The 113548-nt window shown below is 64.8% G+C and carries 98 protein-coding genes, 1 tRNA gene and 1 riboswitch (2 of these 100 only partly in view); of the genes, 54 read left to right on the top strand and 45 right to left on the bottom strand.

Features of this window, described 5'->3' with window-relative positions:
- Both B0E46_RS00760 and B0E46_RS17135 read left to right on the top strand, forming a co-directional pair.
- Positions 1-592: the 3' portion of an SDR family oxidoreductase gene (locus B0E46_RS00760; RefSeq protein WP_077553799.1), read on the top strand. Its footprint begins 203 nt before the window's first position; the window shows 592 of its 795 coding nt (coding positions 204-795); the start codon falls outside the window, past its left edge; it ends in the stop codon at positions 590-592.
- Positions 593-759: 167 nt separating this feature from the next.
- The gene (locus tag B0E46_RS17135; protein WP_217316300.1) at positions 760-900 is read left to right on the top strand and encodes an urea transporter; all 141 of its coding nucleotides are present in this window, start codon (positions 760-762) and stop codon (positions 898-900) included.
- A gap of 74 nt (positions 901-974) precedes the next feature.
- Here the strand turns inward: B0E46_RS17135 and B0E46_RS00755 are convergent, their stop codons facing one another.
- The 5 genes from B0E46_RS00755 to B0E46_RS00735 all read right to left on the bottom strand — a co-directional run bounded on the left by B0E46_RS00755 (position 975) and on the right by B0E46_RS00735 (position 7135).
- Complete coding sequence (locus B0E46_RS00755) at positions 975-1469, bottom strand: DUF3592 domain-containing protein (protein ID WP_077553798.1); 495 nt, start codon at positions 1467-1469, stop codon at positions 975-977.
- 111 nt (positions 1470-1580) lie between these two features.
- Positions 1581-2219, bottom strand: coding sequence for a dihydrofolate reductase family protein (locus B0E46_RS00750; protein ID WP_077553797.1), 639 nt, complete (start codon positions 2217-2219; stop codon positions 1581-1583).
- Between the two features lie 764 nt (positions 2220-2983).
- Positions 2984-3364 (bottom strand): hypothetical protein, encoded by a 381-nt coding sequence (locus B0E46_RS00745; RefSeq protein ID WP_139350369.1) that lies wholly within the window; start codon positions 3362-3364, stop codon positions 2984-2986.
- A 583-nt stretch (positions 3365-3947) separates the two neighbouring features.
- The gene (locus B0E46_RS00740) at positions 3948-5633 is read right to left on the bottom strand and encodes an alpha-amylase family glycosyl hydrolase (protein WP_077553795.1); all 1686 of its coding nucleotides are present in this window, start codon (positions 5631-5633) and stop codon (positions 3948-3950) included.
- Between the two features lie 38 nt (positions 5634-5671).
- Complete coding sequence (locus B0E46_RS00735; protein ID WP_077553794.1) at positions 5672-7135, bottom strand: MFS transporter; 1464 nt, start codon at positions 7133-7135, stop codon at positions 5672-5674.
- A 385-nt stretch (positions 7136-7520) separates the two neighbouring features.
- Here B0E46_RS00735 and B0E46_RS00730 point away from each other — a divergent pair, with 385 nt between their 5' ends.
- The 5 genes from B0E46_RS00730 to B0E46_RS00715 all read left to right on the top strand — a co-directional run bounded on the left by B0E46_RS00730 (position 7521) and on the right by B0E46_RS00715 (position 15902).
- Complete coding sequence (locus B0E46_RS00730; RefSeq protein ID WP_077553793.1) at positions 7521-8534, top strand: LacI family DNA-binding transcriptional regulator; 1014 nt, start codon at positions 7521-7523, stop codon at positions 8532-8534.
- Between the two features lie 194 nt (positions 8535-8728).
- The gene (locus tag B0E46_RS00725; protein WP_254424992.1) at positions 8729-11221 is read left to right on the top strand and encodes an exo 1,3/1,4-beta-D-glucan glucohydrolase; all 2493 of its coding nucleotides are present in this window, start codon (positions 8729-8731) and stop codon (positions 11219-11221) included.
- The gene (locus B0E46_RS17130; protein WP_139350368.1) at positions 11218-11457 is read left to right on the top strand and encodes a hypothetical protein; all 240 of its coding nucleotides are present in this window, start codon (positions 11218-11220) and stop codon (positions 11455-11457) included. Before B0E46_RS00725 ends, B0E46_RS17130 begins: the two co-directional genes overlap by 4 nt.
- A 188-nt stretch (positions 11458-11645) precedes the next feature.
- Positions 11646-14078, top strand: a complete 2433-nt coding sequence (locus B0E46_RS00720) for a TonB-dependent receptor (protein ID WP_077553791.1) — start codon at positions 11646-11648, stop codon at positions 14076-14078.
- 228 nt (positions 14079-14306) lie between these two features.
- Positions 14307-15902 (top strand): tryptophan halogenase family protein, encoded by a 1596-nt coding sequence (locus B0E46_RS00715; protein ID WP_077553790.1) that lies wholly within the window; start codon positions 14307-14309, stop codon positions 15900-15902.
- Between the two features lie 63 nt (positions 15903-15965).
- Here B0E46_RS00715 and B0E46_RS00710 read toward each other — a convergent pair whose 3' ends face one another.
- Positions 15966-18155, bottom strand: coding sequence for a Six-hairpin glycosidase-like protein (locus tag B0E46_RS00710; protein ID WP_077553789.1), 2190 nt, complete (start codon positions 18153-18155; stop codon positions 15966-15968).
- Between the two features lie 308 nt (positions 18156-18463).
- On the opposite strand from B0E46_RS00710, the gene B0E46_RS00705 reads away from it, so the two are divergent.
- A complete protein-coding gene (locus tag B0E46_RS00705; RefSeq protein ID WP_168171104.1) occupies positions 18464-20425 on the top strand; it encodes a serine hydrolase domain-containing protein in 1962 nt (653 codons plus the stop codon).
- Positions 20426-20550: 125 nt separating this feature from the next.
- On the opposite strand, the gene B0E46_RS00700 is transcribed toward B0E46_RS00705, so the two are convergent.
- The 3 genes from B0E46_RS00700 to B0E46_RS00690 form a co-directional block, all read right to left on the bottom strand.
- Positions 20551-22941: a TIM-barrel domain-containing protein gene (locus B0E46_RS00700; protein ID WP_343124464.1), complete on the bottom strand. Its 2391-nt coding sequence runs from the start codon at positions 22939-22941 to the stop codon at positions 20551-20553.
- Positions 22942-22971: 30 nt separating this feature from the next.
- Positions 22972-24546, bottom strand: a complete 1575-nt coding sequence (locus B0E46_RS00695; protein ID WP_077553787.1) for an alpha-amylase family glycosyl hydrolase — start codon at positions 24544-24546, stop codon at positions 22972-22974.
- 223 nt (positions 24547-24769) lie between these two features.
- Positions 24770-27709 carry a TonB-dependent receptor gene (locus tag B0E46_RS00690; RefSeq protein WP_139350367.1) on the bottom strand — a complete coding sequence of 980 codons (2940 nt, stop codon included), beginning with the start codon at positions 27707-27709 and terminating at the stop codon, positions 24770-24772.
- A 483-nt stretch (positions 27710-28192) separates the two neighbouring features.
- Between B0E46_RS00690 and B0E46_RS00685 the strand changes: the two genes are divergently transcribed.
- Positions 28193-29812, top strand: a complete 1620-nt coding sequence (locus tag B0E46_RS00685) for an alpha-glucosidase family protein (protein WP_077553785.1) — start codon at positions 28193-28195, stop codon at positions 29810-29812.
- Entirely contained in the window at positions 29812-30825 is a 1014-nt protein-coding gene (locus B0E46_RS00680) for an alpha/beta hydrolase-fold protein (protein WP_254424991.1), read from the top strand. Before B0E46_RS00685 ends, B0E46_RS00680 begins: the two co-directional genes overlap by 1 nt.
- Positions 30826-30873: 48 nt before the next feature.
- On the opposite strand, the gene B0E46_RS00675 is transcribed toward B0E46_RS00680, so the two are convergent.
- Entirely contained in the window at positions 30874-32532 is a 1659-nt protein-coding gene (locus B0E46_RS00675; RefSeq protein WP_077553784.1) for a M28 family metallopeptidase, read from the bottom strand.
- 150 nt (positions 32533-32682) lie between these two features.
- Entirely contained in the window at positions 32683-33219 is a 537-nt protein-coding gene (locus tag B0E46_RS00670; RefSeq protein WP_254424990.1) for a PepSY domain-containing protein, read from the bottom strand.
- A 222-nt stretch (positions 33220-33441) separates the two neighbouring features.
- On the opposite strand from B0E46_RS00670, the gene B0E46_RS00665 reads away from it, so the two are divergent.
- The 5 genes from B0E46_RS00665 (at position 33442) to B0E46_RS17595 (ending at position 43312) form a co-directional block, all read left to right on the top strand.
- On the top strand, positions 33442-35064 hold the full coding sequence (locus tag B0E46_RS00665; protein WP_077553783.1) for a glucosyltransferase domain-containing protein: 1623 nt from the start codon (positions 33442-33444) through the stop codon (positions 35062-35064).
- Positions 35065-35316: 252 nt separating this feature from the next.
- Positions 35317-36906 carry an efflux transporter outer membrane subunit gene (locus tag B0E46_RS00660; RefSeq protein ID WP_077554139.1) on the top strand — a complete coding sequence of 530 codons (1590 nt, stop codon included), beginning with the start codon at positions 35317-35319 and terminating at the stop codon, positions 36904-36906.
- 22 nt (positions 36907-36928) lie between these two features.
- Positions 36929-38092 (top strand): efflux RND transporter periplasmic adaptor subunit, encoded by a 1164-nt coding sequence (locus B0E46_RS00655; protein ID WP_254424989.1) that lies wholly within the window; start codon positions 36929-36931, stop codon positions 38090-38092.
- Positions 38089-41208, top strand: a complete 3120-nt coding sequence (locus B0E46_RS00650; protein WP_077553781.1) for a CusA/CzcA family heavy metal efflux RND transporter — start codon at positions 38089-38091, stop codon at positions 41206-41208. Before B0E46_RS00655 ends, B0E46_RS00650 begins: the two co-directional genes overlap by 4 nt.
- Positions 41209-42178: 970 nt before the next feature.
- Entirely contained in the window at positions 42179-43312 is a 1134-nt protein-coding gene (locus B0E46_RS17595) for an RHS repeat protein (RefSeq protein ID WP_168171103.1), read from the top strand.
- A 376-nt stretch (positions 43313-43688) separates the two neighbouring features.
- Here B0E46_RS17595 and B0E46_RS00640 read toward each other — a convergent pair.
- The 5 genes from B0E46_RS00640 to ftsY form a co-directional block, all read right to left on the bottom strand.
- A tRNA-Phe gene (locus tag B0E46_RS00640) sits at positions 43689-43764 on the bottom strand.
- Between the two features lie 83 nt (positions 43765-43847).
- Positions 43848-44126, bottom strand: coding sequence for an oxidative damage protection protein (locus tag B0E46_RS00635; protein ID WP_077553779.1), 279 nt, complete (start codon positions 44124-44126; stop codon positions 43848-43850).
- A 69-nt stretch (positions 44127-44195) separates the two neighbouring features.
- Positions 44196-45242, bottom strand: coding sequence for an A/G-specific adenine glycosylase (gene mutY / locus B0E46_RS00630; RefSeq protein ID WP_077553778.1), 1047 nt, complete (start codon positions 45240-45242; stop codon positions 44196-44198).
- A complete protein-coding gene (locus B0E46_RS00625; RefSeq protein WP_077553777.1) occupies positions 45239-46303 on the bottom strand; it encodes an AsmA family protein in 1065 nt (354 codons plus the stop codon). Before B0E46_RS00625 ends, mutY begins: the two co-directional genes overlap by 4 nt.
- Before the next feature lie 17 nt (positions 46304-46320).
- Positions 46321-47439 carry a signal recognition particle-docking protein FtsY gene (gene ftsY / locus B0E46_RS00620; protein ID WP_077553776.1) on the bottom strand — a complete coding sequence of 373 codons (1119 nt, stop codon included), beginning with the start codon at positions 47437-47439 and terminating at the stop codon, positions 46321-46323.
- Positions 47440-47513: 74 nt separating this feature from the next.
- Between ftsY and rsmD the strand changes: the two genes are divergently transcribed.
- From rsmD to B0E46_RS00585, 7 genes are all read left to right on the top strand, one after another.
- The gene (rsmD, locus tag B0E46_RS00615; protein ID WP_077553775.1) at positions 47514-48095 is read left to right on the top strand and encodes a 16S rRNA (guanine(966)-N(2))-methyltransferase RsmD; all 582 of its coding nucleotides are present in this window, start codon (positions 47514-47516) and stop codon (positions 48093-48095) included.
- Positions 48096-48134: 39 nt separating this feature from the next.
- On the top strand, positions 48135-48674 hold the full coding sequence (gene coaD / locus B0E46_RS00610) for a pantetheine-phosphate adenylyltransferase (RefSeq protein ID WP_077553774.1): 540 nt from the start codon (positions 48135-48137) through the stop codon (positions 48672-48674).
- Entirely contained in the window at positions 48667-49170 is a 504-nt protein-coding gene (locus B0E46_RS00605) for a hypothetical protein (RefSeq protein ID WP_077553773.1), read from the top strand. Before coaD ends, B0E46_RS00605 begins: the two co-directional genes overlap by 8 nt.
- 153 nt (positions 49171-49323) lie before the next feature.
- A complete protein-coding gene (locus B0E46_RS00600) occupies positions 49324-49584 on the top strand; it encodes a YfhL family 4Fe-4S dicluster ferredoxin (RefSeq protein ID WP_077445244.1) in 261 nt (86 codons plus the stop codon).
- Positions 49581-51305: a gamma-glutamyltransferase gene (ggt, locus tag B0E46_RS00595; RefSeq protein WP_077553772.1), complete on the top strand. Its 1725-nt coding sequence runs from the start codon at positions 49581-49583 to the stop codon at positions 51303-51305. The genes B0E46_RS00600 and ggt overlap by 4 nt, the downstream gene beginning before the upstream one ends.
- 17 nt (positions 51306-51322) lie before the next feature.
- Positions 51323-52195, top strand: coding sequence for an MBL fold metallo-hydrolase (locus tag B0E46_RS00590; RefSeq protein WP_077553771.1), 873 nt, complete (start codon positions 51323-51325; stop codon positions 52193-52195).
- Positions 52192-53226, top strand: a complete 1035-nt coding sequence (locus B0E46_RS00585) for a TMEM43 family protein (RefSeq protein WP_077553770.1) — start codon at positions 52192-52194, stop codon at positions 53224-53226. The genes B0E46_RS00590 and B0E46_RS00585 overlap by 4 nt, the downstream gene beginning before the upstream one ends.
- A gap of 176 nt (positions 53227-53402) precedes the next feature.
- Here B0E46_RS00585 and B0E46_RS00580 read toward each other — a convergent pair whose 3' ends face one another.
- The 4 genes from B0E46_RS00580 to cdd form a co-directional block, all read right to left on the bottom strand.
- Positions 53403-53984, bottom strand: a complete 582-nt coding sequence (locus B0E46_RS00580) for an NUDIX hydrolase (RefSeq protein ID WP_077553769.1) — start codon at positions 53982-53984, stop codon at positions 53403-53405.
- A gap of 72 nt (positions 53985-54056) precedes the next feature.
- The gene (locus B0E46_RS00575; RefSeq protein ID WP_077553768.1) at positions 54057-54971 is read right to left on the bottom strand and encodes a 5'-3' exonuclease H3TH domain-containing protein; all 915 of its coding nucleotides are present in this window, start codon (positions 54969-54971) and stop codon (positions 54057-54059) included.
- Entirely contained in the window at positions 54959-55528 is a 570-nt protein-coding gene (locus B0E46_RS00570) for a nitroreductase (protein WP_077553767.1), read from the bottom strand. Before B0E46_RS00570 ends, B0E46_RS00575 begins: the two co-directional genes overlap by 13 nt.
- A gap of 61 nt (positions 55529-55589) precedes the next feature.
- Positions 55590-56006, bottom strand: a complete 417-nt coding sequence (cdd, locus tag B0E46_RS00565) for a cytidine deaminase (RefSeq protein ID WP_077553766.1) — start codon at positions 56004-56006, stop codon at positions 55590-55592.
- A gap of 135 nt (positions 56007-56141) precedes the next feature.
- Here cdd and B0E46_RS00560 point away from each other — a divergent pair, with 135 nt between their 5' ends.
- The gene (locus tag B0E46_RS00560) at positions 56142-57242 is read left to right on the top strand and encodes an NAD(P) transhydrogenase subunit alpha (RefSeq protein ID WP_077554138.1); all 1101 of its coding nucleotides are present in this window, start codon (positions 56142-56144) and stop codon (positions 57240-57242) included.
- A gap of 33 nt (positions 57243-57275) precedes the next feature.
- On the opposite strand, the gene B0E46_RS00555 is transcribed toward B0E46_RS00560, so the two are convergent.
- The 3 genes from B0E46_RS00555 to B0E46_RS00545 are packed head-to-tail and all read right to left on the bottom strand — an operon-like array spanning position 57276 to position 58807.
- Positions 57276-57809 carry a DUF3106 domain-containing protein gene (locus tag B0E46_RS00555; RefSeq protein ID WP_077553765.1) on the bottom strand — a complete coding sequence of 178 codons (534 nt, stop codon included), beginning with the start codon at positions 57807-57809 and terminating at the stop codon, positions 57276-57278.
- Between the two features lie 3 nt (positions 57810-57812).
- Positions 57813-58226: a hypothetical protein gene (locus B0E46_RS00550; protein WP_077553764.1), complete on the bottom strand. Its 414-nt coding sequence runs from the start codon at positions 58224-58226 to the stop codon at positions 57813-57815.
- A complete protein-coding gene (locus B0E46_RS00545; RefSeq protein WP_077554137.1) occupies positions 58223-58807 on the bottom strand; it encodes an RNA polymerase sigma factor in 585 nt (194 codons plus the stop codon). The genes B0E46_RS00550 and B0E46_RS00545 overlap by 4 nt, the downstream gene beginning before the upstream one ends.
- A gap of 240 nt (positions 58808-59047) precedes the next feature.
- Here B0E46_RS00545 and B0E46_RS00540 point away from each other — a divergent pair, with 240 nt between their 5' ends.
- Both B0E46_RS00540 and B0E46_RS00535 read left to right on the top strand, forming a co-directional pair.
- Positions 59048-59353: an NAD(P) transhydrogenase subunit alpha gene (locus B0E46_RS00540; RefSeq protein ID WP_077553763.1), complete on the top strand. Its 306-nt coding sequence runs from the start codon at positions 59048-59050 to the stop codon at positions 59351-59353.
- Complete coding sequence (locus B0E46_RS00535) at positions 59353-60831, top strand: NAD(P)(+) transhydrogenase (Re/Si-specific) subunit beta (RefSeq protein WP_077553762.1); 1479 nt, start codon at positions 59353-59355, stop codon at positions 60829-60831. The genes B0E46_RS00540 and B0E46_RS00535 overlap by 1 nt, the downstream gene beginning before the upstream one ends.
- 4 nt (positions 60832-60835) lie before the next feature.
- Here the strand turns inward: B0E46_RS00535 and B0E46_RS00530 are convergent, their stop codons facing one another.
- Positions 60836-61288 (bottom strand): hypothetical protein, encoded by a 453-nt coding sequence (locus B0E46_RS00530; protein ID WP_077553761.1) that lies wholly within the window; start codon positions 61286-61288, stop codon positions 60836-60838.
- Positions 61289-61513: 225 nt separating this feature from the next.
- Between B0E46_RS00530 and sufT the strand changes: the two genes are divergently transcribed.
- Together sufT and B0E46_RS00520 are read left to right on the top strand one after the other, a co-directional pair.
- Entirely contained in the window at positions 61514-62071 is a 558-nt protein-coding gene (gene sufT, locus B0E46_RS00525) for a putative Fe-S cluster assembly protein SufT (RefSeq protein ID WP_077553760.1), read from the top strand.
- Positions 62072-62560: 489 nt separating this feature from the next.
- Complete coding sequence (locus B0E46_RS00520; protein ID WP_077553759.1) at positions 62561-64705, top strand: pre-peptidase C-terminal domain-containing protein; 2145 nt, start codon at positions 62561-62563, stop codon at positions 64703-64705.
- An 87-nt stretch (positions 64706-64792) separates the two neighbouring features.
- Here the strand turns inward: B0E46_RS00520 and B0E46_RS00515 are convergent, their stop codons facing one another.
- From B0E46_RS00515 to B0E46_RS00505, 3 genes are all read right to left on the bottom strand, one after another.
- On the bottom strand, positions 64793-65284 hold the full coding sequence (locus B0E46_RS00515) for an asparaginase domain-containing protein (protein ID WP_077553758.1): 492 nt from the start codon (positions 65282-65284) through the stop codon (positions 64793-64795).
- 125 nt (positions 65285-65409) lie between these two features.
- The gene (locus tag B0E46_RS00510) at positions 65410-67050 is read right to left on the bottom strand and encodes an acyl-CoA dehydrogenase family protein (RefSeq protein ID WP_077553757.1); all 1641 of its coding nucleotides are present in this window, start codon (positions 67048-67050) and stop codon (positions 65410-65412) included.
- Positions 67051-67165: 115 nt separating this feature from the next.
- Entirely contained in the window at positions 67166-67975 is an 810-nt protein-coding gene (locus B0E46_RS00505; RefSeq protein WP_077553756.1) for a cytochrome c, read from the bottom strand.
- A 359-nt stretch (positions 67976-68334) separates the two neighbouring features.
- Here B0E46_RS00505 and pncB point away from each other — a divergent pair, with 359 nt between their 5' ends.
- Positions 68335-69519, top strand: coding sequence for a nicotinate phosphoribosyltransferase (gene pncB, locus B0E46_RS00500; RefSeq protein WP_077553755.1), 1185 nt, complete (start codon positions 68335-68337; stop codon positions 69517-69519).
- Between the two features lie 32 nt (positions 69520-69551).
- On the opposite strand, the gene B0E46_RS00495 is transcribed toward pncB, so the two are convergent.
- The 3 genes from B0E46_RS00495 to B0E46_RS00485 form a co-directional block, all read right to left on the bottom strand.
- Positions 69552-70343 (bottom strand): MetQ/NlpA family ABC transporter substrate-binding protein, encoded by a 792-nt coding sequence (locus tag B0E46_RS00495; RefSeq protein WP_077553754.1) that lies wholly within the window; start codon positions 70341-70343, stop codon positions 69552-69554.
- A 229-nt stretch (positions 70344-70572) separates the two neighbouring features.
- The gene (locus B0E46_RS00490) at positions 70573-71250 is read right to left on the bottom strand and encodes a methionine ABC transporter permease (protein WP_077553753.1); all 678 of its coding nucleotides are present in this window, start codon (positions 71248-71250) and stop codon (positions 70573-70575) included.
- On the bottom strand, positions 71247-72257 hold the full coding sequence (locus B0E46_RS00485; protein ID WP_077553752.1) for a methionine ABC transporter ATP-binding protein: 1011 nt from the start codon (positions 72255-72257) through the stop codon (positions 71247-71249). The genes B0E46_RS00490 and B0E46_RS00485 overlap by 4 nt, the downstream gene beginning before the upstream one ends.
- A 102-nt stretch (positions 72258-72359) precedes the next feature.
- Here B0E46_RS00485 and B0E46_RS00480 point away from each other — a divergent pair, with 102 nt between their 5' ends.
- Positions 72360-72845: a glutathione peroxidase gene (locus B0E46_RS00480; protein WP_077553751.1), complete on the top strand. Its 486-nt coding sequence runs from the start codon at positions 72360-72362 to the stop codon at positions 72843-72845.
- 15 nt (positions 72846-72860) lie between these two features.
- Here B0E46_RS00480 and dacB read toward each other — a convergent pair whose 3' ends face one another.
- The gene (gene dacB, locus B0E46_RS00475; protein WP_077553750.1) at positions 72861-74396 is read right to left on the bottom strand and encodes a D-alanyl-D-alanine carboxypeptidase/D-alanyl-D-alanine-endopeptidase; all 1536 of its coding nucleotides are present in this window, start codon (positions 74394-74396) and stop codon (positions 72861-72863) included.
- Between the two features lie 120 nt (positions 74397-74516).
- On the opposite strand from dacB, the gene B0E46_RS00470 reads away from it, so the two are divergent.
- Positions 74517-74999 (top strand): peptidylprolyl isomerase, encoded by a 483-nt coding sequence (locus tag B0E46_RS00470; protein WP_077553749.1) that lies wholly within the window; start codon positions 74517-74519, stop codon positions 74997-74999.
- Positions 75000-75117: 118 nt separating this feature from the next.
- Here the strand turns inward: B0E46_RS00470 and B0E46_RS00465 are convergent, their stop codons facing one another.
- Entirely contained in the window at positions 75118-75486 is a 369-nt protein-coding gene (locus B0E46_RS00465; protein WP_077553748.1) for a hypothetical protein, read from the bottom strand.
- 198 nt (positions 75487-75684) lie between these two features.
- On the opposite strand from B0E46_RS00465, the gene B0E46_RS00460 reads away from it, so the two are divergent.
- The gene (locus B0E46_RS00460) at positions 75685-76932 is read left to right on the top strand and encodes a crosslink repair DNA glycosylase YcaQ family protein (RefSeq protein ID WP_077553747.1); all 1248 of its coding nucleotides are present in this window, start codon (positions 75685-75687) and stop codon (positions 76930-76932) included.
- A 13-nt stretch (positions 76933-76945) separates the two neighbouring features.
- On the opposite strand, the gene B0E46_RS00455 is transcribed toward B0E46_RS00460, so the two are convergent.
- Positions 76946-77404, bottom strand: coding sequence for a hypothetical protein (locus B0E46_RS00455; RefSeq protein ID WP_077553746.1), 459 nt, complete (start codon positions 77402-77404; stop codon positions 76946-76948).
- 356 nt (positions 77405-77760) lie between these two features.
- On the opposite strand from B0E46_RS00455, the gene B0E46_RS00450 reads away from it, so the two are divergent.
- The 6 genes from B0E46_RS00450 (at position 77761) to B0E46_RS00425 (ending at position 81842) form a co-directional block, all read left to right on the top strand.
- Positions 77761-77970, top strand: a complete 210-nt coding sequence (locus tag B0E46_RS00450) for a cold-shock protein (RefSeq protein ID WP_077553745.1) — start codon at positions 77761-77763, stop codon at positions 77968-77970.
- A gap of 264 nt (positions 77971-78234) precedes the next feature.
- Complete coding sequence (locus B0E46_RS00445; RefSeq protein WP_077553744.1) at positions 78235-78444, top strand: cold-shock protein; 210 nt, start codon at positions 78235-78237, stop codon at positions 78442-78444.
- 119 nt (positions 78445-78563) lie between these two features.
- The gene (locus B0E46_RS00440; protein WP_077553743.1) at positions 78564-79466 is read left to right on the top strand and encodes an alpha/beta fold hydrolase; all 903 of its coding nucleotides are present in this window, start codon (positions 78564-78566) and stop codon (positions 79464-79466) included.
- A gap of 53 nt (positions 79467-79519) precedes the next feature.
- Positions 79520-80581, top strand: a complete 1062-nt coding sequence (locus B0E46_RS00435) for an NADH:flavin oxidoreductase/NADH oxidase (RefSeq protein ID WP_077553742.1) — start codon at positions 79520-79522, stop codon at positions 80579-80581.
- A gap of 16 nt (positions 80582-80597) precedes the next feature.
- Entirely contained in the window at positions 80598-81467 is an 870-nt protein-coding gene (locus tag B0E46_RS00430; protein WP_077554136.1) for a pirin family protein, read from the top strand.
- Between the two features lie 72 nt (positions 81468-81539).
- Positions 81540-81842, top strand: coding sequence for a DUF962 domain-containing protein (locus B0E46_RS00425; protein WP_077553741.1), 303 nt, complete (start codon positions 81540-81542; stop codon positions 81840-81842).
- A gap of 22 nt (positions 81843-81864) precedes the next feature.
- Here the strand turns inward: B0E46_RS00425 and B0E46_RS00420 are convergent, their stop codons facing one another.
- Positions 81865-82254 carry a cytochrome c gene (locus tag B0E46_RS00420; RefSeq protein ID WP_077553740.1) on the bottom strand — a complete coding sequence of 130 codons (390 nt, stop codon included), beginning with the start codon at positions 82252-82254 and terminating at the stop codon, positions 81865-81867.
- Positions 82255-82429: 175 nt separating this feature from the next.
- Between B0E46_RS00420 and B0E46_RS00415 the strand changes: the two genes are divergently transcribed.
- Positions 82430-83224, top strand: a complete 795-nt coding sequence (locus B0E46_RS00415; protein ID WP_077553739.1) for a tRNA threonylcarbamoyladenosine dehydratase — start codon at positions 82430-82432, stop codon at positions 83222-83224.
- 67 nt (positions 83225-83291) lie between these two features.
- Here the strand turns inward: B0E46_RS00415 and phbB are convergent, their stop codons facing one another.
- A complete protein-coding gene (gene phbB, locus B0E46_RS00410; protein ID WP_077554135.1) occupies positions 83292-84032 on the bottom strand; it encodes an acetoacetyl-CoA reductase in 741 nt (246 codons plus the stop codon).
- A 111-nt stretch (positions 84033-84143) separates the two neighbouring features.
- Positions 84144-85010, bottom strand: coding sequence for a tRNA glutamyl-Q(34) synthetase GluQRS (gene gluQRS, locus B0E46_RS00405; protein WP_077553738.1), 867 nt, complete (start codon positions 85008-85010; stop codon positions 84144-84146).
- 129 nt (positions 85011-85139) lie between these two features.
- Here gluQRS and htpX point away from each other — a divergent pair, with 129 nt between their 5' ends.
- The 4 genes from htpX to B0E46_RS00385 all read left to right on the top strand — a co-directional run bounded on the left by htpX (position 85140) and on the right by B0E46_RS00385 (position 90612).
- Positions 85140-86030: a protease HtpX gene (gene htpX / locus B0E46_RS00400; RefSeq protein ID WP_077553737.1), complete on the top strand. Its 891-nt coding sequence runs from the start codon at positions 85140-85142 to the stop codon at positions 86028-86030.
- A 93-nt stretch (positions 86031-86123) separates the two neighbouring features.
- Complete coding sequence (gene htpG, locus B0E46_RS00395) at positions 86124-87992, top strand: molecular chaperone HtpG (protein ID WP_077553736.1); 1869 nt, start codon at positions 86124-86126, stop codon at positions 87990-87992.
- Positions 87993-88285: 293 nt separating this feature from the next.
- Positions 88286-89092, top strand: a complete 807-nt coding sequence (locus B0E46_RS00390) for an isocitrate lyase/phosphoenolpyruvate mutase family protein (RefSeq protein ID WP_077553735.1) — start codon at positions 88286-88288, stop codon at positions 89090-89092.
- 218 nt (positions 89093-89310) lie between these two features.
- Positions 89311-90612, top strand: coding sequence for a hypothetical protein (locus tag B0E46_RS00385; protein WP_139350366.1), 1302 nt, complete (start codon positions 89311-89313; stop codon positions 90610-90612).
- 140 nt (positions 90613-90752) lie between these two features.
- Here the strand turns inward: B0E46_RS00385 and B0E46_RS00380 are convergent, their stop codons facing one another.
- Complete coding sequence (locus tag B0E46_RS00380) at positions 90753-92000, bottom strand: cytochrome c peroxidase (RefSeq protein WP_254424988.1); 1248 nt, start codon at positions 91998-92000, stop codon at positions 90753-90755.
- 9 nt (positions 92001-92009) lie between these two features.
- On the opposite strand from B0E46_RS00380, the gene B0E46_RS17930 reads away from it, so the two are divergent.
- Positions 92010-92288, top strand: a complete 279-nt coding sequence (locus B0E46_RS17930) for a hypothetical protein (RefSeq protein WP_254424987.1) — start codon at positions 92010-92012, stop codon at positions 92286-92288.
- Positions 92289-92346: 58 nt separating this feature from the next.
- Here the strand turns inward: B0E46_RS17930 and B0E46_RS00375 are convergent, their stop codons facing one another.
- Positions 92347-94146, bottom strand: coding sequence for an alkaline phosphatase family protein (locus tag B0E46_RS00375; protein WP_254424986.1), 1800 nt, complete (start codon positions 94144-94146; stop codon positions 92347-92349).
- A gap of 362 nt (positions 94147-94508) precedes the next feature.
- Here B0E46_RS00375 and B0E46_RS00370 point away from each other — a divergent pair, with 362 nt between their 5' ends.
- Positions 94509-95861: a dipeptidase gene (locus tag B0E46_RS00370; RefSeq protein WP_077553732.1), complete on the top strand. Its 1353-nt coding sequence runs from the start codon at positions 94509-94511 to the stop codon at positions 95859-95861.
- Between the two features lie 236 nt (positions 95862-96097).
- Here the strand turns inward: B0E46_RS00370 and B0E46_RS00365 are convergent, their stop codons facing one another.
- The 4 genes from B0E46_RS00365 to B0E46_RS00350 all read right to left on the bottom strand — a co-directional run bounded on the left by B0E46_RS00365 (position 96098) and on the right by B0E46_RS00350 (position 100864).
- On the bottom strand, positions 96098-96673 hold the full coding sequence (locus B0E46_RS00365) for a DUF4124 domain-containing protein (protein WP_254424985.1): 576 nt from the start codon (positions 96671-96673) through the stop codon (positions 96098-96100).
- Between the two features lie 88 nt (positions 96674-96761).
- Positions 96762-97355, bottom strand: coding sequence for a nicotinamide riboside transporter PnuC (gene pnuC / locus B0E46_RS00360; RefSeq protein WP_077553731.1), 594 nt, complete (start codon positions 97353-97355; stop codon positions 96762-96764).
- Position 97356: 1 nt separating this feature from the next.
- A complete protein-coding gene (locus B0E46_RS00355; protein ID WP_077554133.1) occupies positions 97357-99543 on the bottom strand; it encodes a TonB-dependent siderophore receptor in 2187 nt (728 codons plus the stop codon).
- 57 nt (positions 99544-99600) lie between these two features.
- Positions 99601-99697, bottom strand: a riboswitch (TPP riboswitch).
- Positions 99698-99730: 33 nt separating this feature from the next.
- Positions 99731-100864, bottom strand: coding sequence for a phosphotransferase (locus B0E46_RS00350; RefSeq protein WP_077553730.1), 1134 nt, complete (start codon positions 100862-100864; stop codon positions 99731-99733).
- Between the two features lie 126 nt (positions 100865-100990).
- Here B0E46_RS00350 and B0E46_RS00345 point away from each other — a divergent pair, with 126 nt between their 5' ends.
- From B0E46_RS00345 to B0E46_RS00330, 4 genes are all read left to right on the top strand, one after another.
- Positions 100991-101881 (top strand): AEC family transporter, encoded by an 891-nt coding sequence (locus B0E46_RS00345; protein WP_077553729.1) that lies wholly within the window; start codon positions 100991-100993, stop codon positions 101879-101881.
- Positions 101882-101958: 77 nt separating this feature from the next.
- Complete coding sequence (locus B0E46_RS00340; RefSeq protein WP_077553728.1) at positions 101959-102549, top strand: response regulator; 591 nt, start codon at positions 101959-101961, stop codon at positions 102547-102549.
- A 34-nt stretch (positions 102550-102583) separates the two neighbouring features.
- A complete protein-coding gene (locus B0E46_RS00335) occupies positions 102584-102964 on the top strand; it encodes an RNA-binding S4 domain-containing protein (protein WP_077553727.1) in 381 nt (126 codons plus the stop codon).
- A gap of 97 nt (positions 102965-103061) precedes the next feature.
- Positions 103062-103625 carry a response regulator gene (locus tag B0E46_RS00330; RefSeq protein WP_077553726.1) on the top strand — a complete coding sequence of 188 codons (564 nt, stop codon included), beginning with the start codon at positions 103062-103064 and terminating at the stop codon, positions 103623-103625.
- Positions 103626-103691: 66 nt separating this feature from the next.
- On the opposite strand, the gene B0E46_RS00325 is transcribed toward B0E46_RS00330, so the two are convergent.
- Positions 103692-105134 carry a catalase gene (locus B0E46_RS00325; RefSeq protein ID WP_077553725.1) on the bottom strand — a complete coding sequence of 481 codons (1443 nt, stop codon included), beginning with the start codon at positions 105132-105134 and terminating at the stop codon, positions 103692-103694.
- 413 nt (positions 105135-105547) lie between these two features.
- Here B0E46_RS00325 and B0E46_RS00320 point away from each other — a divergent pair, with 413 nt between their 5' ends.
- Together B0E46_RS00320 and B0E46_RS00315 are read left to right on the top strand one after the other, a co-directional pair.
- Positions 105548-105907, top strand: coding sequence for a hypothetical protein (locus B0E46_RS00320; RefSeq protein WP_077553724.1), 360 nt, complete (start codon positions 105548-105550; stop codon positions 105905-105907).
- A gap of 347 nt (positions 105908-106254) precedes the next feature.
- Entirely contained in the window at positions 106255-107121 is an 867-nt protein-coding gene (locus tag B0E46_RS00315) for an alpha/beta hydrolase (RefSeq protein ID WP_254424984.1), read from the top strand.
- Between the two features lie 111 nt (positions 107122-107232).
- Here B0E46_RS00315 and B0E46_RS00310 read toward each other — a convergent pair whose 3' ends face one another.
- A complete protein-coding gene (locus tag B0E46_RS00310; RefSeq protein ID WP_077553722.1) occupies positions 107233-107709 on the bottom strand; it encodes an Lrp/AsnC family transcriptional regulator in 477 nt (158 codons plus the stop codon).
- Positions 107710-107804: 95 nt separating this feature from the next.
- Between B0E46_RS00310 and B0E46_RS00305 the strand changes: the two genes are divergently transcribed.
- Positions 107805-108989 (top strand): aminotransferase class I/II-fold pyridoxal phosphate-dependent enzyme, encoded by a 1185-nt coding sequence (locus tag B0E46_RS00305; RefSeq protein WP_077553721.1) that lies wholly within the window; start codon positions 107805-107807, stop codon positions 108987-108989.
- Between the two features lie 65 nt (positions 108990-109054).
- On the opposite strand, the gene mutS is transcribed toward B0E46_RS00305, so the two are convergent.
- Positions 109055-111631 carry a DNA mismatch repair protein MutS gene (mutS, locus tag B0E46_RS00300; RefSeq protein ID WP_077553720.1) on the bottom strand — a complete coding sequence of 859 codons (2577 nt, stop codon included), beginning with the start codon at positions 111629-111631 and terminating at the stop codon, positions 109055-109057.
- Positions 111632-111720: 89 nt separating this feature from the next.
- Here mutS and B0E46_RS00295 point away from each other — a divergent pair, with 89 nt between their 5' ends.
- The 3 genes from B0E46_RS00295 to B0E46_RS00285 all read left to right on the top strand — a co-directional run.
- The gene (locus B0E46_RS00295; protein WP_077553719.1) at positions 111721-112230 is read left to right on the top strand and encodes a CinA family protein; all 510 of its coding nucleotides are present in this window, start codon (positions 111721-111723) and stop codon (positions 112228-112230) included.
- Between the two features lie 137 nt (positions 112231-112367).
- Complete coding sequence (recA, locus tag B0E46_RS00290) at positions 112368-113402, top strand: recombinase RecA (protein ID WP_077553718.1); 1035 nt, start codon at positions 112368-112370, stop codon at positions 113400-113402.
- A gap of 71 nt (positions 113403-113473) precedes the next feature.
- Positions 113474-113548, top strand: partial view of a regulatory protein RecX gene (locus tag B0E46_RS00285; protein ID WP_254424983.1) — the start only. It continues 426 nt past the right edge of the window; only the first 75 of its 501 coding nucleotides appear in the window; its start codon is at positions 113474-113476; the stop codon falls past the right edge of the window.

The following is a 113548-nucleotide window of genomic DNA, read 5'->3' as shown; positions in this document are numbered from 1 at the left end:
CACGCGCGAAGGCGCCGAGCACCTGATCGCGCAGGTGCCGCAGACCGATATCCTGGTCAACAACCTTGGCATCTTCGAGCCGAAGGCGTTCTTCGAGATTGCCGACGAGGACTGGCTGCACTTCTTCGAGGTCAACGTGATGAGCGGCGTGCGGCTGGCGCGGCATTACGCGCAGGGCATGGCGCAGCGCGGGTGGGGCCGCGTGCAGTTCATCTCCAGCGAGTCGGGCGTGCAGATTCCCGCCGAGATGGTTCATTACGGCACCACCAAGACCGCCCAGCTTGCCGTGTCGCGCGGCCTCGCCGAGTCGCTGGCCGGCACCGGCGTCACCGTCAACGCGATCCTGCCCGGTCCGACCCGCTCCGAGGGCGTCGGCGACTTCTTCGGCAAGATCGCGGCGGAGCAGGGCGTGCCGCTGGAACAGGTCGAACGCGATTTCATCGCCACCCATCGCCCGTCGTCGCTGATCAAGCGGCTCGCTACCGTCGATGAGGTTGCCAACCTTGCGGTGTACCTCGCCTCGGAACAGGCCTCGGCAACCACCGGTGCGGCGGTGCGTGTGGATGGCGGTGTGGTGCGCTCGGTGGTGTGACCGTGAACCGGGCTGTGGCTTGATAGCCAGTCCATGCCATGAAAAGGCACGCTGTCTCGCCTCCGGCCTCGGCTGACTGCGGCATCTGCTGGAAGGACGCCGCATGGGGCCCATCGGCAGCCATGTCGCCACAGAAGTTGTCCCGGTGAGGTTCACCGCGAGCTGACTTGTCGTCGACGGCGATCGCCGCCATGTCGGCCGCGCCGGAGCCGATCGGCATGCCGGTACTGACCTTTCCGTTCGTGCTGGTGGTGTGGGTTTTCATGCCGGCCAGTCCGCTGTTTCCGCAGCTGCGGCCGGTGGCGTGACGGCACGTATGCGCGCTAGCGCTTCCGGTGTGTCTCACCTCGGAACAGGCCTCGGCCGCCAGCGTGTTCCATGCTTATGCATGGACTCCAAAGCGTGCCAGGATCATCACCACCCCAAGGCCAAGAAGCACCGCACCAACCACCAGGCCCAGCCAATAACGCCACTGCCACCGCATTCCCACCCCAATTACGCTACGCATTGGGTTGTCTGGGGATACATAGACTTCGATCGTCTTCCTGGTTGCGTACTGGTTGGCCGCGCGTTGGGCCGAGCTGAAAATCGAGAAAATGCGCCCATCAGATCCGGATTTGTCGCTGCTGTAAGTCCGGTTGCCGAGCCGATAGCTGTAACGGATGACGATGCGAAAAGTGATTCGCTTGCTGCCGCTTGCGCCGGCATGGTCGCAGCCTTCCGATACGCCGGCGGATTCGATCTCGCCATCGACGCTGGTCCATGTGGAGGCGGCGATGGCACTGCGAATCGCGACGAAATTAGTCTTTGCAGCAACGAAGCCTATAACCGCCAGAGCCAGGCCGGCTACGATGAGATAGGTTTGACTGTCGTGCATGCGGCTGCCTGACGCTCGCGTTGATCTGCGTTGGAGGCGTTGCGCGCCGTTGCGGCGGCAACGGTGTGTGGTGGGCCAGACATCGCCCGCAACGTATTGCCAGGCTGCTCTTTACGCGCGCACATAGCGCAAGTGTGTGGCATCGGGAGTGTTGAGCACCTGGTCGATACGAAACTGCGGCGGCGCCTCGTGCAGATTCTCGAACAGGCGCCTTCCACTGCCGAACAGTACCGGAGCCAGGGCAATTTCCAGCTCGTCAATCGCACCCATGTTCAAGTACTGCTGTATCACATCCGCGCCGCCCGAGATGCGAATGTCGCGACCGCCTGCAGACTCTCGGGCTTTCTCGAGAGCGCTCGCTGGCCCATCGTTGAAAAAATAAAACGTCGTCCCGCCCGGCCGGACCCATGGTTCACGCTTTTCATGGGTGAGCACGTACACAGGGGTGTGAAACGGAGCTTCATCTGGCCAGCTGCGCTCGCCGGCGTCAAACATTCGCTTGCCCATGATGCTGACGCCGCTACGCTCCATGGTGTGGCGGAGCATGTCGTTGACCGGACCGGTCTCTCCTCCCGGACCGAACTTGAGGTTCTCGCGGAAATATTGCTGTTTGAGGATCCAGCTCATCAGAATGCCCCACTTGGCGCCCCAGTTCTTGTAATCAGGCCTGTCCCAGTGCTCGATGTTCATCCCTTCCGGCGCCATGTAGCCGTCAAGACTGAGTCCGATGTTCACAAACACCTTGCTCATGATTCCTCTCCCACGATTCCGGATTCCGGCCTGATGCTGGAGCTAGGCGGTGGCGTAGCCGTCCGCCATGAACGAGATGTCAGCCAACCTCATCGGTCACGTGTCTTGGACACGTGCCAAGCGAAACAGCTGGCTGACGGGCAGGGTAGGGATGCTGATCCGCGCAGGCCGTCTGCTGCCATCATGCATGCGATGTTATCGCAACCTCTCCACGGCAGTTGGCTTGAACGGCGCCGGGCGGGTGATCCGGCGACGGGATCCGCGGCGCGAGCCGTTCGGCCGATGGCTGGCCCAGCGGCTGACGGGCACGGTAGCGGTGATGGAGGCGTGCAGCGGCGCGCACAATTGGCCGCGGCGGTGTATCGAGTAGAACCCGCAACCGCCGATCATGGCTGTCCAGTTCGTCACGCCGTTCCGCAAGGCCGTCCGAACCAAGAACGATCGCGCCGCCGAGGCGGCGCGTCAGGCAACATGCGCTTCGCGCGGTTCAAGGACATCGGGCAGCAGGCGCGCCTTTCCTGGCATCAGGTGCGCCAGGGTTACAAAGTCGAGTCGCTGGCTTCGATTCAACAAGAGCGGCTACGGAAAGGCAGTCTGACATCCGTTGCGGCACGCACCGCACTGACACGCACGCCGCAACACAGGACAACATTATGATCAGCAGTGGCCCGAAAGCTCAGCGCAAAAGCATCATGCGTCTGGGGTGACTGGAAGTCTCTTACGGAATTGTTGGGCCGCACGATCCGTGACCGCCCAGGAAAGAGTCAGGCACGCCGCAGCGGCAGCGAAGAGATGATGAGCAGCACGCCGAGCGCGAAGAACAGCCAGAAGAACACGATACCGGAGTACCAGACAGACAGCAGGCCCGTCACAATATAGAACAGGCCGATCAGGTCGCTGATGAAGAACGCGCTGCGCTCGCCGTGACGGGCGCGCCACCAGGCCCAGATGCACAGCATGCCGAACACGATCATGCAGCCGCTGACAAAATGCCAGACCAAGATGATCACCTTGACGTCGTGCGCGTCGAGCGCCTGTTTGCCTAGTTCGATGGCGAGCCTCGCCGCGTGCGAGTCGTGGCCGAAAGCGCCCAGCGCGATGACCAACGCCGTCAGAAGAAAAAGAACTGAAGCGAATGTACGCAACATGGGCTTCTCCAAACTAGCAAGGTAGGGACTTGCACGCCCAACGCTGAGCTAAGCGGCGGCGTAGCCATCGGCCTTGAACGCATGGCTAGAGCTCACGGCCCCGTATAAGCAAACGCCGTTCTACATGATTCTAGCCGCTCAGTTTGATCAAGCGGACAGTTGAAGGTGATGCCTGTTGTGACCATGCCGCCGGACTCGACGTCTCGGTCGATTGCCACTACGGCATGGTCCGACGCTAAGTAGCTGGGCTCCAGCCCATGAGCCGAGAAAAAGCCTCGACACTTGCCTTTGATGAGCCTGCTGGGAGCTCTTTGGAAACCAGGGTGTTCCAGTGATTGAGCCTGGCATTCGCATCACCATGAGTCGGGTAGCAACCGGCAAGCAGTGAGCTGAAAGCAAATCCAGCGAGTGTGCGGTGAGCATTCATTAGTGAGCTCTGGCGCTAGTGGATTTCAAATTGCAGTGTATTCCCTGCAGCCCATCCTGCGCGATGGACGCTGTGTTCGCGACGTCAGCCCATCAAGATCGGCAGTTTGGTTTACTTGGTGCAGCCTAGTCCTGCCACGTCGAGCCAAGTGGTTCAGTCGGCGGGATGCCCTCGTTCGTGCATCAGCCGTGTCAGTTCGGCGACAAGATCGGTGCGGGTGACGGGTACATCGAGCAGGTAGACCTGCACATCGTGTGCGCCGACGCGGGCATGCAGGCTGCCGCCATTGGGCACGTCGATCGCGCTGTCGCCGAAGGCGGCTTTCCAGTGGCCTGGCTGCAAGTCGTCGCTGATGGTGAAACCGGCTGGCTGGTCGCCCTTGTTGAGCAGCACCAGCGCGATCTGGTGCGTATCGCCTTTCTGGTAGACGCGATAGAACGCGGCCTGATCGCCGGCGAAGCGCAGCGGAAGCATCAGGCCGCGTTGCAGGGCCGGGGTATTTTCGCGCAGTTGCGCGATGCGCCTGAGCTGCCGGTAGATCGGACTCTGTGCTGCGGCATCGACGCGTGGCTGGCCGTAGTAGTTGCGGTTGCCTTCGTGTTCGCCGCGACCGCGTTCGAAGCCGGTTTCCGAGCCGTAGTAGACGGCCGGGATGCCGCGCGCGGTGAACAGGAAGTTGTTGGCGTCGATGAAGCCGCGGTCGCTGGCGTTCAGGCGCTTCATGTCGTGGTTGTCGTAGAACGTGACCAGCTCGTACGGGTTCGCGTAGGGGCCGTTGGTCAGGTACAGCCGTGCGGCGAGCTTGCCGTAGTCGCTGCCGACGTGTTCGAACACGTCCTTGAACGCCTGCTCCAGCGGGAAGTCGAGCAGGCTGATGCCGCCGTTCTGCGCCCAGGTGTATTTGCCGATGTCGTCGGGATCGAAGTCGAACGCCTCGCCGTACATGAAGAAGCCCGGATGCTTGGCGCGGATGCGCGCGGCGAACTGTTGCCAGAATGCGGTGGGCATGTGGCTGAGCGTGTCGATGCGAAACGCGTCGGCGCCCTGGCCGATCCACTGCAGGTAGGCGCCGCTGAAGTAGTCCAGCACCGCGGGGTTTTCGTCGTCGTTGTTGGTCAGTTGCGCCACGTCGTCGTAGGCGTGATAGAAGCGGTGCAGCGGGTTGCGCACGGGGTCGAGTTTGTACGGCGGCAGGTTCTGCTCGTCGGCGATCAGCTTGCCGTCCTTGTCGTAGATCTTGCCGAACATCGGCTGCGCCCTGGTCATGCCGAACGCGGGCGAGCCGTGGTTGAGCACGATGTCCTGCACCACCTTCAGCCCCTGCGCGTGCATCGCCGCGGTGAACTGTGCGAAGTCGAGGTTCTTGCTGGGCAGGTGCGGGTCGAGCTTGTAGAAGTTGACGCCCCAGTAGCCGTGGTAGCCGGTCTTGCCCCGATCGGTCCAGAAGCTGCCCCAGCTCACCGGGTCGCCGCCGCTGAACGGCTCGGCCGGGTTCTGCACGATCGGGGTGATCCATACCGCGCCGAAGCCCATGCCGCGGATGTAGCCGGCGTTGTTCAACACGCCCTTGAAGTCGCCGCCGAGGTAGCCGATGTTCGCGCTTTCGCCGTTCGGTCCAGGTACCGGGATGTCGAAGGTCCGGTGCGCGCCGCCCTGGTCGCGCTGGTCGTTGGACGGATCCCCGTTGACGAAGCGGTCGGTCATCACGAAGTAGATCGCGTTGGATGCGAACGGCTCGTTGGTGCCGACGAACTCGGCAGCCTTCGCCGGCGTGGCCGCGTGCGCGAGCCCGCAGGCGAGGATGGCGACGAGGGCAGGAAGCAGGTGGAGCTTGGGCATGAATCGGGTTCCGTAGAGCGGGACGCGGGCGTGTCCGTTCAGGCCTTGGGATCGGGCACGCGCAGGGTGCACAGGCCGGCGATCAGCAGGCTGGCGCCGCCCAGGCCCAGTGCCCAGATCGGCTGGTTGTGGAAGCACAGCCGCAGCAGCAGGCCGAGCACGCTGGCGGCGAGCAGTTGCGGGATCACGATGAAGAAATTGAAGATGCCCATGTAGACGCCCATCTTCGCCGTGGGCAGGTTGTCCGACAGCAGCGCATAAGGCAGCGACAGGATCGAGGCCCAGCCAAAGCCGACGCCGACCATCGAGGCGAGCAGCCAGTGTGGGTCGCGGATGACCAGGAACGACAGCAGACCGGCACCGCCAAGGCACAGGTTCAGCACGTGGCTGATGCGCAGGCCCCAGCGGCGCACCATCAGCGGGATAACCACCGCGGCCAGCGCGGCAAACCCGTTGTACGCGGCGAACAGCACGCCGACCCAGTTGGCGCCCTCGTTGTAGGCGGACGAGCCGGTATCGACGGTGGCGTAGATCGTCTGCGTCACGCCTGCGGTGGTGTAGATCCACATCGCGAACAGCGCGAACCAGGAGAACAACTGCACCCAGGCCAGTCGCCGCATCGAGGTGGGCATGCCGTAGAGATCGCCCATCACCTCGCGCAGCATGCCGTGGCTGCGGGTGCGGCTCAGCCATGCGAACAGCAGGCCGAACACGATCAGCCCGCCGGCTAGCAGGTAGACCTCTTTCTCCAGCGCGAAATGCCTGATCGCGAGCAGCACCATGATACCGACCAGCAATAGCAGTGCGCCCGGTCGCCAGGCGCGCGAGGCCTCCACTTCCGGCTCATCCGCCACGTTGTCGGTGAACGCTTGCAGTTGCGCGGGCGCGTATTCGCGCGTGCTCAGGATGGTCCAGAGCACCGCACCAAGCAGCACCGCGCCGCCGGCATAGAACGCGTACTTCACCGTGTCGGGGATGCCTCCGTCCGGTGCCACGTTGGCCACGCCGAACTGCGCCAGGATCCACGGCAGCATGGAGGCGATCACCGCGCCGGCGCCGATGAAGAAGCTCTGCATCGCATAACCGGCTGGTCGTTGCTGCGTGGGCAGTTGATCGCCGACGAAGGCGCGGAACGGCTCCATCGACACGTTGATCGACGCATCCAGGATCCACAGCAGGCCGGCGGCCACCCACAGCATCGGCGCGTTCGGCATCCACAGCAGCGCCAGCGAGGCGAACACCGCGCCGACCAGGAAGTACGGCCGGCGCCGACCCAGCCGGTTCCAGGTGCGGTCGGAGTAGTGACCGATGATCGGTTGCACGATCAGCCCGGTCAGCGGCGCGGCGATCCATAGCGCCGGGATGTCGTTCACGTTCGCGCCCAGCGTCTGGAAGATCCGGCTGACGTTCGCGTTCTGCAGCGCAAAGCCGAACTGCAGGCCGAGAAAGCCGAAGCACATGTTCCAGATCTGCCAGAACGACAGTGCGGGTTTCGGCGTCATCGGTGGCTGTCCTTGTTGCAGGTGATGTCGCGCGGCGCGTCCGCGTTCGCTGGCGACATGCTCAGCACGCGTGCACCGTCGGTGCTGAGCTGTGGTTGATCTGGATCATTGGCACCTCTCCCTCGGCAGCAGTTATGTCACGGCGTGGCGCATCCCGCATGCTGCGGGCGCAGCATCGGCGCACCTTGCTGCCGGGCGACAGTCCTGCATGGTAGGCAGCGTCGCAATGCAGCAACCAGCGCCTGCATACGTATTCATGGCTGCATCGGTACGCCGCGTAGCGGCCTCCCTGCCTGCAATGCCGCTCATCCCCGTAAAGCGTCCTTGTAAAGCGGAGGGCTCTGGCGGCATAGTCGATCGACAGCGTGAAGACCACGGAGAATCCATGCGGGTACGCCTCGAAGATGTGGCGCGCGCGGCGAATGTATCGCCCAAGACGGTGTCGCGCGTGCTCAATGACGAGGCCAACGTGACCGATGCCACGCGTCAGCGCGTACGTGCCGCCATGGAGGCGATGGACTATCGCCCGCATCCGTCGGCGCGCAGCCTGGCGGGCAACCGCTCGTTCCTGGTGGCGATGTTGTACGACAACAACGACAACCCGGCTTCGACCTATCTGGCCGAGATCCAGGATGGCGTGCTCGAGGCTTGCGACGCGCATCGCTACAGCATGATGGTGCGCCCGTTGCGCATGCGCGGCGGTGATTTCATCCGTCGCTTCGATGCGCTGATTTCCGACCACCACCCCGATGGCGTCGTGCTGACGCCACCGATCACCGACTATGCGCCGCTGCTGAAACGCCTGCGCGAGTCCAACGTGCCGTATGCCAGCGTGTCGCCGCAGCGGCGTGGCAAAGTCATCGGCGTGACGATGGACGAGCAGCGGGCCGCACGGGCGATCGTGGAACATCTGCTGGGACTGGGGCATCGGCGGATTGCGCACGTGATCGGCATCGCCGACCACGGTGCCAGCCGCTGGCGTCTGGCTGGTTACCGCGAGGCGATGGCCGCCGCGGGTTTGCCCGAGGATCCGGCCATGGTGGTGCAGGGGGCCTTTACCTTCGGTTCCGGCGTGGAGGCGGCGCGACAGCTGTTTTCGCTGGCCGAGCGGCCGACGGCGGTGTTCGCCGCCAACGACGACATGGCCACGGGCGTGATGTGGGCAGCCGGCGAGTACGGCTTAAAGGTGCCACACGACCTGTCGGTCTGCGGCTTCGACGATACGCCGCTGTCGCGCCAGCTGTGGCCGGCGCTCACCACCATCCAGCAACCGAGTCGCGAGATGGGCAAGATCGCGGCCGAGCAATTGCTCGGTGCATTGCGCGGCCACGGCGCTGGCCAGTTGGTGCAGGTGCCCTTCGTCCTGCAGATCCGCGGTTCCACTGCCGCCGTACCCTGAGGCCGGCGCTCCGCCGCCTGGCTTGGCGGTCATGTTGCAGAGCAAATTGACAGCGCTGTCATTTCTGCCAACCTGCGGCTCAGACGCGCACCGCCGGTGCGCCAGCCTGGAGTCCTGCCGTGCCACTGTCGCCCCCATCGAGTCCGTTGCTGCGACGCCTCTCCATGGTCTTGTCACTCGCTGGCGTACTGCTCATGACCATTCCCGCCATGGCCGGCGACGCGGCCACTGTCCACCCCGAACTGTGGCCGAAAGGCAGCTCGCCGCTGCCGCCCGATTCCGCACTCGAGTCGCGGGTGCAGGCATTGCTGGCGACGATGTCGGTGGCGGACAAGGTCGGCCAGATGATCCAGGCCGACATCAAGTACGTGACCCCGGACGATGTGCGCAAGTATCGTCTGGGCTCGATCCTGGCCGGCGGCAACTCCAAGCCGAACGGGCAGCAGACCGCTACGGCGACACAGTGGCAGCAGTTGTCCGATGCGTTCTACCGCGCCTCGATGGATACCTCAGGCGGCGGGCTGGCGATTCCGGTGCTGTTCGGCATCGACGCCGTGCATGGCCACAACAACCTGGTCGGCAGCACGCTGTTTCCGCAGAACTCCGCGCTGGGCGCCACGCGCGATCCGCAGCTGATCCGCGAAATCGGCGAGGCCACCGCGAAGGAACTGCGTGCCAGCGGCATCAACTGGACCTTCGCGCCCACGCTCACGGTTCCGCAGGACGTGCGCTGGGGCCGTTCGTACGAAGGTTATTCGCAGAATCCGGCACTGGTGGCGCAATACGCCACCGCCGTGGTCGGCGGTCTGGAAGGCAAGCCGGGTACACCGCAGTTCCTGGATGCCGAACACGTGATCGCCACCGCCAAGCATTTTGTCGGCGACGGCGGCACCCGCGACGGCAAGGACCAGGGCGATGCCGAGGTCAGCGAGGCGGTGTTGCGCGACGTGCACGCGGCCGGCTATCCGCCCGCGATCAAGGCCGGCGTGCAGGTGGTGATGGTCTCGTTCTCCAGCTGGGACGGGGTGAAGATGGCCGGCAACAAGGCGTTGATCACCGACGTGCTGAAAAACCGCATGGGCTTCGACGGGATCGTGCTGGGCGACTGGAACGCGCACGGCCAGGTACCCGGCTGCACCAACGAGGATTGCCCGGTGGCGTACAACGCCGGGCTGGACATGCTGGAAGCTCCCGATTCCTGGAAGGGTCTATACAAGAACACCCTGGCCGAAGTGAAGGCAGGCGTGATTCCGATGGCCCGCGTCGACGATGCGGTGACCCGCATCCTGCGGGTGAAGCTGCGCCTGGGCATGTTCGAGGCCGGTCCGCCATCGGCCAACCCGCTGGTAGCCCGGTCGGCGCAGGTGATCGGGAGTCCCGCGCATCGCGCACTGGCACGCCGGGCGGTACGCGAGTCGCTGGTGCTGCTGAAGAACAACCACGGCGTGTTGCCGATCGATCCGCGCAAGCACATCCTGGTCGCCGGCGACGGCGCCGACAACATCTCCAAGCAGAACGGTGGCTGGACGCTGACCTGGCAGGGCACCGGCCTGACCAATGCGAATTTCCCCGGGGCCACCTCGATCTGGGCCGGTTTGCGCACGCAGGTGGAAGCAGCTGGCGGCAGCGCCGAGCTGTCGGTCGATGGCGACTACAAGCAGAAGCCCGATGTCGCCATCGTGGTATTCGGCGAGGATCCCTACGCCGAATTCCAGGGTGACCTGCCGAACCTGGCTTACCGTCCAGGCAACGACCACGACCTCGACCTGCTGCGCCACCTGCATGGGCAGGGCGTGCCGGTGGTGGCGGTGTTCCTGACCGGGCGACCGCTGTGGATGAATCGCGAGATCAATGCCGCCGATGCCTTCGTGGTGGCATGGCTGCCGGGCAGCGAAGGCGAGGGCATTGCCGATGTGCTGCTGCGCACCCGCGACGGCCGCATCGCGTACGACTTCCACGGCAAGCTGGCATATGCATGGCCGCGCACTGCAGCGCAGATTCCGGTCGCAGCGATCGCGCGGGGCGAGCAGCCACAATTTCCCTACGGTTTCGGCCTGACCTATGCCGATCGCGGCAACACCGGCCCGTTGTCCGAGGATGCAGGGGTCGAGCTGAGTGCTGCAAGGGCCGGCGTCTACTTCACCCATGGCAAGCCGGCGCAGGGTTTCGCGCTGCGCCTGACCGGTGCGAACGGCGCGGCCGCAAATGTCACCGCCACGCCCGCGGCCACAACGGACGGCAGCCTGCGGATCGGCGCGTTCGATTACAGGGCGCAAGAGGACGCACGCAGCCTGAGCTGGTCCGGCCAAGGCACCGCGCGCGCCGAGCTTGTGGCGCCGGCGCCGCTGGACGTTGAGCGCGAGACCAATGGCGACGTGATGCTGGTGACCACGCTGCGGATCGATGCGCTGTCGCCAGCAGGAGCTTCGATCGGTGTCGGCTGTGGTGCCGGCTGCAGCGGCCAAGTGCCGGTCGGTCGGCAACTCGCCGCGCTGCCTCGCGGGCAGTGGTTGCGCCTGGGCATTCCACTGAAATGCTTCCGCGACGCCGGCGCCAACATGAGCAGCCTGGACCGGCCATTCGAATGGACCGGTCATTCCGGTGAACAGATCGCCGTCACCGACGTGTCGCTCGGCACGGTAGCGGATCGTACACTGGCGTGCCCGGCTCACGGGGGCAAGCCATGAATGACGAGCCGTTGTTCGCAGTGGCGATGCCAATGGTGCCCACCGCGGGTTTCGCGGTGTTGGCCGGGTCGTTGCGTCGGCGCGACTTCGGAATCAGCTATTCCACTTTCAGCGGGCGCAAGTCGACAGATGGACGCCGTCTTTGCGGGATTGGACGCCAAGACGTCTATTTGCGATGCATCAATAACAAGGTGTTGGAAGGCCAGGCAAGCGGCGTGAGGGGCCGTAAAGCATGAGGTTGTGAATGCCTTGATGGCTTGTTGCTGTGCGACAAGCATTCATCGCAGAGGCGCTCTATGATCAATCAATGACAGCGCTGTCATTTCAGGATCAACGGCGTGGCGTGGGGAGCGGGGAAATCTTTGTCTTGGCTGGCGCTTCGCGGCGGCCAACAACCATCCGAACGATTTAGAGGGAGAGCCAGATGAATCTGCACCACAAGTTGTTGTACGTCGCCATGGCACTCGTGCTCGCTCCGGGCACCCTGCTTGCGGCGGATCAGGACGCGACATCGCAAAACCCGTCATCCCAGAATCCGATCGCAGCTGACAAGAAAGTCAAACAGCTGGATGCCATCTCGGTGACCGCGACCAAGCGCGAGACGCCGCTGCAGAAAACGCCGGTGGCAGTCACGGCGATCACGGCGGACACGCTCGACAAGGAGCGCGTGATGACCGTGCAGGACCTGACCAAGCTGGTGCCGGGCCTGCAGGGGACGTCGGAGGGCGATCATGACGTGGTGACGCTGACCATGCGCGGCATCGGCAACGACAGCGCCAAGACCGAGTATGCCGATCCTGAAGTCGCGACCTTCGTTGATGGCGTGTATGCGCCTCGCGCCGAGGCTGCTTCGGGACTGCTGCTGGACATGGACAGCGTCGAAGCGCTGCGCGGCCCGCAGGGCACGCTGTGGGGTCGCAATTCCACCGCCGGCGCGATCAGCTTCCAGACCGCCAAGCCCGACATCAATGGCGGCTTCTACGGCAATGGACAGATCGAGGCAGGCAATTACAGCCAGATGGGTACGCGCGCCGCGGTCAACCTGCCGATCAGCAGCACCTTCGCGATGCGCGTGGCGGCGGTGCACGAGCAGCATGATGGCTACGTCAACTACCAGAACCCGGCCAGCGAGATCCCGTCGGTGGCGCAGCAGCAGGCGACCTACCTGGCCTCGGGCGGCAATCCGGCAAGTTTCCAGCCGATCAACCTCAATCAGTTCATCCAGAGCGGCAAGAAGTACAACTCGCAGGATCAGTCCGCCGTCCGCGTGAGCGCGCTGTGGCAGCCCAGCGACGCGTTCAAGTGGAACCTGTCGTACGAGTATTTCGTCGATCGCGGCACGCCCAGCCTGAGCCTGATGCAGCAACCGCGCCCGGGCCAAGATTTCTGGTCGGCGTTGATCGACACCGCGCCGTATCTGGACCGGACCTCCAAGACCGTCCGTAGCCGGATGGACTGGGAGATCAACGACGGCATGGAGCTCAGCTATATCGCCGGCTACAACCGCTATTCCGGCAAGAGCGATTTCGACCAGGATGTCGGCGTGGCCGTACCCACCAGCTTCACCACCGGTGGCGTGTACCAGGAAGACCGCACCAACTATTCGAACTACGAAAGCTACAGCAGCGAAATCGACCTGAAGTCAAAGGGCCAGCAGGCGATCGACTGGATCGTCGGCGCCTACTACGAATACGAAGACAACAACATCCGCTTCGACATTCCGATCATGAACGGTACCCAGCAAGGTACCGTCAGCTGGCAGGGTTCGTTCATCCAGCCGAAGGAAACGGTCGAGTCCAAGGCGGTGTTTGGCCAGGCCACCTGGCATATGTCCGATCACTGGCGCCTGACCGCCGGTGCGCGCTGGTCGCATGACGACAAGGCCAACGACGGCGGCATCAACTGGGACTGGGACTACGACCCGACCGTGCCGCAGCTGCCGATCTCGCCAGGTGTCCTGCCGGGTCCGGCGACCGGCTTCAGCGCGGGCCAATACAACACCGCCACATACAGCAAGAGCAAGATCACCTGGCTGACCCGGGTGGACACCGACCTCGGCGAGCATGGGCTGGCCTATGCCAGTGTCTCGACCGGCTACAAGTCCGGCGGCACCCAGGACGGTGGTGCGCTGTACAAGCCCGAGTCGTTGACCAACTACGAAATCGGCACCAAGTTCGCGTTCTTCAACGGGCATCTGACCTGGAACAGTGCCGCCTACTACGAAGACTTCAAGAATTTCCAGCTGTCCGCGCCGATCACCTATGCCAATGGCGCGCATGGCCTGGGCTTCTCGAACGTGCAGGGCAATACCGAAGTGATCGGCTTCGAGTCGGAGCTGGCTTACCAGCAACAGGATGACCGTCTCAATCTGATCTTCTCGGCCATTCCCAAGAAGAAGCTCGGCACGTTGCTCTATGCCGGCAGCAACGACTACGCCGGTTTCCCGGCGTGCCCGCCGACCGCGCCGCTGGGCGTGGGCAACTGCCTGAACGTCACCGGCAACGACCTGCCGCACGCACCGAACGTCTCGCTGACCGGCATCTACGAGCATGACTTCCATCTGGGCAATGGCGCCCGCCTGACGCCGCGCCTGAGCGCCCAGTACCAGAGCGCGCAATGGCTGAGCTGGTTCAACCTGGGTGCGCCGGACCAGCAGAAGGCGTATGTGCGTGGCGATCTGTCGCTGCGTTACAGCGAGCCGGGCGATCGCTGGTACGTCAACGTGTATGTGCAGAACGTCTCCGACGACCGCATCAAGACCAGCGCAGGCAGCAGCCTGGTCAATGGCGACCTGGTGTACATCTCGCAGTACCTGCCGCCGCGCACCTACGGTGTCCAGCTCGGCTTCTGGTTCTGACGGTCGAGTCCGTGCGGCTTGTCACGCAACACCGTTGCCGTTCTGAAGGCATCACGACGAGGATGTCTTCAACCCTCCCCTGAATGGCACTTTGGCCGGACCCTCGTGGGGGTCCGGCCTTTCTTTCGGGGGCGCGACGAGAGCATGTTGTCGCGATGGGAACGGACCGTGCTCGATCGAATGCCAAGCCCGAAGTGACGACTGCATCGTCTGCGAAAGGAGCAGGACATGCCGCGATTGAAGAAAGTGCTTGTGGTGGGCGGCGGCACGGCCGGCTGGCTGGCCGCGTGCTACCTGGCGAAGGCCATGAATGCGGTTCATCCGGACAGTGTCCAGGTGCATCTGGTCGAATCGGACCATATCGGCCTGCTCGGCGTGGGCGAGGCCACGTTTCCCTCGATCCGCGGCACGTTGTCGGCGATCGGGCTGGACGAGCGCCGCTTCCTGGTGGGTGCCACGGCAACCTACAAGCAGGGCATCCACTATCGCCACTGGGTCAGGCCGCCGGGTACGCCCGGCAGCGACCACTTCTTCCACCCGTTCAGCCAGCCGAGCCAGCGCCCTGGCGGTCCCGAGCTGTTGCCGTACTGGCTGCTCGGAGCCGCTCCCGCGGGGATGCCGTTCGCCGATGCCGTGACCATGCAAAGCACGCTGGTCGATCACGGGCGCGGCCCCAAGCGCGTGACCGATCCTGATTACCAAGGGCCGATGAATCATGCATTCCATTTCGATGCTGCCTGCTTCGCCAAGGTGTTGGCGGAGCACGGTCAAGAAACGCTGGGTGTGAAGCGACACGTCGCGACGGTCGAGTGCGCCGAGCTGGACGAGTATGGCGCCATCGCGTCTGTCGTGACCAAGGAGCTCGGGAAACTGACTGCAGACCTCTACGTGGATTGCACCGGTCTGCGCAGCATCTTGATCGGTGGCGTCATGCAGTCGTCGTTTCGCAGCCGTCGGGACGTCCTGTTCGCCGACCGCGCGGTGGCGATGCAGGTGCCTTACGCGAAGCCGGATACACCGATTCCGCCTTACACCATCTCCACCGCGCAGGAGGCCGGCTGGATCTGGGACATCGGTTTACAGAAGCGTCGCGGCGTCGGCTATGTCTATTCATCGCGCCATACCGACGACGAGCGTGCGGAGGAAGTGTTCCGCCGTTACCTGGGCCCGGCCGGCGCAGGGCTGAAGGCCATGCACATCAAGTTCGAAACCGGTTACCGGCCCGAGCACTGGCGCAAGAACTGCGTTGCGGTCGGCCTCGCGGGCGGCTTCGTGGAGCCGTTGGAATCGACCGGAATCGCGTTGATCGAGCTGGCTACGTACCTGCTGACTCATCTGCTGCCGGGCGATGCCGACGACATGGAAAGCGCCGCGCGTCATTTCAACGAGATGATGGTCGCGCGCTACGACCGCATCATCGACTTCATCAAGATGCATTACTGCCTGAGCCAGCGGCGCGATTCGCAATTCTGGATCGACAACGCCGATGACGCCAGCATTCCGCAAACGCTGCAGGAAAAGCTCGCGAAGTGGAAGCAGCGACCGCCGCACCGGCTGGATTTCGTCGGCGACCTGGAAATGTTCATGACCGCGAGCTGGCAATACGTGCTGTACGGCATGGAGTTCCGGACCGACCTTGAGCCCATGCGCAGTGCCTATCCGCAGGTGGAAGCAGCGCGCCGGGAGTTCGCGATGATCCGGCAGGCGGCCGTTCGCGCACTCGACGATTTGCCGGATCATCGTGCGCTGGTCGAACAGCTGTGCCGCGAACATATGCAGCGTATCCGGCCGGATGCGGATTTGGCTGCATCCGTCGGCGGTTGAACTGCAGATTGCCCTGCCGTGTTCCCCCGCCTTGAAGGGGTGGGTTGGGGCAGGATCAGCTTTTCATGGTGTGGCGATCCCGCCGCCCAGCGGCGCAATCAGCAGCTCGCCGATGCTGGCGCTGTTCAACGGACCATCGCTGCCGCCGGCGCCACCGGTGTAATGCGCAAAGTGGCTGAGATAGCTCATGTTGAAGCCGTCATCGAGGGCGAAGTGGCAGCGGGCACCGGCTTTCGCGGCGAAGCGGCCCCAGGTCGAGCGCTGCACGCCGATGCTGTGCGGCATCACGATCGGCAGGCGCTGCTCGGCGCTGCCGTCGCAGCGGATCGCCAGCATCTTCACCGCGGCAGTGACACCGGTATTGATCGGGCCATGCTCGTTGGCGTAGTCGAGTGAAGCGCGATAGTCGCCGGTGGCCGGCGCGGTCCACGTGCGCGGCCAGTTGCCGACCACCTTCATCACATCGCCCACGCAGGTGTCGGGGCTGTGCAGCGATTCGAGGCCTTGCGCATCGCTGCGCGTGGCGCTGACGCAGAGCAGTCCCGGCTGACGTGCGAGCTCGCCGTTGCCGTCGATGCTGCCGTGGCGCTGGCCGTTGAGGTACAGCGTCAGCTTGCCGTCGACCTGCACATGCCAGCCATCAGCAGAGATGGTCAGCACCGGTGCGGCGGGTGCAGTCGGTGCATACAGCGGTGCGGCGGTGCGCAACGGCAAGTCCGGTAGCTGGATCGCCTTGAGCGTGACGACCGTGCTGGTGCCGTGCGTGTCGATGTGGTCGGCAACCAGCAGGTTGCCGTCGACGTGCGCGGGAAGTCGCAACGTGATCTGTCGATCCGGCAGATCCAGCTTGATCGACGTGCGCTGGCCGAACAGCATCGGCACCAGCGAGGTCGGCAGTTTGGGTTCGACGAGGCCATCTTCGGCGAGGCCGAACACGCCCTCGGTCACCATGGCGAAGTAGGCCGCCACCGACCACAGCTGCCGCGGCGAGTTGACCACCGGGCCGCTGAGCTTGCCCTCGTCCAGGTGCTGGCCCTGGGTCAGCAGCTCGTAGTTCTCCATGTTGGAGCCGTACAGCGCGGCACCGCGCATGACCGATTCGATTTCGTGTGCGATGCGCGCTGGCTGGTTCACCACGCGCGCGGCACGCAATGCATAGGCGCTGACGAACGGCCAGATCGCGCGGTTGTGGTAGATCGGCTGGTCGGCGCGCTCGGGCCAGATCACCGGGCTGCCGGCCGGCCAGGTCGGGTAGTTCGCCAAAGTCTGCTGCGCCCGTTCGTCGTCGGCCACGCCGCTGGTGATCGCCAGCGCGATGCCGAGCAGGTCGTAAGTGTCGTACGGCGTTCCGTCACCGCCGAGGTAGCTCATGTAGAGGCCGCGCTCGGCGCGCCAGAAGTGCGCGTTGATCGCTGCCTTCAGTGCTGCGGCCTGCGCGCGGTAATCGCTGGCGGCTTTTGCATCGTGGTGTGCGTCGGCTTGCACGGCGGCCAGCTGCAGCGCCTGGTAGTGCAGCACATTGGTGGACAGCGCGAACGACTGGCCGATGGCGACGACGTTGTTTGCCGTCCACGCCGGATAGGTCTGCTCGCGCCAGTCGAGGAAGGAGGTCTCACCGCGATAAAGCCCGAGCCTGGCGTCGAATACGTACTGCCGATCCTGCGCCAGGGTATTGCCCAACGCGCGGTAGACGTCCTCGGCGAACGCCCTGTCGCCGAGCAGGTGCTGCGCGCCGAGAAACCACACCACACGGTCGGTGCTGATCGGCCAACTGCCCCCCGAGCCGGTGTCCTGCATCATGTACAGACCCTGTGGCGCAGACGGCACGCGCACGTCGGACAGCTTGAACTGCAGCCCGTTGCGCGAACGCGCGGCATCGAAGCGCCACAAGCCGAGATCGATCGAGTACGACAGGTCACGTGTCCACACGTACGGCCACTTCAGGCCGGTCTCGAAACACTGGCAGGGAATCGGCTGGCCGTGGTCGAACGCGCCGTCGCGGATCGCCGTCACCGAATCCTGCTTCAGGTCGTCCTGCGCCATCGCGAACAAGCCGTCGAACAGTGGACTGGCAGTATTGGCGTGCAGTGGCGGGGACGGGATCACGCGTTGCCCGTACGGCCATGCCAGCGTGTAGCGACCTTGCGCATCCTGGCTCATGCTCACGTGTACGCCGTGCCAGTCCAGCCCGTCCTGCCATGCCGGCGCATTGGCGCCTGCCGCCATGGCGGTGGCCAGCAGCATGCTCAGCATGCGTGCATCCCGTATCTCCCGGCGTGGCTCAGGTATGTCATCGGCATGTTCCTCCCGCAGCTGTTATGTCACGCCGCGGCGTGCCCCGCATGTTGCAGGCGCAGCATCGACATCCGCGGCTATCTGCATCGACCCGGCATGGTAGGGATCGTCGCAATGCAGCAACCAGCCTCTGCATACGTATTCATCTGGCCGAATGCCGTCATTCGCTAACCTGTGGCGACGTGTCCATGCGGCTTGCGGCCATTGACCTTGTGTTGACGGGCGCAGCCTGCATGCTTCATTCCTCCCCATCAGGATCCGCACTGATGAAAAGCCTGTTGCGCTTGTTCACCGTCGTTGGTTTTGTCCTGTCCTCATCGCCGTGTGTTGCGCAGATCCAGATCAATCCCCTGCCTGATCAGAAACCGGCGGTGACGATGCCGTTGAGCGCGCATGAACTGACTGCGGCCGATGCCGAAGCCTGGCTGGACGGACTGTTTCCGTACGGGTTGAAGAAGAACAACATCGCGGGCGCCGTGGTGGTCGTGGTGAAGGATGGCCAGGTCCTGCTGGCGAAGGGTTACGGCTACGCGGATGTGGCGGCGAAGAAACCGGTCGACCCGATGACGACGCTGTTCCGCGTCGGCTCGATCTCCAAGACGTTCACCTGGACGGCGGTGATGCAGCTGGTCGAGCAGGGCAAGCTCGATCTCGATGCGGACGTCGACAAGTACCTGGACTTCAGCATTCCTCCCCGCAACGGCAAGCCGATCACGCTGCGCGAGCTGATGACGCACACGCCGGGTTTCGAGGAAACCATGAAGAACCTCGGCGGCAACGATCCGGCGCGGCTGATGAGCAACGAGGCCTGGGTCAAAGAATGGGTGCCCGAGCGCATCTACCCGCCAGGCGAAGTCTCGGCCTATTCCAACTACGGCGCTGCGCTGGCCGGTTACATCGTGCAGCGTGTTTCCGGCCAGCCGTTCGATGACTACATCGAGCAACACATCCTGCAGCCTCTGGGCATGCAGCACGCGACGTTCCGCCAGCCGCTGCCGGCGTCGCTCGCGCCGGACATGGCGAAGAGCTATGCCAAGGCCAGCGAGCCGGCGCGGCCGTTCGAACTGGTGAATGCGGTGGCCGCTGGCGCATTGTCGGTCAGCGGCGGGGACATGGCGCGCTTCATGATCGCCCAGCTGCAGGACGGCCACGTCGGGGATGCGCAGATCCTGCGCACGCAGACTGCACAGCTGATGCACAACTTCACGCACTCTTCGGTGCCCGGCCTGTTGCCGATCGCGCTGGGCTTCTACCACATGGATCGCAACGGCCAGGACATCATCGGCCATGGCGGCGATACCGAGCTGTTCCATAGCGTGATGGCGCTGTACCTGCAGCAGGACGTCGGCGTGTTCGTGTCCATCGACGGCGAAGACGATGGCAGCCTGCGCCGGCAACTGCTGAACGGCTTCACCGATCGCTATTTCCCGGCCTTGCCGCAATTGCCGCAGCCGACGCTTGCGAGCGCGCGCGAACATGGTGCAATGCTGGTGGGCCACTACATCGCCAGTCGCACGGCGATGTCCAGTTTCATGAGCATGCTGAACCTGCTGGGGCAGTCGCGCATCACGATGGACAAGGATGGCAGCCTGGTCACCCACGATTTCCAGGACATGGCCGGGCAGCCGCGGCATTGGCGCGAAGTGAAACCGTTCGTCTGGCTGGATGACGCCAGCGGCAGTCATCTCGGTGCGCTGATCAAGGATGGCAAGCTGCGCTGGATCTCCTACGACGAGGCGGCGCCCGTGGTGGTTTTCATGCCGGTATCGGGCTGGCAATCCGCAGCGTGGAACCTGCCCGTGATGTACGCCGCGCTGGTGATCTTCCTGCTGGCCGCACTGCTGTGGCCGATCGCCGCGCTGGTGCGCCGGCATTATCGCCAGCCCCTGGCGCTGTCGCCACAGGCAGCCCGCTGGTACCGCTGGAGCCGCGTGGCGGCGCTGCTGCAGCTGCTGTTCGCCGCCGGTTGGCTGTTCGTGCTGAGCCGGGTCGCCACCAGCTTCAGCTACCTCAACAATGGCTTCGACGTCACCCTGCGGCTGGTGCAGCTGACCGGCGTGCTGGCCATCATCGGCACGCTGGCCGTGATCGCCAACGCGGGTCATGCCTGGCGCGAACCCGGTGGCTGGTGGCGCAAGGCGAACAGCACGATGCTGGTTTTGGCCTGCCTCGCCGCGCTCTGGTTTGTTTTCAGCCTGCGCCTGCTGTGCCTGCACCTGAACTACTGAGGCGTTGCGCCTGACCGAGCGGGGTGGGTCTGCCGTGTTGGATCAGGACCGCGAAGGCCGCATCGAGTGCGGCCTTCGTGTTGCAGACACTGGCCTGATGCCATGGGGAAGCCGTCTGAGGCTTCCTAGGGTTTCGTCGTGAGCGTAATGCGCTGGGCCACGGCTGCGCTCACCCGCACCCAGGTGACCGTGCCATAGCGGTCGTGCCCGCTGGCCCAGCCTTCGCCCTGGCGTTGCCGGAGCGCATCGAGACTCGCGAACGAGGGCATGGTGCCGCTTGCGCTGGCTACAGCGGTGGCGGCATCGCCATGGATCTTCAGCAGATAGAACTTCAGCGCCGGCTTGAAACTGCCGGCCGGTGCCGTGGTTTCGAAGTGCACCGCATCACTCTGCTGCTGCACGGACAGCGACTGGCTGAAATACGCGCCATGCTCGTAATCGTAGGTGTTGCCGTCGTCATCGTAATAATCGAAGCTGGTGCGCTGCGTGTCCGGAAACACATCCACAGCGAGCTCGGTCAGCGGCTGCTGACCGACATAATCCATCGCCGGCTGGGTCGGGATGATCGCACCCTGACGGATGAACAGCGGAATGTCGCCCCAGTGCTGGCTGTCGACCGTCAGATGGATCGTTTGTCCGCCCTGGTAGACCTTGCCGTTGAACCAGTCGGTCCAGCGGCCGGCAGGCAGATAGATGTTTTTCGAGGTCTGGCCTTGTTCGACCACCGGCGAAACGAGCAGGTAGTCGCCGAACAGCCATGCACCGACATCGTTGCGCACGTTGGGATCGTGCGGCCAGTCGAACAGCAGCGGGCGCACCAGGCCGACACCGCTGACGCGGCGCTGGTATTCGTAGCTGTAGATGTACGGGATCAGCGCGTAGCGCAGGCGGATCGCGTCGGTGGCTGCCTGCTCCGCGACTGGGCCGTATACCCATGGCTGGCGTTTCTGGCCGAAGTCGCCATGTACGCGGAAGATCGGCGTGAACGCGCCGAACTCGATCCAGCGCGCGTAATTCTCGGGTGTCGGCGTACCGTCCTTGAAACCGCCGCCATCCATGCCCCACTGCATCGCGCCGACGTTGATCGCGCTCAACATGCGTTCGCGTTGTCCCGCCATGCTGGCGAAGCCGGTAGGGATGTCGCCCGACCACAAGCCGTAGGCATAGCGCTGCGAGCCCAGCCAGAAGTTGCGGTTGATCGACCATACGCGCTGGTTCGAGATCGCGCGCTGGCCGTCGTACAGCGTGCGCTGCATATTGAGGAACTGCGTGTTGCTGGGCGTGTTGTCGGCCTCGTCGTTCCACCAGCCGGCCATGCCGGTGACGAAGCTGTGCTTCAGCGCGTCGTTGAAGAACCAGGCACGTGCCGCTGGCTTGTCGAAGTCGATGTCCTTCACCGGCTTGTGCGAGAAGTAGTCCGGCGTGGCCGGTTCGCCGGGGCGCCACAGGTCGTGTGCGGTGGCGTAGCGGCCCTCCGCCGTGTCGACGTGGATGCGCGGTTTCATGATGCCGGTGAGGTGGATGCCGCGCCGGTCGAGTTGCGCCTTCAGCTGGCCGTCGGGGCCGCCCGGGAATTTGTTGGCGTTCCAGCGAAACTCGCCGTAGTCGTCCTCGCCCCAGGCCTTCCAGTCGAAGTCGAGCGTGAAGTTGTCGAGCGGGATGTGTTTGGCGCGATAGGTGTCGACGATCTGCAGCAGCTCCTGCTGGTCGATGCCCCACTGGCTGTTGGTGAAACCCATAGCCCACTTCGGAAACAGCGGCGTGTGGCCGCTGAGCTGTGCCAGTGCGCCGAAGATCTCCGCCGGCGTGCCGAGCACGATGTAGTAGTCGGGGTCCTTGCGTGCCTGGTCATCGATCTCGATCGTGGTCGGCTTCAGCGTGAAGCGGGCACCGTCGCTGTCGAGCAGCACGCCGTAGCCGGCGGTGCTCCACACGAGCGGTGCGCCGGCGTGGCCTTGCTCGCCGGCGGTGGCCGGCAGGCGGCCGCTGCGCAGCAGTCCAGCCGAGACGCTCGCCGTCGCGTTGTAGCCGCCGATGCCGTACAGCGCATCGCGCGGCCCATGTTCCAGGCTCAGGCGGCCATGCCGCAGCGAGTCGATATCGCTCTGCAACAGCATGCTGCGCTGTTGCGCATCCTCGATCCGCAGCTGTCGCTTTTGTTGATCCCAGTGCACGGAGCCGCGATCGGTGGCAAGGCTGATCTCCCTTGCGTTGTCCTCGTCGCGCACTTGCGCGAAGGTCGAGGGCGTGGCGTCGCCGTCGATCACCAGAGCAGGCGTGCTGCCAAGACCATCCGGCCTGTAATGCACATGCACGATGTTGGGGGCAAGGAAGCGGATGGAAAGCCGATCCTTGCCCAGGTCGATCATGATGCCGTGGTTGACGAGTTGCGCCATCGGTTTTGCCTGTGCTGCCGACACGGTAGTTGCCATGGTGGCGATGGGTACGAATGCGAAAGCGAGCCACAGCGATGCCATCGCAGCGACGGATCGCGCAAGACGAAGCGATGCTTTCATCCGATCAAGCTCCTGCTGCCTGCGGCAACGTCATTGCAGGATCGCCGTGCTGTAGGCCGGGATGTGCAGCACATCCTGCTGCAGCGTGCCGCCGCTGGCGCTTTGCAGCAGCAAGGCATGGATGTGTCTGTCATGCAGCGGCAGGTTTTGCGGCTGGCCGGACAGGTTGTGCACCACCAGTACATGGCTGCCGGCGTCGTCGAGCCTCCACGCCACCAGCTGCGGATTCGCCACGGCAAGCGGCACGATCGCGCCGTCGCGCAGTGCGCTCACCTGGCTGCGCCAGTGGATCAGCTTCGTGTAGAAGTGCAGCAGCGAATCCGGGTCGGCCTGTTCCGCTTCCACCGAGACGGCCGGGCCGTCGTGCGAGGTCGAGGTTTTCCAGGTGGCTTCGCCGGCTGCTTTCGGCGAGCGGTTCCAGCGCATCGGCTCACGCAGATCCTCGTCGGGTTTCTGCCCACGCATGCCCAGTTCCTCGCCATAGTAGATGAATGGCTGGCCGGGCAGGGTCAGCAGCATCGCAGCGGCCATGCGCATGTGCTGCGGGTTGCCATCGAGCTGGCTCATCACGCGTTCCTGGTCGTGGTTGGACAGGAACGGTGCGTCGACCCCGGACTTACCGGTGACCTTGCGATAGTCGGCCTCGGTCTGTGCGAGCAGTGCAGCGAGATGGCCGGCACGTTCGCTCTTCGCACTGTCGATCAGCTGCTTCGCCAGCGGAAAGTCGAACACCGAGCTCAGCGGGCGCAGGTAGGGTGCCAGTCGGTCGGGTGTCTCCTGGGCGACTTCGCCGACCACGTAGGCACCGGGCGTGACCGCGTCGATGCCATGGCGGAACTGCGTCCACCAGGCCAGATTTTTCTCGAGGATCGCCGGATCGCCGTCCTGCGACTTGAAGTCGTAGTAGATGTGCTGGGCCGCATCCAGCCGGAAACCGTCGACACCCTTCTTCAGCCAGAACCGGCCGACACGGATCATCTCTTCGCGCACGGCCGGCGTGTCGTAATCCAGGTCGGGCATCATGCCGGTGAATACGCCGATGTAGTGTTGCCCGGTCGGCGTGGTGTGCCACGCCGGCGTGCCGGTGGCGCTGACCGCATCGAGGTCGCTGCCGGGGCGCGCCCAGTTGTACCAGTCGTGGTGCGGGTCCCGCGGGTTGTTGGCGGCGATGAACCACGGATGCAGTGCGCTGGTGTGGTTGATCACCAGGTCGATGATCACCTTGATTCCGCGCTCATGCGCCGCGTCCAGCAGGCGCTGGAAGTCGGCCATGGTGCCGTATTGCGGATTGATGCCGTAGTAGTCGGTGACGTCGTAGCCGTGATAGCTCGGCGACGGATTGACCGGCATCAGCCAGATGCCGCCGACACCCAGCGACTTCAGGTAATCGAGACGGGCCGTGATGCCGTTGAGATCGCCGATGCCATCGCCGTTGCTGTCGGCCCAGGAGCGCACGAAGATTTCGTACCAGACATCGGACGCTGCCTGCGGCGAGGCAGTGGCAGGTACATGCGGCGTGGAAGTTGCCTGGCTGTGTGCCGATGCCGGCGAGAGCAGGGCAAGCGCAGTGGCGATGCCGCAAGCGAGGAAGAGGAGTCTGGGCATGTCGGCCTGCTGGTGTGGTCGTGCGTCCGCCGTGCAGGCGGAAGCACGGAGCGATGATGCGGGCAGGTCGGCTGATGATTCGTCGGCCGGAAGGCCGGCAACCGCCCCGGGCGTGTCACGTCGAATCGCGTCTGGCTCAAAAGAGCCGGCTCCGCGGCATGCCGCGGAACCGGCTTGGGGAGAAAGGGGCCGGGCATCGTGAGGGCGATGTCCGGCGTTGTGGTTACAGCTTGATGTTGACGCCGAGGTAGGTCGTCTGGCCGAAGTACTGGATGGTGCCGGTCTGGTTCGGATTGCCGAAATAGGTGCGGGTCGGCTGGTTGGTCAAGTTGAGGATCTGGAACAGCAGGCTCACGTTCTTGGTGAAGTTGTAGGCCGTTTGCAGGTCGAACACCGTCTCGGGAGCGAAGTAGACGATCTGGTTGTTCACCGACATCTGCGAATCGGACACGAACGACGAACGGTAGGTGCCGTTCAGGCGAACCGAGAAGGTGCCGTTGTCGTAGAACAGCGCCGCGCTGGCGGATTTCTTCGACAGGCCCGGCAAGCCCTGGTTCTGCGGCGGCCCGCTCAGTGCCGAGAGCGACTGCACCGCGCTCTGGGTCAGCGAGAAGCCTGCGCTTACGCCCAGGCCGGACCAGACGCCGGGCAGGAAGTGGGTCTTCTGGTAGAACAGGTCCAGGCCGTGAACCGTGCCGCCCTTGGTGTTGTTGAACGAGGTCTGGTACTGGCCGTTGAGGTAGGGCCTGCCGGTGTTCGGATCGATCGGCACCGTGATGCCGGCACTGGCGAAGTCGAAGTCGTTGTAGACGATCTGCTGCACGAACGAATCGATGTGCTTGGTGAACACATGGGCGGTGAACGCACCGCTCGACTCGGCGAAGTAGTGCTCGAAGCTCAGGTCGAACTGGCCGGCGTACATCGGGTCGAGCAGCGGGCTGGTATTGCTCCACAGGTTGTACTGGCCGTCGGACTCCCATGCGCCGTGACCGGCAAGCAACGAACTGATCGGCGGCGGCGCCATCACCTTGGCGGCGGAGAAGCGCAGCTGGTTCGCATCGTCGAAGTGATAGGTGAGGTTGATCGACGGCAGCACGTCGGTATAGGTCTTGCCTTGGGTCACCGGGATGTAGTTGCTGCTGGTCACGCCGGTCTGGTCGGTGATCGGCACGCCGGCGTTGTTGTCCACTTCCTGCAGGCCGCTGCTGTATTGCGAGGTGCGCACCACGCGCACGCCCACATTGCCGGTGACGCTGTGATCGAACAGGTTGGTGTCGATGTCGGCCATCAGGTAGGCATCGCGCGATTTCACGTCGACCTGGCCGCTCTGGATATAGGTCCAGTTGTTGGCCCAGCTCTTCAGCGGCGTGGTGTTTGTGATGCCGTTCGCGGCCAGGATGGCTGGGCCGTTGAGCGCAAGGAAGCAAGGCATGGCGGCGAAGTCGCCGCGCCAGCAGGTGGTGACCGCATCGCTGCTGTTGAGCGCCAGCGGTGCGCCGGCCGACGGGTTGTCGCCCCATTCCGAGCCATACACATAGGCCGAGCGATCGGCGTTGTAGGTATGGTTGTTGATGTAGACACCACCCTCGAGCGCCGAGAACAGCGAATTGTCCGCAAACTCGTAGGTCGACTCGAGGCGGAAGCCCTTGTCGAGGTCGTGGTAGACGTACGGATAGACGCCATAGCGCGACAACGCCATGTCGCCGAGGTTGGTGTAGATGCCCGGATTCGGCACCGTGAGCGAACCGATGTTGAGGCCGTTCAGCCCATAGGTGAGCGACTGGCTCATCAGCGAGGGCGATGCAGTCCCCAGGCCATTGTAGGGATCGGCGGTGGTGTCGACGTTGATTTCGGAACTGGTCGCGCGCGACATCGAGGCATCGGCCATCACCGTCCACGGGCCGCTGCTCCACTTCGCGTTCAGGCCGCCGGAGAACACGCTGGTGTGGGTGGTGTAGTTATCGGCGGTGGTTTCCAGCGAGAAATTGTTGCTGTATGGATTGTTTGTGCGCGGATCGATACCGCTCGATGGATTGCTGCTTACCGTGCCACCAACAACGGCTCCATTCGGCAGCAGTACGGGGTTGGTGATCTGCGCCTGATTCTGGTCGAACAGCTGCGCACGGAAGCCGCGGCCGAACGAGGCGTCGTCGTACTGCGAGTAGAAGCCGTTACCGCTGATCTGCAGATTGTCGGTGGGTTTCCACACGATCGTGGACAGATAGCCATTACGCCGCTCGCTGCCGCCGTTTTGCTGTACCTGGATACCTTGCGAAGGGTAGGCCTGCTGACTGCTGGTGGAGTTGAGGGTCTGCAGACCGTCAAAGGCTTCGCCGACCCACTGCTCGGAGACGTGCGGCTGCTGCATGCGGGCAAAACCCAGGCCCACGCCCAAGGTGTCGTTGAGGAACTTGCCCTGCCAGGCGGCGCTGAAGCGGTAGCCTTCCGGGTTGGCGCCGTATACGTCGTTCGCCTGGTTGTTGTAGCTGCCACGCATGTCGATGTTGACGGTTTGCTCCTGCTTGGCATCAAGCGGGTTGGCCGTCTGCATCGCGATCGAGCAGCCCACGCCGCCCTCGATCAGGTTGGCCTGCTGCGATTTGTACACGGTCGCCTGGTTGATCAGCTCGGCCGGGTACTGGTCGAACTGGATGTAGTTGGTGCCGCTGGTCGACGGTTGCACGCGACCGTCTAGGGTGGTCTGGATGAAGTTGCCCGAGAGGCCGTTGCAGTTGATCTGCGAGGCTTCGCCGCCGATACGTTCGGCGGTGACGCCGGGCAGGCGGGTCAGCGCGTCGGCAATGGACTGGTCCGGCAGGCCGCCGATGTCCGCCGCGGTCACCACGTTCTGGATGGTGTCGGCATAACGCTGGATGTCGACCGCGGTCTCGATGCTCTTGCTGTAACCGGTCACCGTGATCGCGTCGAGGCTCTTGGCCAGCTGGGTCTTCTGGTCGGCTTTTTTCGGCGCCGCATTGTCGTTCGAGGTGGCGGTCTGGCTCTGCGTATCGGTGCTCTGCGGGCTGGACGTCGGCGCATTGGACGCAACGGATGCGCTGCCCGGATTCGAGCTGTTGTCAGTGGGTGCCGCATGGACGCCGAGCGAGAAGCAGAATCCAGCGGAAGCAAGCGCCAGGGCCAGCACATTGCGTTTCAGTACCATCGTTATCCCCTCCCAGGGTTGCACATCATTTTGTAGTGGTTGCGGTGATTGCCCCAACGTTTTCGGTGAGCAGCGCGGTCGCATGAGCCGATGACCCGTCAACGTGGTGTCATGGTAGGGCGGCCTTTTGCAGGCGGATCGTTTACTGAATACGTATTCATTGTGCTGCTGTGCATCGCAAAGTCGCCTGATGCCGGCGGAAAGCGGGGCGTTTCCCGACCCCGGTCCGGGTTGCCTGCGCAGCATGCGGATACGCGTGGAATCCAGAGCCAGTCTGCATTCGTGAAGATTTTTTCATTTTTCAAATGGACGTCCATTTGATGGCGCGGCATGAAATGCTGCAGTGCGATGGGCGCCTGGCATGAATACGTATGCAGTGTCGCGGCCGCCGTTGCATGCAGCCATTAAGCTCCTGACAGGCTGCGAAGGATCGCCCGTCGGGCATATCGCTGCAGTTCGGGCAGGAATCCAAGGGACACACGAATGAGTGATGCATCCTGGTGGCGCGGCGCCGTCACCTATCAGATCTATCCACGCAGTTTTCAGGACACCGATGGCGACGGCGTGGGCGATCTGCCGGGCATCATCGAGCGGCTCGATTACGTGGCCAGCCTGGGTGTCGACGCGATCTGGATCGCGCCCTTCTTCAAGTCGCCGATGGCCGATTTCGGCTACGACATCGCCGACTACCGCAATGTCGACCCCTTGTTCGGCACGCTGGCCGACTTCGACCGGCTGCTCACGAAGGCACACGGCCTGGGCCTGAAGGTGATGATCGACCAGGTGCTCAGCCATACTTCGGTCGAACACGAGTGGTTCCACGAAAGCCGGCAGAGCCGCAACAACCCGAAGGCCGACTGGTACGTATGGGCCGATGCGCGCGATGACGGCGGCGCACCGAACAACTGGCTGTCGCTGTTCGGCGGTTCGGCGTGGCAGTGGGAGCCCCGTCGCGGCCAGTACTACCTGCACAACTTCCTGACCTCGCAGCCCGACCTGAATTTCCACCGCGCCGAAGTGCGCGCGGCGATCCTCGACAGCGTGCGCTTCTGGCTGGACAAGGGCGTGGACGGCGTGCGCCTGGATGCGATCAACTTCTGCTTCCACGACCGCCAGCTGCGCGACAACCCGCCCAAGCCGAAGGAGAAGCGCGTCGGCCGCGGGTTCAGCCCGGACAATCCCTACGCGTTCCAGTACCACTACTACAACAACACGCAGCCGGAGAACCTGGCGTTTCTGGGCGAGTTGCGCGCGCTGATGGATCGCTATCCGGATGTGGCAGCCCTGGGCGAAATCTCCTCCGAGGATTCGCTGGCGACGATGGCCGAATACACCCGCGATGGCCGCCTGCACATGGGCTACAGCTTCGAGTTGCTGACCGACGATTTCAGCGCCGGGCACATCCGCAGCACGGTGCAGACGCTGGAAGCGCAAATGACCGAAGGTTGGCCGTGCTGGGCGATTTCCAATCACGATGTCGAGCGCGTGCTCACGCGCTGGGGCAGGGGGCAGGCTTCCGGGCAGTTGGCCAACCTGCTTACCGCCATGGTCTGCTCCCTGCGTGGCTCGGTGTGCGTGTACCAGGGCGAGGAGCTTGGCCTGACCGAGGCCGAGCTGCCCTTCGAGTCGCTGCAGGATCCCTATGGCATCGCGTTCTGGCCGCAGTTCAAGGGCCGCGACGGCTGCCGCACACCGATGCCGTGGAGCGACGATGCGCATGCCGGCTTCAGTCGGGGCATGCCCTGGTTGCCGGTGCCACGCGAGCATCGTGCCCTGGCGGTAGCGCACCAGGAAGCCGATCCGCATTCGGTATTGAACGGTTTCCGCACCTTCATGCATTGGCGTCAGCAGCAGCCGGCATTGCGCTGGGGCGATATCCATTTCCTGGATACCGCCGAACCGGTGCTGGCCTTCACCCGCCGCTTTGCGCAGCAGAGCTTGCTGGTGGTGTTCAACCTCGCCGATGCCGTCGCCGAGCTGACCTTGCCTGACACGCTGGGCAAGCCGGTGGCCGTGGATGGTCATGGCCTGCTGCAGGCTCATCTGGTGGGCCGCCAGCTGCAGCTGCCCGGCCATGGCGTGTGGTTTGCCAGCCTGAGCTGATGCGCCCGAGACACGGCAGCAGGCTGCATGCGTGCCTGTGGCTGGCATGCCTGCTGATGTGTCGTGCCGGCACCGGCTTGGCGGCGCCTGCCACGGTGACGACTGTTCCCGATGCCGGCGGCAGCGTGATGCGCCTGCGACTCGATGCGGCGGCCTTCGCACCGGAGCAGATCAAGGTGGCGGTATACCTGCCGCCGGGCTACGCCAGCAGCGCTGCATCCGGCCGGCGCTATCCCGTGCTGTACGCGAACGATGGCCAGGACATGGTCGCGGTGGGGCTGCAGGCGACACTGGCGCAGCTTTATCGCCAGCACGCGATCCAGCCCGTCATCGTGGTGGCGATCGATATGCTGGCCGACCGCGCCAGTGCCTATGGGTTGTCCGATCGTGCGACATCACGCAGCGTGGTGGGCGGCTCATCGATCGGCCCGATCGGCAGCCGCGCACAGGACTATTCCGCCTGGGTCGCCACGCAGCTGGTGCCGTATATCGATGCGCATTGCCGCACGCGCCGATCCGCCCGTGACCGCACCGTGCTCGGCTGGTCGCTTGGCGCATTGAATGCGTTCAATCTCGGCTGGCAGTATCCGCAGGTATTCGGCCGGGTCGGTGCGTTCTCGCCCTCGTTCTGGCTGGCAGCCGACCGCAGCAGTGCCAGCGCGGTCGAGCACACGCGGCTGGTGCAGACGATGGTCGAGCATGGTCCGCGGCGCGCGGGCCTGAAGATGTGGTTCGCGGTGGGGACCGCGGAAGAAACCAGCGACCGCGACGGCAACGGCATCATCGACGCGATCGATGACGTGCAGAACGTCATCGAAGGCTACCGTGGTGAGGATGGCTTCAGCGCACAAGGACTGAAGCAGCTGGGCTATTCGATCAACCCGGATTACGCCCGGCACCCGTCACGAAGCACGGATGTCGCACTGTTCCTGCTGCAGGGCGGCAAGCACGACCAGGCGTCCTGGAAACAGATGTTGCCGCCGTTCCTGTTGTGGGCCTATGGCGGCCCCTGAGCGATTCCGGTTCCTTCCCCGATGGACCAGGCAAGGAACCGGGCGATGTCACTTGCGTTCTGCCGCCGTCGCATCGCGGGTGGCGCGGAATTCCGAATCCTTGCTCCAGTCCGGCCACTGGTCGGAATTGGCGAGCTGGTCGCCTACCGTGTAGAGCAGTTGCAGGTCGCGCGCCATGCCGGTGAACGACCAGCTGGCCTGCCATTCGTCGGACGGCTGGTGGTAGTGCTTGGCGACGTATTCGTCTTCGGCGGCCTTGCCTGCCGCTAGCCCGCCATCGACCCAGTCGTTGCCCGAGCCGAACGAGATCGCCGGCACGCCGCGCTTGGCGAACGAGAAATGATCCGAGCGGAAGAAATGGCCGGCCTCCGGCTTCGGATCGGCGGTGTAGCTCATGCCGAATTTCTTCGCGTCGGCGATCAGGTCATCCAGCAGGCCGAGCTTGGCGCTGCCGGAAATGGTGAAGTTGCGCGTCGGACCGTGCGGATCGAGCGCGTCCATGTTGAGCACGCCGGCGGTCTTGGCCAACGGATACAGCGGGTTCGCCGCGTAATACTCGGAGCCGAGCAGGCCCTTCTCCTCGGCGGTGACGTTGAGGAACACCACCGAGCGCTCGGGGCGTGGCGCATGCGCAAACGCGCGGCCCAATTCGATCAGTGCCGCCGTGCCGGTGGCGTTGTCGACCGCGCCGTTGTAGATGCGGTCGCCCTTCGCGTCGGGCTGGCCGATGCCGAGATGGTCCCAGTGCGCGCTGTAGATCACGGTTTCGTCGGGACGCTTGCTGCCCTCGATGCGGCCGACGATGTTGTGCGAGGTGATCACGCTCTTGTCGACCTTGAAGCTGGCCGACAGGCTTTCGCCCTTCAGCGTCACCGGCTGGAACTCGCGTGTCTGCGCCTGTTTCTTCAGCGCCTCGAAATCCAGCCCGGCCTGCTTGAACATGCTGACCGCGAGGTCGCGCTGGATCCACGCTTCCAGCTGCGGATGCACGGCGGAAGGCCGGTCGCGCACGATGTCGAACATCGTGTTGGTGTTGGAATTCTTCACCGTGGCCCAGCCGTACGAGGCCGGCGCGGTCTCGTGCACGATCAGCACGCCCAGCGCGCCCTGGCGCGCGGCTTCCTCGTACTTGTAGGTCCAGCGGCCGTAATAGGTCATCGCCTTGCCGCCGAAGTCGCCCACGCCGGTCTCGAAATCCGGGTCGTTGATCAGTACCACGGCGATCTTGCCATGCAGGTCGACGCCCTTGAAGTCGTCCCAGTGGCGCTCCGGCGCCTTCACGCCATAGCCGACGAAGACCAGTGGTGCGTCGGCGATCGCCACCGCGGTCGAGCCATCCATCGGCGCGCGCACGGCGATCTCGTTGCCCTGCGTCAGGGTCTGCTTCTTGCCGTCCAGGGTGAGGCTCAGGCTCGGCGTGCCGATGATCTCGGTGCGCAGCAGAGGTACCGCCTGCGTCCAGCTGCGCTTGCCGTCCTTCAGGTCGCCACCGGGCTGCAGGCCGGCGGCCTTCATCTGCGCCACCATGTAGTCGATGGTCCTGGTCTCGCCCGGCGTGTTCGGGCCACGGCCTTCGAAGGCGTCCGAGGACAAGGTCTTCACCTCATCGGACAGGCGGTGCGGGTCGAACGTCGGTGCCGGCACGGTGGCCGCCATCAGTGCCGACGATAAGGCCAGGGCAAGGGTGGAAAGCATCAGTCGCTTCACGGTGGTACCTGTCGCGGGGGAGGGAGCCCCCGATACTAGTCAGCGACCGGACATCGGTCTACCCATCCTTTGGTCCATCCGGCAAAGTTCGCAGTCACGATCCGGCACACCTTAAGGTGTGCCAGGTTCGATCCGTGCCATGCAGCGGATTTATTCGGTGCCGACCACCTTGCCGCTGCTGGCGTCGACTTTCAGCCGCACGTGGTTGCCCGCCGGATTTTCGGCCTTGGCGCTCCACATGCCGTCCTTGTAATCCACATCGTGGACATGCGTATAGCCCTGGGTTTCCAGCGAGGCGTGCACATCGCGTTCGCTCAGCCGCGACACCTGCCTGTCCGGATAGACCTGGCCGGTTCTTGCATCGATGTGGACATCCACGCTTTTGCCGTTGGCGCTGCGGGCGTGTGCGTACCACATGCCATCACGAAATTTGAGGTCGCGCACCTTGGTGTAACCCTGCCCGGCGAGCGTGCTGTGCACCTGCGGTTCGGTCATGGCCTGCTGCGCGGTGACAGCACTGGACATGCCGAATGAAAGCGTGCCGAGCGCAAGTGCGAAAGTCAGTGAAGCAATCCTGTTCTTAATGGGCATGTTCTTCATGGACAGTTCCTCGTTGCCTGCAGGAAGCCCGAGTCTTGAGCGGGCCAAATCAACCTGCGGTGAACGAGTGGCGTGATACGCCACCATTTCGGGTGCCATCGGTGATGCCGGTTCGCCGCGGATGCCGCGCCACTGCCCAGCGTCAGCAGATACTCAGCCAGCCTGAACATACTCTGTGCATGTGATCGCGCAGCGGCCTGGATTTACTGGCAGGCTGCCCCGAATAGCCATAGATTCACCCGTGAAATGTACGGCTGGGGCTACAACCGTCGTCATCGATACCGTCGTTTGTCCATGGAGCCTTGATACGTGAGTCAGCCGATTTCACGCGATGCCCGGATCAGTGTCCGCACGGAATCCGGCCGTGATGACCGCAGCGTTTTTTTCATCCTGCTCGCGCTTTATTTTCTGGTCCTGTTTCCCATCCTGCGCGCGAACCGCTATTTCGATGACGACCTGAAACGGGCGCTGGTCGGCCGCACCGGCTGGGATTCCAACGGTCGCCCGCTGACGACCCTGCTGATGAGGCTGCTGCAGGGCTATGACCACGCCATGGTCGACATCTCGCCTCTGACGCAGATCGGGGCCATCGCGATACTTGCGTGGGCCGGCGTGCTGATCGCGCGTCGTTATGCCATACGGTCGCCATGGATGGCGGCGCTCGTGGCATTTCCGCTCGGTGCGCAGCCGTTCTACCTGGAAAACCTTTCCTACAAATTCGATGCCTTGAGCATGAGCATGGCGATGCTGCTAGCCCTGCTGCCGATGATCGCCCTCAAGGACAATCGTCGGGGCTGGTGGCTGGGCGTGCTGTCGCTTTTTGCGAGCCTCAGCTTTTACCAGCCCGCCATCAATGCCTGTCTGATCTTCATCCTGCTGGACGTCGTGCTGGCACAGTTGCATGACAAGCCACCGCGCCAGCTCGCACTGCAATTCCTGTCGCGAGTCTGGCAGGCAGGGCTGGCCATGCTGGTCTACGAACTCGCCATTGGCATCCACATCCATGGCTGGGTGAAGCAACAGAGCGAGAAGATCCACGGATGGCATGACCTGCCGGTGATAAAGGCCAATGCCGTCGATTTCTATACGTTCATTGGCGACAGCATCAATCAGCAGTGGTGGAGATTTTTCATTCCCGTGCTGATCGTGATGGCATTGATTCCGGTTGCCATCGGCATGCGTTATGCGATCAGGGGCCGCCTTGCGCAGCCGGCCTGGGTCAGCGCAATCCTGTTCGCGGTCAGCCTGCTGCTGCCCCTGGCCGCTCTCGCCAGTGTCCTTGGCCCCATGCTGCTGTTGCTCAAGCCGGAGATCGAGCCGCGCGTGTTGATGGGCGTGGGTGCATTGCTGGCGGCGGCACTTGTCGCCATGCAGGCCGCCCTGCGGCAATGGCGCCGGTCGGACAGATGGACCTTGTCAGTGGCCTGCATGTTTGCGCTGGGCATGTGCGTCTTTGCCAGCGCCTATGGCAATGCTCTCGGGGAGCAGAAGAAATACGAGGATCGGATTGCCGCGCATCTTGCCGAGGACCTTGCCGAGTTGCAGCTGAGCCACGCCATCCATTCTTTTCTGCTCGACGGCAGCATCGGGTATTCACCGATCACGGCGCATGTCGCCGAACAATTTCCGCTCGTCCATACGCTGATCATTCCCTATGCGTCCGTAGGTGATGCGTTTCATACCCACATGTTCCTCATGTATTACATCCCGGATATCGCCGACATGCGCTTCGAGGCCAGTGCGGTGGATCTGCTGCGGGAGCCTGCGATTCTGGCAAGGAGCTGCCAGCTCCCCGCCGTGCGCACCACCAAGGATTACAGCCTGTACCTGATCGACGACACGGTCGTGGTGGCACTCGGCATGGCTCATCAGCAACGTTGCGGTACGCATGCTGCACCGGGGCAGGTTGGGTTGCCCGCGAGATCCGGGTAACCGGGTTTCCAATACCTGCTTTCGCCACTTCATTACGATCGGATCGCATGAAATTGCAGTTGGCGTAAATGGCGCCATTCGGCGTTGCCATTTACGTTGTTTGGGCGCGGTATGGTTTGTCGTTAATCCATGACCTTCGGCATGGCTTTCGCTTATCTTTGATACGACATATCGTTACACACTGATTATTTCTCTCGAAGATGCGCTCGCGTGAACAATACGTGGGCCGAGTGTTTGCCGGGGCCGAAGCTGATGAGGGGTGAGACAACAGGGGGGGCTGCACTCGCTGCCATCGCGGCGCGATCGCGCACGCTGAATTTCCTCGCAGCGATGGTTTCGGTGCTGGTTGCCGGTTGCGCCGTGGGGCCCGACTTCAAGCGGCCTGCCGCGCCGGATGTCAGCGGCTACACCGCGCAGCCGCTGGCCACGACGGTCGCCAGCAAAGATGTCGTCGGCGGAGAAGCGCAGCGCTTTGCCAGCGGTAGCGATATTCCCGGCGACTGGTGGACCCTGTTTCATTCCAGCCAGCTGAATGCGCTGATCGAACAGTCGCTCAAGAACAATCCCGACCTGAAAGCCGCTCAGGCAGCCTTGTCCGTGGCCAGGGAAAATGTCCTGGCGCAACGGGGCAGTTATTACCCCAATGTCTCGGCCGATTTTTCGGCCAGCCGCCAGAAGACGCCGGGGACCATCTCGCCCACGCCCAGCTCAAATGCCCTGCTGTACAACGTATTCACCCCGCAGGTCAGTATTTCGTATGTGCCGGATGTTTTCGGACTGAATCGCCGTACCACGGAGTCCGTGAAAGCTCAGGAGCAGGCCGTCCGCTACCAGATGATCGCGACGCAGATCACCTTGAGCACCAATGTGGTGGCTGCCGCGGTGCAGGAGGCGGCACTGCAGTCGCAGGTGGATGCGACGCGCCAGCTGGTCGACATCAACAGCAAGATGCTGCAGATCCTGCGCTACCAATTTGCCAAGGGTTATGCCAGCCGGCTGGACGTGGCCGCGCAGGAGTCGCAGCTCGCGCAGGTCAACGCCACGCTGCCGCCGCTGCTGAGGCAGCTGGCCCAGCAGCAGGATCTGCTGGCCGTGCTCGGCGGCCAGTTTCCGAACCAGGCACCGGCTGAAAAATTCGATCTTGCGAGCCTGCAATTGCCGCAGGATCTGCCGGTGAGCCTTCCATCGGAGCTGGTGGCGCAGCGTCCGGATGTGCTTCAGGCCGAAGCCAATATGCACGCCGCCAGTGCCCAGATCGGCATCGCCATCGCGAACCGGTTGCCGAATATCACGTTGACCGCCAACGCCGGCAGCACGGCGCTGGCGATTGGCCAGGTGTTCAAGTCGGGTACCGGCTTCTGGGGTATGGGCGCGGATCTGGCTGCCCCGATTTTCCAGGGCGGAACGCTGCTGCACCAGGAACGCGCGGCGAAGGCGGCCTATGTCGAGGCGGCCGAGCAATATCGCAGCACGGTGCTGACGGCTTTCCAGAATGTCGCCGACACCTTGACCGCGCTCGAACAGGACGCCGAGGGCCTGAAGGCGGCCGCGGCCGCCGCAGATGCCGCCAAGGTCACGCTCGACCTCTCGCAGCGGCAGTGGAAGGACGGCTATGCCAGCTATCTCTCGCTGCTGAGCGCCGAGCAGGCCGATCTGCAGGCCCGGATCAACCTGGTGCAGGCGCAGGCTAATCGTTATGCCGACACGGCGGCGCTGTTCCAGGCGCTTGGCGGTGGCTGGTGGCATCGCGCGGAACTGATCAAGGCGGATTCAAACCATGCCGATTCAAGCCGGGGTGATTCGACCCGGACGGATGCGACCCAGGGCAAAGATGAAAAATAAATCACTCTACGGAATGCCGCTCATGCAGCGTCAGGACAGATTTCCGCGCGCTATCGTCGTGGCCTGCATGCTGGTCGCCGTCATGCTGTCCTGCGCCGGCTGTTCGTCCAAGACCGACAACAGCGCGCAGGCCAGCACGGCGACGGTGAGCAATGTCACGCTGACAGCGGATCAGCGCCAGCACATCCAGCTGTACACGGTCGCCTCGTCCAAGTTCCACCAGACGGTGGAGGCTACCGGCGCGGTGGATTTCGACAACGACCAGGCCACCAGTGTGCTGGCCCCGATCTCCGGTCCAGTGTCGCGGCTGCTCGTTTCGCCAGGCGACAAGGTGAAGAAGGGCGATCCGCTGGCGGTGGTCGATTCGCCCGATTTTGCGGTAGCCATCAGCACGTACAGCAAGGCACTGGTCGCTGCCAGCAACGCCCGCCGGCTTGCCGATGCGGACAAGGATCTCGTGCAGCACAACGGCGTTTCGCAGCGCGAATACGAGCAGGCGCAGACCGACGCGGCCAGCGCCGAGGCCGATCGCGATGCCGCGCTGCAGGCGCTGGTCGCGCTGAATGTCGATCCGCGCACGATCAAGGACATCCAGGCCGGTCGGCCGGTGTCGCGCGTTGCCGAGGGCATGATCCGTTCGCCGATCTCGGGCACCGTGGTGGAGAAGCTGATCACGCCCGGGCTGCTGCTGCAGGCGGGCACCACGCCATGCTTCACCGTGGCCGATCTTTCGCGGGTCTGGGTGCTGGCGCAGATTTCCGGTGCCGACCTTGCCTCGGTCAGCGTCGGCGACACGGCCGAGGTGGAGAGCGGCATCGACGGCACCAAGCTTTCCGGCACCGTGGACAACATCTCGGCCCTGGTCGATCCCGACACCCGCGCGGTGGTCGCGCGGGTGGTCGTCGCGAATCCGAAAGGCCTGTTGAAGAAGCAGATGTATGTCCGCGTGCAGATCCATTCGCACCAGCCAAGCAACGGAACGCTGATTCCGGTTTCGGCGATCCTGCGCGACGACGAGAACCTGCCGTTTGTCTATGCCGTGCAGGGTGACGGCAGCTTTGCGCGGCAGCATGTGACCCTGGGTCATCGCGTCGGCGATCAATACGATATCCCCGCTGGCCTCAAGGCGGGCGACCAGGTCGTGGTCAATGGCGGCCTCTTCATCCAGTTCATGCAAAACCAATGAGCGACCAGCAGCTGCCAGCGCCGTCGCGGACGGCGTCGTTCATGAACCGGCTGGTGGGCGCCTCGCTGGGGCAACCCATCCTCGTCATCCTGATGACCCTGTTGCTGGTCGGATCCGGAGCGCGCTCGCTGCAGCGCCTGCCGGTGGATGCGTATCCGGATCTTTCGCCGCCGATCGTCGAGATCATCACGCAGTGGCCCGGCCATGCCGCCGAGGAAGTGGAGCGGCTGATCACCGTACCGGTCGAGCTCGGCATGACCGGCATCCCGAATTCGGCGAACGTCCGCTCGATCTCGCTGTATGGCCTGTCCGACGTCATCATCACCTTCAACAACGGTGCCGGCGACCTGCCCACCCGCCAGGAAGTGTTCAACCGTTTGCCGAGCCTGAGCCTGCCGGCAGGCGTGACGCCTTCGGTGTCGCCGCTGTCCGCGCCATCGGGGCTGATCTACCGCTACGTGCTGCAGAGCTCCGACCGCCCGCCGATGGAGCTGAAGACCTTCGAGGACTGGATCATCGAGCCGCAGTACAGGTCCGTGCCCGGTGTGGCGGACGATTCGGGTTTCGGCGGCGGCACCATGCAATACCAGGTGTTGCTGGACCCGGCGAAAATCGCCGGCGTCGGCCTGTCGGCGGTGCAGGTGGAGGCGGCGCTGGCCGCCAACAACAGCAATGCCGGCGGCGGCTTCTACACGCAGGGCAGCCAGTTCTATTACGTGCGCGGCGAAGGGCGCCTGAACACCGTGGAAGATATCGGCAACGTGGTGCTGGCGGTGCACAACGGCACCCCGGTCCTGCTCAAGGATGTCGGTCGTGTAGTCATCGGCATCGCTCCGCGCCTGGGCGAGTTCGGTTTCGAGAAACAGGACGACGCGGTGGAGGGCGTGATCCTGCTGCGCACCGGCGAGAAGACCCAGGACGTGCTGAAGCGGGTCGAGGCGAAAACCAGGGAGCTCAACGACCAGATCCTGCCCAAGGACATCAAGGTCGTGCCGTTCTACGATCGCACCGACCTGATCGCGCTGACCACGAAGGTAGTGGAAGACAACCTGCTGCGCGGCATGCTGCTGGTCGTCGTGATCCTGATCTTCTTTCTCTACGACGTCCGTGCGGGCCTGATCGTCGCCACCACCATTCCGCTGGCCCTGCTGTTCGCGTTCATCTGCCTCGATCTGCAGAATGCATCGGCCAACCTGCTCTCCATCGGCGCGATCGATTTCGGCATCCTGGTCGATGGCGCGGTGGTGATGGTGGAAAACATCTTCCGCCAGATCGCCGAGCGCAAGGGAACCCCGCTCAACGTCAGGGAGATCATCAAGGACGCGGCGGCCGAAGTGGATCGCCCGCTGTTCTACGCGGTCGCGGTGATCGTGGTCAGCTTCCTGCCGATCTATGTGCTGTCCGGGCCTTCCGGCACGCTGTTCAAGCCGATGGCCGACACCATGGTGTTCGCCCTGGTCGGCTCGTTGATCGTCACGCTGACCCTGCTGCCGGTGCTGTGCGCGTGGTTCATGCGCAAGGGCGTGCAGGAACGGCGCAACCGCATCTTCGAGGCGATCAAGTCGGCTTACATCAAGGGTCTCGATTTCTGCCTCGCGCGCCCATGGGGAACCACGATCGCCTCGGCCATCGTGCTCGCCGTTTCGCTGATGCTGATACCGCGCATCGGCGCCGAGTTCATGCCGCAGCTGGACGAGGGCGCGCTGTGGGTGCGCGCAACCATGCCTTACACCATCTCGTTCGACGAGTCGGCCAGGATCACGCCCAAGGTGCGCGACATCCTGCGCTCGTTCCCCGAGGTCACCACAGTCGCCTCGGAACTGGGCCGGCCCGACGACGGCACGGATTCGACCGGCTTCTTCAACGTCGAGTTCTACGTGGGCCTCAAGCCCTATTCGGAGTGGAACGGCGCATACCGCACCAAGGCTGCGCTGATCGAGGCGATCAACAAGAAGCTGCTCGCCTTCCCCGGCATCACCTTCAACTACACCCAGCCGGCCGAGGATGCGGTGGACGAGGCGGAGACCGGCCTGAAGAGCGCGCTGGCGGTCAAGGTCTTCGGCGCCGACCTGAATACGCTCGAACAGAAGGGCAAGTCGATCAAGAAAATCCTGGAGCAGGTGCGCGGCATCCATGACGTGACCCTGGTGCAGGAACTCGGCCAGCCCAGCCTGGCCATCAAGATCGATCGCGCCAGGATCGCCCGTTACGGCCTGAACGTCGACGACATCAATGGCCTGATCACCACCGCGATCGGCGGCGACGTGGCCACCGAGGTGATGCAGGGCGAGAAGCAGTTCGACCTCGTCGTGCGCCTCGACCACCAGTACCGCGACAATCCCGAGGAGATCGGCAACATCCTGGTGGCCACGCCCGGCGGGCAGCAGCTTCCGCTCAAGGAGTTCGCCGACATCCAGGTCACCAACGGCGCCTCCTTCATCTATCGCCAGTACAACTCGCGCTACATCGGCGTGCAGTTCTCGGTGGAAGGGCGCGACCTGGCCGGCGCGGTGGAAGACGCGATCGCGCAGGTCAACCGGAAGGTCAGCCTGCCGCAGGGCTACCACCTGGACTGGGGCGGCGAATACACCGAATACACGGCGTCGCGCGCGCAGCTCAATGTGATCCTGCCGCTGACCCTGGCGCTGATCTTCCTGCTGCTGTTCACCCTCTACAGCAACTTCAAGTTCCCGTTCATCACCGTGATCGGCGTGCTGCTGTCGGCGCCGGTGGGCGGCATCGTGGCGCTGTGGCTTACCGGCACGCCGTTCTCGGTGTCCTCCGGCATCGGCTTCCTGGCCCTGTTCGGCGTCTCGGTACAGACGGCCGTCGTCTACATCTCCTACGTCAACGAACTGCGCCGCGGCGGCACCAGCCTCAACGAAGCGATCCGCGAAGGCGCGATCCTGCGCCTGCGCCCGATCATGATGACCGCGCTGGTGGCGGCACTGGGCCTGCTGCCCGCGGCGCTGGCCACCGGCGTCGGCACGGATACCCAGAAACCGTTCGCCCTGGTCATCGTCAGCGGCCTGTTCACGCGATTGCTGATCAGCATCTTCCTGATGCCGGTGCTGTATGCACTGGTGGCGCGGCCGGACGATCGGTTGGAGGTGTGATGCAGCGCCAGCAGGCGATGAGCGTTCTTTAGGAGTGCTTATCGCCCGCATGGTTCGTTATCGTGGGCGCGATGAATTGTGCTGGGCGGCAAGCCAGTTCACTTGCGTCAGCCCCCTTATTCGCCGCCGACGCTCCGAGCTTCCCCGAGCCGTAAGCAAGCCGTTGCCCGGTTCACTGGCCCCTGAAAGGGGGCCTTTCTCATTGGGCGGATCGTCTCTTGGATCCAAGTGCCATCGGCTGTGGCGCGAATTTGCTATAAAGCGCACTTACAGGGGTGTTCACCGTCCGCGTGAACCAAACCAACGCAAGCCAAGTTACCGCAGGGATGGGGGACGTATGTCGCGAAGCAAGAGGCGTTTTGGGCTGCTGTTCGGTCTGTTTCTGTGCGCTGCCATGCACGTCACCTCAGCGATGGCCGATAGTGGATGGTGTCCACCCGGCATCACTAGCGGGCAAACATACAGTGGCGCTGAAAACCACTGTCAAACTCAAATGGTGCCGTTGGTTGAATCGCAATATCCGACTTTGATAATTACTGCCCCATGTCACGTCTATATCAATAGCTCTCCCGCGGATGGACACCTGGAAGGAGCTTGGGTGCTTGGAGTGTGCAATACCGCACAAGGTATCTGCAATCCTAACTATGGCGGCGGCAATACTTGGTGGTGTCCTCCTCCGACTGCACCTTCTTCCGGCAAAGCCAACGGCTCCCCCAATAAGTGCAACTGCGCCGCCGACCCCATCGACGTTGGCACAGGCAACGTCTTTCGTCGTGAAGAGGATTTCCACGCCGGTCACTGGCTGAAGTTCGATCGTTATTACAACAGCGATCCCAGCGCCGGCGTCGATACGTTCGGCCAGCACTGGCGTCACGCTTACTCCAGCCACATCAGCTATGTTCCTGGCACGGCAGGCAAAGGAACAGTCACCGTCACTCGCGAAGATGGTCGGGTCAGTACGTATTCGCTGATGAGCGGCGCATGGGCGGGCGAACCCGATATTCCGGATGCGCTGACCGAACAGACCAACACCAGCGGCAGTCCCACCGGCTGGACGCTACAGCGCGTCGACACGCGCAGCACCGAGCAGTACGACGCCACCGGTCACCTGATCAGCATCCAGTACCAGGACGGGTTCACCACCACGCTGACCTACAGCACGACCAGCACGCCTGCGTCCGTCGCGCCCGGTCCGGGCTACCTGATCACGGTCACCGACGCTTCGCAGCGGACGATCCAGCTGACCTACAACAGCAGCGGTCTGATCAATCACGTCACTGCGCCCGATGGCGGGAGTTACAGCTACGGCTACAACAGCGCCGGCGACCTCGCCACGGTGACCTATCCCGACACGAGCGTACTGACCTACCTCTACAACGAGTCGGCCTACAGCGGTGGTGCAACCACACCGGGCTTGCTCACCGGCATCGTCGACGAGAACAACGTCCGCTACATGAGCTACAGCTACAACGCGGCCGGCCAGGCCACGAACAACCAGCTGGCTGGGGGCGTGGGTTCGTACACCATCGGCTACAACAGCGACGGCTCGGCCGATGTGCTCGATCCCTTGGGCACGTCACGCCACCATGCCTTCGCCACGTTCCTGGGTGTGCCCAATGTCACCAGCGTCAACGGCACCTGCGAGGCCTGTTCATCCATCAGCGCCTGGGCCTATGACTTCAACGGCCTGGTGAATCAGACCACCGATTACAACGGCAACGTCACCACCTATCAGCACGATGGCGACGGCATGGAAACCGGCCGCGTCGAAGCTTCGACCAGCACCACGCCGAGACCGATCCAGACCGACTGGAACGATACCTTCCATGTACCCACCGAACGGCGTTGGCTGAACTCCAGCTACGGCATCATCACCAAGACCGACTGGGTTTATAACGCGCGCGGACAGGCCCTGGCCCAGTGCGCCATCGACATGAGCGTGGCCGCGGCCGCGTCGTACGCCTGTGCCGCCACCGGCACGCCGCCGGCCGGCGTACGGCGCTGGACCTACTCCTATTGCGATACCGTTGGCAGCGGCTGCCCGCTGGTCGGCTTGCTGCTGTCCAGCACCGGGCCGCGTACCGAACCTGTCAAGCCATCCTAAGTAGTGTGATGAGGCAACGGATACGTTGCGGGATATTGCTGACCTAAATACAGATTTTTTGGCGCTATACATGGACTTAAGGCCATGCATGGGGTTGGTTAGCCCACCACGCTAGGACTGCTCTAGCATTGCGCTCAATAGGGAACACCTCAAAGCAAGGTTTGCCTAAACATGCTGGAGCATCTCGCCAAACTGTGCCGGAATCTCAAGAGCATAGGGCGCAGTGCCACCCGGCTAACTTCCGATTCTAGATACAAAGCGAGTGCGGAATGTTGAGGAGGCGTCGAGGTTCTAGCGAATGGCAACCGAGCGGCAACCGAGAGTATTTACTTTAGAAACGAAAACGGCCTGCATCGCTGCAAGCCGTTGATATACATGGTGGCCGAGGACGGAATCGAACCGCCGACACGGGGATTTTCAATCCCCTGCTCTACCAACTGAGCTACTCGGCCGGAAACCTTGTAACCACGCGACAGCCGCGATGGTTGCGGATGATGCGTGGAGCCGCGCATTAGACCGAATGCGCGGCGTTTCGTCAAGACTCGGTGTCGGGCGCGGTGAAGCCGGCGGCCTTGGCGAAGTCGCCGCCGAACAGGAATTTCTCCATCTCCTCGCCAAGGTATTTGCGTGCCTTGGGGTCGAGCGGGTTGAGCCGGTATTCGTTGATCAGCGTGGTCTGGTGGGCCAGCCACTGTTGCCATGCGGGCTTGGAGATCTCGGCGTAGATGCGCTGGCCGAGCGGGCCGGGCCAGGGGGCGAAGTCGAGGCCTTCGGCGTCGATGCCGAGCTTGGTGCAGTGGATGGTGCGGCTCATGGTCTGGTTCCTTGTCGGCGGCGCGGGTCAGGCGCGACCGGATTGAGAGACGAAGCTTGCAGCATGCGCTCAACCGGCATCGTTGATCTGCAACAGCAAGCTGCGCACTGGTGCGGGCAGGCCGAGCGAAGCGAGTTCCTCGAAGCTGCACCAGCGCATGTGCGGATTGTCGGCGATGCTGCGTTGTGCCGTCGCGCGGTCGAACAGCAGCGGTTCGATGTCCAGCCGATAATGGCTGAACACGTGGGTGAACGGAGTGAGCGCCTGGGCATCGTCGATCTGCGCGTGCTGCTGCGCGATGCGCCAAGCGCCATCCGGATCGGTCGCTTCGGGCAGGCTCCACAAGCCGGACCACACACCTTGCGGGCCGCGCCGCTCCAGCAGCACGCGACCTTGCCGGTCGCGCAGCACCAGCATGACGGTGCTGCGGGTGGGGATGCGCTTGCCGGGCTTGCTGGTGGGCAGCTGTGCGGTGAGCCCGTCGCGATGGGCGATGCAATCGCCGGCCAGTGGGCAGGACTCGCAGCGTGGGCGCGAGCGCACGCAGACGGTGGCGCCCAGGTCCATGATCGCCTGGGTGTAGTCGGCGACGCGCGTGACCGGCGTGTGCGCTTCGGCGTGTTGCCACAGCTGCTTCTCCACTGCGGATTCGGCAGGATGACCGTGGATGCCGTGATAGCGCGCGAGCACGCGCTTGACGTTGCCGTCGAGGATCGCGAAGCGCAGCCCGTATGCCTGCGCCAGGATCGCGCCGGCGGTGGAGCGGCCGATGCCGGGCAGTGAATGCAGAGCATCGAAGTCACGCGGCAGTTCGCCGCCATGCTGCTCGACGCAGATCTGCGCGGCACGGTGCAGGAAGCGTGCGCGGCGGTAGTAGCCGAGTCCGGACCACAGCGCCAGCACGCTGTCTTCATCGGCCGCGGCGAGATCGCGCAGGGTGGGCAGTGCGCCGACGAAGCGCTCGAAGTAGCCGATCACGGTGGCGACCTGGGTCTGCTGCAGCATCACCTCGGACAGCCATACGCGGTACGCATCGCGCGGGTGTTGCCATGGCAGGTCCTTGCGGCCGTGCTGGTCGTACCAGCGCAGCAGGCGTTTGCTCACGGTGGCGGTCATGGTTTCTTGCTGGCTGCCGGTCGGGCTGCTGCGGTGCTGCTGGCGGAGGCGGGCACGTCGTCGCCGGCCTGCAGGGTCAGGCCCTCGATGCGGATGCCATCGGTTTCGAGTCTGGAGATTTCCGCATGGCCGCTGCCCGGCGGCACGGTCAGCTGCGGCCCTTGTTCGTCGCCGAGCTGGCTCCACCAGTGCGCCAGTTCCAGCGGCGGCAGGCGCATGTCGGCGTGGTTGTCGGGGCCGTCCAGTTTCAGCGCGAGCAGCAGCGGATTGTCCTGGTCGGCCGGGGTCAGCTTCAGCGAGATGTCGTATTGCCCGGCGTCGGCATGGTCGAGCTTGCCGGCGAGGCTGGCGGAGGCGTCCGCGGCGCCATGCCAGTGCGCGCTGCCGTTCAAGGCGAGGGTCATCGCGCTGCCTTGCGACAGATGCAGTTCGATGTTGTCCAGCTCCAGGGTATTGCCCTGGATTCGCGGTGTGGCGGACAGGCGCAGTTGCAGCGGCGTATTGGCGGCGGTGGTTGCCGACACGCTGACCGGGAACGGCTGGCCCGAGATGAGGCTGCCGGCTTCGAGTGCGACATTGCCGAGCAGCAGCCGCTCGCCGCTCACCACACTGCCGCGGCTGATGCTGATGCCGGTGTCGATGCGCGGGATGTTCGGCGGGGTTCCGGCCGGCTGCGCGGGCAGGGCGGTCAGCCAGTCCTGCAGGGCATCCAGATCGACGCGCGGCGAATCGATCTCCAGCCGGGTGATCACCGGCGCGCCGCCGAACACGGTTTGCCAGGGCAGCGCCAGCCGGCCGCGCGAAGCGAGCAGGATCGGCGCATTGGCGCCCCGGGCGTTGAGCGTGATACCGGAAAGCTCCAGCGCCGGGCGTGGGAACAGGGTGGGGCTGGCCGGGCTGGCCAGGCTCAGTTCCAACCCGGCGTCGCGCACCTGGGACTGCAGCATGGCGGTGAAGCGATCCGGCTGCAGCAGCAGGTAGACGGCCGTGACCGCGACAAGCCCGGTCACCAGCAACAGGCTGCCGAGCAGCAGCAGGATCAGCCGCAGTCGCCGCGACACCGGCTCAGCCCCGCGCTTCAGTCATGGCCTTGCCCGTCGCCAAGGCTGGCCGGCAGCAGGCCGTCGACGAAGGCTTCGGCCTCGAACACGCGCAGGTCGGTGGCGGTTTCGCCGAGGCCGACGAAGCGGATCGGCAGGCCGAACTCGCGCGCCAGCGCAAACACCACGCCGCCCTTGGCGGTGCCGTCGAGCTTGGTCACGACCAGGCCGGTGACGCCGACGATCTGGCGGAACTGGCGCACCTGGTTCACCGCGTTCTGGCCGGTGGTGCCGTCGATCACCATCAGCACTTCATGGGGCGCGTCGGCGTCGAGCTTCTTCAGTACGCGGGCGATCTTGCCCAGTTCGTCCATCAGGCCGCCCTGGGTGTGCAGGCGGCCGGCGGTATCGGCGATCAGCACGTCGGTGCCGCGCGAGCGCGCCGCCTGCAGCGCGTCGAAGATCACGCTGGCGGCATCGGCGTCCTGGCCCTGCGAGATCACCGGCACCTGGTTGCGTTCGCCCCAGGTCTTCAGCTGCTCGACGGCGGCGGCGCGGAAGGTGTCGCCGGCGGCCAGCATCACGGCATGCCGCTCGTCGCGCCACCGGCGGGCCAGCTTGCCGATGGTGGTGGTCTTGCCGGCGCCATTGATGCCGACGGTGAGCACCACGAAGGGATGCCTGCCGCGCACGTCCAGCGGTCGCTCGACCGGCTTGAGCAGGGCGACCAGCGCCTCGCGCAGCGCGGCCAGCAAGGCCGGCGCATCGGCGAACTCGCGCTTGTGCATGCGCTTGCGCAGGCTTTCGACCAGATCGGTACTGGCCTCGATGCCGACATCGGCGGTGATCAGGGTGGTTTCCAGCTCGTCGAGCAGGTCGTCGTCGAGCTTCGGATGGCGCACGAACAGCGAGCTGAGGCCGCGCGCGAAGGCATTGCCGGACAGCCGCTCGCGCCAGCCGCGCTTGGCCGGCGCTGCAGGCTCGGGTGCTGTGGCTGCGATGGTCGGTGCCGTGGCCGCTGCGGCGGATTGGCCGTGCTCGATCGGGGGCGCCGTAACCGTCTCGGAAATCGCGGGTGCAGCCACATCGTCCGCCGTTGTGGCGGCAGGTTGCGGCGGGGCCGTCTCGGCAGGCTTCTTCTTCCAGAACTTGAGCATTGCAGGCGTGATTCAAAGACAATGGGCGGCATGCTAACACTCCCATCCAAACTGGCCGCTGAGGGCTGGCCGTCTTGAGCGGGGGCCACCGTGCCGCGCCGGGGCGGATCCGCATCATCGGCGGCAACCTGCGCAATTCACGGCTCGACGTGCCGGATCTGCCGGGCCTGCGACCTACCGCCGAGCGCGTGCGCGAGACGTTGTTCAACTGGCTGGCGCCGGTGATCGGCGGTGCACGTTGCCTGGACCTGTGCGCCGGCACCGGAGCGCTGGGCATCGAGGCGTTGTCGCGCGGTGCGGCCGGCGTGCAGTTTGTCGAACGCGATGCGCAGGCGGCGCGCGCCCTGCGCGACAACCTCGGCCGGCTGAAGGCCGCGGGCGGCCAGGTGGCGGTCGCCGCGGCGGGGACCTTCCTGCAGGGCGCGGCGCAGCCGGCGGATCTGGTGTTTCTCGACCCGCCGTTCGCGCTGGACTTGTGGGCGACGCTGGCGCAGCAGCTGGAGGCGGGCGGCTGGCTGGCCCTGCCGGCATGGATCTACGTGGAGTCGCCGCGGGCCAGTGCTCCGGCGTTGCCGTCGAACTGGCAGCTGCATCGCGAGGGGCAGGCCGGCGAGGTGCGTTTTGCGCTCTATCGGCGCCCGGTTCCGTTAAGCTAGGCCCACTTTGACTGCCACCCTCGATCCGTGAGCAAACCTTTGGGCAATCCCCGCCTGGCCATCTATCCGGGCACGTTCGATCCGATCACCAACGGTCACACCGACCTGGTGACGCGCGCCGCGCCGCTGTTCGACCGGGTGATCGTGGCGGTGGCCGACAGTTCCAGCAAGGGGCCCGGTTTCAGCATCGGCGAGCGGATCACCCTGGCGCGGCTGGCGCTGGCCGATCTGCCGAACGTGGAGGTGCGCGGCTTCGACTGCCTGCTGGCCACCTTCATCGAGGAGGTCGGCGCCGGGGTGATCATCCGTGGCCTGCGCGCGGTGTCGGATTTCGAATACGAGTTCCAGCTGGCCAGCATGAACCGGCATCTGATCCCGCAGGCGGAAACGCTGTTCCTGACGCCGGCGGAGCAATACAGTTTCATATCCTCGTCGCTGGTGCGCGAGATCGGCCGCCTCGGCGGCGATATCTCGGGTTTCGTGCATCCGGCGGTGCAACAGGCCATGCGTCAGCGCTGGCAGAAAAGCCGCCCCGGCTTCAACAAGCAACCCGAAACAGAAGGTGATAACCATGCGTAAGTTCGCTCTCATTGCCGCCGTCGCGCTGGCTGCAAGCCTGAGCCTGAGCGCCTGCAACAAGTCGCAGGACGACCAGGACAACGCCCAGGCGCAGGTGCAGCAGGCACCGAAGCCGACCGATCCGAACGATTCGAAGGGGTGGAACGCCTACCTCGGCCAGATCGTGCAGAAGAACATGCAGGGCATGAAGGCCAACCAGCCGTATGCCTACATGGTGACGGCCGGCCTCACCGACGACGCCAAGGCACAGAACGACCGCCAGCTGCAGACCGTGCAGGACACCGTGGCACGTGGCGTGCTGCCGGGCAACATGCTGGTCTTCGGCGGCCCGGATTCTGGCAAGACCGCCGACCTGGTCGTGGCTGCCTTCAAGGATGCCAAGCCGGGTTCGTTCAAGGACGTGATCGTCCTGTTCATCGGCGACCAGGCTGACGAACAGCGCGTCACCGACGCGCTGAAGCCGACCGGCGCCACCATCCGCTTCGTCGCGATGTAAAAAGTACCGGCCGCGCCTGGCGCGGCCACACTTCCCCTCTCCCCGCCGGGGAGAGGCAGGGTGAGGGCGCATCCCCGCGAAACCGTCGTTTCGGGATGTGCCCCCGTCCCCCTGTCACGGGCTCTGCATGCCCGGCATGTAGTATCGACTGCCATGTCCCTGAAAATCCTCGACACCTGCGTCAATTGCGATGTCTGCGAACCGGTTTGCCCGAACAAGGCGATCTCGCTGGGCGAAGAGTTCTACGTGATCGACCCGGCGCTGTGCACCGAGTGCATCGGCCACCATGACGAACCGCAATGCATCGAGGTGTGCCCGGTCGAGTGCATCATCGTCGACCCCGCGCATGTCGAGTCGCACGAGCAGCTCGATCTCAAGTACCGCCACCTGATGGCCAAGGAGTCTGCGGCATGAGCGTTTCCCTGCATGGGCGAGTGCTGGCCCTGAGCCTGCTGCTGGTTGGCAGTGCGGCGTTTGCGGCCGATGGCGTGCCGAGGAAAACTGCGCCGACGCCTTCCGTGCAGCTGCAGCAGCGCCCCGGCCATGCGGCGATCGCCAGTGCGAATTACCTCGCCACCGATGCGGGCCTCGAGGTGCTGGCCAAGGGCGGCAACGCGTTCGATGCGGCGGTCGCCGTGGCCGCCACGCTGTCGGTGGTGGAGCCGGAGAGTTCCGGTATCGGCGGCGGTTTCATGGCCGTGCTGCATCGGGCCAACGATGGCCACGATGTTTTCATCGATGCGCGCGAGACCGCCCCGGCGGCGGTGAACAGCAAGGATTACCTCAATCCCGACGGCAGCCCGAACCGCGATGCCGCGTTGAAGGGGCCGCTCTCGGCCGGCATTCCCGGCGAACCGGCCGGCCTGGTCCTGCTGGCCACGCGCTACGGCCGGCTGCCGTTGCAGCAGTCGCTGGCGCCCGCGATCCGGATAGCCCGTAACGGCTTCAAGCCGGATGCGCGCCTGCGCGGAACGATCGCCGAGGTGCAACAGGACCTGCAGCGCTGGCCGGCTTCGGCCGCCAAATATCTGCCGGGCGGCAAGCCGCCCGCCGAGGGCGCGACCTGGCGCGACCCCGATCAGGCGCGCACCCTGGAGCTGATTGCGGCACATGGCAACGACGGTTTCTATCGCGGCGAGACGGCACAGAAGCTGGTGAACGCGGTGCGTGCCGCCGGCGGCAACTGGACGCTGGCCGACCTGGCCGGCTATCGGGCGAAGGAGCGCGCGCCGATCGTGGTGAACTACCGCGGTTACCGCATCGTCACCGCGCCGCCGCCGTCGTCGGGTGGCGTGGCGATCGCCGAGATCCTCAACATCCTGTCCGGCTTCGACCTGTCGAAGATGGACCAGGCGCATCGCGTGCACACCATCGTCGAGGCGATGCGCCGCGCGTTCCGCGACCATAACGATTACCTCGGCGACCCGGATTTCGTGAAGATGCCGCTGGACATGCTGCTGTCGCCGTACTACGCCGACGGCCTGCGCCAGGGCATCCTGCCGGACCAGGCCACGCCTTCGTCGATGCTGCCGCGCGCCGAGGCATCGGAGCCGGGCATGCACACCACCCACTTCTCGATCATCGATGCCGACGGCAACATGGCCTCGATCACCTCCACGGTGAACTACATCCTCGGCTCCACCTTCGTGGCCGAAGGCACCGGCGTGCTGCTCAACGACGAGATGGACGATTTCGCACTGGTGCCGAACAAGCCGAACGTCTACGGCCTGCTCGGCAGTACGGCGAACGCTCCGCAGCCGGGCAAGCGCATGCTGTCCTCGATGTCGCCGAGCATCGTGATCGGCGCCGAGCGGACCGCGGTGATCGGCTCGCCCGGCGGCTCGACCATCATCACCCAGGTGCTGGAAGGCATCCTGCATTTCATCGACGGCGAGAGCGCGCAGCAGATCGCCGCGCACAAGCGCTTCCATCACCAGTACATGCCGGATGTGGTCAATGTCGAGGAAGCCACCTTCGATGCGGCGACCAGCGACGCCCTGACCCGGATGGGCTATACATTGAAGCCGCGCGAGTCGTGGGGCTTCATGAACGTGGTTACCTGGGATCGCAAGACCAACCAGCTCGATGCAGCCAGCGATCCGCGCCGGCCATCCGGCCTGGGCAAGGTGCAGTAGTCAGTTGAGGTCGGCGCATGGAACTGTTCTCGATTCTGGGCAACTCGCAGCGGCTCGATGGCGGCGCGATGTTCGGCAATGCGCCGAAGGCGCTGTGGTCGCGCTGGATTGCGCCGGATGAGCAGAACCGCATTCCGCTGGCTTGCCGCTGCCTGCTGGCGAAGGGCCTTGATGGCAAAAATGTGCTGTTCGAGACGGGCATCGGTGCGTTCTTCGAGCCGGCCCTGCGTGAACGTTACGGCGTGGTGGAGTCGCAGCATGTGCTGCTGGATTCGCTGGCTGCCGCAGGGTTGAGCCACGAGGACATCGATGTCGTGGTGCTCTCGCACCTGCATTTCGATCATGCCGGTGGCTTGCTCGCGGCATGGGAGGAAGGCCAGTCGGCACGGCTGTTGTTCCCGAACGCGCGTTTCGTGGTGGGTGCCGAACACTGGCGGCGGGCGAACAAGCCGCATCCGCGCGATCGAGCCTCGTTCATTCCCGAGCTGCAGCAGCTGCTGCAGGACAGTGGGCGACTGGAGCTGGTCGAGGGCGAGTATTCGCAGACGCTGGGTCAGACCGTGCGCTTCGGTTTTTCGGACGGCCATACGCCGGGTTTGATGCTGGCCGAGGTCGCCGGCGTGGTGTTCTGCGCCGATCTGATTCCCGGCCGCTACTGGGTGCATCTGCCGATCACCATGGGCTATGACCGCTGGCCGGAAAAACTGATCGACGAGAAGCGTGCATTCCTGGACGACAAGCTGGCGCGCGAGGTGCGGCTGTTCTTCACCCACGATCACGACTGCGCGCTGGCGCGGGTGACGCGCGACGAACGCGGCCGCTTTGGCACCGCCGACGAACAGCGCGAGTTGTGCGGGGCATCCCCCGTCATGCCGGGAGCCGTTCGATGAAACTGACCCGCAGGATGTCCGTGCGTGGCATGGCATGCAATATCGTCGGCGCGCTGCTGGTGCTTGCAGGCATCGGCCTGGTGGCGATGACGACACGTAGCCAGCTCAGCTATCGCACGGCGGTCGAACGGCATGGCGGCGAAGTGGTCAGCCTCGATCGCGATGCGGGACCGCAGGCCGGCCAGCACGGCCGCATGGTGCGGCTGGTCGGCACGCCCAAGGTGGTGGAGGCGCCGCTCGACCCCGATTTCAACCAGCGGGTGAGCACGCCGGTGCTGGTGCGCCACGTGGAGATGTTCCAGTGGCGCGAGATCCGCATCGGCGACATCGTGCACTACGAACTGGACTGGGTGGACCGGCCGCTCGACGCCAGCCATTTCGCGCAGCCCGCCGGGCACCTCAACCCCACCAGCTTCCCGTTGAGCGGCAAGCAGTTCGATGCCGGGCTGGTGCAGCTGGGCGGTTTCAAGTTTTCGCCGACGCTGCTGCATGCCTTGCCCGGGTCGGAGCAGGTCACGCCGGACCCGAAGCTTTTGCCGGAGAACCTGGCGGCCAGTTTCAGCGCGTATCAGGACTACCTGGTGACCAGCGCGCATCCGGGCGATCCGCGGCTGGGCGATCTGCGGGTGAGCTGGGAAGCGGTGCCGCTGCAGGAGGTCACCGTCATCGCACGTGTCGACGGCGATCGGCTGGTGCCTGCCGTCGATGCGGCCGATGGCAAGGGTTATGACGTGGAGATCGGCAACGTGCCGCTGATCAACGTGTTTCCCGACCTGCCGGTGCCGCCGCAGTACGTGGTGATCGAGCAAGTGCTGGCCGTGCTGCTGGCTGCGCTGGGCGCGTTCCTGTTGCTGGTGACGCAGCGCGATCGCCGCGACGTGCTGCTGGCGCTGGCGCTGGGAACGCTGGCGGTGGGCACGGTGGCCAGTGTGCTGTGGCTGGGTCGCGATGCGCTGATGCTGTGCACGTGGCTGGTGCTGGCGTTGCTCGGCTTCGGCATCGCGATCTGGCGGCTGCAGCGCATGCAATGAAGATCGCCGGTGTCGCGGGACATGGTCCACAAGAACGAGTGGACCGTGAGCGCGGCTGGATGGGTGCCGTCGCGCGTGGCGTGGTTCACGCCTGGCGGTTTTCGTCTGCGATGGCGTAGACCTGATCTGCCCATTGCGTGGCCTCCAGGCGGATCGTGGCCATCCGCCGGATGCGCTCAGTGTGTGTCGAGGCCACCGGATCCGGTGTGCTCGATGAACCACAGGCCGGCAAACAGTTTCGGATCGATCGAGTAGCCCTCGGCGGCACGCGCAAACAGCCACGCACCGGCTTCGTGTCGCGGCACCTCGTGCACCACGATGTTCTCCGTCTCGTCGCCGCCACCGGGGCCGACCTTTTGCAGATCCCACGCGCGGACGAACACGATCATCTCGGTGCTCATGCCGGACGACGAGGGGCCGCGGTGGACGAAGTCGACGCGCTGGCAGCGGTAGCCGGTTTCTTCTTCCAGTTCGCGCTGTGCGGCCACTAGGGCGCTTTCGTCGGCCTGATCGGCGATGTCGCCGACCAGGCCGGCCGGCATCTCGATGGTGTTCTGCAGGATCGACACGCGGTACTGCTCGACGAACAACACCTTGTCCTCGGGCGTCACCGCGAGAATGATCACCGCGCCGCCGGGATTGTTGCGCTCGGCGTATTCCCAGCGGCCGCGCTTGCGCAGGCTCAGCCAGCGGCCTTCGCACAGGGTTTCCACCGGAGCGTCGGCGTCGACGGGTATGCGGTTTGCGGGGTTGCTCATGAGTGTCTGCGGCTCCGAAGGCAGCCCCCATGTTGACGTGCCCGGCCCGTCGTCACAACAGGCGTGTCTGGTTCAGCGCAGCAGGGCGCGCAGGCGGCTGCGGGTGAACGCACCGAAGCGCAGTTGTTCGCACAGGCTGTCGAGTTGACCGGGCTGCTGCCGTCGGCGCAACAAGGTATCGATCGACGTTGCGCCAGGCGCATCCAGCGCGATCCGGGTAAGGCGACGGTACAGCCGGGCCTGCTCGGCATGCTCGCGCAGCTTCGCGGCGCAGGTTGCGGCGCCGCGCAGGCGCAGGAAGGTCACCTCGTCGATGCGGTCGAGCAGGTTGTCCAGGCTGCCGAAGTGGGTGAGCAGGGCGGCGGCGGTTTTCGCGCCGATGCCGGGCACGCCGGGGATGTTGTCCACCGCGTCGCCGCACAGGGCGAGATAGTCGGCTACCTGGTGCGGGTGCACGCCGAGCTTCTCATGCACGCCGGCCGGTCCCCAGCGCAGGCCGCGCGCATAGTCCCACTGCTCGTCGTGCTCGCCCAGCAGCTGGCCGAAGTCCTTGTCGGCGGAAACGATCACGCTGCGCCATCCCGCCGCACGCAGGTTCCACACCGTGCTGCCGATCAGGTCGTCGGCCTCGAAGCTGTGGTCGATCATCAGGTGCACGCCGAGCGCTTCGGTGATCGCGCGGCACTGCACGAACTGCCGCTCCAGGTCGGGCGGCGGCAACTCGCGGTTGGCCTTGTACGGCGGGTAGATCGCGTTGCGGAACGAACTGGTCAGCGAGGCATCGAACGCGACCGCGATGTGTTCGGGCTGGACGCGTTCCAGCAGCTCGCACAGGAAGCGGGTATAGCCATGCACCGCATTGACCGGATGGCCGTCCGCATCGAAGAACTCGTCCGGCATCGAGTGCCAGGCGCGGAACACATACAGGCTGCCGTCGACCAGATGGACGGCTGGAAGTCCGTTTGTCGTCTTGCTCACGGCGCCCATGTGCTGAGCAGGTCGGCCAGCGCAGGCCGATCACGGTCGGGCACGTCCATTTGCGGCGTACCCAGGTGGACGAAGCCGATCACGTGCTCGTGTGCGGCCAGCCCGAGCATGCTTGCCACTTCGCGGTCGTAGGCTGCCCAGCCGGTCAGCCATTGCGCACCGAGACCCAGCGCATAGGCACCGAGCAGGATGTTGTAGGCGACGTTGCCGGCGCACAGTGTCTGTTCGATCGCCGGCACCTTGCTGGCGTCGTCGATCCGCGCCACCACCACCAGCACCAGGGGCGCAAAGGTGTAGCGCAGGCGTTCTTTTTCCTGCTTGGCCTCCGACAGCTCCGGACTGTTGCGGATCGCCAGCTCGGCGAGCTGCTCGCCGAAGCGCAACTTGGCCTCGCCATCCAGCCGAATCAGCCGGAATGGCACCAGCTTGCCGTGGTCGGGCACGCGGATCGCCGCTTCGAGCAGCGCCTGCACGGTCGCTTCGTCCGGTGCCGGCTCGCCGAGCTGGCGCGAGGGCACGGAATGGCGTTGCTGGAGAAGGGCTAGGGCGGCAGACATGAATGAACCCGGCGATACAAGGACGTCCATGCTAACCGGCGCCCCGGTCGCGCGCGAACGGTCAGGCTGTTTGCACCAGTTTGAACGAGCCGGGCAACAACGCGGCCACCGTGGTTTCCTGCACGTCGCCGCGCAAGTTGGTCAGCACTACCGGCATGGTGTCATCGCACAGTTCGGACATGACCTGGCGGCAGGCGCCACAGGGGCTGACCGGGCTGTCGGTATCGGCGATCACTGCCAGCGCGGCGAAGTCGCCGGGCCGGCAGCCGGCGGCGATCGCGCTGAACAGCGCGGTGCGTTCGGCGCAGTTGCACAGCCCGTAGGCGGCGTTCTCCACATTGCAGCCGTGGAACTGGCGGCCGTCGCGGGTCAGCAGGGCGGCACCGACCTGGAACTGCGAATACGGCGCATAGGCCCGCTCGCGCGCACTGCGCGCCAGCGTCAGCAGGGCATCGAAATTGTCGGGTATTGCGGGCATCGGGATCTCCGGCGATGACCCCGGGCGGCGCGAGCCGCATGTGCCGGCGGGACAGCTTACTCTTTCGGCGTTGCCCGGATCAAAGGCCGTTCAAGTAACGCTAAGATGTCCGCACCATTCGAAGGGGATTGCACCATGCCGATCACCGTAGCCGCTTTGCGTGAGACCGCCGCCGGGGAACGGCGTGTGGCGATCACGCCCGAGATGGCGAAGAAGCTGCGCGGCAAGGGGTTGCGCGTCCTGCTGGAGCGCGATGCGGGCCGTGCCGCCGGTTTCCCCGATGGTGCCTATGCCGAAGTCGAGTTTGCCGATGCCGCCGGGGTGCTGGCCCAGGCCGACGTACTGGCCTGCGTGCTGCCGCCCGACGACACGGTGTACTCCGGATTGCGCGAAGGCAGCGTGGTCGTCGGCCAGCTGCGCCCCTATGGCGCCAATGAGCGGATCGGTGCGTTGACCGCACACAAGCTCACCGCGTTCTCGCTGGAGCTGTTGCCGCGCACTACCCGTGCGCAGGCGATGGACGTGCTGAGTTCGCAGGCAGCGGTGGCTGGTTATCGCGCCATGTTGATAGCCGCCGAGGCCTCGCCGAAATTCTTCCCGATGCTGACCACTGCCGCCGGCACGATCCGTCCGTCGAAGGTGCTGGTGATCGGTGCCGGCGTGGCTGGCTTGCAGGCGATCGCCACCGCGCGCCGCCTCGGCGCGCAGACCGAAGGTTACGACGTGCGCCCGGAAACCCGTGAGCAGGTGGAGTCGCTTGGCGCGAAGTTTCTCGATCTCGGCGTGAGTGCGGCCGGCAGCGGCGGGTATGCGCGCGAGCTGTCGGCCGAGGAACGTGCGGCCCAGCAGCAGGCGCTGGCCGAGCATCTGAAATCCATCGACGTGATCGTCACTACCGCGGCTGTGCCGGGACGCCCCGCACCGAAAATCCTCAGCGCCGCGATGGTCGAGGGCATGAAGCCGGGTGCGCTGATCGTCGACCTGGCCGCCGAAGGCGGCGGCAATTGCGAACTGACCCGGCCGGGCGAACGGGTCGAGCATGGTGGCGTGACGATCCTCGGTCCGCTCAACCTGCCGGCCGGCGCGCCGTTGCATGCCTCGGAAATGTATGCGCGCAACGTGTTCAACTTCATCGAGCTGCTGGTTCGCGACGGCGTGCTGCAGCCGGACTTTGCCGACGAGCTGATCGCGAAGAGCTGCCTTAGCCATGCCGGCGAGGCTCGTTTCAGCGCCTGAAAAGCAAGCCACCCGCACAAGGGGGTGGCTGGATCAGATGCCGTCAGGCGGCGGAGGCCTGTGCCCCGGCGGAGGCGGTGGCATCCCGGCATGGCCTGGAGGGGGCATCCAACGCTCGCGTTGTGCGGGCGGCAGACTCTGCCATTCCTTCATCAGCCGCTCGCGCTGCTGCGGTGGCAGCTGCTGGAAATGTTCGAACGTGGCATGCAGCTGTTCACGCTGCGCGGGTGAGAGCTCGTGGAATTTTTGCTCGTTCGCGCGCGCCTGCCGGCGCTGCTCCGGCGTCATCTGCTGCCATTGGGTAATGCGCTGGCGGATCTGCTCGCGTCGCTCGGGGGGAAGCGTGGCCCAATGCTCGGCCCGCTGCAGCATGCGCTCCTGCCGGCGCGGCGGCAGCGTGTTCCATTCCTGCCGCAGCGGCGCCAGCATCTCGCGCTGCGCCGGGTCGAGACTGCTCCACGGGCGCGGCGGGGGTGGCATCTGCTGCGCATGCAATGGCGCAGCGATGACGCCACCGAGCAGCGCGGCGAACAGCAGGGGCAGGACGGGGCGAGGGTGTCGGGTCATGGCTCAGCGGTTGGCCGGCTGGCTGTTGTTGGCGGCCAGCCAGCCGTAGAAGTCGAGGTTCTGGTAGAGGTTCGGGTCGGTCTTGTCGGCGTCGGGCGGCAGCTCGTTGTCGAGATCGGCGCTCGCGTCCGTGGCGTTGGCCACCTGGGTCGGCGGGCTCGGCGCACGGTGCGGCAACGGCTGCCACACCATCAAGGCGGCCAGGGCGATGGCCGCGAACGCGCCGGTCGGAATCAGCCAGCGGGCGGTATGCGGTTGCGGCGCCCGGGCAGCCGCCAGAGCCTGTCGTCGGGCCGCACGCAGGCGTCCGGCGGTGGCAGGGTCGATGCGCTGGGCGGCCTCGAGATAGAGCGCGCGGGCACGTTGTTCCAATGGCTTGTCGGGCCGGTTGTCAGGCTGATTTTTAGGCGTACTCATCGCCAGTCCTCCAGTTGATCGCGCAGATGATGCATGGCGCGCGACAGATGGGTTTTCACGCTGCCTTCGGAGCAGCCCATGGCCAGCGCGGTCTCCGCCACGTCCAGCCCTTCCAGCATGCGCAGCATGAATGCCTCGCGCTGGCGTTGCGGCAGTTGCCTTACCGCGGCAGTCATGTCGGCATACGACTGCGCGTCGTGCAGCAGGTCGAGCGGGCCGGGGCCCTGGTCGGCGGGCTCCCAGGCGGGCAGTTCGTCGCCATCGTCGTCGCGACCACCGCCGAGCCAGCCCACCACGATCGAGCGCACCTTGCGGCGGCGCTGCAGGTCGACGATGCGCCGGCGCAGGATGCCCCAGAACAGCGGCGCCCATTCGGTCGCCGGCCGCGTGCGGTAATGCTTGACCAGCCGCAGCATCGCATCCTGCACCGCGTCCATGGCGTCCTCGCGCTGGCGCAGCTGCAGTTCTGCCATGCGGAACGCACGGCGCTCCACCTGGGCCAGGAACGCGTCCAGCGTGGCGGGCGTTTCGCGCGTGTCGCTCAGCAGGTCCGCATCGAGCATGCCGACTGCGCTGTTCATGGCCACCGCTTCCGCATCGTCGGGTGACGCATCCTCGGGCTCCATGGGTTCGGTTCCCGTGATCAACGCGGCAGGTCTGCCTGGGTTGACTGGTACACGCATCCGGGCCCCGAAAAACCGCCGTCCTGCTGGTTTCCCGGGCTGGTTGCGACGTGCTCTTGGTGGCGGGCACGGGAATCTCGAAGTTTTTCGAGGTTCCCGTATGATGCAGGCATAACTGAGTCCTGGCGGGGTGGGGTCATGATCGACGGTTTCCTGGCGCTGTATATCTTCATGCTGGCCGCATTTACCGGCTATGAAATCATCGCGCGGGTGCCGGTGATTCTGCACACCCCATTGATGTCTGGTTCCAACTTCGTGCACGGCATTGTGCTGGTTGGGGCGATGATTGCGCTAGGGCATGCGCAAACGTCGTTCGAGATCGCGATCGGTTTCATCGGGGTGCTGCTGGGCGCCGGCAACGCCGCCGGCGGCTATGTGGTGACGGAGCGGATGCTGGAGATGTTCAAGTCCAGCAAGCCGGATGCCGGCAAGGGGGCCCACTGATGAGCTGGTTGCCGACGCTGATCAAGGCCTGTTATTTCGTTGCGGCATTGCTGTTCATCCTCGGTCTGAAGCGCATGAGTTCGCCGCGCACGGCGCGTGGCGGCATCGTCTGGGCCGGTTTTGGCATGCTGCTGGCGGTGCTGGCCACGTTTTTCCTGCCGGACATGCACCACCTTCCACTGATTGCCGCCGCGGTGCTGATCGGTGTCGGCGCGGCCTGGTGGAGCGGCCGGCGCGTGGCGATGACCGCGATGCCGCAGATGGTGGCGCTGTACAACGGCATGGGCGGCGGCGCGGCGGCGGCGATCGGCGCGGTCGAACTGATCGGCTACGTGCGCAAGCTGGCGTTGCTGCACCCTGCGGGGATTCCCGACACTTCACCGCTGCGGCCGGAAAGCTGGGCAGTCAATGCGTTGGCCCCGGTGCAGGCGGTGGCGGTGCTGTCGCCGGTCGAGCTGGTGCTGGGCGTACTTGGCGCGTTGATCGGCGCAGTGAGCTTTTCCGGCTCGCTGATCGCGTTCGCCAAGCTGCAGGGCTGGCTGGACAAGCGCTTCGTGTTTCCCGGCCAGCGCGCGGTCAACATGTTGCTGCTGGCGGCCGCGGTGGTGGCGGGCATCGCGCTGGCCAGCGGCCATGCCGGCCTGGGGCTGATCGTGGCGTTCTTCGCGCTGGCGTTGCTGTTCGGGCTGATGATGACGCTGCCGATCGGTGGCGCGGACATGCCGGTGGTGATCTCGCTGTACAACGCGTTCACCGGTCTGGCGGTGGCGTTCGAGGGCTTCGTGCTGGGCAACGAGGCGATGATCATCGCCGGCACCGTGGTCGGCGCGGCGGGCACCTTGCTGACCCAGCTGATGGCGAAGGCGATGAACCGCTCGATCGGCAACGTGCTGTTCGGCAGTTTCGGCGCAGCCGGCGGCGAGGCGCAGGCGATCGAGGGCGCGCAGAAGCCGATCGAGGCCAGCGATGCGGCGGTGATGATGGCTTATGCCGAGCGCGTGGTGATCGTGCCCGGCTACGGCATGGCCGTGGCGCAGGCGCAGCACAAGGTGTGGGAGTTTGCCCAGTTGCTGATCAAGCGCGGGGTCAAGGTGAAATTCGCGATCCACCCGGTCGCCGGGCGCATGCCGGGCCACATGAACGTGCTGTTGGCCGAGGCCGGCGTGCCGTACGACCTGATCGCCGACATGGACGACATCAACCCCGAATTCCCGACCACCGACGTGGCCTTGGTGATCGGCGCGAACGACGTGGTCAACCCGCTGGCGAAGACCGACCCGGCTTCGCCGATCTACGGCATGCCGATCCTCGATGTCAGCAACGCGAAACACGTGATCGTGGTCAAGCGCGGCAAGGGCACGGGTTTTGCGGGCATCGAGAACGCGCTGTTCTATGCCGACAATGCCCGCATGCTGTATGGCGACGGGCAGGCTGCCGCCGGGCAGCTGGTGACCGAGCTCAAGTCGCTGGATAGCTGAGTGGCTATTTGCTTGCGGTGACGGCGTGCGCACGCTTTCGCGGCGTACGCCACGTCAGCCATCCAGCCAGCAACATGCCCAGCGCGGTCCAGCCCAGATCGGCCGGTGCGAAGGCCAGGCGTGCCAGTTGCCACAGCATGCCGATGCCGGCCGTGCGCAACGCCTCGACCAGGCCCATGCCCATGTTGCCGGCGATCTGCACGGCGGCGATCAGCATGTTGACGTAGACCGCTGCCAATGCCGTGGCGGAGGCCGCCAGCAGTGCGGTGAGGATGCCTGGCGGTCGCACGCCATGGCGTATCGTCCAGGCCAGCAAGGCACCGAACAGCAACGCCAGCCACGGCATCGGATGCCCGAGGTACAGCGTTGCGACCATCCATGTCGCACCAGCGGCCAGTCCCAGCATGGCGGTAATGAACACGGCAGACACGAATAGCAACACGGTGCGCGCGCTCATTGGAGGCCGTGCGCCAGGGCAGCTCGAAACATGCGTTTATCCATCGGGCAAAGCGGCCATCATAACTTGCATGGAACCGCTGGCCGCAGCGAGCGTGCAGTGCCCATCCTTGAGTTCAATGGTTTCGACCTGATCTTGGACGAGCGTGTCCGGTCGACGGACGGCATAATAGACAACCTGGGTCCGACGCACGGTCCCGCCCGCAGATACGGATTGGCGAGTGGCATGAGTGGTTTCAGTCTGAGCAGTGAACCTTTCACCCTGTTGCGTGACTGCGCGGCCGTGATGGTGCCGCAGGGTGAGGCGGTGAGCCTGCCGGCGGGCCAGATCGGCTACATCACCCAGGCGCTGGGTGGCAGTTTCACCGTGTATGTGGAAGGCAACCTGTTCCGCATCGCGGGCAAGGATGCCGATGCGCTGGGCAAGGAACCGCCCGCGCCGATCGAGGTGGCTGCCGATGCCACCGACGCGGATGTGGAAAAGCTGGCGTGGGACCAGCTGCGCACGGTGTTCGATCCTGAGATCCCGGTCAATGTGGTCGAACTGGGGCTGGTCTACGACCTCAGCCTGGAGCAGACCGCTTCGGGCGAACGCAAGGTCTACGTGAAGCTGACGCTGACCGCTCCCGGTTGCGGCATGGGCGACATCCTGGTGGACGACGCCCGCACCAAGCTGGAGATGATTCCCACGGTCACCGAGGCCGAAGTGGATCTTGTGTTCGATCCGCCATGGAGCCACTCGATGATGTCCGACGCGGCCAAGCTGGAAACCGGCATGCTCTGAGCCGTCGCACCGGCGCGATGCCGGGCTGCGACGGCGTAATATCATGCGAGTCCTGTTTCCGGGGCGCGCGTGACGACGCAAAAACGCGCGATTGCTGTTGCGAGTCCGCGGCGCTGTGGCTGCCATGATGCAGGGATCCTTTCGCGATGGGCTGAGTTTCGGCCCGGGTGTTGCGGGCTGTGACTTCCGTCACTTGTCGTAGGAAAAAGTCGTGTTGCGGCGACGGTTCGCAAGAAATATCGTCTCGTGATCCGCCATCGGGGAGGTTGGCGGATGATCCTTTAGCGGTGTGATGGCCGTTTTGCAGCTACGCGTCCACGTGCTGCCCTTGCATGGATTGCCAGGGGGAAGGCAGCCGGGTCCGGACGTATTTTGGGATCGCTAGACAGCTGACGAATATGGAGCCGTGTCCTGCACGGCAATTCTTGCATGGGGTCCACGTGGCCGCATCGGGCCCGTTTGTCCCCGATTTTGTCTAGGAGCATTGGAATGCCCAATCACTTCCGTCTCAAACTCTTGGTGGCCGCGATCGGCATGGCTACCGCCTCGGCCACCACGGCCGCCACCACGCAGACCCTGCATGCGCAGGACCTCGGTGCAGCGCCGGCCAGCTCGCTGGCGGCTCGTCTGAATCTCGACCAGAACATGTCGCTGTCGGCACGCAGTTCGGTGGCCATCGCGGGCGGCCAGAAGGTCGTGCGCCACCAGCAGCTGTTCCGTGGCGTGCCCGTGTATGGACGCAGCATCGCCGTGGTACAGGATGCGCAGGGCAATGCACTGCGTGCTACCGGCGAGCTATTGCAGGATGCGCAGCTCGATCAGCTTTCGGTCGCACCCAAACTGACTTCCGACAAGGCCATCACGGCGCTGAAGGGACATGCGCATACCATGCTCGTCGCAGGCGCCACGCTGGAGAACCAGCAGGCCGAGCTGTTCGTGTATCCGCAGGAGAATGGTCCGACCCGGCTGGTCTATCGCGTTTCCTACTTCGTCAATGGCGCGAATCCGAGCCGGCCGACCGCGATCGTCGACGCCAACACCGGTGAGGTCATCAAGAGCTGGAATGGCCTGACCGATGCTTCAGCGAATGGCCCCGGCGGCAATACCAAGACCGGCAAATACACCTACGGCACCGACTACGCCGCGCTCGACGTGACCCAGTCGGGCAGCACCTGCACGCTGGTCAACACCAACGTCAAGACCTACAACCTGAAGCAGGCCAGCAGTGGCGGTACGGTGGTCAGCTTCACCTGTCCGACCAGCAATACCGACGCCATCAACGGGGCCTATTCGCCGGTCAACGACGCGCACCATTTCGGCGGCGTGGTGCACGACATGTACACTGCCTACACCGGCGCCGCACCGCTGAACATGCAGCTGGTGATGAAGGTGCATTACAAGGCGAACTACGAGAATGCGTTCTGGGACGGCACGGCGATGTACTTCGGCGACGGCGCCAGCACGTTCTATCCGCTGGTGTCGCTGGACGTGACCAGCCATGAGATCAGCCATGGCTATACCGAGCAGAACTCGGGCCTGGAGTACACCGGCCAGTCGGGCGGCATGAACGAGGCGTATTCCGACATCGCCGGCGAGGCGGCCGAATACTATGACCGCGGCGCTGCCGATTTCCTGGTTGGCGCGGATATCGTCAAGACCAGTGCCGGCATCGGCAATGCGCTGCGCTACATGTGCAACCCGCCGCAGGATGGCGGCTCGATCGACAACGCGACCAACTACAAATCCAGCCTCGACGTGCATTACACCAGCGGCGTCTACAACAAGTCGTTCTGCCTGCTGGCCAAGACCAGTGGCTGGAACGTCAAGAAGGCGTTCCAGGTCTATGCGCTGGCCAACAAGTCCTACTGGACGGCGACCTCGACGTTCAACTCGGGCGCCTGCGGCGTGCAGTCGGCGGCCACCGATCTGGGCTACAGCGCCAGCGACGTGGCGGCGGCATTCAGCGGCGTCGGTGTGATCTGCTCGGGCGGTGGCGGCACGGGCGGTACCACGACGCTGCAGAACGGCACGCCGGTGACGGGTCTTTCCGGCAGTGCGAGCCAGGAGCTTGCCTACAAGATCACCGTGCCGGCGGGCGCCAGCAACCTGGTGATGGCGATGTCCGGCGGCACCGGCGATGCCGACCTGTACACCAAGTTCGGCGCGGCACCGACCACGACCAGCTACGACTGCCGCCCGTACCTGAGCGGCAACAACGAGAGCTGCACGGTGGCGGCGCCGCAGGCGGGCGACTATTACATCAAGGTGCGCGGCTACAGCACGTTCTCCGGCATAACGCTGACAGCCAGTTACACCACTGGAAGCGGTTCGGGCGGTTTGCAGAACGGCGTGCCGGTGACCGGTCAGTCCGGTGCTGCGAATCAGGAGCTGAGCTACACCGTGACGGTGCCGGCGGGTACCGGCAGCCTGACCATCGCCAGCTCCGGTGGTACCGGTGACGTGGATCTGTACGTGAAGAAAGGTTCCGCGCCGAGCACCACCAGCTACGACTGTCGTCCGTATCTGAGCGGCAACAACGAGAGCTGCACTTTCAGCGCGCCATCGGGCACGTACTACATCAAGTTGCGCGGCTACTCGGCGTTCTCGGGCGTGAGCCTGAAGGCAACCTGGTAAGCGTCCAGTACCAGCGGTGAAAACAGCAGGGGCCCGGTCTGCAAGACCAGGCCCCTGCTCTTTTTCGAAATGCGTGCTGCCGTGCGACTAGCCGGCGGCTTCCTCGAAGCGGTTCGCATCGCGGTTCTTGCGCACCTTGGCCGGATCCCACACCCGTCCGTTCATGGTGATGTAGACCCCATCGGGCAACGTCTGCACGGCGGCCACCGCACAGCCGATGTTGAACACCGCATCGGAACCCTGGAAGCGCGCCGGATTCAGCGCGCCGGTCAGCACGATCACCTTGCCTTTGATGTTCGCCAGTTCGCGGGCGGTTTCGACCATGGTGTCGGTGCCGTGGGTGACCAGCACATGGCGATGCGGCTGCGCCTCGATCGTCGAACGTACCAAGGCGCGGTCCTCGGCGCCCATATGCAGGCTGTCCTTGCGCAGGATCGGAATCACGTCGAACTGGAACGCCACGCCGAGCTGGCCGAGGATATCGCCGATCTGTGGCGCACCGATCTTGTAGTCCGACTTGTCGTCGAAATAGATCTTGTCGATGGTGCCGCCGGTGGTGACGATGGTCAGATGCTGCATGCGTGTGGGCCGAGGAGGGGACGGATCATTTTAGCCCGTGTTGGGTCCGAGCGGCGGCCCTGCCACGGAGCTTTGGTGTGGTGTGGAAGAAAGCCATGGCTGCAAAGCCCCGGCTTGACCGTTTGCTAGCCCAGCAGCAGGGCCGTGTTGCGCGCGTCCGGCGCCACCATCCGGTTGAGGCCGTGGCCAACGAAACGCTGCAATGCCGCTGCCGGGCGCGGATCGCCATGACGGCTCGACCAGCTCGCCTGGCGTGCCAGCAGTGCGGCGCTGGCACAACGCGCCAGCGTAAAGGCGAGGCCACGCGCACCGGCTTCGAGCGATTCGCGATTCGAAGCATGTCCGTCGAGGTACGCGGTGGCGGCATCCAGCGTGGCCTGGATCGCGCCTAGCGCAGCGGAATCATCGGCGTCGCCCGACCATGCATGAATCCCCGTGCGCAAGGCGGCGAACGTATCGCCGGCCAGCGCGCGCAGGCTGTCCAGCGACAGCACATTGGTGGTGCCTTCCCAGATGGCGTACACCTGCGCATCGCGCAGCAGCTGCGGCAGGCCGGTGTCCTCGATGTAGCCGGCGCCGCCGAAACACTCCAGCGCTTCCGAGCACAGCTTCACGGCCAGCTTGCCGGTCCATAGCTTGGCCAGCGGCGTGAGCAGGCGCAGCAAGGCGGCCTCGTGTGGCGCGGCAGCGCCGCGTTCGACACGACCGAGCAGGTGGGCGACTTCGAATGCGAGCGCGAAGGCACCCTCGAACTCGGCCTGCATGTCGGCCAGCGTCTGCGCATGCAGCGGCTGCTCGATCAGGGGACGTCCAAACGCCTGCCGTCGCGAGGCGTAATCACGCGCCATGCTGATCGCACGCGCCATGCTGGCGATCGCGCAGATCGCATTCCAGGTGCGGGTGACGTTGAGCATCGGCGCCACCTGGCGCACGCCATGGGCAAGTTCGCCCAGCGGCCATGCGGGCAGGCCGTCGAGATGGATCTCCGCGGTGGGCAGTTCGTGCGTGCCGAGCTTGTCCTTCAGACGGTCGATCACCAGTCCGGGCTTGCGCCTGCCGCCCTCCATCGTCTCGACGTAGAACAGGGCCAGCGCAGCCGTGCCCGCTTCGGCGCCTTCAGGTCGTGCCAGCGCCAGTGCGGCTTCGCCGACCACGGCCGAACTGAACCACTTGCGGCCGTGCAGCCGCCATTGTCCATCCGCGCCCCGTCGCGCGATGGTCTCCGTGCCGCCGACGTCGGAGCCGCCGGTGTTCTCGGTCATCCACTGGCCGCTGAGCCAGAACGTCGAAGCGTCGCGGCTGAGGAAATGCGGCAGCGCGCGTTCGATCAGTTCGCGATTGCCGGATGCCTTGATCGCCGTGGTGGCTCCATCGGTCATCGCCAGCGGGCAGGTATAGAACTCGCTGGCCACGTGATACAGGTAGACGCGTGCGAATTCCTCCAGCCGTCCATGTGCGCTGTCGCCATGGCCGGCAGCGAGTACGGCATGCCGTGTCGTCATCGCCGCGCCTTCCTGCCAGGCGGGCGTCAGTTCGATGCGATCGACGCGCTGTCCCCAGGCGTCCCACTGGGTCAGTACGGGTTTGCGGCGAACGCTGCTGCAGGTGCGCTGCCAGGCCGTCTGTGCATAGTCGCCGAGTGCATCGAGATCGACGTCCAGCGCTGCGCGCCGCGCGGCAGGCAGCGCACGATCGAGCAGAGCCAGCAGTGTGCGATCGCTGCGATACGGGTGCGGCAGTTGCGGTGGATCCTGCAGGAAGCCCATGGTGGTCCAAGTCCTGATTCTTTGGGTGCTTCGATTTGCCCGGCGTCGATCTGCCATGGAATGCAAGCGGCCGGGCGATATGCCGGAAGTGCTTGCGGGATCGAGTTCGCCGGAGTCAGTGCGTCACCTTGCGTGTAGCCATATGGCGAAGATACGCCAGCACGGCATCCAGATCAGCATCGGACAGCGCATGCGCATCGAGGCCCTGCATCCTGGCCTGCGGCCAGTAGCGCAGCGACTGCGGGTTGCGGATGTACGCGCGCAGCAGGCCGGCCTGCAGGTACTCGGTGGGGTTGTGCGGGATATTGAGATCGGGCCCGAGCTTCGCATCGCCTTCACCGTTGAGCGTGTGGCAGGCGAAGCAGGTGTGCTGGAACACGACGAAACCGCGCTGCACCTCGCTGCCCGGTGGCAGCAACGGATCGGGCAGGATCGCCGGGAAGCGTGCGGCGACATCGCTCAGCCTGCGGATCGCGGCGAGCTGGTAAGGCCATTGTTCCGGACTGACATGGGCGGCCTGCGGCTGCGTCCACACGATGTAGAACGGCCCGGCATGAGCATGATTTTCATCCAGTGCCGGCCAGGGGTGTGCCGGGTCCTCGATCGCCAGCCACGCTTCGCTGCCCTGCCTGTTCAGGAACAGCGCGGCGGGAATCTCGGCGGCAAAGCCGTCGCCGGCGACGAACTGCAGGTGATCGTCTGCGGCGATGCCCTTGAGCAGGGCGAGCAAGGGGACTGCCCGATATTGCATCGTGCGCCCGAACGCGACATCGGCTGGCACGCTGATGGTGCGTGCATCCTGTCGCTTGAGCAGGGCTTCGGTGCGATAGGCGACGAGGCCATGGCCGAGGTCGACTTTCAGCTCGGCAGCAGTCGCGGGCAAGGCCAGACACAACGCGAGCAGGCATAGGGTGAGCAGCTTCATCAGAGGCTCCGGCAAGGGATGTAAAGAAATTGTAGGTTCACGCATGTCGATGACTATGCGATTCACATGCAGCGACAGCAGCATGCTCCTAGCCTGTCGGAAAGCTGAACAAATTTCGACATACACGTTGAACTCACGGCGCGCTGGCCACACTAAGCACACGTATCGCCGTGATGGCGACAAGAAGTGGCACAGCACATCGTGTCACTGAGGGGCCGGCCTTCCTCCCCCGGATGCCGCCTGACAAACCCCGTCAGTCCTCCCCTGGCTGATGGGGTTTCTTTTTGTATGCCGCAAGAGGGTGCGATGTGCTCTGCCATGGATAATGGCCGCGTAGCTTTCTCCCCTGTGGGCAACTGATGATCATCGACTCGCTGCTCGACACCGACCTGTACAAGTTCTCGATGATGCAGGTGGTGCTGCACCAGTATCCGGCCGCGCAGGTCGAGTATCGCTTCAAGTGCCGCAATCCGGGCGTCGACCTGGTGCCCTGCATCGACGAGATCCGTGCCGAGCTGGCTGCGTTGTGCCGGCTGCGCTTCACCGTGGAGGAACTTGCCTATCTGCGGGCGTGGCGTTTCATCAAGAGCGATTTCATCGATTTCCTGGGCCTGTTCCAGCTCAACGAGAAATATGTCGAGATCGCGCCCTCCGCATCGGGCAACGGCGAAATCGAGATCCGCATCCGTGGGCCGTGGCTGCACACGATCCTGTTCGAGGTGCCGCTGCTGGCGATCGTCAACGAGGTGTACTTCCGTCGCACCAGTGCAGGTCGCGATCTGGCCGAGGGGCGCCGCCGCTTGCAAGCGAAGATCGCGTTGTTGCGCGATACGCCGGATTACTCCGGCTGCCGGATTGCCGACTACGGCACGCGCCGGCGCTATTCGCGGGTGTGGCAGGAAGAAGTGGTGACCACGCTACGCGACGGACTCGGTACGCAGCTGGCCGGTACCAGCAACGTGTGGCTGGCGCGCAAGCTCGGGCTGACCCCTCTCGGCACGCTGGCGCACGAATACCTGCAGGCGCACCAGGCGCTAGGCCCGCGCCTGCGCGATTCGCAGGTGGCGGCGCTGGAGGCGTGGGCGAAGGAATACCGTGGCGATCTGGGCATCGCCTTGTCCGATGTCTACGGACTCAACGCGTTCCTGCGCGATTTCGACATGTATTTCTGCAAGCTGTTCGACGGCACCCGGCACGATTCCGGCGATCCGTTCGCGTGGGGCGAGAAAGTGCTGGCGCACTACTGCGCGAACCGGGTCGATCCGCGCAACAAGGTGCTGGTGTTCAGTGACGGGCTGGATATCCCGATGGTGATGCAGCTGTACGCGCATTTTCGCGACCGCTGCCTGCTCGCGTTTGGCGTCGGCACCAACCTCACCAACGACGTGGGGCCGGAGCCGCTCAACATCGTGATCAAGATGATCCGTTGCAATGGCCAGCCGGTGGCCAAGCTGAGCGACTCGCCCGGCAAGAACATGTGCGAGGACGAGGCTTATGTGGCCTACCTGCGCCAGGTATTCGAGATACCCGCGTCGCAGGGTTAGGTGGCTCTGCGCCGAGTCCTGTGCGAACGGCGTCAGAACGCCGGCAGCACGGCGCCGTGGTATTTCTGTTCGATGAAAGCCTTCACCTCGGGACTGGTCAGCGCTTTCGCCAGCTTCTGCACGCGCGGGTCGTTCTGGTTGTCGGGGCGACCGACCAGGTAGTTGACGTAGGGCGAGTCCTTGTCTTCGATCAGCAGCGCGTCCCTGGTTGGATTGAGGCCGGCGGCCAGGGCGTAATTGGTGTTGATCAGGGCGAGATCCACCTCGTCCAGCGTGCGCGGCAGCATCGCCGCCTCCAGTTCGCGGAACTGCAGGCGTTTCGGATTCGCGGTGATGTCCTTCAGCGTGGACAGCTCGTTGCTCGGATCCTTCAGCGTGATCAGCCCGTGTTTCGCCAGCAGCAACAGCGCGCGGCTGTTGTTGCTGGGATCGTTCGGAAGGGTCACGCTGGCCCCGTCGGGCAACTGATCAATGCTTTTGTATTTGTGCGAATACGCGCCGAATGGCTCGATATGCACGCCGGTGATGATGGTGAGATTGGTGCCGTGCTCGCGGTTGAATGCATCCAGGTAGGGTTTGGTCTGGAAGTAGTTCAGGTCGATGTTCTTCTCGGCTACCTGTGTATTCGGCTGCACATAGTCGGCGAACACCTTGATCTCCAGGTTCACGCCTTCCTTGGCCAGCAGCGGCTTGACCTGCTTGAGGATTTCCGCGTGCGGAATCGCGGTGGCGGCCACGCGGAGCGTCTGGCCGTCCTCCTTGGGCGCGGAACAGCCCGTCAGCAGGGCCAGGGTGGTGACGAGGGCGGCAAGCAGCATTCTCATGGCAAACATTCACTTGTGCGGCGCACAATAATAAGCCGTCTATACTGCCAAACACAAACATGGGGTGAATATTGCTTGTAATGCGTCACGTCTTCGGCGCGGCATAGCCGGCCAGCAGGAGCAGGGCCAGGATGGCGGCGACGGCGGCGAGCAGCAATCTCATGGCAGCGATTCTCATGGGCGGCCAACGAAAGTAGGCTGCCCATGCCGCCGAACGCAAATAACCAAATCAGCGTTGCTTATACCGTGTCACGATGCGGTCGCCGATCATCTGCAGCAGCTGCACCAGCACGATCAGCAACGCCACGGTAACCAGCATGTAGTCGGACTTGTAGCTGAGGTAGCCGTAGCGATAGGCCAGGTCGCCCAGACCGCCGGAGCCGATCGCGCCGCCCATTGCCGTGTAACCGACCAGCGCGATCGCGGTGACGGTGATGCCGGCGATGATGCCGCCGCGCGCTTCCGGCAGCAGCACGTGGCGCACGATCTGCCACAAGCTGGCGCCCATCGCCTGACTGGCCTCGATCACGCCCTGCTGCACCTCGCGCAACGCGGTTTCCACCAGTCGCGCAAAGAACGGTGCGGCACCGATCACCAGCGGTGGGATCGCGCCGCGGATGCCCAGCTTGGTGCCGACCAGGAAATAGGTCACCGGCATCAGCACGATCATCAGGATGATGAAGGGCACCGAGCGCAGCACATTCACCAGCAGCGAGGTGACGGCGTAGATCCGGGGCATCGGCCGCAACTGGCCCTTGCCGGTGAGATAGAGCAGCACGCCCAGCGGCAGGCCGATCAGCACGGTCAGCAGCAGCGAGCCGCCGAGCATCAGCAGGGTGTCGATGCAGGCGCGGCCGAGCTCGCCCCAGTCATCGATGTTCGGGAACAGTTTCTGCAGCAGGCTCATCGGTGCAACTCCTCGATCTCGATGCCGGCCTCGCGCAGTGCGGCCAACGCGGCATCCACGCGTTCGCCCTGCATGGCCAGGGTCAGCTGGCCGTAGGGCAGGTCCTTGATGCGGTCGATACGCCCGGCAAGGATGTTGAAATCGATCCCGGTCTCGCGGGCGACGCGTCCGAGTGCAGGGGTCAGCGTGGTGTCGCCGCGGAAGCTCAGGCGCAAGATGCGCCCCGGCACCTGGGTGAACGGCGCCAGTTCGCTGGCGGCTTCCTCCGGCAAAGCCTCGTTGACGAAGCGCCGGGTGGTCGGATGCTGGGGATGAAGAAATACATCAGCCACCGCTCCGCGCTCGACGATCACGCCAGCATCCAGTACGGCCACCCGATCGCACACGCGCCGCACCACATCCATCTCATGGGTGATCAACACGATGGTGAGCTTGAGTTCGCGATTGATCTCGGCCAGCAGATCCAGTACCGAAGCGGTGGTCTGCGGATCGAGCGCACTGGTCGCCTCGTCGCACAACAGGATCGTCGGCCGGTTGGCCAGTGCGCGCGCAATGCCGACACGCTGTTTCTGGCCACCGGACAGTTGCGACGGATACTTGCCCGCGTGCGCAGTCAGTCCCACCCGCGCCAGCAGTTCGTCGACACGGGAGCGGATGGCGCCGGCATCGCGTTCGCCGGCCAGCCGCAGCGGAAAGGCCACATTGTCGGCCACGGTCTGCGAGGCGAGCAGGTTGAAGTGCTGGAAGATCATGCCGATCTTGCGGCGCTGCGCGCGCAGTGCCAGTTCGGCCAGCGCGGTCATCTCGACGTCGCCGACGAAGACATGGCCGCCACTGGGGCGTTCGAGCAGGTTGATAAGCCGTATGAGCGTCGATTTGCCGGCGCCGGACAGGCCGATGATGCCGTACACCTCGCCCTCGGCGATGTCGAGGCTGAAGGGTTGCAGCGCGGGAATGTCCCGGCCGTCGACGCGGTAGGACTTGTGGACATCGACAAAGCGGATCACGGCGGGGGGCTTGGTCTGCGGGCGGAAACGGCATTCTATGTCACGGGCACGGCCAGCGATGGCGTAGACTGCTGAATCGGCTTACCCGAACGGAGTCCATCCATGCCCAGCGTTTACGATTTCACCGTCCGCGATATCGATGGCAACCCGCACTCGCTCGCCGACTGGCGTGGCAAGACACTGCTGATCGTCAATGTCGCGTCCAAATGCGGTTTCACCCCGCAATACAGCGGGTTGGAGACACTGTGGCAGGACCAGCGCGATCACGGGCTGGTGGTGCTGGGTTTCCCGTGTGACCAGTTCGGCCACCAGGAGCCCGGCGACGAGGCCGAGATAAAGAATTTCTGCAGCACCCATTACGACGTGACGTTTCCGATGTTCGCCAAGATCGAGGTCAATGGCGAGCACGCCGATCCGCTGTACCAGTGGCTGAAAAGCGAGGGCAAGGGCATCCTCGGCAGCGAGTCGATCAAATGGAACTTCACCAAGTTCCTGGTCGATGCCGACGGGCAGGTGGTCAAGCGCTATGCGCCCACCGATACGCCAGCGAAGATCGGCAAGGACATCCTGGCGCGGCTGGCTGGTTGATGCTGCCAGGCGGCTTCATTCGCCGCCGCGATAGTTCGCCAGCAGTTCGGCGATGGCGTCCAGCTCGCTGCCGGCACGGGGCGCGTCGGCCGCCGGTTCGTAGTTGTTGAGCATGATGGCGAAAGCCAGCCGTTCGCCGGTGGCGCTGGTGACGTAGCCGGCCAGGCAGTGCACGCCGCTCATGCTTCCGGTCTTCGCGTGCACGTTGCCGGCCGCCGCGGTCTGGTGCATGCGATTGACCAGGGTGCCGTCCACGCCGGCGACCGGCAGGGCATCGTGCAACTGGACGGCATACGACTGTGCAGCCAGATAGCCGAGCAGGCGCACCAGCGCGTTCGGTGTCACCAGGTCACGGCGTGACAAGCCGGCTCCCTCGGTGATCATGCTCGCCGAGGGCGGAATGCCGATCTGCGCCAGCAGGGATTGCAGCGCACGGATCGCGTAGCCTTCGGTAGTCACGAAGCCGGAGGCGGGATCTGCCGTACGCGCCTGTTCGTGTGCACCGACAGTCAGCAACAGATTCTGCAGGTACAGGTTCTGCGAACGCTTGAGGCCGCGCTGCAGGATGTCCAGCAAGGGCGGCGACAGCACTTCGCCGAGTGTGCTGGCATGGGCCAGCAGGCCGGCATCGTCCTGCGGCCAGTGCAGCACCTGCAACTTTCCGCTGACGCTTATGCCATGGCGTGTCAACGCCTGGCGCAGCTCGCGTCCGGCCAGCAGGGCCGGATCCGTCATGGCCAGCCTGAAATGCTGCGGTGTCGAGCCGGCAGGCACGCTGCCGAAGGCATACAGCCGGTCGGTGCCCGGTGCGCGATACAGGTTGATGTCGCTGGAGGTGTTAGGCAAGGTGGTAGTGAGCTGGCCGAGCACGACCGGGATGCCGTCATGCGGCGCGAGGGTGAGGCTGGCTGGCTGGCCCGGGGCGGTGTCGGGAGTCACCGTGACGTCGACGACGTTCTCCTGCACGCTGAGCGCGGAGGACGGTACCGCGAACCAGCTTTGCAGGTCGCTGGCCTCCCAGCCGCTACCGAACGACGGGCCTGTGAAATAGCTGTCGTCGGCGATCAGGTTGCCATGCACGGAATGCACGCCATGCGCGGCCAACTGACCTGCCAGTCGGTCGGCCCAGTCGGCATTTTCCCCGGTGCCAAGGGTAGGGTCGCCCATGCCGTACAGGATCAAATGGCCATCCAGACGGCCATGACGCAATGGACCTCTGCTCAGCAAACGAGTGGGTATGCGGTAATCCGCGCCCAGCGTGGCCAGGCTCAGCGCGGCGGTGAACAGCTTGGCGGTGGAGGCCGGCTGCAACAGATGGTCGGCGCGATGCGCGTACAACATGCGGCCGCTGTCCAGCGACATCACGGCAATGCCCCAACTGGCCGCAGTGAAGCGATCCTGGCCGATGCGTGCATCGATCTGCGCCGCCAGTGCCGTCGGGGTGGTGGTGGCCGGGGGTGCCGCCGCCAGCGAGGTACCGAGCCAGCATGTGCCGGCCAGCCACAGGAGCGAGGCGAGACGGTGTCGAAAACGGCTTGGCGGCGGGCTCATGGCCCCAGTATCGCCAATCCGGCCAGCCTGCGCAGCCGGGCCGTCTGTCGCGGTTCTGTTAACCTTGCGCGCTCGTGCCGGCATCTGGCCGGCGGACTTGAACCTATTTGTGAGACTTACATGCAGATTGCCCAGAACTCCGTTGCTGCCTTCCACTACACGTTGACCGACGACCAGGGCCGGGTCATCGACAGCTCCGAAGGCCGCGAGCCGCTGACCTATCTGCATGGCAGCGGCCATATCGTGCCGGGCCTGGAGAAGCAGATGGAAGGCCGCGCAGCCGGCGACAAGTTCACCGCCGATGTGACGCCCGAAGAAGGTTACGGCGTGCACCACGCCGAGCTGATGCAGGAGGTTCCGCGCGCGGCGTTCCAGGGCGTCGAGGACATCCAGCCCGGCATGCAGTTCCAGGGCCGCGGTCCGCAGGGCGAGATCAACGTCACCGTGACCAAGGTCGAGGACGACAAGGTGTTCATCGACGGCAACCATCCGCTGGCCGGCAAGACCCTGCATTTCGCGATCGAGGTGACCGACGTGCGCGCTGCCAGCGAGGAAGAGCTGGCACACGGCCACGTGCACGGCGCCGGTGGTCATCACCACTGATCGGTCCCCGCGCCCAGGTGATCATGGCAAAGGCCCGCTGACGCAAGTCAGCGGGCCTTTGCCATTTGCCCAGCCACCTTCTCGACAACGAGCCGGTAGGTACGGATGGTGACCTTAGTTACTGAAGTTGCTTGACCCAGTTGTCGTACTGGGCCTTGCTGACGCGTTTGCCGTTGTGACTGGCATTCAGGAAGTCATTGGCCAGCGGCGGATAGGCGGCTGCCTGATCCTCACTGATCCATTTGCCGCCACCGGACAATTGTTCAAACGAGGGTGCCGGATTGATCACCGGTGCAGGCGCCGGTGCGCTGTGCACGATGACCTGACCTTGTGGCGTCGGATAGGCTGCCCTTTCCGTTGGTGCAGGGCTGGCCATCGACGCTGCCGGTGCGGGCGGTGGAGATGGTGCATCCTGGGCGATCAGCGAGCCGGCGAACAACAACGCAGCGGCGGTGAGGGCGGATAAAAGAGGCTTGTGAGATTTCATATCGATGCTCCATGCCAGAATACTGAGGGGAAGAACTTTGGTGGGGACATCCGCTGCCGATTCAGCGCAGAGATTTTCGCCGTCGGCTACCGGACTGGGGATTACGCTAACAAGGACTATGTAAATGCCGGCTCAACATCTTGGTCATGATGGCGTGAAGCTGCCGTGTCGTTGCACGCAGCTTCAGGTAACCGTCACATGCTGAGTCTTGCGCAGGCGCGCCTGCTGCAATTGTCGGCGCAGGGGCTGCTGCAGCCATTGCGCCGACGGCCACGGCGCAGCGACGTGGTGGCGGCAATCGAGCGCATGCGCCTGTTGCAGATCGACACCATCCATGTGGTTGCGCGCAGCCCGTACCTGGTGCTGCATGCCCGTCTCGGCGCTTATCCGATGGAGTGGCTGGACGAAGCGCTGGCGCAAGGTCAGCTGGCCGAGTGCTGGGCGCATGAGGCGTGCTTTGTGAGTGCGGCCGATGTCGGCTTGCATCGCGGCTGGCTGGGCCAGCGCGGCAGCCATTGGGCGCAACGACATGCCGAGCGCATGCATCGCGAACAACGCACGGAAATGGACGCGCTGCTCGAAGGCGTTCGCGTCTCCGGCGCGGTACGCGCGGCGGATTTCGTGCGCAAGGAGGGCGATGCAAGAACGGCCAAGCCGGGCTGGTGGGCATGGAAGCCGGAGAAGCGCTGGCTGGAGGCCTGGTTTGCGCTGGGTGAGCTGATGGTCGCGCGACGCGAAAATTTTCAGCGCATATACGATCTCGCCGCGAACGTGCTGGCGCAGCTCGATCCGCCATTCGATATCGCCGCCGCCGCCCTTCCTGCAACGGAGCTGCGGCAACGCTTCGTCCTCGACAGCGTGCGGGCACTGGGCGTGACCCAGGCCGGCTGGATCGCCGACTACTACCGGTTGAAACCCGCGGTGACCGAGCGGGAGCTGGCGCCCTTGCTGGCTCGTGGCGATCTGCTGAGGGTGTCGGTACAGGACTGGAAGATACCTGGCTATGTGCATCGCGATCATGCCGGGATGCTGTCGCGGGCGCTGCGGGGGCGTCTGCGCGCGACCCATACCGCGCTGCTGTCGCCTTTCGACCCGCTGGTGTGGGATCGGGCACGGGCGCTGGCGATGTTCGGTTTCGAGTACACCATCGAGTGCTACACGCCGGCGGCGAAACGGCGTTACGGTTACTTCGTGCTGCCGATCCTGCATCGTGGCCGCCTGGTTGGCCGGCTGGACGCCAAGGCGCACCGTGGCGAGGGTGCGTTCGAGGTCAAGGCGCTGTTCCTGGAGCCGGGCGTGGTGCCCGATGACGGATTGGTGCAGGCGCTGGCCACGGCGATCGCCGATACGGCGCGCTGGCATGGCACGCCCACGATCAGGTTGGGGCGTACGCAGCCGGTGACCTTGGCAAAGGCTTTGCGGGCAGCTTGGCGCGCCGGGGAATAGGCGCGCCATATGCTCAAGGTGCGCTGCTGGCAGAGGCTGGATTCACCGCGCATGACTTGCCATGCAGGGCATCGCGCAAACTGGCCGCCAGCGAGTTGCAGCGGGCGGCCAGTTGTGGGCGGATATCTGGGTTTTGCGAGTCGATCAGCAGGTTGGTGCGCATCTGCTGGTAGCGATATTCCAGTTGATCTGGCGGAAAGATGGCGGCCGCGCGATGGCAGGCCAGGTAACTGGACAGGTAGTCGTCGCAGGCGGGAATGCCGGTGTGGTCGGGCAGCTCGACACCCTGGACGGTGATATGGCCTTGGCTGGCCGCTGGGTGGTGCGGATATGCCGTGCGGCTGCCGGCAGCGGCGGTCGCCGGCAAGGCGGCGGTTTTCGGCGTGTTCTGGGTCGTGGGCTGGTGAGCGCAACCGGCCAGCAACAGGCCGGCGATCGTGCACGTCAGGCTCAGGCGAGGCAGGATGGACATGCTCGTGCTCCTCGGTGATGGACACTTGCCGGGCGCAGGAACGAATCGGCAGTTATCGACAGGGTGGGCTCACACTAGAGCGGGTTCGAGGTAAAGAAAATCTGAATTTGTCATCCGCCGGACAAATTCGGTGAAAACGAATCCATTTTGTGCGGTGCCGCGTAATCTCGCATCCGCCCAATTCTGCCGTTATGATTTGCCCACTGTGTTTGCCGGGGTCAGCAGAGTTTGTGGCCCGATGCAGCCGATCCGCGATCTGCCTCATCGTTCACCTTAGGGTTGTTTCCTTGCACACCAGTAAGCCGGCCTGCCGCAGTGTGCAGGTCGAGTCTTTAAAACCCCATGGAGTGATTAGCATGTCAGATCGTCAGATCGGTACCGTCAAGTGGTTCAACGACGCCAAGGGCTTCGGTTTTATTGCCCGCGACAATGGCCCGGACGTCTTTGTGCATTTCCGCGCGATCGCCGGCTCGGGCTTCAAGAGCCTGCAGGAAGGCCAGCAGGTCTCCTTCAAGGTGGTGCAGGGCCAGAAGGGTCTGCAGGCCGACGAAGTGACCCCGGCCTGATTGGCTTTCGGATGTAGGGGAAACCGGGCAGCGATGTCCGGTTTTTTCTTGCCTGGATAATGGCCGTGACAGTCCGCTTGACAAATCACTTGCAAGCTGGAAATCCGTTATGCTAACGGCACTGCGTCTGCTCGGCCACGTGCGTGCCCGGTAAGGGGTTTCCTGAATCCCTATCGTTACACCCGATGATTCCGGCAAGCTCAGTAAGCCGTCGGCCCGTTGGGGCCGGCTTGTGTCAGCGACTGGAATGGATCGGAGTGAGTCATGTCGGATCGTGAAGTAGGTACCGTCAAGTGGTTCAACGACGCCAAGGGCTTCGGCTTCATCAGCCGGGAGAATGGCCCTGACGTGTTTGTGCATTTCCGCGCCATTACCGGCACGGGATTCAAGAGCCTGCAGGAAGGGCAGAAAGTGAGCTTCAAGGTCGTCGACGGCCAGAAGGGCTTGCAGGCCGAAGACGTCACGCCGGCCTGATAACGGCGTTGATATCCTGAAGAGGCCGGCGCAAGCCGGCCTCTTCTTTTGTCGTTGGCGCAACAATTCGCTAGCCTGTCGGGATGTCCGATCTTTCCCATGGCCGTGCGCCCGTGCCGATGCCGGCGGTCGCCGTAGTGACCGAGCAGGCAGTCATTCCGGTACGGGCTGTCGATGGCTCACGCTTCGAGTTGCTCTGCGTCCACCCCACGGGGACATGGCGCCAGCTGTTGTTCTGGTTGCCGGCGATGGGCATGCCGGCCAGGCACTACCTGCCGCTGGCCGAGGCGCTGGCCGCGCGGGGCGTGGCGTTGGTCGTGCACGAATGGCGCGGCATCGGTTCCAGCAGCCAGCGGGCAGGTCGCCGTGACGATTGGGGTTACCGCGAACTGCTGGCCGACGATCTGCCGGCCGCGCTGGCCGCGGTACGTGCGCGCTGGCCGCAGGCGTCCTGCTGGCTGGGTGGACACAGTCTGGGCGGACAGCTGGGTTCGCTGTATGCCAGCCTGCATCCGTCCGAACACGCCGGCCTGGTGCTGGTGGCGAGTGGTTCGCCGTATTGGCGCCGCTTCCGCTTCGGCGGCCTGATTCGGGTGGCCTATGTACTCGCTCCGTGGCTGGCTTGGCTGGTGGGCTATCTGCCGGGGCGGCGGATCGGCTTTGCCGGCAATGAGGCCCGCCGGTTGATCGCCGACTGGGCGCGCAGCGGATGCAGCGGCCGTTATGCGGCGGCGGGGATGGCGCAGGATTTCGAACAGGCCCTGGCCGCGTCGCCGCTGCCGGTACTGGCTTTGCGTTTGCAGGACGACTGGCTGGGGCCGCGAGCCTCACTGGATTGGCTGCTAGGCAAGATGCCGCAGGCCAGCCAACGCGTGGAGGTCATCACGACGCAGGACCTGGATGGCCGGCCGGCCGATCATTTCAGCTGGATGAAGACTCCCGAACCGATCGCCGCACGCATCGCCAGCTGGGTTGCTGCGCAGGATGTCGGTTTGACCGCGCGGAGCCACCCGGCCGCTTGATCCATGGGCAGGTCGCCTGCATATGGGACAGCTGTTCCCTGGTGGATGACCCGATGAACCTGTTTGAACCCCTGGCCCAGCGCGGCCTCAACTTGCGCAACCGTCTGGTGGTGTCGCCGATGTGCCAGTACTCGGCCGTCGACGGCATGCCGAATGAGTGGCATACGGTGCATCTGGGCAGCCGTGCCGTGGGCGGCGCGGCGGTGGTGATCGCCGAGGCCACCGCGGTCTCGGCGCAGGGACGCATCTCGCCGCAGGACACCGGCCTGTGGAATCAGGCCCAGCAGGATGCGTGGCAGCCGATCGCCCGCTTCATCAAGGCGGAGGGTGCGATTGCCGGCGTGCAACTTGCTCATGCCGGACGCAAGGCCAGCACGCTGCGCCCGTGGGAAGGGCATGGCCCCGTACCGGCCGGGCAGGGCGACTGGCTGACCGTGGCGCCATCGGCGTTGCCATTCGATGCCGGCTGGAACGTGCCGCACGCACTGGACGAAGCTGGCATCCAGGCAGTGATTGCGGATTTCCGTGCAGCGGCACAACGCGCACTGGCCGCCGGCTTCGAGTTGATCGAGCTGCACGCGGCACACGGCTACCTGCTGCACCAGTTCCTGTCGCCGCTGAGCAACCGGCGCGAGGACGCCTATGGCGGCAGCTTCGAGAATCGCAGTCGCCTGGTGCGCGAGGTGATCGCCGCGGTGCGCGAGGTGTGGCCGGCTGAGCTGCCGTTGTGGCTGCGCATCTCGGCCACCGATTGGGCCGATGCCGGCGGCTGGGATATCGAGCAGAGCGTGCAACTGGCCGCGCAGGTGAAACAGCTTGGCGTCGACCTGATTGATGTTTCCAGCGGTGGCTTGCTGCCGCATGTCACGATTCCGCTGAAGCCGGGCTACCAGGTGCCGTTCGCCGCGCGCATCCGCCGCGAGGCGGGTATTGCCACCGGTGCGGTGGGCCTGATCACCACGGCGCAGCATGCTGCGGACATCGTCGCCAACGGCGAAGCCGACGTGGTATTGATAGCGCGCGAGAGCCTGCGTGACCCGTATTTCCCGCGTCGGGCAGCGCAACTGCTCGATGCCAAGATCGAGGTGCCGATCCAGTATCGGCGCGCCTGGTGAGCCACGGAGAACGATGATGGAAGCCACCCCGACCCTGATCGAAGGCCGCCTGCACGATCTTGGCGATGGCTTCACCGTGCGGCGGATGCTGCCGGTGCTGCAGGCGCGCCATGTCGGCCCCTTGGTTTTCTTCGATCACATGGGGCCAGCCACGTTTGCGCCCGGCAGCGGCATGGATGTGCGGCCGCATCCGCACATCGGGCTGGCCACGGTGAGCTGGCTGTTCGAGGGGGCGATCCGCCACCGCGACAGCATCGGCAGCGTGGCCGACATCCGTCCCGGCGAAGTGAACTGGATGACCGCCGGGCGCGGCATCGTGCATTCGGAACGCACGCCGCCGGACGAGCGTCGCGACGGACAGTCGTTGCATGGCGTGCAGATCTGGGTGGCCTTGCCGCAGGCCGATGCCGAGGTGGCGCCCGAATTCCATCACCATGATCGCGCGGTGTTGCCGACGATCCGCCAGCCCGGCATGGAAGCAGTGCTGATTGCCGGCAGCGCGTACGGGCAACAGTCGCCGGTCAAGGTGTTCGGGCCGATGTTCCTGCTCGAGGTAAAGCTGGCCGCTGGCGCCGAACTGGCGTTGCCGCAGGAGCATGTCGAACGTGGTGTCTTCCTCGTCGAGGGCGCGGTTCGCTGGGGCGAGCTGGATCTTGCGGCGGCACAGATGGCTGTGCAGGCAGGGCCAACGGCAGCGTCGTTACGCGCAAACGCGGACAGCAAGCTGCTGTTGTTCGGCGGTGCGCCGCTCGATGGCGAGCGGCATTTGTGGTGGAACTTCGTCGCGGGCACCCAGGAGCGGATCGAACAGGCCAAGGCCGACTGGCAGGCGCAGCGCATGGGCAAGGTCACCGGCGACGAGGACGAGTTCATTCCGCTGCCTTGACCGGCGCTTCCAGTTGCAACGGAAACGTCGCCGGGTCAGGCTGTCCGGGTCGATCCGTCGAGGGGCTTGCGCATGTCCGGCTTCACCAGTTTCAGCGAGTTCTATCCCTACTACCTGACCGAGCACGGCAATCGCAGCTGCAGGCGCATGCATTTCATCGGCAGCAGCCTGGTGATCGTGGTATTGCTGGTGGCGCTGCTGACCGGCCAGCTCGGCTGGCTATGGCTGATGCCCGTGGCCGGTTACGGCTGTGCCTGGGTGGGCCACTACGTGTTCGAGAAGAACCGTCCGGCCACGTTCAAGCATCCGCTGTACAGCCTGCTTGGCGACTGGGTGATGTACGGACAGATGTTGCGCGGCAAGGTCAGCTTCTGAGCGCGGGCCGTGCCTGAGCGGATCAGCGGTATTTCTGGTGGCAGCTCTTGCAGGTCTCGTCGATCGGCTTGAGGGCGGCAGCCAGGGCGGCGCAGTCGGCGGGTGCCGATTGCAGTGCCTGCTGCAGGCGATCCTGCAACTGGCTCGCGTCGTCGGTGAAGTCCTTTTCGGGCACGCCGAACACCGGCACGATGTCGGTGGCGGTGGATTGCAGTCGCTGCAGGTGATGCTGGCTGCTGGCGGCCCCGCATTGCTTTGCCTTCAGCGCATGGCCCAGCTCGCCCATGTGGTAGCCCATCGTCTGCATCACCGCCTTGGGCATCGGATGACGTGCGCCCAGCGTGCTCATGACGTTGACGGTACCGATCACGCCAATCACCAGGCCCAGCAGGATCAACAGAGCGACGCGCATCGTTTCGGTTCCGCAGGGGACGAGGAGGGCGGCAAGAATAACCCGCGCCGCCGTATTGCATCCACGCATGCGCGATAAAATGGCCGGGTAGGCAGGTTGTTTCTGCAGAAAGTCCAAGATTTCCTGACGGTACAAGACGAATTATTCGAGGCTCTCCCATGCTTGGCAGCACGACATGACTGACGTGGAATTTCCGGCCGAGCGCTTCGCCGGGGTCGAACGCCTGTACGGCGCCGGCAGCGTGGCCAGGTTGGCGCAGGCGCATGTGTGCGTGATCGGCATCGGCGGTGTCGGTTCGTGGGCGGCCGAAGCCTTGGCGCGCAGCGGCGTGGGCCGGCTCACCCTGATCGACGCCGACGAAGTCTGCGTGTCCAATACCAATCGCCAGCTGCATGCGCTGGACGGCGAGTTCGGCAAGTCGAAGGTCGGCGTGATCGCGGCGCGGGCGAAGGCGATCAACCCGGCGATCCGGCTCGACCCGATCGAACGCTTCCTTACCCCGTCCACGCTGGACGAATTGCTCGACCGCGGCTACGACGTGGTGCTCGATGCCTGCGACGCGTTCCGCGTGAAGCTGGAAACCATCGCCTGGTGCCGGCGGCGCAAGCTGCCCATCGTCAGCGTGGGTTCGGCCGGCGGGCGCACTGACTCCACCCAGATCCGCGTACGGGATCTATCGCGCACCGAACACGATGCGATGTTCAGCCTGGTCCGCAAGAAGCTCCGCACCGACTTCAACTTCCCGCGCAATCCGGATCGCTACTTCGGCGTGTCGGCCGTGTACTCGCTGCAGAACGTGCAGTACCCGCAGCCGGACGGCACGGTGTGCGGCAATCGGCCGCCGGGAGGCGATGCGTTGAATCTGGCCTGCGGCGGTGGGCTTGGCGCCGCCACGCACGTCACCGGCGCGTTCGCGTTTGCGGCGGTGGGCAAGGTGCTGGAGAAGTTGCTGGGGAAAGGCGAGAAGTGAGAAGCGAGTAAGAGCCGGGCTTCCTCTCTTCTTTTCTCACTCCTCTCCACCCACTCCGGCTGTTCGATCACCAACCCATGTAATGCCCGCCGTTGATCGCCAGGTTCGCCCCGGTGATCCAGCTGGCCTGGTCGCCGGTAAAGAACGCCACGGCATGGGCGATTTCTTCCGGTCGGCCGAGACGTCCTACCGGGATCTGCGCCACGATCTTCTCGCGCACCTCTTCGGGCACGGCCATCACCATGTCGGTGCCGACGTAGCCGGGTGAAACGGTGTTCACGGTGATGCCGAACTTCGCGTTCTCCTGCGCCAGCGAGATGGTGAAACCGTGCATGCCGGCCTTCGCCGCGGCGTAGTTGGCCTGGCCGTACTGGCCCTTCTGGCCGTTGATCGAGCTGATCTGCACGATGCGGCCCCACTTGCGCGCGCGCATGCCGTCGATCACCGGGCGGGTGACGTTGAAGCAGGCGTTCAAGTTGGTGCTGATCACGTCCGTCCACTGCTGGTAGTTCATCTTGTGGAAAGTGCTGTCGCGGGTGATGCCGGCATTGTTGACCAGGATGTCGATCGGGCCGCATTTTTCCTCGATGGCACGGATCATTGCGTCGCAGGCGGTCGGGTCGGTGACGTCGCCTTGCACCATGCACACCTCGATTCCGTCCTTCGCCATCTCGCCATGCCATGCCTCGGCCTTGGCCTGGTCACGGTAGTTGGTGGCGACCCGGTGCCCCTGACCGGCGAGGTAGCGGATGATCGCGCTGCCGATGCCGCCGGTGCCGCCTGTGACCAATGCCGTGCGCTGTGTCATGTCCATGATCTCCTGTGAGGTAAAGCCGTGGGCGATGGGATCCCGGATCATGGCAGGGCATTGCTGCAATCCGATGCCATGAACGCCGGTTCGCCCCTTCTTTATAGCGTTTCAGGCGACAGAGTGACCGCTGCATTGCGGCAAAAGCGCCGGATCGAAATGAGCCAGTGCATGAACCAGCAGATCCGGCACGAGCAGCGTGTCCCCAGGCAGCGGCACGGACAGAAACGCCAACGCCTTTCGCAGTGCCGGCAGGGGATCGGCAGGGTCGACCGGGCCGGCCTGGCCGGATTTGGACAGCTTGTGGCCCTGCGCATCCAGCGCCAGCGGCAGATGCCGGTAGCGCGGCGTCGGCAGGCCCAGGCAGCGCTGCAGCCAGATCTGCCGCGCGGTGGAGTCGAGCAGGTCGCTGCCACGCACCACCTCGGTGATGCCCTGGAAGGCATCGTCCACCACGCAGGCCAGCTGGTAGGAATAGAACCCTTCGACCCGCTTGATCACGAAGTCGCCCGCGCTCTCGCGCAGGTTCTGCCGTTGCGGGCCCTGCAACGCATCGTCGAACGCCACCTCGACATCCGGCACACGCAGCCGCCACGCCGGCGGGCGATCCGGGGCGGCGAGGGCGATGCAGCGGCCGTTGCGATGCATGCCGTCCGTGCCGGCCAGGTCGCTGCGGCTGCACCAGCAGGGAAACACCTGGTCCGCCGCGCGCAGCTGTTCGAATGCCGCGTCGTAGGCGGCCACGCGTTGCGACTGGAACAGCGGCGGCGCATCGGTCACCAGCCCGAACGCCGGCAGCGCCACGAGAATGCTGGCCGCCGAACCGGCGACCTCGCGCGGCGGGTCGATGTCCTCCATCCGCAGCAGCCACTGGCCGCCGGCATGCCGCGCACATAGCCAGCTGCCCACGGCGGCCACCAGCGAGCCGAAATGCAGGAGCCCGGTGGGCGACGGGGCGAAGCGGCCGCGATAGGTCATGCGGGTATTTTAGGGCACGCGACGCGCATGTCAGGGGCGGTAGGCCCTTGAAACGTGGCCTGTGCGCCCCGAATTTTTGTGCACGCGCCAAGCGCGTTTCCCCTTCATGACTGCCATAGAGAGACAGCCATGCGTCGCATCGCATTGTTCATCGGTACCAACCTCGCCGTCCTGCTCCTGCTGAGCATCGTCTGCCACCTGTTCGGCATCGACCAGATGGCCGCGGCCCGCGGCTACGGCGGCATGGGTGGCCTGCTGGCCTACGCCGCCGTGTTCGGCATGGGCGGCGCCTTCATCTCGCTGGCGATGTCCAAGACGATCGCCAAGTGGTCCACCGGTGCGCGGGTGATCGAGCAGCCGCAGAACGAGACCGAGCGCTGGCTGGTCGACACCGTGCGTCGCCACGCGCAGAACGCAGGCATCGGCATGCCCGAGGTGGCGATCTACGAGGCGCCGGAGATGAACGCGTTCGCCACCGGCATGACCAGGAACAGTTCGCTGGTCGCGGTCAGCTCAGGCCTGCTGCAACAGATGGACCGCGAGCAGGTCACTGCCGTGCTCGGTCACGAGATCGGTCATGTGGCCAACGGCGACATGGTGACGCTGACCCTGATCCAGGGCGTGTTGAACACGCTGGTTATCCTGGCTGCGCGCATCGTGGGCCGGCTGGTCGACAGCTGGCTTTCCGGTGGTCGCGACAACCGCGGCGGCAGCGGCATCGGCTACTTCGTGGTGGTGATGGTGCTGCAGGTGGTATTCGGCCTGTTCGCTTCGATGATCGTCGCCGCGTTCTCGCGCTGGCGCGAGTTCCGCGCCGATGCGGCGGGCGCCAGGTTCGCCGGTCGCGGCGCGATGATCTCGGCGCTGCAACGGCTGCAGGCCAACCATGGCGAAAGCACCTTGCCCAACACCATCGCCGCATTCGGCATTTCCGGCCCACTGGCCGATGGCTTCCGGAAACTGTTCATGAGTCATCCGCCGCTGGAAGAGCGCATCGCTGCGCTGCAGAGCGCCGCATAACCACGGCGGCACCGTAAACTTTCCCATTTGTCATTCCGGCCTGCGCCGGAATCACGATCCAAAACATCCACGCATCAAACGGAACACCCGCCCATGACCGCACCCGCCGAAACCCGCAAATTCGAAGCCGAAGTCGCCCAGGTGCTGCACCTGGTCACCCATTCGTTGTACTCGCACAAGGAGATCTTCCTGCGCGAGCTGATCTCCAACGCCTCCGACGCCTGCGACAAGCTGCGCTTCGAGTCGATCGCCAAGCCCGAGCTGATGGCCGGCGACAGCGAGCTGCACATCGATGTGAGCTGGGATCCGCAGGCGCGCACCGTCACCATCCGCGACAACGGCGTCGGCATGAACCGCGACGAGGTGGTGGCGAACATCGGCACCATCGCCAGTTCCGGCACCAAGCGCTTTCTGGAGGCGATGTCGGGCGAGCAGAAGGCCGACGCGCGGCTGATCGGCCAGTTCGGCGTGGGCTTCTATTCCGCCTTCGTGGTCGCCGACAAGGTCACCGTGCTCAGCCGCCGCGCCGGTGCGCCGGCGAGCGATGGCGTGAAATGGGAGAGCGACGGCAAGGGCGAGTATTCGCTGGAGCAGGTCGAGCAGGCCGAGCGCGGTACGTCCGTCATCCTGCACCTGAAGGCCGACGAGGACGAGTTCCTCAAGCGCTGGCAGCTGCGTTCGCTGATCACCAAGTACTCCGACCACGTCGCCTTCCCGATCCGCATGCCGACCGAGAAGGACGGCAAGCCGACCGACGAATTCGAGACCATCAATGCCGCCTCGGCGCTGTGGACCAAGCCGAAGTCGGAGATCAGCGACGCGGACTACCAAAGCTTCTACAAGTCGCTCGGCCACGATTTCAATGATGCGCTGGCATGGACGCACAACCGCGTCGAGGGCAGCCAGAGCTTCACCACCTTGCTGTACATCCCGTCGCAGCCGCCGTTCGACCTGATGATGGGCGGCCGCGACGAGCGCAAGGGGCTGAAGCTCTACATCAAGCGCGTCTTCATCATGGACGCGGCCGAGGAGCTGCTGCCGAACTACCTGCGCTTCGTGCGCGGCGTGGTCGACGCGGACGACCTGCCGCTCAACGTGAGCCGCGAGATCCTGCAGCAGAACCGCCAGCTCGAGCGCATCAAGTCCGCCTGCGTGAAGCGCGTGCTCGACCTGATCGAGAAGCTGGCCAAGGACGAGCCGGAGAAGTTCGCCACCTTCTACAAGGCGTTCGGCAACACGCTCAAGGAAGGCATCAGCGAAGACGCCAACAACCGCGAGCGCATCGCCAAGCTGCTGCGCTTCGCCTCCACGAAAGGCGAGGGCAGCGCGCAGACCGTCTCGTTCGACGACTACATCGGCCGCATGCCGGTGGGCCAGGACACGATCTGGTTCATCACCGCCGACAGCTACGCCGCCGCACTGGGCAGCCCGCAGCTGGAAGCGTTCAAGGCCAAGGGCATCGAGGTGCTGCTGATGTCCGACCGCATCGACGAATGGATGCTCGGCTCCTTGAGCGAATACGGCGGCAAGAAACTGCAGAACGTCGCCAAGGGCGAACTGCCGCTGGACGAGGCCGACAAGAAGAAGCAGGAGGAATCCGCGAAGGAAGCCGAGCCGCTGGTCAAGAAACTCAAGGGCCTGCTCGGCGACCGCGTCGGCGACGTGCGCGTCTCCGCCCGCCTCACCGATTCACCGTCGTGCCTGGCGCTTGCCGACTACGAGATGGCTCCGCATCTCGCGCGCCTGCTGCGCGAAGCCGGCCACGACATGCCGGACAACAAGCCGACGCTGGAGATCAATCCGCAGCATGCCTTGCTGAAGCGGGTCGAAGCGGAAGCCGACGAGGCGAAGGCGAAGGATCTGGCGACGCTGCTGCTGGAGCAGGCGGAGATTGCAGCGGGCGCGCAGTTGCCGGATCCGTCGGCGTTTGTGCAGCGGATGAATCGAGTGTTGCTGGGCTAGGGCGCGTCGCGCCTTGCTGAAATGAAGAGCCCGCCATCCGGCGGGCTTTTTCTTTTATCCCTCTCCCCTTGAGGGAGAGGGCTGGGGGAGAGGAGTGGTACTCGCGAAAATCTCACCCATCCGGCACCCCAGCACAGGCTGAGTCCAGTGCCCTCAGCTCATACAGGTCTGCTCCCTTCCGCACGCATGCGCTGTGCGGCATCACGGCGAACCGTTGCAAGGGCGTGCCTGTTGCCTGGATAAAACTTCGAGCAGAATGTGCGTTCCACATCGGCGATGCATCGGAGCTCGACATGTCAGCGAACGCAGCCATCTTCCGTCAATTGCATCGTGGTCCGCAGCCGCTGCGGCTGCCCAATGCCTGGGACGCCGGCAGTGCCAGGTTGTTCGAAAGCCTGGGCGCCGCGGCCATCGCCACCACCAGCGCGGGCATGGCCTGGGCGCTTGGCCATGCGGACGGTGGAAAACTGCCGGTGGACGCCGCGATCCATGCTGTTGCCGGCATCGCGCGCGTCCTCACGGTGCCGTTGTCGGTCGACATGGAAAACGGCTACGCCGATGACGCAGCGACAGTGGGCGAGACGATCCGGCGACTGCTCGATGTCGGCGTCGCCGGCATCAATATCGAGGATGGCGCCCACGCGCCAGCCGTGCTTGCCGCGAAAATCGAAGCGATCAAGAACACCGCCGCAAAGGTCGGTTCGGACATCTTCGTGAATGCACGCACCGACGTGTACCTGGCCAACCTGGCCGATGCCTCGCGGCGGGTCGATGAGGTGCTGTCACGCAGCGCGATCTATCGCGTGGCCGGCGCCGATGGCTTGTTCGTTCCCGGCCTGCACGAACCGGCGGAGATCCAGGCCATCGTGGCGGGGACAGGCTTGCCGCTCAACGTGATGGCGTGGCCGGGTCTGATGCCGGTGGACGAGCTGGGTCAGCTCGGCGTGCGGCGCTTCAGCGCGGGCTCCGGCATTTCGCAGATGCTGTGGGGACAGGCGGAAACACTGGCGCGGGATTTTCTGGATAGTGGGCGCTCCGAGTCGCTGGCCAAAGGCGCCATGCCGTACGCCCGAATCCAGGCCTTGTTCGCCGGGACATAAGCGACAAGGCACTCGCAGGAATCCAGCCTCGCGTCACCCCAGCGTAGGCTGGGGTCCAGTGCCTTCAGCTCCAGGCTCACCGTTGCATTGGAGCTCACCGCCAAGAGCTTTCGTGCGCCTTTGGCGCCCGAGTTACTTTTCCCTTGTGTGGCCGCAGTAACCACTGCGCCGCAGGAGCGGTGCGAACGGCGAAGCTGACCCGAAGGGCGGAGGGCAGGATGCCCGGAGTAACAGAGAATGCCACCCCGCTTGGTGCTTGCCGGGCATTATTCGTCGCAGGCAGAAGCGAACTGCTCCGGAGCTTCTTCCCTGATCATGCATCCTGCCGCGATTCAGAGAATCGAATTTCCGCTTTGCAGCTGCCGCCCAAAGCGCGACACTGCAGCGGGAGGTCCGAGATGAAGCGCAATCGCAGCACAGAGGCCGCGGCTCCGCCGCCGTCCTCGTTCGAACGCATCATCAAACGCGTCGCCGGCATCGGCGTGATCGTGTCGCTTCTGCTGGGGTTGTTTCAGGCGGTCAAGCTCGTGCACGATGCCAAGGAGCGCATGGCGCGTGTCGACGATTTGGCGCGTTTGGCGCAGATCCAGTCCGAACGTGACGAACCCGCGGCAGCCTGGGCCGGCCTTGGACAAGCCATCGAGTTGACCAGCGAGGCAGGTCCGCTGGAATCCTCGCTGTGGGCCATCGATCGGCGTCGCAAGGCGCTGCAGGCGCAGCAGGAGGACGTCGCGATGCAGTGGTTGCGCGACGCCCGGCCAGGTCCGGGGCACGCCTTTTCGGACATCGTCGATCCCGTCGCTCCGGTGCTTGAGCGCGCTGCTGCCGATGCCACCGGCCAGCGTCGCGCCGATCTTCTGGCCCATCTCGGTTGGGCCCGGTTCCTCAAGAGCCGCGACGGCAGCAGCAGCGTCGACCCGGCGCGCGACTACGCGAGTGCATTGGCTACGGATACCCATAACGCCTACGCCCATGCTTTCTGGGGCCACTGGATTCTCTGGCAGCACGGCGACCTGACGACCGCGTCCGGGCACTTTGCCGATGCGTTGACCGACGCCCGTGCCGCCAGCGGTCCCACGCGGGCCTATGTGAGGAGCTTGCAGATCGCCGCACTGCGCAACGAGCATGCGACACCGGCGGATGCCGCGTTGCTCGCGCTCGTCAACACGATGCGCATCGATGGTGAACCGATCGACTCGGAAACGCGCGATAGCGTGAAGGACATCTACTACGATTTCGGCCGTGACCCGCAACGCACGGCTGCGCTGTTGCAGGCTGCTCCACCGGCCGAGCAGGCCGCGACGTTGGCGCAGTTCGACTTCGACGAGCCCGCCATGCGGGCGGTGTTTGCGCAACTGCTTGAAGCGTCAGGTCAGCGCGTCGATGCATTGCGTGCCTGGCGCGCGCTACGTGCGGATCCGGCGGTCGACGGCGAAATTGTCGAGCAGGCCAATGCCGCAATCAGGCGTTTGGCGATGCCTGTTTCCGCAGTTCCATTGCCGAAACAGAGAAAGCAGTGAGCGTGGGCTTCGCGAACCACGCAGTGCGGATCTTCGTGCCGGTCGCTCGCCCCAAGCGAAGCGGTCAGAGCCACCTGCAATCGCATGGGGCCTAGGAACTGGCTGGCTCTGATCGGTTTGGATCACGCGAGAGGCCGAAGTCACAGGGTGCCAGCGGCGGCGTGTCCAGTCTGCTGTGGCGTCGGTGCATAGCCGTCATCGAGCGTATGGATGAAGGCGATGATGTCCTGCATGTCCAGGTTCGTCAGCGCAGGTGGGGCGCCGACCTTGAGATCGAAGGGAGCATCCTTGACGTCCACGTTGCCCTGCAGTGCTTCAGGTATGTCGTTGTACAGCGTGAGCTTGCCGCCGGCATCGTGCGGGTAGATCTTTTCGGGTCGCACGCTGCGCAGGTTGTAGAAGTTCAGCACCTGCTGCAGCGTGTGGTATACGCCGTTGTGGAAGAACACCGCACGGCGGTCGACGTTGCGCAGGGTCGGGGTGAGGAACATGCCACAGTATCGCTTCTGTTGGGCCAGATCCTTGCGGATCGGTCCGCACAGGCCGAGGTCGAAAAATTTCGGATCTTTGTTGAGCGGCAGGTCTGGGTTGCGCGGCACGCCCAGCGCTTCGTACTCGGAGTCGGTGAACAGCGGCGGCAGGCCGTCGCGGCCGGGCTGACTCAAATGGCAGGCGGCACAATTGCCTTTTTGCGGATCGTTGAACAGCTGCAGGCCATGCGCTTCGGCCGCGGTGAGCCGCGCCTTGCCCTGCAGCCAGGCGTCGTACTTGCTGGTGAAGGCATGGAAGGATGGATCTTCGATCTGGTAGCGGACAAGGGCGAACATCGCCTCGGAAACCAGCCGATCCGGATCGTTGAAAATGCTTGGGCCGAACAGCTGAACGAACCTTTGGCGATAACTGGCGCGGGCGAGCTCGCTGGCGATCATGCCAACACTCCCGTTGGCCATCTCGATCGGGTCAAGCGCGGGGAGAAATGCCTGTCGCTGCAGCGAGTCGGCGCGACCGTCCCAGAACAATCCGCCCTGAGGAACCATGGCGGTCGGTTGCGTGGTGCCGGCGGATTTTTGCGCCATGGGTGCGCTGGCAGCCGAGGCCGCCACGGTATTGAGATTGACGGGCGCATCGTCCGGCCCGGTATCCGGGCCGATGCTGAAAGGTTGTTGCCGGTAGAGATAAGCCAGCGAGGGAGGTGGCCGGTTGCCGAAGCTTTTGAGGTCCGCACCGCCCGGCTGGACGATCAGTTTGTTCGGAGGGTTGTAGGCGTATGCCGGGCTGTGACACGACGCACAGGCTTGCCGCCCCGAGGCCGAGAGCGATCGATCGAAAAACAGCAGCTTGCCCAATTGTGCGACGGCACTCAGCGGCTGCACGGGTGGCAGGTTCAACGTGACCGGATGAGGGTTGATGCCGTTTGTCCCTGCGATCCCGATACCTATTTGTGCATCGGCATGAGTGACAAACGCGTCAGCCAGCAGGGCGCCGAAAATGAGTGCCGTGCAGAAAAGCGCGTTCCGCCGATGAGCGCGGCCATGGGATGCCGCATGTCGGGAGGATCGGGTGCCGGACGACAAGAGCGTGATCCCTTGCTTCATTGGGTTTGTCGAAAAGGAATCTGCATGGATTCCTTCATCTGCAAGTACGGCGACATCCAGAAAACGCCCTGCGGTGCCTGAAAGCAGTCCTGCCCGGCTGGGAGGCCAGCCGGGCAGGACTGCCGTCAGTCGTGGTGGCTTACCGGGCCTTGTTGGAGTGCGCGACCAGCAGGGCTGCCTGTTGCGGCTGTGGCTCGATCGGTGCGGGGATCACGGTGCCCAGCTCGGGGTCCAGGAAGATCGGACGGGCCATATCGAACTGGTTCCGGTTGAAATCGAACATGCCCATGATGCTGCCAGCGGTCGCGTCGTTCGAACCTTGGCCAATGCGCTCGCCGCCGAGCCAGTTGTCCTCGATGAAACGCACGACGGAGGACTGGCTGACGCGGGTGTCGTCGACGTAGTTGACGCGGGCATAGGGTGAGATCAGCAGGAACGGGACGCGTGTGCCGGGGCCGCAGCGCCCGTTCACGACACCGCCGTTGACACCGATGCCGGGGCTGGCATCGGGACCGGTGCACATACCCGGTCCATTGAGCTGGTCGGCGCCGGTGACCGAGCCTTCCTTGGTGGTCGAATCGAACGACGCGGTGGTCGGTGACGCATAGCGATGGTCGTACCAGCCATCGGAGTCATCGTAGGTGATGATGATGGCGGTGTTCTTCCAGTCGGGCTGCCGCTCCAGGAAATTGATCACCTTGACGACGAATGCCTGCTCGTCCAGCGGATCGGAATTGCCCGGATGAGCATCGCCCACCGCTGGCGCCTTCAGATAGCTCACCGATGGAAAGTTGCCCGCGGACACGGCGCTGAAGAAATCGTTGACGTCATACTCGTGGTGTACCGGCGTGGCACCGCTGTCCTTTGGATCGGTATAGCCGATCTTGGCGATCGAGCTGGGACGGGCATGGGTCGGGTTTGCCGTGGATGCGTAGTACTGGAACCAGTTGTGATGGGGGACGTAGTCGGTCTTGGTGGTGCCCAGCACGCTCGAATAGGTGCTGCGCGAGCAGCCCGTGCTGCCGTTGCTGTTGGTGGCGGTCAGGTTGAAGCCGCCCATGAAGCCACCCCAGGTCAGATTGCCGCCATTCAACAGATCGCCGATGTTCTTCGAGGTCATCCGGACCGTGCTGGAGGTCGACGAGCAGCTGTCGTAGGCCGGATCGGTATCGCCTATCAGGGTCAGTCCGCCCTGGTTATCGGGAATGGTCGAGGCCGCGCCGATGATCGCCTGGGCACCGTTGTTGGTGCCGGCGACCACTTCCAGCGCGCCGGGTGTCGAGGGTCCATAGGTGTCGGTATAGGCGTTGTCGTTCAACGCAAAATGCTGGGCGTAGTTCCACATTGCGGTCACGGTGTTGCCGTCGAAATAGGCCATGACCAGACCGTGGGTGCCAAAGGTACCGGCGCTGCTGACGGTGTTGTTGCCAGTGTAGGCGGGGAACAGATCCGCCACGCCGTTATCGTAGGCCTTCTGTTCGGGTGTATAGGAGTGGTTCTGGCCCTCGGTGTTGGCCTGCGTGCGATCCAGCCGGAACGGATTGACCGCGTTGACGCCGTTGAGCGGATTGGTTGCGTTCGGGTTCTGTGTCAACAGGGCCGGTGTAAGGCCGTGCACGGCCGGAGTCGATGGCGCTGCGGTGAACACCGGCTCGCCAGGCGGGTTCTGCGCTACCGGGTAGGTGCCAAAATAATGATCGAACGAACGGTTCTCGCCAAAGATGACCACCAGGTGCTTGATCGGCGTGGCGGTGGGTACGGCATCCTGCGGCGTCATCCGTGGCAACGGGCCCGGGATCACCTGAGCCGGGGAAGAAGCCTTGCTGGTTGGCGGTGCCATCTGGGCGGAAACCGCGAATGCCAATCCCGTCGAGGCGATCGAGGCGCATAGCAGCGTCTTGCGAAGCAGGTGAGGGCGGAACATAAGAGAACGGAACATTATGAGAACTCCCGTTGTTGGATGCAGAGGACAGGGCTGGCCGGACACGGTGGGGCGCAGCGAGATTCAATGGATCGCCTCGTGGCCATGGCAAGCCATGGCAGGAGCGCGCGGCTGGAAGGGGATTTCACCATCCGGGCATGAACATTCCGAGACAGCAAGAAGCTGCGATGTACCCTTGTCCATCGCTGCTGGCGCTTACACGCACAAAGTGCACGGTGACTGACATCCGCCGCTGCTTGGCAAAGGTCGAATCGGATGCCTTCGAATGGCCAAATGGATAGGCATGTTGGGTGTGGAGAACCTGCTGCGGTACGCAAGAAACGATGGCTGCGCATTCGTAACAACAGGAGGGCAAGAACATGACGAGCAGCAGACGTTCGACCCAGGCCATGGTCGGCCTGGCAACAATCCTGGCCATGCTGTGCGCGTCGCCGGCGATCGCGGCCCGACCCGATGAGGCGACTCTGACCGCACGGGTCGATCGCGTGCTCGCCACGACGCCGTTGATCGACGGCCACAACGATCTGGCCTGGGAAATCCGCGAGCGTTTCGGCAATGCCGCCGGCGTGGACCTCGGCGTCAGTACCGCGAACCTTCCGCTGAAGCCTGAGGACGGTGAGATGCCATCGCCGCTGATGACGGACATCCCGCGCCTGCACAAGGGTCATCTCGGTGCGCAGTTCTGGTCAGTGTGGATTCCACCGACCGTGACTGGCCCAGCGGCGGTGAAAATGACGCTGGAGCAGATCGATATCGTGCACACCATGGTGGCGCGCTATCCGAAGGATCTGCAGATGGCCTATTCGGCGGAGGACATCATGCAGGCGTTCAAGGCCGGCCGCGTGGCATCGCTGATCGGCATCGAGGGCGGTCACCAGATCGACGACTCGCTGCCGGTGCTGCGCCAGATGTATGCAGCCGGTGCGCGCTACATGACGCTGACCCACACGCTGGACAACGACTGGGCCGATTCGGCAACGGATGCGCCGAAGCATCACGGGCTGACCCCGTTCGGACGCGTGGTGGTGCATGAGATGAACCGGCTAGGCATGCTGGTCGATCTCAGCCACGTATCCCCGGATACGATGCGTGCTGCCCTGAATGCCTCGGTTGCGCCGGTGATGTTTTCGCACTCCGGTGCGCGCGCACTGGACGATCATCCGCGCGACGTGCCGGACGACGTGCTGAAGATGGTGGCGCGCAACCGCGGCATCGTGATGGTGACCTTTGCGCCGTCCTATGTATCGGCCGCGCGCGCGCGCTGGGAAGCCGATCGTGCCGCCGAGCAGACCCGCTACAACGCGCCACCTTACGCCGGCCTCTACATCGGTCAGCCCGAGCGGGCGAAGGCGGCGCTGGCCGAATGGGACCGCAAGCATCCCAGGCCCGTCGTCACGTTGGCGATGGTCGCCGATCACATCGAACACGTGCGCAAGGTGGCGGGGATCGACTGCGTCGGGATCGGTTCCGATTTCGACGGCATTCCCGATACGCCGCAGGGCCTGGAAGGCGTCGACAAGTACCCGGCCCTGCTCGTGGAGCTGGCACGTCGCGGCTGGACCGACGAGGAACTCGGCAAGCTCGCCGGTGGCAACATGCTGCGGGTACTGCGCGAAGCCGCCGCCGTGGCTGCGCAGCTGCAGGCAAGCGAGCCGCCATCGTCGGCGACGATCGAACAGCTGGATGCTGTTGTTGCGAAAAAATCTTCGTAAGGCAATCGCTGATCAAGTGGCAGGCGGCCGATGTGAACGGTTGGATCCTTCCTGTCGGCAAGGCATGCAGCTCGAGCGCTCCCGTTGTCCGCATCGAGCATGAATAGACAAACGATTGGCGGCGGGAAGCGCTGGATCGGTCAGAGCCCGTTCCTGTGTGATCGAATGGATGCAGCAGAACTCGCTATCAGCCGCGCTTGAGTGCCGCACTTGTTCGGCGGGAATCGTTAAGATCTTCAGCAGCGCACCCGTCCACCCGCAAGCGACGCGCACGGATGGAAGACCGGCTTGGGCGGCGGATGGTGCGTGCCGTCGTGATCGTGGTCATGGCCACGATTCCAGTACGGCGGCATGGCGCCCCAGTAGGGAAACGCATCGCCGTAGACAGGCTGCGTTTGCTGGTCAAGGTACTGGGCGTTCTGCTGGCGCAAGGCGTCGTTCTCGCCCTCCAGCCGGCCACGGTAGGCGGCTGCGTCGATGAGTGCCTGTTGCCGTGCGTCCGCGTCGCGCTGCTTGTCGTAGTCGGCCTGCTGCTGGGCTTCGGCTTGCTGCTTCTGCCGGCGTGCTTCGAGGAGTTCCTTGTAGAGCACTTCGAGGTGATGCGAGTCCGCATAGTTCCTGGCGAGGGCGTCCTGGCCCAGGTCGAGATACTGGTCGATGATTTCGCTGTCGCTGGCTTGATGGATCAGTTCGGTTTTGCCGCTGCGGCAGGGGTGGTCGGTGTACTCGACCTGGCCGGCCTTGGTGCATTTGTAGATGCTTTGCGCACCGGCAGCCGGCGCCGCGGCCAGCAACAGGATGGCGATGCACACAAGACGCTTTCTTGCGATCGGGGTTTTCATGGCGAGGGCTATTTTGCGCCGATGGGCCCGACCCTGCGTAATGAAAATGTGTAGCCTGTCAGCCGCGAGGATCCGGGGCGGTTCGAGCGGTTTCTCGACCAGCCCTGGCCTGCCGCCAGCTGCGCAGCCCGATCGCCGCCAGCACGATGAAGCCGGCATACAGCACCGAGGTGATCAGCAGCGACTTGTAGACGTATTCGCCCACGTAGATCACATCGACCACGATCCACAGCCACCACGCGGCGATATGCCGGCGCGCCTGCCACCATTGGGCGACCAGGCTGAAGGCGGTCAATGCTGCATCCAGCCAGGGTAGCGCGGCGTCGGTCCAGCGGTGCATGGCAAAGCCCAGCGCGAGCGCGCCGAGCGTGCCGAGCACGATATGCAGCGCGGCTTGCTGGCGCAGCAAGGGCGCCACCAATACGCGACCGTCGTCCCCCATGTGCTGCAACCAGCGCACCCAGCCGTAGACGATCAGTGCGGCGAAGGCCAGTTGCAGCAGCGCATCGGAATACAGCTTGGCGTCGACGAAGACCCAGGTGTAGACCAGTACCGAGACCAGGCCCACCGGCCAGCACCACGGCCGGCGCTTGGCGGTGAGCCAGACGCCCCAGGCGCTGAGCAGCGCGGCGATGAGTTCGATCAGGGTCATGTCAGAACGCGTAGGTCAGTGAGAGTCGGGCCAGCCGTGGCGCACCCCGGAACAGGTAGCTGTCGCCGCCGGAGGTGCCGGTGTCGCGCCAGTAGAAATGGTTGAACACGTTGTCGATGTTCAGCCGCCAGGTCAGTGCGTGGCCGTTCCACGAAGTGACGTAGCGCAGACCGCTATCGAACACGTTGTAGGCCGGTACGCTGACCAGCCCGTTCGGCGTGGCGGGGTTGGAGCTGCTGTAGCGCCAGCCGCCGAGCAGGCTGAGATTGACCGCGAACGGCAGGCGGTAATCCAGGTACACCGACGTGCGCAGGCGCGGCACGTTGACGATCTGGTGGCCTTCGTAGCTGGGCGTGCCGGTGTCCTCGGCGCGTGCCTGGATCAGGTCGGCGCTGGCGGTGAGGCGCAGGTTGTCGCTCAGCTGGCCGGCGGCATTGAGTTCCAGCCCGGTGTGCACCTCGTTGCCCTGCTGCACGAAGGTGAAGCCTTCAGGCGTGTTGTCCGGCTGCGCGAACTGGTACGGCTGATGGATGCGGTACAGCGCGGCCTGCAGGCTCAGCGCATCGCTCCATTCGTACTTGACGCCGGCTTCGGCCTGGCGCGCCAGCAGCGGTGCCAGCACGGCGTTGCCGTTCGATGCCCAGTACGGCGCTTCGCCGCCCAGCGATAGGCTTTCGCTGTAGCTGGCGTAGGCCGTCAGCGCGGCGGTCGGCTGCCACAGCACGGCCGCCTGCGGCAGCAGCTTGTTCTCCACGGTATGGCGCTGCAGTACGCCGCCGTCGTCGAACGCGCTCTCATTCAATTGCACGTAACGGCCGCCGGCGAGGATCTGCCATTGCGAGCCGAGATGCATGCGATCGAGTGCAAACAGCGAGCGCTGCCAGCTGTCCAGCCGGCGCGCCGAGGGCCCGGGCTGGTTCGGCGACGGCGCGAAGTACGGCGGATCGACTTCGTCGATGTTGGCGGTACCGACGTAGTCGTAGACATACGGGCGCTGGTTGAGCGTGCGCTGGAACGTGCTGGCACCGACACTGAGTTCATGCGTGAAGATGCCGGTGTCGAACGTCCCCTTGAGCACCGCGCGCAGCTCGTCGTTCTGGCGATTGTCGTCGGGGCTGCGATAGTCGTAGACGTCGTAGTCGCCGTTCGGCGCGAAGAACCAGCCCGGCGTGGCGCCGCTGGCGCAGCCTGGCGAATAGAAGCAGCCGTAGGCGAAGGCGACGTTGTCGTCGATCGCCACGTGACTGTGGCCGGCGGATACCTGTGCCTGCCAGTGGTCATTGAACGTGTAGTTGAAACGCAGCGTGCTGTTGCTGGCGTGGATGCCGACCGGCTGCTGCCACGGCTCGAAGCCGAGCATGCGGGTGCGGCTGGGGTCGGGCGGAATCATCGTGCCGCCGAGCAGCTGGTAGCCGGAGACCGAGCGCTGCCCGCTGGTCTGGTAATCGGTGTCCAGCTGCAGCGTGGCGTCGGGGCTGATCTTCCAGTCCGCTGCCAGTGAGATGAAGCTGCGGCGGCCATCGGCATGCTGCACGTAGGAGTTCATGTCTTCGTGGGCCGCGTTCACGCGCACACCGAAGTCCGGCGTCAGCCACGTGCCGACATCGAGCGCCTCATAACGCGAGCCTTCCGAATCGGTGCCGACCGTGACGGTATGCACATCGGCCGGACGCTTGCTGACGTAATTGACGAGGCCGCCGGGGGCGACCACGCCTGCTTCCAGGCCGGCGAGTCCCTTGAGGATCTCCACCTGCTGCTTGTCTTCCAGCGTCATGTATTGTTCGCCGGCCATGCTGAGGTCGTTGAAGCGGAAGCCGCTGGCCAGATCCAGCGCGAAGCCGCGGATCGCGATGTCCTGGTAGTAGCCGACCGGTGCGTAGTTGTCGCCGAGCGCGGCGTCGGCATGCGCCAGTTCGCTCAACGTACGCGGCTGGCGGTCGTCGAGCTGGTCGCGGGTAATCACCGTGATGGCGGCCGGCGTGTCGTGCAGCGACGTGTTGCCCAGGCCGCCGAGGTCCGTGCTGTCGGTGTGATAGCCCCTGCTGCTGTCCGCATGCACATGCACCGGTGCCAGCGGCGTGGCCTGCTGCTGGGATGCGGCGTCGTCCTGTGCATGGGCGAACGTCATCACCGACAGCAGGGCAAGGATCAGTGGCGTACGGGCGAGGGGAGTACGGAATGAAACCATCGTTATCGTCTTCTTTATTGCGGACGAAGCGACGGCGATCCGGACGTCCGAATGGACGCGCTGGATCAGCAAGCTCCCTACGCCGGTACTGGCCGGATCAGGTTCCAAGGGACTCTCTCAGCCCGGCAGACACCGGGCACCCCCGCTTCAAGAATGCGTATTGAACCACGAATGGCCGTTGGCCGGGTCAGGCGTTGTCGCGGACGGCCTGCAGCAAGAGCTGTCCCGGTGGCGTCGCGAACCAGGCCGCGTGGCCAAGCAGGAAGGTGTCGTAAGCCACGTCGGCGTTGACGCGCGAGCCGGTGATGCGGTGGAAATACTCGACCTCGGACAGCGCGAAATCCACATGCACCAGTGGCAGCAGGTCGGCCAGCAGATGGATCTCGGCGGCCTCCAGCGGGCGCTGCCGCCGATAGCCTTCGATCAGCGCACGGGCGATATCGAGGTGCACGGCTGCCTCGCCGGTGTCCAGCGCCAGCCACGCGATCGCGTTGCGCTCGATCGCGGTGGCGAGATCGAACAGTGCGCAGTTGGCGGCGGCGAGACCGAAGTCGAGTACGGCGGTGATGCGTGCATCCACGCGGTCGTCGCTCCAGCACAGGTTGGAGACATGCCAGTCGCCGTGTGTCCACAGCCGTGTCTGTTTCGCCAGCTGCGGCTGCGCGGCATGCCAGGGCGCGAACAGCTCGGCGAGATCGGTTTGCCAGTCGCGATCGCGCAGGTAATCGGCCAGACCCGGTCGCTGCCGCAGTTGCGCCTGCAGCGTGGCGATCGGGTCGGATGCGGTGATCAGCTCGCTGCGCGCGACCAGGACATGGGTATCGCGCTGGGCGCCGCGGTAGCCGGTGGCGGCATCATGCAATGCCGCCAGCATGTGGCCGGCGCTGATCGCGTGTTCGCGGTTCGGTAACGGCGACCACGAGATCGCGTCGCGATAGATGTCGATACCGGCAGCGTGTTCGTGCGCCTCGTAGACCCAGTCGCCGAGCGCCACGGCGGTTTGCCCCCGCACATTACCCAGCACCATCGGTATCGGCATGCCGTTGCCGCGCAGATGGGCGATGAGGCGGTGCTCTTCGCTGAGCGTGGCGACCGAACGCACGCTGCGGTGATGGCGCTTGATGAAGACGGTCCCGCCGGTGGTTTCGACCAGGCAGGCGGCCGACAGCGGGCGCGGACTGTGCCAATCGATGCGCGTGGCTGTGCCGAGCTGCGGATAGCCGCGCAGCAGCGTGTCGACCTCGGCCACGGTCAGCGTGGGCCAGTCCGGTGGCGTGCTGTCGCCGGCCAGTCCGTGCGCGACGTGGGTGGGGTCGTTCATGGGCAGCTGATGATGGGCAGGCGCTGGATTATCGCTGAAGGGTGCGCTGCACGCTTTCGCACGCGTACGGCATCGCGTTTAATGGGAAGCCTTCCCCTTGTGGTCTGCCGCCATCCGATGAGCGCAATGCTGCTGCTGTTCGTCTGCCTGTTCCTGGGCGTGCTGGTGGCGCGCTTTGCGAAGCCGCCGGTGGGTATCGTGGCGGGCATCAACTGGTGGGTGATCAACGTGGCGCTGCCGGCGCTGGTGCTGGATCTGATCCCCGGGGTGAAGTTCGATCCGCAGCTGTGGTTTCCGGTGGCGGCGATGGTGCTCACGTTCGGCGGCGCGTGGCTGCTGTTCGGCCTGCTCGGGCCGCGGCTGGGCTGGTCGCGGCAACGCACGGGCGCCTTGATCCTCGTCTGCGGCCTGGGCAATACCTCGTTCATGGGTTACCCGTTGATGCAGGCGCTGCACGGCCAGCCGGGCTTGACGCTGGCGGTGGTGGCCGACCAGCTTGGCGCGTTTCCGCTGCTCGCATCGGCCGGCATCTTGGTGGCTTCGGTCCATGCGGGGCGCAAACCGGAGCCGGCGCTGATCCTGCGGCGCATCCTGACGTTTCCCGCCTTCGTCGCACTGGTCGTCGGCATCGTGGCTGGCCAATGCGGCGGCTGGCCGGAACTGTTGCATGGGGTGTTTGCGCCGATCGGCGTCACGTTGACGCCACTGGCGCTGTTCTCGGTCGGCCTGCAATTCAGGTTCCGTCCCAGCGACCGCCAGCTGGGTGCGGTCGGCTGGGGGCTGGCCTGGAAACTGCTGCTGGCGCCGCTGCTGTGCTGGGCGATGGGCGTGGCGAGTGGCGTGGGCGGCCTGGTGCTCACGGTCGGGGTATTGCAGGCGGCGATGGCGCCGATGGTCTCCGCGGCGATCCTCGCCGACGAGTACGAGCTGGAGCCCGCGCTGGCCAACACCGTGCTGGGCGCCGGCATCGTGCTGTCGCTGCTGACCGTCCCGTTGGGCAACCTGTGGCTGGGGTAGGAACTTTGCCGGCTTGCGCCGGATCGCTACTGAGTCGAGACTAGCTGGCATCTCATGGGCGGGTAGGGGGTCCTGTCATGGCGGGTTTTGATGTGTTCAAGCGGCTCTTCGGAGGCGATCCTTCCGAGCGCCGGGCCGTGCCGCGCGATGGCGTGCCCAAGGGTGCCTGGGTGCTGGTGGTGGATGACTCGGCCACGATCCGCGCCGTGCTTGGAAAGATGCTCAACCAGGACGGCCATGTGGTGTTCAAGGCGCCGGATGGCGAAGCGGCGATCGAGCTGGCGCGCAAGGAGCGCCCCGATCTGATCTTTCTGGACATCGTGCTGCCGGGCATGAACGGCTTTGCCGTGTTGCGTGCGCTGCGTCGCGATCCGCTGACGCGGGACATTCCGATCGTGATGATCAGCGGCAACCTGCAGGCGACCGAGCAGTTCTACGTGCAGCGTTTTGGCGCCGACGACTTCATGAAGAAGCCGTTCGGTCGTGGCGAGGTGTTCGCGCGAATCCAGCACCTGACCAAGACCGGCCGGCTGGTGGTGCGCCAGCGCACCGCCGAGGAGTCGTTGCCCGCGCAACCCGAGCATACCGAGGCCGAGCACGCGGCGATTCCGGATATCGCGATGCCGGATCCGCATGACCTGATCGTGCCGCCCAACGGACATTCCTGAGCTGTCCGTCAGCCGGACCGTGTCCTTGCAGGCCATGTCACTGACCGAAGTGCGCGTCGACGTATGGCTGTGGGCGGCGCGCTTTTTCAAGACGCGCAGCCTTGCCAAGCAGGCGATTGACGGCGGCAAGATCGACCTCAACGACGCCGGCTGCAAGCCGGCGAAGCAGTTGCGCACCGGCGACCGCCTGAAGATCGGCCGGGGTGAGGAGCGGCTGGAAGTCGAGGTGCTGGCCTTGTCCGACAAGCGCGGCCCGGCCAGCGTGGCGCAGACGCTGTTCCGCGAGACCGAAACCAGCCGGGTGGCCAGGGAGGCCGCCCGTGAGCAGCGCCAGCTGGTGGGGGCCGCGGGCCCCGCCAAGCGCCCCGACAAGCAGGATCGTCGCGAATTGCGACGCATGAAGCATACGCGCTGAGTAGTGCATCCCAGAAAGCCGGCCCGATCTGCAGCACCATCTGCACATATCCATGGGGCTGCGCGCTGGCGCAACCTCCCACGATTCGGAGGCTTGTATGGACGGACTCGCGTTGAGGAACGGCATCGGCTTCTTCAAGCGCCTGCTTGGCACCGGCAGTGACGGGCAGCGTGCGGACATGCACCTGCAGACGGTGACCGGTGCGCGCATGCTGGTGGTCGACGATTCGCCGACCATCTGCGCAGTGCTGGGCAAGATGCTGGACAAGGATGGCTACGCCGTGACCAAGGCGCTCGATGGCGAGAGCGCGATCGAGCTGGCCCGCAGCGAACTGCCGGCGTTGATCTTCCTGGACATCGTGCTGCCCGGCATCAACGGGTTTGCCGTGTTGCGCGCGCTGCGCCATGACGAGCTGACCCGGCACATCCCGATCGTGATGATCAGCGGCAATCCGCAGGCGACCGAACAATTCTATGTGCAGCGTTTTGGCGCCGATGACTTCATCAAGAAGCCGTTCGGGCGGAACGAAGTAGTTGCCTGCATCGATCAGCTGGTCCGCTCGGGGCGCCTGATGGCACGCGATGTTGCGCGGGAACGGGTCATGCCGCTGTCCATGCTGGCTGAAGCATCGACAGACGTCTTGCCAACCATGGCAGCTTGATCAGGTGGCGATGCCGGCGACACGGTAACCCGGTCGCCGGCTTGTCGCTGGCGCGCGGCGCGCGTATCAGTCCTTGAGTCCCAGCGCCTTGGCCACGCCTGCCGCATAGGCCGGATCGGCCTTGGCGAAGTGGCCGAGCTGGCGCTGGATGATCGCCTCCGGCACGCCCTGCATCGCCGCGGCGATATTGCCGAACAACTGCTGCTGCTGGTCCGCGCTCATCAGGCGGAACAGGTCGCCTGGCTGCGTGTAGTCATCGTTGCCGATGCGATGGTCGTAGCGGTCGGCATCGCCGGAGATCCTCAGCGGCGGTTCCTTCACGGACGGATCCTCGACCGGACCGCTGAACGAATTCGGTTCGTAGTTCACCCGGCCGCCGCCGTTGTCGCCGTAGCGCATCAGGCCGTCGCGCGCGTAGTTGTGCACCGGGCAGCGCGGCTGGTTCACCGGCAGCTGGTCGTGGTTCGCGCCAAGCCGGTGACGCGCGGCGTCGGCGTAGGAGAACAGGCGGAACTGCAGCACCTTGTCCGGACTGAAACCGATGCCGGGCACCACGTTGGCCGGCGAGAAGCTGGACTGCTCGACCTGGGCAAAGTAGTTGTCCGGGTTGCGGTTCAACTCCATCACGCCGACCTCGATCAGCGGGTAGTCCTTGTGCGGCCATACCTTGGTCAGGTCGAACGGGTTGTACGGGGTCTTCTCGGCATCGGCCTCGGGCATGATCTGCACGTACATCGTCCACTTCGGGAAGTCCTTGCGCTCGATCGCCTCGTACAGGTCGCGCTGGTGCGATTCGCGATCCTCGCCGATCAGCCTGGCGGCTTCGGCGTTGCTGATGTTCTTGATGCCTTGCTGGGTCTTGAAGTGGAACTTTACCCAGTAGCGTTCGCCAGCCTCGTTCCAGAAGCTGAAGGTGTGGCTGCCGAAACCGTGCATGTGGCGCAGGCTGGCCGGAATGCCGCGGTCGCTCATCAAGGTGGTGACCTGGTGCAGCGATTCGGGCGACAGCGACCAGTAATCCCACATCGCCGTGGCGCTGCGCATGTTGGTACGCGGGTCGCGCTTCTGCGTGTGGATGAAGTCGGGAAACTTGTACGGGTCGCGGATGAAGAACACCGGCGTGTTGTTGCCGACCAGGTCCCAGTTGCCTTCCTCGGTATAGAACTTCAGCGCGAAGCCGCGCACGTCGCGCTCGGCATCGGCCGCGCCGCGCTCGCCGGCAACGGTGGAGAAGCGTGCCAGCATCGGCGTCTGCGTGCCCGGCTCGAACAATTTCGCGCGGGTGTAGCGGGTGATGTCGTGGGTGATCGTCAACGTGCCGAATGCGGCCGAAGCCTTGGCATGCACCACGCGCTCGGGGATGCGCTCGCGGTTGAAGTGGGCGTGCTTCTCGAACAGCGCCACGTCCTGCACCAGTAGCGGACCACGCGGGCCAGCGGTGAGGCTGTTCTGGTTGTCGGCCAGCGGCGCACCGGCGTCGGTGGTCAGGGTCTTGCGATCATGGCTCATGGTGGGTTCCTGCTCGGTGGGGACTTGTGCAGGCTACGCCCAAGGGCGTATTGAGGGAATTAGGTTGTATGGATGCTTTCGATAGCCATTGACTATCGGTGGATCGGCGCATGCGTGACGGCTACCGGGCCAACGGCCGCGATTGCATCAACCGTGGCTGAACAGATGCCGGGACGAAGCCGGTGACGGTCAACGCGGCTCGCGGTCATGCCGTTCCCCGTGCTTGTGCCAACCAGATGGGTCGACCTGTCTGGCCAGCGCGGGGGAAGGGGCTCTCACTTGTTCGATCGCCAATGACCCAACGTGCGAGTGTCAGCCATGTGCACGGATGCCAATATGTCTCCCGGGCGACGGCGCGGTTCTCTCCGATACATGTCCAATCCTGCCAATTCACATGACCGAGGGTGTTACTCATGAATGCAAAGACGACGTTCCGCTTCAGCTTGATGGGGTTGCTGGTTTCCGCCGTGTTCGCTTCCGGCGCAGCCATGGCGCAGGCGACAACCGACACCGCGGTTCCCGGGCATCCGCGCGTCAACGAGGTCAACCAGCGCCTGGACAACCAGCAGAACCGCATCCAGAACGGCGTGAAGGATGGGCAGATCAACGCCAAGCAGGAGGCACGCGACGAGAAGCATGACTCCAATATCGCGCAGCGCGAGAGCGCCGACGAGGCCAAGCACAATGGCCATCTGACCAAGCAGGAACAGCACAACCTCAACAAGTCCGAGAACAAGAACAGCCGCCGTATCCACCGTCAGCGTACGCACTGATAGTTTCGGATGCGCTGACGCTAGGCCTTGCTTGCCTGAGCCTCCCGTGTTCGCACGTGGAGGCTTTTTGGCGGCCATGGCCGATCGGCCTTGAGCGTCGTCCGGGCATGGCGTGAACTGGGGCGTACGCCAGAGGCGGCATCTCTGGCTAAGCTGTCATGTTGGACTGGTACATCGTGATTCCGGATGGTTTCGTAGTCCGGATCCGGACCTGCTGCACCCCAGCGAGTCGGTGCGCTGCCGCAGGGCGTGCCCCCGGGATTTTTGTCGCCGGCGTTCCCGCCAACCTGGAGTTTCGTTTGCCCATACATCGGACCTGCGGTCTCAAGTGCTTGCTGGCGCTCGGCGTGTTGCTCTTGCTGGGCGGTTGCCAGGGCGCACTGTTTGCCGGACTCAATAGCACGGACGAGCGCCGGGGCATCGAGGTCGAGCGCGATGTCGTGTTCGACGTGCAGCATCATCTCGCGCTTGATGTCTATCGTCCCGCCTCCGTGGAGCACGCGCCCATCGTGGTTTTCTTCTATGGCGGCGACTGGATGCGCGGCAAGCGCCAGTGGTACCGCTTCACCGGCGCTGCGCTGGCTGCGCGCGGCGTGATCGTGGTGGTTCCGGATTACCGCAAGTATCCAGGCGTGAAAATGGACGGCTTCATGCGGGACGCGGCGGACGCGGTGGCATGGACCCATGCTCATGCCGCGCAGATCGGCGGTGATGCCGGGGGCATTTTCGTGATGGGCCATTCGGCCGGCGGGCAGATCGCGGCCTTGCTCGCCACCGACCCGCGTTGGCTGGAGGCCGATGGCATGCAGCCGCGTGAGTTGGCCGGCTTCATCGGCCTGGCCGGCGTCTACGACTTCGTGCCGATCGCGGCGAAGGAAAAGGACATGATCGGCATGTTCGGCAAGACGCCGGCCGAGCAGCGTAGCGCACAGCCGGTGTCGTTCGTGCACGGCGCCGAACCGCCGATGCTGCTATTGCACGGAACCGCCGATCACGAAGTCGATCCATCCAACAGCAAGTCGCTGGCGCGTGCGATGCAGGCGCGGCACGAGGACGTCACCTTGAAGCTTTACCCAGGCGTGGGTCATTCGGCGCTGCTGCTTTCGATATCACGGCCGCTGCGTGGCGATGCGCCGACGCTGGACGACGTGCTGATGTTCATCCATGCGCATGAGAAGCGCGCGTCACGCGTCCGGGAACCCGGTCGCGGCTGAGATGCGCATGCTTCTCGGATAACTGGCGATTCTGCACAGTCGCACGGGCTGCTTGCCAGCCAGCGCCGCGCCGGCCTCGGCGGCAATCCCAAGCGCGTTGCCGGGAGCTGCTCACTGATCGTCCTGCGCCCGGTAGATCGGCATGTCGGGATTGCGGCGAAAGGTGAAGATCAGGCTGGTCTCGATATGCGCCACTTCCCGGCGCGTGGTGAATGCGTCCAGTGCGAAGTCGCGCAGGTGGTCGCTGTCGGCTACCGCCACATGCAGCAGGTAATCGTTGGCGCCGGCGACGTGATAGAACGCCAGCACCTCGCGCATGGTCAGCAGGTAGGCGTGGAAAGCGTCCAGATCCTCGCGCGAATGCCGCGCCAGCCGCACGCTGATCATCGCCTGCAGGCCGATGCCGACCGCCGCCGGCGCGACCTCCGCGTGGTAGCCGGTGATGGCGCCATGCTCGCGCAGCCGGCGTACCCGTTCCAGTGCAGTCGACGGTGCCACGCCGACGCGTTCGGCCAGGTTCTTGTTCGGCAGTCGCGCGTTCTTTCGCAACTCGCGCAGTATCGCGAAGTCAATTCGGTCGAGATGCATGAAAGTGGCTCACGGCGAAATAAGATTCGGTGGATGGTTTTAAGTGCATAGGTTGATTCTAGTATCAGATCATTCTATCGAATGAGACTGGAATCATGGCGCATCCTGAAACGCTCGGTGTCCACGCCGGCCGCGAAGCCTTTTCCGAGTTGGGCGTGCATGCGCCGCCGCTGGATCTGTCCACCACTTATCCGGTGCGCGACCTCGGCGACGGCACGGCGAGCTTCGACGCGCTGGTCGGCGGCGCGGCCACGGCGGCCAACCCGATCTATGCGCGATTGCACAATCCCACCGTGGCGCGTTTTGAAAACGCGCTGGCGCAGTTGGAGGGCACCACCGACGCGGTGGCGTTTGGTTCGGGCATGGCCGCCATGTCGGCCTGCCTGCTGGCCGCTGGCCAGCGCGGCCAGCATGTGCTTGCGGTGCGCCCGCTCTACGGCACCACCGATCATCTGTTGAACTCGGGCCTGCTCGGCATTCGCACGCGCTGGGTTCGGCCGGAGGAGGTGGCTGCAGCGATCGATGTCGACACGGCGCTGGTGATCATCGAGACGCCGGCCAATCCGACGCTGGATCTGATCGACATCGCCGCAGTGGTGAAGGCGGCCGATGCGGTACCGGTGCTGGTGGATTCCACTTTCGCCACACCCGTGCTGCAACAGCCGGTGGCGCTCGGGGCGACCCTGGTGCTGCACAGTGCGACCAAGTTTCTCGGTGGTCACGGCGATGTGATTGCCGGGGTGGTGGCCTGCAATGCCGACTGGGCGGTGGCTCTGCGCCAGGTGCGCGCGGCCACCGGCGGCCTGCTGCACCCGCTCGGCGCCTATATGCTGCATCGTGGCTTGCCGACGCTGTCGCTGCGCGTGCTGAAGGCGCAGCAGAACGCGCAGATCCTGGCCGAACGGCTGGCTGCGCACGCGATGGTGGCGAAGGTCAGCTATCCCGGCCTAGGTACGGTGACCCAGGCCCACCTGGTGGGTACGCAGATGCGTGGACCGGGCAGCCTGATGGCGTTCGAGATGCGCGGCGGCCATGCCGCGGCGGCGAGGGTCATGGCGGCCGTGAAACTGGCCACGCCGGCGGTGAGCCTGGGTTCGGTCGACACCTTGATCCAGCATCCGGCCGGGCTGACCCACCGCGTGGTGGATGCGGCCACGCAGGCGCAGCACGGCATCACGCCGGGCTTGCTGCGGCTGTCGGTCGGCATCGAGCATGTCGAGGACGTGTGGGACGATCTCCGTCAGGCCCTGGACGCGGCCCGGCTCAGCGCCGCGGCCTGAACTCCGGCGGGCGTCGGTGGCCGGGTGCGGTGGCGCGGATCAGTTATCCGCTGCCGCGCCCGCTTTCAGGCCAGCGCCTTGAGCCGGTAGAGCGCCTCCAGCGCTTCGCGGGGGGTCAGCGCATCCGGATCGACCGCCTCCAGTGCCCGTTCCACGGCAGAAGGGGCCGCCGCTGCGAACAGCCCCAGTTGCGGCGAATTCCCGGTCACGGGTTTCGCCGCCGAGGCATGCTGGTGCATGCCGCGCTCCAGTTCGCCCAGCGTGCGCTTCGCATCGGCGATCACCGATTTCGGCAAGCCGGCGAGCGCGGCGACCTGCAGGCCGAAACTGCGGTTGGCCGGACCGTCCTTCACCGCGTGCATGAACACCAGTTGCTCGCCGTATTCGACGGCGTCGAGATGTACGTTCGCGATGGTCGGGTATTCGCCGGCCAGTTCGGTCAGCTCGAAGTAGTGCGTGGCGAACAAGGTATAGGCGCGGCTGTTGCGCGCCAGGTGTACGGCGGCGGCGCGCGCCAGCGAAAGGCCGTCGTAGGTGCTGGTGCCGCGGCCGACTTCGTCCATCAGCACCATGCTGTGTTCGGTGGCGTTGTGCAGGATGTTCGCCGTCTCGCTCATCTCCACCATGAAGGTGGACTGGCCCCGTGACAGGTCATCGCCGGCGCCGATGCGGGTGAAGATGCGGTCGATCGGGCCGATTACTGCGCGTGATGCGGGTACGTAGCTGCCGATATGCGCCAGCAGCACGATCAGTGCGTTTTGCCGCATGTAGGTGGATTTGCCGCCCATGTTGGGGCCGGTGATCACCAGCATGCGGCGGCCGTCATCGAGCGCGAGGTCGTTCGGCTCGAACGGTTCGTCACGCACCTTTTCCACCACCGGGTGACGGCCGCGCTCGATCGCGATGCCGGGTTCGTCGGTGAGTTCCGGTGCAGTCCAGTCCAGCGCTTCGGCACGCTCGGCCAGGGTGGCGAGCACGTCGAGTTCGGCCATCGCGGCGGCGGCGGCTTTCAGCGGTTCGAGTTTCCCGGTGAGTGTGTCGAGCAGCGCTTCGTACAGCGCGCGCTCGCGCATCAGCGAGCGCTCCTTCGCCGACAGCACCTTGTCCTCGAACGACTTCAGCTCCTCGGTGATGTAGCGTTCGGCGTTCTTGGTGGTCTGCCGGCGCGTGTAGTGCGTGGGCGCCTTGTCCGACTGTGCCTTGGTGATCTCGATGTAATAGCCGTGCACGCGGTTGTAGCCGACCTTCAGCGTGCTGATGCCGCTGGCGGCCTTCTCGCGCTCCTCCAGCTCGACCAGGTATTGATCGGCGTGGGTCGACAGCCGGCGCAACTCGTCGAGTTCGGCGTCGTAACCGTCGGCGACCACGCCGCCATCGCGCTGCAGGACTGGCGGCTGCGCCACGATGGCGCGGGCGAGCAGGGCGGCACTGTCGGCGTGATCGCCGATGCGTTCGACCAGGGCATGCAGTAGGGGGCTGTCCAGCGCGGCGATCTGTTCGCGCAACACCGGCGCGGCGGCGAGGCCGTCGCGCAGGGTGGACAGGTCGCGCGGCCGCGCCGAGCGCAGCGCCACGCGAGCGAGGATGCGTTCCAGGTCACCGATGCCGCGCAGCTGTTCGCGCAGCGGTTCGTAGCGACGGCTGTCGATCAGCATGCCGATCGCCTGATGGCGTTGGCGCAGCAGGTCGCGCGAGCGCAGCGGCCGATTCAGCCAGCGGCGCAGTAGGCGCGTGCCCATCGGCGTCACCGTCTCGTCGAGCACGCCGAGCAGGGTGTGTTCGGTGCGGCCGCTGGGATGCGTGTCCAGTTCCAGATTGCGACGGGTGGCCGCGTCCAGTGCGACCGTCTCGCCGGCGCTTTCCACCGCCATGCCGGTGAGGTGCGGCAGCGCGCTCTTCTGGGTTTCCTCGACATAGCCGAGCAGGCAGCCGGCCGCGGCGGTGGCCAACGGCAGGTTGTCCACGCCGAAGCCGCCGAGGTCGCGGGTGCCGAAGAAGCGATTGAGCTCGCGCTTCGCTGCGTCGGTGTCGAAGTGCCACGGCGGCCGCTTGCGCAGGCCGGGCAGCGTGCCGACCAGCTTCGGCCACGCGACGCTTTCGTCGACCAGGGTCTCGGCCGGCTGCAGCCGCGCCAGTTCGGCGGCCAGCGCTTCGGCGTGGGGTACTTCGCTGAGCAGGAAACGGCCGCTGGACAGGTCGACCCAGGCGAGGCCGTACGTGCCATTCGACCCCGCCGCGATCGCCAGCAACAGGTTGTCGCGACGTTCTTCCAGCAGTGCCGCATCGGTCACCGTGCCGGGCGTGACGATGCGCACCACCTTGCGTTCGACGATGCCCTTGGCCAGCGCCGGGTCGCCCATCTGCTCGCAGATCGCCACCGACTCGCCCAGGCGCACCAGCCGCGCCAGATAATTCTCCGCCGCGTGGTATGGCACGCCAGCCATCGGAATCGGTGCTCCACCCGACTGGCCGCGCTGGGTCAGCGTGATGTCGAGCAGCCGTGCCGCCTTGCGTGCATCGTCGTAGAACAATTCGTAGAAGTCGCCCATGCGGAAGAACAGCAACACCTCCGGGTGCTCGGCCTTGGCCGAGAGGTACTGGCGCATGAACGGGGTGTGCTTGGTGAGATCGTCGTGGCTCATGCAATGCAAGTCTTGGCGTGGTCGCGTGGAACGGGTAGAACGGTGCACTTGCGCATGGCGCAAGGTGCATTCAAGTCCGGGAGTCTCGCATGGAGTTGTCGTCTGTTCCTACCGATGCCGAGTTGCTGGCGCTGGCCGCCGAGGTCGCGACCGAAGTGCAACGGTGCCGGTTGATGCTGGTCACGGCCGAATCCTGCACGGGCGGCTGGCTGGCCAAGACGCTGACCGACCTGCCGGGCAGTTCGGCCTGGTTCGACGCCGGTGTGGTGACCTACAGCTACGAAGCCAAGGAAGCCTTGCTCGGGGTCAATCCACGCACGCTCGAACACACCGGTGCGGTCAGCGAGGAAACGGTACTGGAGATGGTCTCCGGTGCGCTGGCGCGCTTTGGCGCCGGTGTGGCGGTGGCGGTGACCGGCATTGCCGGGCCATCGGGAGGCACGCCGGACAAGCCGGTCGGTACGGTGTGGATCGGCTGGAAGCGTCGCGGCGGTTACGGGCACGCACGGATGTTCCACTTTCCGGGCGATCGCGAGGCCGTGCGGCGGCAGACGGTGGCCGCGGCGCTCATCGGCTTGCGGAAAACCCTGACCGAGTGAGGCGCAAGCTGCCGCCAGACCGACTTGACCGGTGTGGGATACTGGCCGCCTTGCAGCCGATCGCCCTCGATCCCAGCCCGTGAGACTCGATCCGGGCATCATGCATCCCATTCACAGCCCAACCGGAATACAAGACGATGGATGACAACAAGCGCAAGGCCCTCACTTCCGCCCTCGGCCAGATCGAGAAGCAGTTCGGCAAGGGTGCGGTGATGCGCATGGGCGACCGCGTCAACGAGGCGATCGAGACGATCTCCACCGGCTCGCTGGGGCTGGATATCGCGCTCGGCGTCGGCGGCCTGCCGCGCGGTCGCGTGGTCGAGATCTACGGTCCGGAATCCTCCGGCAAGACCACCATGACCCTGCAGGCGATCGCCAGCTGCCAGCGCGCCGGCGGCACCGCCGCGTTCATCGATGCCGAGCACGCGCTCGACCCGACCTACGCGGAAAAGCTGGGCGTCAAGGTCGACGACCTGCTGGTGTCGCAGCCGGATACCGGCGAGCAGGCATTGGAAATCGCCGACATGCTGGTGCGCTCGGGCGCGGTCGACATGGTCGTGGTCGACTCGGTCGCCGCGCTGACGCCGAAGGCGGAAATCGAGGGCGAGATGGGCGATTCCCATGTCGGCCTGCATGCGCGCCTGATGAGCCAGGCGCTGCGCAAGCTCACCGCCAACATCAAGAAATCCGGCTGCTTGGTGATCTTCATCAACCAGATCCGCATGAAGATCGGCGTGATGTTCGGCAGCCCGGAAACCACCACCGGCGGCAACGCGCTGAAGTTCTACGCCTCGGTGCGCCTGGACATCCGCCGCATCGGCGCGGTGAAGAAGGGCGAGGAGATCATCGGTTCGGAAACCCGCGTCAAGGTGGTCAAGAACAAGGTGGCGCCGCCGTTCCGCCAGTGCGAGTTCGAAATCCTGTACGGCGAGGGCACCTCGCGCGAAGGCGAGATCATCGAGCTGGGCGTGGCGCAGAACCTGATCGACAAGTCCGGCGCCTGGTACAGCTACAACGGCGACCGCATCGGCCAGGGCAAGGAGAATGTGCGCCAGTACCTGCGCGACAACCCGGCCACCGCCAACGAGATCGACCAGCAGTTGCGCGCGCGCCTGCTGGTGCCGGTTGGCAAGCCTGCGGCCGCACAGGAAGAGGCGCTCGAGGAAGCGTGAGGCGTGACGCTTAGTTGCCTCCAGAGCAATGCATGGCCCGGCTTGTCCGGGCCATGCGCGTTTGCGTGGCCATGAAACGTCCTCCCGCCAAGGAAGATCAGGCCAGGCCGAAGCGCAGCGCCTACGACAAGGCGCTTGGCTTGCTG

Origin of the sequence: Rhodanobacter sp. B04, from assembly GCF_002001125.1 — a bacterium.
In the GTDB taxonomy this organism is placed as follows: Bacteria; Pseudomonadota; Gammaproteobacteria; order Xanthomonadales; family Rhodanobacteraceae; genus Rhodanobacter.
The sequence above is the reverse complement of the archived record's forward strand: the minus strand, read 5'-3'. Positions and strand labels throughout refer to the sequence as shown.

Excerpts from the sequence above, each read along its gene's own strand:
- B0E46_RS00755 (WP_077553798.1), bottom strand. The coding sequence starts at position 1,469 with ATGCACGACAGTCAAACCTATCTCATCGTAGCCGGCCTGGCTCTGGCG.
- B0E46_RS00750 (WP_077553797.1), bottom strand. The coding sequence starts at position 2,219 with ATGAGCAAGGTGTTTGTGAACATCGGACTCAGTCTTGACGGCTACATG.
- B0E46_RS00740 (WP_077553795.1), bottom strand. The coding sequence starts at position 5,633 with ATGCCCAAGCTCCACCTGCTTCCTGCCCTCGTCGCCATCCTCGCCTGC.
- B0E46_RS00735 (WP_077553794.1), bottom strand. The coding sequence starts at position 7,135 with ATGACGCCGAAACCCGCACTGTCGTTCTGGCAGATCTGGAACATGTGC.
- B0E46_RS00730 (WP_077553793.1), top strand. The coding sequence starts at position 7,521 with ATGCGGGTACGCCTCGAAGATGTGGCGCGCGCGGCGAATGTATCGCCC.
- B0E46_RS00725 (WP_254424992.1), top strand. The coding sequence starts at position 8,729 with ATGACCATTCCCGCCATGGCCGGCGACGCGGCCACTGTCCACCCCGAA.
- B0E46_RS17130 (WP_139350368.1), top strand. The coding sequence starts at position 11,218 with ATGAATGACGAGCCGTTGTTCGCAGTGGCGATGCCAATGGTGCCCACC.
- B0E46_RS00720 (WP_077553791.1), top strand. The coding sequence starts at position 11,646 with ATGAATCTGCACCACAAGTTGTTGTACGTCGCCATGGCACTCGTGCTC.
- B0E46_RS00715 (WP_077553790.1), top strand. The coding sequence starts at position 14,307 with ATGCCGCGATTGAAGAAAGTGCTTGTGGTGGGCGGCGGCACGGCCGGC.
- B0E46_RS00710 (WP_077553789.1), bottom strand. The coding sequence starts at position 18,155 with ATGCTGAGCATGCTGCTGGCCACCGCCATGGCGGCAGGCGCCAATGCG.
- B0E46_RS00705 (WP_168171104.1), top strand. The coding sequence starts at position 18,464 with ATGAAAAGCCTGTTGCGCTTGTTCACCGTCGTTGGTTTTGTCCTGTCC.
- B0E46_RS00700 (WP_343124464.1), bottom strand. The coding sequence starts at position 22,941 with ATGAAAGCATCGCTTCGTCTTGCGCGATCCGTCGCTGCGATGGCATCG.
- B0E46_RS00695 (WP_077553787.1), bottom strand. The coding sequence starts at position 24,546 with ATGCCCAGACTCCTCTTCCTCGCTTGCGGCATCGCCACTGCGCTTGCC.
- B0E46_RS00690 (WP_139350367.1), bottom strand. The coding sequence starts at position 27,709 with ATGGTACTGAAACGCAATGTGCTGGCCCTGGCGCTTGCTTCCGCTGGA.
- B0E46_RS00685 (WP_077553785.1), top strand. The coding sequence starts at position 28,193 with ATGAGTGATGCATCCTGGTGGCGCGGCGCCGTCACCTATCAGATCTAT.
- B0E46_RS00680 (WP_254424991.1), top strand. The coding sequence starts at position 29,812 with ATGCGCCCGAGACACGGCAGCAGGCTGCATGCGTGCCTGTGGCTGGCA.
- B0E46_RS00670 (WP_254424990.1), bottom strand. The coding sequence starts at position 33,219 with ATGGTGGCGTATCACGCCACTCGTTCACCGCAGGTTGATTTGGCCCGC.
- B0E46_RS00660 (WP_077554139.1), top strand. The coding sequence starts at position 35,317 with ATGAGGGGTGAGACAACAGGGGGGGCTGCACTCGCTGCCATCGCGGCG.
- B0E46_RS00655 (WP_254424989.1), top strand. The coding sequence starts at position 36,929 with ATGCAGCGTCAGGACAGATTTCCGCGCGCTATCGTCGTGGCCTGCATG.
- B0E46_RS00650 (WP_077553781.1), top strand. The coding sequence starts at position 38,089 with ATGAGCGACCAGCAGCTGCCAGCGCCGTCGCGGACGGCGTCGTTCATG.
- B0E46_RS17595 (WP_168171103.1), top strand. The coding sequence starts at position 42,179 with ATGAGCGGCGCATGGGCGGGCGAACCCGATATTCCGGATGCGCTGACC.
- B0E46_RS00635 (WP_077553779.1), bottom strand. The coding sequence starts at position 44,126 with ATGAGCCGCACCATCCACTGCACCAAGCTCGGCATCGACGCCGAAGGC.
- mutY (WP_077553778.1), bottom strand. The coding sequence starts at position 45,242 with ATGACCGCCACCGTGAGCAAACGCCTGCTGCGCTGGTACGACCAGCAC.
- ftsY (WP_077553776.1), bottom strand. The coding sequence starts at position 47,439 with ATGCTCAAGTTCTGGAAGAAGAAGCCTGCCGAGACGGCCCCGCCGCAA.
- B0E46_RS00605 (WP_077553773.1), top strand. The coding sequence starts at position 48,667 with ATGCGTAAGTTCGCTCTCATTGCCGCCGTCGCGCTGGCTGCAAGCCTG.
- B0E46_RS00600 (WP_077445244.1), top strand. The coding sequence starts at position 49,324 with ATGTCCCTGAAAATCCTCGACACCTGCGTCAATTGCGATGTCTGCGAA.
- ggt (WP_077553772.1), top strand. The coding sequence starts at position 49,581 with ATGAGCGTTTCCCTGCATGGGCGAGTGCTGGCCCTGAGCCTGCTGCTG.
- B0E46_RS00590 (WP_077553771.1), top strand. The coding sequence starts at position 51,323 with ATGGAACTGTTCTCGATTCTGGGCAACTCGCAGCGGCTCGATGGCGGC.
- B0E46_RS00585 (WP_077553770.1), top strand. The coding sequence starts at position 52,192 with ATGAAACTGACCCGCAGGATGTCCGTGCGTGGCATGGCATGCAATATC.
- B0E46_RS00580 (WP_077553769.1), bottom strand. The coding sequence starts at position 53,984 with ATGAGCAACCCCGCAAACCGCATACCCGTCGACGCCGACGCTCCGGTG.
- B0E46_RS00575 (WP_077553768.1), bottom strand. The coding sequence starts at position 54,971 with ATGGGCGCCGTGAGCAAGACGACAAACGGACTTCCAGCCGTCCATCTG.
- B0E46_RS00570 (WP_077553767.1), bottom strand. The coding sequence starts at position 55,528 with ATGTCTGCCGCCCTAGCCCTTCTCCAGCAACGCCATTCCGTGCCCTCG.
- cdd (WP_077553766.1), bottom strand. The coding sequence starts at position 56,006 with ATGCCCGCAATACCCGACAATTTCGATGCCCTGCTGACGCTGGCGCGC.
- B0E46_RS00560 (WP_077554138.1), top strand. The coding sequence starts at position 56,142 with ATGCCGATCACCGTAGCCGCTTTGCGTGAGACCGCCGCCGGGGAACGG.
- B0E46_RS00555 (WP_077553765.1), bottom strand. The coding sequence starts at position 57,809 with ATGACCCGACACCCTCGCCCCGTCCTGCCCCTGCTGTTCGCCGCGCTG.
- B0E46_RS00550 (WP_077553764.1), bottom strand. The coding sequence starts at position 58,226 with ATGAGTACGCCTAAAAATCAGCCTGACAACCGGCCCGACAAGCCATTG.
- B0E46_RS00545 (WP_077554137.1), bottom strand. The coding sequence starts at position 58,807 with ATGAACAGCGCAGTCGGCATGCTCGATGCGGACCTGCTGAGCGACACG.
- B0E46_RS00540 (WP_077553763.1), top strand. The coding sequence starts at position 59,048 with ATGATCGACGGTTTCCTGGCGCTGTATATCTTCATGCTGGCCGCATTT.
- B0E46_RS00535 (WP_077553762.1), top strand. The coding sequence starts at position 59,353 with ATGAGCTGGTTGCCGACGCTGATCAAGGCCTGTTATTTCGTTGCGGCA.
- B0E46_RS00530 (WP_077553761.1), bottom strand. The coding sequence starts at position 61,288 with ATGAGCGCGCGCACCGTGTTGCTATTCGTGTCTGCCGTGTTCATTACC.
- sufT (WP_077553760.1), top strand. The coding sequence starts at position 61,514 with ATGAGTGGTTTCAGTCTGAGCAGTGAACCTTTCACCCTGTTGCGTGAC.
- B0E46_RS00520 (WP_077553759.1), top strand. The coding sequence starts at position 62,561 with ATGCCCAATCACTTCCGTCTCAAACTCTTGGTGGCCGCGATCGGCATG.
- B0E46_RS00515 (WP_077553758.1), bottom strand. The coding sequence starts at position 65,284 with ATGCAGCATCTGACCATCGTCACCACCGGCGGCACCATCGACAAGATC.
- B0E46_RS00510 (WP_077553757.1), bottom strand. The coding sequence starts at position 67,050 with ATGGGCTTCCTGCAGGATCCACCGCAACTGCCGCACCCGTATCGCAGC.
- B0E46_RS00505 (WP_077553756.1), bottom strand. The coding sequence starts at position 67,975 with ATGAAGCTGCTCACCCTATGCCTGCTCGCGTTGTGTCTGGCCTTGCCC.
- pncB (WP_077553755.1), top strand. The coding sequence starts at position 68,335 with ATGATCATCGACTCGCTGCTCGACACCGACCTGTACAAGTTCTCGATG.
- B0E46_RS00495 (WP_077553754.1), bottom strand. The coding sequence starts at position 70,343 with ATGAGAATGCTGCTTGCCGCCCTCGTCACCACCCTGGCCCTGCTGACG.
- B0E46_RS00490 (WP_077553753.1), bottom strand. The coding sequence starts at position 71,250 with ATGAGCCTGCTGCAGAAACTGTTCCCGAACATCGATGACTGGGGCGAG.
- B0E46_RS00480 (WP_077553751.1), top strand. The coding sequence starts at position 72,360 with ATGCCCAGCGTTTACGATTTCACCGTCCGCGATATCGATGGCAACCCG.
- dacB (WP_077553750.1), bottom strand. The coding sequence starts at position 74,396 with ATGAGCCCGCCGCCAAGCCGTTTTCGACACCGTCTCGCCTCGCTCCTG.
- B0E46_RS00470 (WP_077553749.1), top strand. The coding sequence starts at position 74,517 with ATGCAGATTGCCCAGAACTCCGTTGCTGCCTTCCACTACACGTTGACC.
- B0E46_RS00465 (WP_077553748.1), bottom strand. The coding sequence starts at position 75,486 with ATGAAATCTCACAAGCCTCTTTTATCCGCCCTCACCGCCGCTGCGTTG.
- B0E46_RS00460 (WP_077553747.1), top strand. The coding sequence starts at position 75,685 with ATGCTGAGTCTTGCGCAGGCGCGCCTGCTGCAATTGTCGGCGCAGGGG.
- B0E46_RS00455 (WP_077553746.1), bottom strand. The coding sequence starts at position 77,404 with ATGTCCATCCTGCCTCGCCTGAGCCTGACGTGCACGATCGCCGGCCTG.
- B0E46_RS00450 (WP_077553745.1), top strand. The coding sequence starts at position 77,761 with ATGTCAGATCGTCAGATCGGTACCGTCAAGTGGTTCAACGACGCCAAG.
- B0E46_RS00445 (WP_077553744.1), top strand. The coding sequence starts at position 78,235 with ATGTCGGATCGTGAAGTAGGTACCGTCAAGTGGTTCAACGACGCCAAG.
- B0E46_RS00440 (WP_077553743.1), top strand. The coding sequence starts at position 78,564 with ATGCCGGCGGTCGCCGTAGTGACCGAGCAGGCAGTCATTCCGGTACGG.
- B0E46_RS00435 (WP_077553742.1), top strand. The coding sequence starts at position 79,520 with ATGAACCTGTTTGAACCCCTGGCCCAGCGCGGCCTCAACTTGCGCAAC.
- B0E46_RS00430 (WP_077554136.1), top strand. The coding sequence starts at position 80,598 with ATGGAAGCCACCCCGACCCTGATCGAAGGCCGCCTGCACGATCTTGGC.
- B0E46_RS00425 (WP_077553741.1), top strand. The coding sequence starts at position 81,540 with ATGTCCGGCTTCACCAGTTTCAGCGAGTTCTATCCCTACTACCTGACC.
- B0E46_RS00420 (WP_077553740.1), bottom strand. The coding sequence starts at position 82,254 with ATGCGCGTCGCTCTGTTGATCCTGCTGGGCCTGGTGATTGGCGTGATC.
- B0E46_RS00415 (WP_077553739.1), top strand. The coding sequence starts at position 82,430 with ATGACTGACGTGGAATTTCCGGCCGAGCGCTTCGCCGGGGTCGAACGC.
- phbB (WP_077554135.1), bottom strand. The coding sequence starts at position 84,032 with ATGACACAGCGCACGGCATTGGTCACAGGCGGCACCGGCGGCATCGGC.
- gluQRS (WP_077553738.1), bottom strand. The coding sequence starts at position 85,010 with ATGACCTATCGCGGCCGCTTCGCCCCGTCGCCCACCGGGCTCCTGCAT.
- htpX (WP_077553737.1), top strand. The coding sequence starts at position 85,140 with ATGCGTCGCATCGCATTGTTCATCGGTACCAACCTCGCCGTCCTGCTC.
- htpG (WP_077553736.1), top strand. The coding sequence starts at position 86,124 with ATGACCGCACCCGCCGAAACCCGCAAATTCGAAGCCGAAGTCGCCCAG.
- B0E46_RS00390 (WP_077553735.1), top strand. The coding sequence starts at position 88,286 with ATGTCAGCGAACGCAGCCATCTTCCGTCAATTGCATCGTGGTCCGCAG.
- B0E46_RS00385 (WP_139350366.1), top strand. The coding sequence starts at position 89,311 with ATGCCCGGAGTAACAGAGAATGCCACCCCGCTTGGTGCTTGCCGGGCA.
- B0E46_RS17930 (WP_254424987.1), top strand. The coding sequence starts at position 92,010 with ATGAGGGTTGATGCCGTTTGTCCCTGCGATCCCGATACCTATTTGTGC.
- B0E46_RS00375 (WP_254424986.1), bottom strand. The coding sequence starts at position 94,146 with ATGTTCCGTTCTCTTATGTTCCGCCCTCACCTGCTTCGCAAGACGCTG.
- B0E46_RS00370 (WP_077553732.1), top strand. The coding sequence starts at position 94,509 with ATGACGAGCAGCAGACGTTCGACCCAGGCCATGGTCGGCCTGGCAACA.
- pnuC (WP_077553731.1), bottom strand. The coding sequence starts at position 97,355 with ATGACCCTGATCGAACTCATCGCCGCGCTGCTCAGCGCCTGGGGCGTC.
- B0E46_RS00355 (WP_077554133.1), bottom strand. The coding sequence starts at position 99,543 with ATGGTTTCATTCCGTACTCCCCTCGCCCGTACGCCACTGATCCTTGCC.
- B0E46_RS00350 (WP_077553730.1), bottom strand. The coding sequence starts at position 100,864 with ATGAACGACCCCACCCACGTCGCGCACGGACTGGCCGGCGACAGCACG.
- B0E46_RS00345 (WP_077553729.1), top strand. The coding sequence starts at position 100,991 with ATGCTGCTGCTGTTCGTCTGCCTGTTCCTGGGCGTGCTGGTGGCGCGC.
- B0E46_RS00340 (WP_077553728.1), top strand. The coding sequence starts at position 101,959 with ATGGCGGGTTTTGATGTGTTCAAGCGGCTCTTCGGAGGCGATCCTTCC.
- B0E46_RS00335 (WP_077553727.1), top strand. The coding sequence starts at position 102,584 with ATGTCACTGACCGAAGTGCGCGTCGACGTATGGCTGTGGGCGGCGCGC.
- B0E46_RS00330 (WP_077553726.1), top strand. The coding sequence starts at position 103,062 with ATGGACGGACTCGCGTTGAGGAACGGCATCGGCTTCTTCAAGCGCCTG.
- B0E46_RS00325 (WP_077553725.1), bottom strand. The coding sequence starts at position 105,134 with ATGAGCCATGATCGCAAGACCCTGACCACCGACGCCGGTGCGCCGCTG.
- B0E46_RS00320 (WP_077553724.1), top strand. The coding sequence starts at position 105,548 with ATGAATGCAAAGACGACGTTCCGCTTCAGCTTGATGGGGTTGCTGGTT.
- B0E46_RS00310 (WP_077553722.1), bottom strand. The coding sequence starts at position 107,709 with ATGCATCTCGACCGAATTGACTTCGCGATACTGCGCGAGTTGCGAAAG.
- B0E46_RS00305 (WP_077553721.1), top strand. The coding sequence starts at position 107,805 with ATGGCGCATCCTGAAACGCTCGGTGTCCACGCCGGCCGCGAAGCCTTT.
- mutS (WP_077553720.1), bottom strand. The coding sequence starts at position 111,631 with ATGAGCCACGACGATCTCACCAAGCACACCCCGTTCATGCGCCAGTAC.
- B0E46_RS00295 (WP_077553719.1), top strand. The coding sequence starts at position 111,721 with ATGGAGTTGTCGTCTGTTCCTACCGATGCCGAGTTGCTGGCGCTGGCC.
- recA (WP_077553718.1), top strand. The coding sequence starts at position 112,368 with ATGGATGACAACAAGCGCAAGGCCCTCACTTCCGCCCTCGGCCAGATC.